A 112346-nucleotide genomic window follows, 5' to 3' on the forward strand; every position below is an offset into this window, starting at 1 on the left:
TCCCAAAAGGTAACGGAGGCGCGCTATGGTTCCCTCAGCCTGATTGGAAACCAGGCGTCGAGTGCAATGGCATAAGGGAGCTTGACTGCGAGACCGACAGGTCGAGCAGGTGCGAAAGCAGGTCATAGTGATCCGGTGGTTCTGTATGGAAGGGCCATCGCTCAACGGATAAAAGGTACTCTGGGGATAACAGGCTTATCGCGTCCAAGAGTTCACATCGACGACGCGGTTTGGCACCTCGATGTCGGCTCATCGCATCCTGGGGCTGGAGCAGGTCCCAAGGGTTTGGCTGTTCGCCAATTAAAGCGGTACGCGAGCTGGGTTCAAAACGTCGTGAGACAGTTTGGTCCCTATCTGCCGTGGGCGTAGGAGAAGTGAGAGGATCTGTCCTTAGTACGAGAGGACCGGGATGGACGCACCGCTGGTGTACCAGTTGTCTCGCCAGAGGCATCGCTGGGTAGCTATGTGCGGAACGGATAACCGCTGAAAGCATCTAAGCGGGAAGCCAACCTCAAGACGACTTCTCCCGGGCGCAAGCCCCTGAAGCCCCCTCGAAGACGACGAGGTCGATAGGCCGGAGGTGTACGCGCTGTGAGGCGCTCAGCTGACCGGTACTAATAGGGCGTGCGGCTTGGTCTCCCTTTTCTCAGGTCGTAGGCGACCTGCTCGAGGTCGAGATCGAATTCCTTCGAAGTACTCAGTGGATGTGCGGCCCTCTGCGGCCCCGCGGTGCGGTGCTCTTCTTTTCCCTTCGTAGCGGTTGTCGAGAGACCTCGTGGTCTCACGTTCTTTCAAAGGTTTGCGGTGGCTATATCGGTGGGGTCACACCCGTTCCCATCCCGAACACGGTAGTTAAGCCCACCAGAGCCGATGGTACTGCACCGGAAGCGGTGTGGGAGAGTAGGTCGCTGCCGCATCTTTTCGTGCCCGCCAGAGCATCCGCTCTGGCGGGCTTTTTCTTTTGGCGCGCCCGGCCCGGCGCGGCGCGCGCCTCAGCTGACCGGGGCGCCCGGCGGCAGCCGCCGCAGGCGGTCCAGGTGGCGCCGCTCCTCCTCGAGCGCGCGCTCCGCCGCCTCGCGCACGTCCGGCGGCAGCGGCCGCGCCAGGGCGCTCGCGTAGACGTCGCTGGCCAGGCGCGCGTTGCCGCTCAGCGTGGCGACCAGGTCGGCGGCTCGCGGCCGCCGCCGGGGCGCCTCGCGGGCGCCGATGGCGGCGCCGCGCACGTTGGGGCGGATCTCCGGCGGGCAGGCGCGGCGGCGCGCGAACGCGTCGTGCAGGGCCAGCGCGCGGCGCTGGTGATCTGCCTCGAAAAGGGTCAGCTCGTGGCGGAGCGCGCCAGGCTCGGCCGCGGCGATCGCGGCCGCGTACGCCGTGGCAGCATCCACCTCCAGCTGTAGCAGGCGGCCCAGCTCGACCAGGGTATCGGGTGTGCTCATCCAGATGCCTCCACGGAGAAGCTGCGGACGCGGTCCACGTCGAACGACCCCTGGCCGGAGGCGTCGCCGCTCGCTCGCGCGGGCTGCCGCCGTGGCGGCGAGCGCAGCTTCCCTCGCGGCGCGGGGCGGTGCACCATCCCGGCATGCCCCGGGTGACCGCGATCGAGATCGTCGAAGACCGCAGCGCGCAGGCGCGCCTGGACGAGGGCTTCCTGCACCTGCGCCGGCTGCGCGCCCGGAACCGGCGCGCGGACGGGAGCGCCTCGCCCGAGTACCCCATCGACGTGATCGACCGCCCCGCGCTGGACGCGGTCGCGGTCTGTGCCTGGGCCCGCACGCCACGGGGCGTCGAGGTGCTCACCCGGCGCGGGCTCCGCCCCGCCGCCTACTTCCGGCGCGGCAAGCGCGCCGCCCTCCCGGAGCCCGAGTACCTGCTGGTGGAGGAGATCGTCGCGGGCGTGGTGGAGCCGGGCGAGACCGGCCTGGCCGCGCTGCAGCGGCGGGGCGCGGACGAGCTGCGCGAGGAGGCGGGGCTGGAGGTGGTGCCCGGCGCGCTGCAGCCGCTGGGCGGCCCGTTCTTCCTGCTCCCGGGGATCGCGTCGGAGAAGATCCACCTGCTCGAGGTCGAGGTGGCGCGCCCGCCCGTGGACGGACCGTACGAGGCCGAGGGCGACGGGGACGGCTCGCCGCTGGAGGAGGGCGCGCTCCTGGAGTGGCGCGTGCTCGGGGCCGCCGTGCGGGCCTGCGAGGCGGGCGAGATCGAGGACGCCAAGACGGAGCTCGCGCTCCGCCGCCTCGCCGCCCGGCTCGGCGTCGCGCTCGTACCGCCGGACGAGCCCGCCGCGGCCAGCCGGCGCTGACCGCGGACGTCCGCTGGCGCGCCCCCGCCGGCCGGGGCGATACTCCCGCGCATGCCCGCCCTCCTGCTCGCGCTGGCGCTCGCCGCGGCGCCGTTCCCCGCGCCCCGCCACGCTCCGGTCACCGAGCGCACCCGCTGCGACAGCGGCGCGGTGCTGTCCGGCGACCCGGCCCGGGGGCTCCTGCGCGTCACCACGCCCGCGGGCGTGGTGACGTTCCAGGTCGGGCCCGACGTCCCGGTCTTCGATCGCGCCGGCAGCCCCGCGGGACCTGCGGTGGCGCTCGCGCACGGGCGCCGGGTCCGGATCTGGTACGTGGTGGACGCCGGCGCGCAGGCCCAGGAGATCGAGGTCCAGTAGCGCGGACGCGCGGGCGAGACGCGAGGGGCCCGGCAGGACGGATCCCGCCGGGCCCCGGTGCTGCGCGATCGCGCGCCGCTACTGCGCCGGCGCGGAGATCGGGTGGACCTTCGCCACGTCGGCGAGCGTGCCCGGCCCGTGGCAGGTGGCGCACTGCGCGTCGCCGGTCTGGTTCCCGCCGGTGTGGTTGCAGTCGCCCATCACGCCCGGGCCGCACTTCTGCGCGGCCGAGCCGTCGAACTTCACGGTGTCGTGGCAGGAGGTGCACACCGCGATGGTCTTCGGCGTGGTGCCGCCGGCCGGGTTGATGGTGTCCTTCACGTCGGCGCCCAGCGGCAGCTGGTAGCTGGTGCCGGCGTGGCACAGCGCGCAGTTGCCGATCTGGTTCGGGAACTCGAGCGGGAAGACGTTCGCCGAGCCGCCGAAGCCGTAGATCGTGACCTCGTTCTGCTTCATCTCGGAGGCGTGGATCTGGTGGACGAGCACCTTGAAGTCGATGGGCTCGACCGTGCCGCCGGCGGGCACGCGGGCCGCGTCGGTGCCGGCGGGGTTGTGGCAGACCACGCACACCTGCGTGGTGCCGTTGCGGTTCTGGCCGTGCGCGCTGAGCACGCTGTGGCACTTGTTGCAGTTCTCGACCGCGACGACCGTCCGGCGCGCCTGGCCGGCAGCGCCCGCGGCGGTGAAGTACTTCACGTCGTTCGTCACCGGCACGCGCAGGAACTGGCCCGCGTTGAACGGATCCGCGATGGCGGGGTGGCCCTCCAGCGCGACCGTGAACTGGTCCACGCCCGCCGGCAGCGCGGTGGGTGAGGTCACCTGGTAGACGTTGGTCTGGCCCGCCACCGGCGTCGCGACGCCGCCCGCGGCGGCGGTGAGCGCGTTGATCTGGACCGGCTGGCCGTTCTCCCCGGCGCCGGCGTTGTCGTACTCGACCGACGGCCAGCCCACGTCGATGAACAGGCGGCTGGCGTTGCCGTGCGTCCACGGCTCCGCGTCGAGCGCCATGGCCGCGCCGTTCTGCAGCACGCGGTACTGGACGATCGGGATGCGGTCGGCGCCGACGGTGACGCCGACGATCTCGTACTTGTAGGTCGCGGCGGCGGCGGCCTGGGGCACCACGTGCACCTTGTCCGGGCCGAGGTTGCTGCCGGCGGCGTGGCAGCCGGCGCAGTTCGCCGTCGCGTTCACGCCGAACGGGTGGTTGCAGGCCGCGGTCTCGACGTGGCCCTGCGTGCAGTCGGCGGAGGCCGACGCGTCGAAGCGCAGGTTCGAGTGGCAGGACGCGCACGCCACCGCGGACGGCTTGTTCTTCCAGTCGTCCGCGTTCGCGCCCGAGTGGCAGGTGGTGCAGTTGCGGATGTTCTGGGGGAACGTCACGTCGGCGTAGGAGTGGTCGGTCTGCCGGAAGCCGACGATGTGGTAGCCCGCCTGGCCGGAGTGGATGCGGTGGATCATGTTCCGGAAGTCGATGGTGTTCCCGGACTCCGGATCCGCGTAGGTCGTGCCCTTGTCGCCGGCGTGGCAGGTCATGCAGAGCTGCGTGCCGATGCGGCGGTCGTGCGCCTCGAGCCGGCCATGGCAGGCGTTGCAGGCGGCGTCGGTGACCGTCTCGTACTTCGCCGCCGTGCCGCCGCCCGGCACGAAGTTGAACGTCGCGCTGGCCGGGTAGGCGACCTCGGCCGCCGGCGTGCCCTCGCTCACCGTCCGCGTGGCCCAGATCCCGACCGTGTGCGTCCGGGCGCGCTCGCGCTTGGCGGCGTCCGTGGTCGGCGCCGAGAACGTGTACGTGTAGACGCCGTTGCCCTGGGCCGCGAGCTGGCTCGTGGGGAACGGCCCGGTGGGCGGCTCGGTGCGGGGCTGCACGGCGGAGCCCGACGGCGTCTGCGCCGTCCCTCCGGCGTCGGTGTACGGCTGCGCGTTCACCGTGGTCTCGTAGTAGTGCGTGTAGGTCCCGTCGTCCTCGAGCTGCCCGAGCGAGAAGCGCGGGCTCATGCGCGGCGCGGGAGGCGTGCCGGTCGCCGCGGCGTTCGCGATCTCGGCGAGCAGGTCGATGGGGTTGCCGGCGGCGTCGGTGACCTTGAACGTCACGGTGGGATTGCCGGTGGCCGGGACGTCGGCCGACTGGATGGTGATGTTCAGCTGGCTCGCGGAGGCCCCTCCACCTCCGCCCCCGCCGCCTCCTCCGCCGCCGCCTCCTCCAGGTCCCTTGTCCTTGCGCCCGTCGCCGCATCCGCCCGCCGCCGCCATCGCCAGAAGCCCGCCGATCGTTCCGACGAGCGCCAATCCACGCCACGCCTTTCCCATGTTGCCTCCCAGGCTCCGTGTCGGAGCCGTGACGCCCCGTCCCCGCGCACACGCGTCCGCTGCGAGCCTAGCCGCGCTCGTTCCAGGGTGAGTCGGTTCGGCGGGGGCGGCACCCCCTCGCGGTGGGAGAGCCACATGCGGGCGGGGACCAGGAGAGCGGGCCCGGGGCCGGCACGGGCCCGGCGAGCCGCCCGCCGGCACGATTCCGGAGCAGGCGAGCCGCCGCACACGTAGACTCGCCTCGGAGGCGACCTCACATGGCCAGACAGCCCCGCGCCCGCGCCGCACGCGGCGCCCGCACCCGGATCGAGCGCGACACGATGGGCGAGATGACCGTCCCGGCGACGGCCCTCTACGGCGCCCAGACCGCCCGGGCCGTCGAGAACTTTCCCATCTCGGGCCTGCGCGCCCATCCGGCGTTCGTCGACGCCACCGTCCGCATCAAGCTCGCCGCCGCGCGCACCAACGCCGGCCTAGGCCTGCTGCCGCGGCGGAAGGCGCGCGCCATCGAGCAGGTGGCCCGCGAGGTCCTGGCCGGCCGCCACCGCGACCAGTTCGTGGTGGACGTGTACCAGGCGGGGGCCGGCACGTCGCACAACATGAACGTGAACGAGGTGCTCGCGAACCGCGCCGCCGAGCTGCTCGGCGGGCGGCGCGGCGACCGCGCACTGGTGGACCCGAACGACGACGTCAACATGGCGCAGTCCACCAACGACGTGGTGCCCACCGCCATCCGGCTCGCCGCGCTCGAGCTCGCGCCGGAGGTGATCGCGGCGCTCTCGGCGCTCGCCGGCACCTTCGACGCGAAGGCGCGCGCCTGGGACGGCGTGGTGAAGTCCGGGCGGACGCACCTCATGGACGCGACGCCCATCCGGCTCGGGCAGGAGGTGTCGGGGTGGGCCGCGGCGCTGGGCGCGGCGGCGGGCCGGGTGCGCGACGCGCTGCCGGAGCTGTCGGTCCTGGGCCTCGGCGGCACCGCGGTGGGCACCGGCCTGAACGCGGATGCGCGCTACCGCGCGCGGGTGGTGCGGGAGCTGGAGCGGCTCACCGGCGTGCCGCTCACGCCGGCACCGAACCCGTTCTACGCGATGCAGTCACTGGCGCCGTTCGTGGCGCTGTCGGGGGCGCTCCGCACCGCGGCGCTGGAGCTGCTCCGCATCGGCGGCGACGTGCGCCTGCTCGGGAGCGGCCCGAACACCGGGCTGGGCGAGCTGCGCCTGCCGCCGGTGCAGCCCGGGTCGTCGATCATGCCGGGCAAGGTGAACCCGTCCATGGCGGAGATGCTGGCCATGGTCTCGTACCAGGTGGTCGCCCTCGACGGCGCGGTGGCGTGGGCCGCGAGCGGCGGCCAGCTCGAGCTGAACGTGATGATGCCGCTGGTGGCGTTCGACCTGTGCCACGCGCTCGACATCCTGGCCCGCGCGGTGCGCGCGTTCGACGCGCGCTGCGCGCGCGGGCTCGAGGCGGACCGGGAGCGCGCCCGGCACTACGCCGAGCGCACCGTGAGCCTCGCCACCGCGCTGGCGCCACGGCTCGGCTACGCCGGCGCGGCGGAGATCGTGAAGGCCTCGGTGGCCACCGGCCGGTCCATCGTCGACCTCGCGATCGAGAAGGGCGGCCTCACCCCGGCGCAGGCGCGCCGCGCCCTGGACGCCGCCCGCCTCACCCGGCCCGGCCGCGGCTAGTCCCTGGTATCCTCCCGGCGTGCGCACCCGCCTCGGCGAGCTCCTCCTGCGCGCCGGCGCGTGCACGCCGGCGGCGATCCGCGACGCGCTCGAGAACCAGGTCATCTTCGGCGGCCGGCTCGGGACCAACCTCCTCGAGCTCGGTGCGGTGGACGAGGGCGCGCTGGCGCGGGCGCTCGGCCAGCAGCACGGGGTGCCCGCGCTGTCCGGCGAGGTGCGGCTCGAGCCGGAGGCGGTGGCCGTCCTGCGCGCCGAGGTGGCGGACCGCTGCGACGTGGTGCCGTTCCTGCTCGCCGGGCGGCGGCTGGCGGTGCTGGCGGTGGATCCGTCCGACCTGCGCGTGCTCGACGAGGTGGCGTTCGCGGCGGGCCGGGAGGTGCACGCGCTGGTGGCCCCGGAGGCGCGCGTCTGGGCGCTGCTCCGGCGCGCCTACGGGATCGAGCGGCAGCTCCGCGGCATCGAGGTCGACTTCGACTCGGTCCGCCGCGCCGCGGGGCCGGCCCGGGTCGCGCCGGCCGCGCCATCGGGCACGCCCGGGTCACCGGGGTCGCCGGCCGCGGACCTCATGACCGAGGACGACTTCGACGCGGTCTACGGCCGCACCGGCGCGTTCGCGCTCGCCGGTGCGGCTCCGGCGCGCGCCGCCGGCGAGGAGCTGCCGGAGCTCCCCGAGGAGGCGATCCTGGAGCTCGAGCCCGCCGACGAGGTGGCGGCGCCGCCGCCCGAGGTGCTGGCCGCGCTCTCGGGCCGCGCCGGCCACGCGCCGCCGGCCCGGCTCGTCCCCGCGGCGCCGGCGCGTCCCGGGCCGGAGCCGTCGCCGCTCGACTTCCGCGAGGCGGTCCGCTTCCTCGAGGGCGTGGAGGAGCGCGGCGCCATCGCGCGGACCGTATTGCGCCACGCGCGCTCGCGGTTCCGGCGCGCCCTGCTGCTCACGATCCAGCACGGCGCGGCGCGCGGGTGGGCCGGGATGGGCGACGGGGTGTCGGCCGACGCGGTGCGCCGGCTGCGGCTGCCCCTCGGCGCACCCGGGATCGTCGACACCGTGGTCCGGACCCGGGCGCACTTCCTCGGCCCCATCCCGAAGACGGAGGCCAACGTGCTGCTGCTGAAGCGGCTCGGGGGCGGGGTGCCGGCGAACGCGCTGGTCCTGCCCATCCTGGCGCGCGGCCGGGTGGTGAACGTGTTCTACGCCGACGCCGGCCGCGGGGGCCTGGTGGACGCCGGGGCCGTGGGCGAGCTGCTCATCCTCGCCACGCGCATCTCGCAGAGCTACGAGGCGCTCCTCGCCCGCGTGCGCTGAAGAGCACGTGAACCAACCCCCTCCCGTCGCCGCGGCGGCCGATCCGCGTCGCATCGCGTCGTTGCTCCTCCCTCACATGCCGACGGGCATGCTCGGTCGTCGCGCCTCGCGCTGCTCGCGCCTCGACCGCCTGGCTCGGTCCGGGGATGGATTCGCGCGCTCTGAGCCGACCGGCGCCCGCCGTGGCGCGGGACGGCGCGGGCGGTTTGCGCTAACGTCCGCGCGCATGGCCGCCACGCTGCACTACTTCATGCTGCCCGACGACGAGCGGGCGCTGTTCCGCCACCTCGCCCGGCGCGAGCTGACCGCCTACCCCGAGCTGATCCCGCCGGGCTACCAGCCGGTCCGCGTGGACGAGGACGCGGTCGAGGCGCTCGACCAGCCCGCCTACTACCTGGCGGTGGAGCGGCTCGGCCCGGTGATCGTGCACCCGCTGAAGCGCGGGCCGGACAAAGGGATGCTGGTGATCGAGGAGGTCCCGTCGCCGGTCTTCCACTACGAGCGCTCGGTGCGGAACGACGCCGGCGAGCTGGTGGCGGGGCGGCTCTGGGCGGAGCTGGACGTCACCGACGATCCGAACGACCGCAAGGGCAAGCCGCGCGCGCTGAAGGGCATCTTCGAGGAGGTCCACCAGCTCTTCCGCAAGAGCTGGCGGCGCAGCGATCCCAAGGGCTACTGGATCGGCCCCCACGCCGCGGCGGCGCTGAAGCGCGGCGAGCTGAGGCTGCGCGAGGCAGGTCACAAGGGCGGGCTGGTGGCGGTCTGGAGGTGACCGCGAGCCTGGGCGGCCTCGCCCGGAGGCGGGACGGAACGCCGCAGCGCCGTGGGGCGCCGCCGGCCCGCCGGCGCGGTTGACGGGCGGGGGCGGGACCGGTACACGGAACGCTTGACCGTGACCCTTTTTGCCCGATATAAGGCCGCCCTCGTCGCGGTCCTCGTGGCCGTGCCGGGCATCGCCCTCGCCGAGGTCAAGGTGGCGGGCGCGGTGCTCCCGGACGGCGCGGTGAAGGTCGCGGAGAACCGCTACCGGGTTCCCAAGACCTACGAGGAGACGATCCGGTTCTTCCGTCAGACGTACGGAGCCCGGTTCGCCCGGCGGCCGATCGCCGATCAGCCTGGCGTGAAGGCCGTCCACATCGTCAACCCGGAGCCGCGGCCGGGGCAGTGGGAAGGGCTGAACGTGTACGAGCTCAAGGGCGAGGTTCGCGTCTTCGTGCTCGTCAGGAAGGGCGATTGATATTGGGGGATCGTCTAACGGCAGGACGCCAGACTCTGGATCTGGCTATCTAGGTTCGAATCCTAGTCCCCCAGCCACTTTGATGTTCCTCGGCGTTGACTGCCGCTTCGTCCGAGGATAGACATGCAGCGCTTCGTGGCCCGTTAGTCTAGCGGTCAGGACGTCGGCCTCTCACGCCGAAAACATGGGTTCAAATCCCGTACGGGTCACCATCTGTGCCCCGCCTCCTTCGTCCGGGAGGCGGGGTTTTTCTTTTCCCGGCGGTGAGCGCGCGCGGCGGCGCACGCGCAAGTCCGGGCCGCGGCGCGGCCGCCTCCGCGCTGCGCGCCGGCCGCTGCCCGGCTACCCGAGCTTCTTCTGCAGGGCCGCGCGGACCTGGGCCGCGTCGGCGGCGCCGCCGGCCTCGCGCATGACCGCGCCGAGCAGCACGCCGAGCAGCTTCTTCTCGCCGGCGCGGTAGCGGGCGGCCTCGGCCGCGTGCGCGGCGAGCGCCTTCTCCAGCGCGGCCTCGAGCGCGCCCGCGTCCTCGCGGCGCTCCAGCCCGAGCGCCTGCATGCGCGCCTCGGGCTCGCCACCGCGCGCGGCGAGCTCGCCGAGCAACGTCTTCGCCGCGGCCGGGGTGAGGCGGCCGGCGTCCACCAACGCCGCGAACCGGCCGAAGCCGGCGCCGTCCAGCGGGAGCGCGGCGAGGTCGCGGTCGCCGGCCAGGCCGGCGAGGTCGTTGAGCAGCCACTTCGCGGCGGTGGCGGGCCGCGCGCCGGCGGCGATCGCGGCGTCGAAGTACGCGGCGGTGCCGGGATCGGCGGCGAGGAGGTCGGCGTCGTCGGCGGGGAGCCGCAGCGCCGAGAGGTAGTGCGCGTGGCGAGCCGCCAGCGCGGGGTTCGCGGCGCGGAGCTCCGCGCGCGCCTCGGCGCGGCTGCGGCGGGGCGCGGCCGGGGCCGCCGGCGCGGCGGCGGGCTCCTCGCGGCGCGGCTCGCGGGCGCGGCGGGGCGCGGCGGCGGCCTCGCGGGCCCGCGCGCTCCAGGTGTCCTTCAGCGTGATGGTCCGGTTCCACACCGGGGCGCCGGGGACCGAGTCCACCGGGTCGGCGAAGAAGTAGCCCTGGCGGAGGAACTGGTAGCGGCTGCCGGGCGCGGCGTCGCGGAGCGCCGGCTCGACGCGGGCGCCCTTCGCGACCGTGAGCGAGTCCGGGTTGATCGTCGCGATGAAGTCCTCCTCCGCGTCGGGCTGCTCGACCGCGAACAGCCGGTCGTACATGCGGACCTCGGCCGGGACCGACAGGCCCGCGTGGACCCAGTGCAGCGTGCCGCCCGCGCGCCGGGCCGCGCCCTCGCCGGTCCGCGAGGCGGGATCGTAGGTGCAGCGCAGCGCGCGCACGTCGCCGTCCGGGCCGCGCACCACCTCGTCGCAGCGGATCACGTAGGCGCCGGCCAGGCGGACCTCGCGCCCCGGGGCGAGCCGCTTCCAGTCCTTGGGCGGGTCGAGCGCGAAGTCGTCCCGCTCGATGAACAGCTCGCCGCCGAACGGCACCTTGCGGCTGCCCCCGCGCTCCGGCTCGCCGGGCCACCAGGGCAGATCGAGCTCCTCGACCTTGCCGGCGGGCCAGTTCTCGATCGACACCGCCAGCGGGTGGATCACCGCCATGGCGCGCGGCGAGCGGCGCTCCAGGTCGGCGCGGGTGGCGAACTCGAGCTTGCCGATGTCCACCAGGCTGTTGTTCTTGGCGACGCCGATGAGATCGGCGAAGTCGCGGAGCGCCTCCGCCGTCACGCCGCGCCGGCGCATCCCGGCCACGGTGGGCATGCGCGGGTCGTCCCAGCCCGACACGCGCTGCTCGTTCACGAGCCGCAGCAGCTTGCGCTTCGACATCACCGTGTAGCCGAGCGCGAGGCGCGCGAACTCGTACTGCCGCGGGCGCGGGTCCCAGGGGCCGGTGTGGTCGAGCACCCAGTCGTAGAGCTCGCGGTTGGACTCGAACTCCAGCGTGCAGATGGAGTGCGTGACGCCCTCGCAGGCGTCCTCCAGCGGGTGCGCGAAGTCGTACATCGGGTAGATGCACCAGGCGTCGCCGGTCCGGTGGTGGCGGGCGTGGCGGACTCGGTACAGCAGGGGATCGCGCATGAGCACGTTGGGGTGGCTCATGTCGATCTTCGCGCGCAGCACGGCCGCGCCGTCCGGGAACTCGCCCGCCTTCATGCGGCGCAGGAGGTCCTGGTTCTCGGCGACCGGGCGGTCGCGGAACGGGCTGTTCACGCCGGGCCGGTCGAAGCTGCCGCGCTGCTCCCGGATCGTCTCCTGCGACTGCGTGTCCACGTAGGCGAGCCCCTCGCGCACCAGGCGCTCGGCGCAGGCGTACATCCGGTCGAAGAAGTCGGAGGCGAAGTAGAGGTGGCCACCCCAGTCGCCGCCCAGCCACCGGACGTCGTCCTGGATCGCCTCGACGTACTCGGTCTCCTCGGTCACCGGGTTCGTGTCGTCGAACCGGAGGTGCGTTCGGCCGCCGTAGGCCCGGGCCAGCCCGAAGTTGAGCAGGATCGACTTCGAGTGGCCGATGTGGAGGTAGCCGTTGGGCTCGGGCGGGAAGCGGGTGACCACGCGGCCGCCGTTCCGGCCGGCGGCCAGGTCGGCCTCGACGATCTCCGCGAGGAAGTTCCTGGGGCGAGGGGCGTCGCTCATGCAGCCAGAGGTGGTATCCCACCGGGGCGAGCCCCGCAACCTCGCGCGGCGCCGCGCGAGCCCGGCCAGCTACCGGACCGTCAGGTCCACGCCCTCCACGCTCCGGTCGGCCACCACGGTGCAGGCGGAGCCGGGCGCGATCGCGCGCAGCACGCCCCGGAGGCTCACCGCCCCGGCCTCGAGCGACACCGCGGTGATGTCGCCGTCCACCCGGGAGCCGGACGCGCGATCGACCCGGCCGCCGAGCGCGACCACCTGCCGGACGACGTGGGCGCCGTCCTCCAGCCGCACCTCGCCGCCGACGCTGACCGCCTCGCCGGCCTCGCCGCCGCGCTGCACCACCACGTTCCCGGCGAACGCCACCGCCTTCTCGACGTGGGCGCCCGCGCGCACGATCACGTCCCCGTGCACGCCGACCGCCTCGGTCACCCGCTCGCCGGCGGCGATCACGAGGTCGCGATCCTGGGCGAACCGGCCGGCCGGGCCCACCCGGACGCGGCAGGTGTCGTCGGCGCCGAGGGCCGGGAGGGCTGGAAGCAGGAGGGCGGCGAGGGTGGTGGCGGCGAGGCTGGCGCGCATGGAGGGCTCCGGGCGAGTGCCGGATCCTACGCACGGGCCCCGCCCGTATTTCAGCCCGGCTCGCCGGCGATCCGGAGGGCCTCGTCGAGGCGCTTCAGCGTCTCGTCCTTCCCGAGGATCTGCACCACGTCGTACATGCCGGGGGAGGCGGTGCCGCCGGTGAGCGCCACCCGGACCGGCTGCGCCACCTTGCCCAGGCCCACCCCGCGCCGCTCGGCCTCGCCGTGGAACACCTGCTCCACCGCCTGGGTCTCGAGAGCGGGGAGCGCGGCGATGGCGTCGCGGACGGCCTGGAGCACCGGCCGCGTGTCGGCGGTCAGGAACTTGGCCTTCGCCTTCGGATCGAGCGCGATGGGCGCGTAGAAGTAGCGGAACTGCTGCACGTACTCGCCCAGCGTCTTGGCGCGCTCCCGCGCCACGGCGCAGACGTGCCGCAGCTTCTCGTCGTCTTCCGCGGGCAGCCCGGCCGCGCGGAAGTGCGGCAGCGCCAGCTTCGCCAGCTCCTCGGGCGAGCGCCGCTTCAGCCACTCGTGGTTCACCCAGGCCATCTTCTCCGGGTTGAACACGCCCGCGGTCGCGCCCACGTCCTTCAGGTCGAAGTAGCGGACGAGCTCGTCGAGCGTGAAGAGCTCCTGGTCGCCGTGCGACCAGCCCAGGCGGACGAGGTAGTTCACCACCGCCTCGGGCAGGAAGCCCATGTCGCGGTACGCGGTGACGCTGGTCGCGCCGTGGCGCTTGGAGAGCCGGGCCTTGTCCGCGCCCAGGATCATCGGGAAGTGCGCGAACGTCGGCACCGGGTAGCCGAGCGCCTCGTACATGAGGATCTGGCGCGCGGTGTTGTTCACGTGGTCGTCGCCGCGGCCGACCAGGTTGATCTCCATGGTGATGTCGTCCACCACCGCGCCGAAGTTGTAGAGCGGCACGCCGTCGCCGCGCAGGATGACCTCGTCCTGCAGCGTGTCGTGCGGCGTCGAGATGACGCCCTTCACGAGATCGTTCCAGCTCGTGGCGCCCGCGTCCGGCACCCGGAAGCGGACCACGTGCGGGCGCGAGGGGTCGTAGGGCTTGTCGCGGCAGGTGCCGGGGTACCGGAACTGGCGCTTCTCGGCCTCGGCCTGCTTGCGCTGCGCGTCCAGCTCCTCGCGCGTGCAGTAGCACGCGTACGCCTTGCCCTCCCGGATGAGTCGCTCGGCGTGCGCCTTGTAGAGGTCCAGCCGCTCGGTCTGGAAGTAGGGCGGGTGCGGCCCGCCGACGCCAGGGCCCTCGTCCCAGTCGAGCCCGAGCCAGCGCAGCCCGTCGAGGATGGCGTCCACGGCGAGCTGGGTGGAGCGCTCGCGATCGGTGTCCTCGATGCGCAGCACGAAGGTGCCGCCGTTGCGCCGCGCCCAGAGCCAGTTGAAGAGCGCCGTGCGGGCGCCGCCGATGTGGAGGTAACCGGTGGGGGAGGGGGCGAAGCGTACGCGAGGCTTGTCCATGGCGGGCGCAAGCTACCATAGCTACAATCGTCCGGTGCACAGAGCGCTCGCCCTGCTCCTCGCCGCGCTGGCCGTTCCGGCAGCGGCCGCGACCTTCCGCTCCACCACCGTCGAGGAAGCCGCGCGATCCTCGGACGCCGTCGTCCGCGGCCGCGTCGAGCGGCACGCGTCGCGCCTCGAGGCGGACGGTCGGCGCATCGTCACCGACGTGGTGATCGCGGTCTCGAGCGCGTGGAAGGGAAGCCCGGGCGCGCGCGTGACGGTCACCGTGCCGGGCGGCGTGGTGGGCGAGGTCGGGATGTGGGTGAGCGCGGCGCCGCGCCTCGCCGACGGCGAGGAGGTGGTGCTGTTCCTGTACCGCCGCGGCGCCGGCTGGCGCGTGAACGGGCTCGCGCTGGGGACGTTCCGCGTGGACGGCGACCGCGCCGAGCCGGACGTGGACGAGGCCGACCTGGTCGCCGCGCCGCTCCGCGCCGGCGAGGCGCGCATCGCCCGGACCTCCGTCGCCGAGCTGGAGCGGCGGGTGAGGGCGGCGCGATGAGGGCGCGCGCGCTCGCGGCGGCGCTGGCGCTCGTCGTCGCCTGGCCGGCGCAGGCCTACGAGCGATCCTGCGCGACGAACGACGGCCTCACCGTCTGCTTCTACTGGCCGGATCCGTCCGCCGTGACCTGGAAGGTGAACGCGGTGCGCGGCGGCAGCTCGCCGAGCTGCGAGGCTTCCTCCGCCGCCGATCCGGCGGTCCAGGCCGCCCAGGCCGCGTTCGCCGCCTGGGAGGGCGCCACGCGCGCGGGCGGGAGCGCGCCGTGCGCCCACATCGCCCTGCCGTTCGGCGGCACCACCCGCACCGCCATCGCGCAGACGGGCTTGGGCACGAGCGGCGAGCACGTGGTGGCCTTCCGCAAGGGCTGGTGCTCGGACGTGGCCGCCGCGAGGGCGGACGCCTGCTACTCGACCGGCTCGTGCGACAACAAGTACGACTGCTTCGACGACGAGGGCGGGCTGGGCCGGAGCGTGCTCGCCATCACCACCATCATCTACAGCTCGAGCACCGGCGCGATCCAGGACGCCGACACCGAGGTCGCGGACTGGAGCGGCGCCGGCGCCGGGACGAGCCTCGGCACCTTGCCGGACGGCTGGTACTTCACCTGCGGGAGCGCCTCGACGCTGGGGCAGACCTGCGGGACGTACGGCGAGGCGAGCTGCGGCTTCGAGGACCTCCAGAACACCCTCACGCACGAGGCCGGCCACTTCATCGGGCTGGCGCACCCGTGCGAGAGCAAGCAGGTCGGCTCCACGCCGGCCTGCGCCGACATGCCCCAGGGCACGAACGCCGTGACCATGTACCCGACCGCCCCGCCCAAGGAGATCCAGAAGCGGACGCTGGCCGACGACGACGTCGAGGGCGCCTGCGCGATCTACACCGCGGCGGGCCCGGTCCAGGAGATCACCGGCAAGAGCCACAGCAGCGGCGGCGGGTGCGGCACGGCCGGCGACGGCGCGCTCGGGGCCCTGCTCCTCGCGGGCGCGGCGCTGCTGCCCCGGCTGCGCCGGAAGGGCTCGCGTCAGCGCACGACGACGCCGGCATAGCCCACCACCGCGTCGTCGTCGCCGCTCACCTCGCCGGAGTGCGCGTACCGCACCAGCTCCGCCCCCGTGGCGCCGAGCGCGCGGGCGGCCACCAGCATCACCGTGGCCGGCACGATGCCGCACATGGTGATCCCCTCCCGCCGGACCACGTCGTAGAGCCCCTCGGCGTCGAGCGCGAGCAGCCGGTCCAGCGCGCGCAGGTCGCGCCGGCGGGCCTCGGCGGCCGGGAGGTAGTGGCTCATGTCCGACGACGCGACCACCAGCGCGCCGGCCGCCCGCGCCGCCGCCCCCACCGCGGTCCCGAGCGCCTCGCAGGCGGCGAACGACAGCGGCCCCAGGCACAGCGCCGCGAGGGCGACGTCGGGCCGGGCGCGCTGCAGGAACGGCACCTCGACCTCGAGCGAGTGCTCGCGGAGGTGGGCGAGCCGGTCGGCGGCGACGCCGGGCGCGGCGGCGAGCGCGGCGGTGAGCTCCGGGTCCACCGGCACGGACCCCAGCGGCGTTCGCCAGGCGCCCGCGGGCCACAGCGCCGCGCCGGCGTGCCCGAGGCCGGTGTGGTTGGGACCGAGGACGATGACGCGCGCCGGCAGCGCCACGCGCGCGAACGTCGCGCCGGCCACCGCCCCCGAGTAGACGTAGCCGGCGTGCGGCACCATCACGGCGAGCGCCGGGGCGGGCGCGGCGCCGGCCGACAGCCAGCCGTCGACCTCGGCGGCGAGCGTCGCCGCCCGGGCGTCGTAGAACGCTCCCGCGACCGCAGGCTCCCGGACCATGGCGGGATCGAGTATAACGCCCGGGATCATGGGAAGCCGGAAGGTCCTCATCGTGGACGACTCGAAGGCGGTGATCGACGCGCTCACCGTCGCGTTCGAGGACGCGGGCTTCGAGGTGGCGACCGCCGCCGACGGCGAGGAGGTCTTCCGCAAGATGGCCTCGGTGGAGCCGGACGCGGTGCTGCTCGACGTCTACATGCCGCGGCTGAACGGGGCAGACGTGTGCCGACTGCTCAAGGCGCACCCGCACTGGCGGAAGACGCACCTCGTGCTCATGTCCTCGCGCATCGGCGAGGGCGAGCGGGACGTCTACCGCCGGCTCGGCGCGGACGAGGTGCTCCGCAAGCCGTTCGACGCCGCCGCCGCGGTCGCGGCGGTGATGGCCGCCGCGCCGGGCGCCTGAGAGCACGTGAACCCATCCCCTCCCGTCGCCGCGGCGGCCGATCCGCGTCGCATCGCGTCGTTGCTCCTCCCTCACATGCCTCGGGGCATGCTCGGTCGTCGCGCCTCGCGCTGCTCGCGTCTCGACCGCCTGGCTCGGTCCGGGGGTTGATTCACGCGCTCTGAGGGCGCGTCGGCCCCGCCCTGGGCGCCGGAGCGACATGGCGGCGCGCCGCCGGGAGCCGCGCGAGCGGACGCGCCCGGAGCGCGCGCCCGCCCTGCCGGCGGCTGCGCGCCTCAGGGGAGCACGGTGAACGCGGGCAGCGACGTGGCCGCCTGCCCGGCGTCGGAGCGCTGCGGCGGGGTCGGGCCACCCGGGTTCCAGACGGCGATGCGGTAGGCGGTGCCGCCCGGCCCCGCGTAGGCGGCGCGCGTGTCGAGCTGGACGGTGATCCGGGTCGGGCTCTCCACGGTCACCGCACCGGGCACCGCCTGGAACCTGGGCGCGCCCGGCCACCCCGGCATGAGGTCGGAGGTCACCATCACCGCCGACCCGCCCGTCCCGGAGGCGTCCGGCTTCGCGAAGTTGGTGCCGGTGAGGGTGACCGTGACCGGCACGTCCGACTGGCGGGCCGAGGCAGGGCTCACGCTCGCGAGCGTCGGCGCGCCCGGCGTGACGTTGAACGAGAGCGCGTTGGAAGGGGCGGCCCCGGGGTTGCGGACCTGCAGCGCGTAGGAGCCGGTGTCCAGGCCGACGGTGGAGAGCGTCACCGTGACGCTCGTGGTCGTGGTGCTGGAGGGGACCAGCTCGGCGGCCGCGCCGGAGAAGCTCACCCGGACGTCGGCGAGCGGCGGCCGCAGGTTCGCGGCGGTGAGGGTCACCGGTACGGCGGCCACGCCCTGCTCGCGGCCGCGCACGCTGGCAGCCTGCAGGATCACCTGATTGGACAGCACGCGCAGCGTCCAGGTGGCCGACGCGGTGCCTGTGCCGGGGAACCACACGCGCGCGAGCCACGCGCCGTCCGGCTCGCCCGCGAGCGACAGCGAGGCCGCCACCGACGTGCCGGCCGCGTCCACGGTCGACGGCAGCGGCGGGCGGAAGGCGCCGCCGGGCGGCTGCACCTGCACCTGCGCGTCGGCGGGGAGGCCGGTGCCCGCGAAGGCGAGCGTCACCGCGTCGCCCTGGTACGCGGTGGCGGGGGAGAAGCCGGTGACCTGCGCCGGGGAGGCGCCCACCACGAACGCCAGCCGGGCCGAGTCCAGGTCCTGGCCGCTGCGCACCCACACCTCGGAGGTGCAGGTGCCCACCGCGCAGCCGGGGAGGCGGAGCTGGCCGACCTGCAGGCGGTTCGCGTCCACGTAGGTGGTGGGCTGCTCGGCGCCGTCGAACACCACCCGGCTCGCGAGGTCGAAGCCGTCGCCGGTCACGGTCAGCGAGACGATCTCGCCCGCGCCGGCGCCGCTGGGGCTCACCTCCGTCGCGACCGGCACCTGGCTCACCACCGCGAACGGGAGGGCGTTGGAGACGAGCGGGGAGGGGATCGCGTCGTTCACCACCCAGATCTGGTAGCCGGCGCCCGGCGGCAGCAGCGTGGCGTCGAGCGTGCACGTGAGGCCGGCGTCCCCCGGCGCCGAGGGGAGCCCCTGCTCCGCCAGCCGGTCGCCGCGGATCCGGCAGCGGCTCGCGGTGCCGAGGCCCGTGCCCTCCACCAGGAGGGTGGTGACGGCGCCGGCAGGAGCGGCCGCGGGCGTGACGGCGGCGAGGTGCGGCTCCGGGTTCACCACGTCGAACCGGATCGGGTTCGAGATCACGTGGTCCGGGTTGACCACCCGCAACCAGAGCGCGCCCGCGGGGGCATCGGCGAGCGCGAGGTGGACGCGGATGCCGCCGCTCCCGGTCGGCTCCGCGGGCCAGGTGCGCGTGCCGGCGTCCGACGCGGTGCGCACCGTCGCGCCGGCCGCGAAGCGGTCGCCCGACAGCTCCACCACCACCGGCGCGAGGCCGCCGCGCGGGGCGGCGCCGGGCGTCACCTGCCGGACGTAGGGTGCCACCGGGCCGCCCGGGCCGCAGGTGGAGGCGGCGCAGATCTGGCCGGCGCCGCACGCGTTGCCGCACATGCCGCAGTGCGCGGGATCGCTGCGCAGGTCGATGCAGCGCTGCTCGCCCTCGCAGCTCGTCTCGCAGGATGCGGGGTCGAACCCCTTGCCGTCGCCACCGCCGCCCTTGCAGGCGCTCCCGAGCAGGGCGGCGAACGCGAGCGCTGCGAGCGCGGCCGGCCGCGCGCCGCGGCCCGCGCGGCGCCGTGCCGCCAGGGCGAGGAGCACGCCGAGCGCGGAGAGCAGGCCCGCGCCGCCGCCCCCGGAGGCGCAGCCGCCCCCGGCGCCGCCGGCCGCCGGGGGAGTCCCGTGGACGGGCGCGCTGCCGGTCGCATAGCACTGACCGTCGACACACGCGCCGGCCGGGCAGGTCACGCCGGAGCACGGATCGTCCACGCAGGTGCCCTCGCGGCACACCTGGCCGCGTCCACAGCCCAGGCGAGCGCACGGGTCGTCCACGCACGCGCCGGCCTGGCAGCGCTGGTCGGGCGCGCAGGTCCGCCCGGCGCAGGCGTCCGGCTCGCAGAAGCCGTCCGCGCCGCACTTCTGGCCGGTGGGGCAGGTCACGAACGTGCACGCCTGCACGCAGTCGCCCTGCCGGCAGAACGTGCCGCCCGGGCAGGTGAGGTTCGCGCAGGGGTCGGCGGTGCAGGCGCCGCCGCGGCAGACCTCGCCGGCCGGGCAGCCGGCGAGGTAGCAGCTGCCGCCGACGCAGGTGCCGCTGCCGCGAGCGCAGACCGAGCCGTCGCCGCACTCCACCCCGGCGCAGCGATCGTCGCACGCTCCGTACGAGCACGCCAGGCCGTCGGGGCAGACGGTGCCACCGCAGGTGCCGCGCTCGCAGACGCCTCCGGCGCTGCAGGCGTAGCCCTCGGGGCAGGGCAGCTCGACGCCGCAGGTGGAGGGAACGCACACGCCGTGGACGCAGGAGAAGCCGTCGCCGCACGTGGCGCCGTCGTCCACGGCGCCGTTGCAGTCGTTGTCCTGGCCGTCGCAGAGCTCCGGCGCGGGCAGGAGCTGGCCGGCACAGGCGCCGGCGTACTCGCCGCCGACGCACGCGCGCGCGCCCGCCGCGCACAGGCCCACCCCCGCGGTGCCGGGCGGGCCCTCGTAGCAGGCCTCGGTCTCGCCGGCCCGGCAGGCGGCGCAGGCCGGCGGCCCGTCATCCGCCATGCCGTTGCAGTTCTGGTCGATCCCGTCTCGGCACAGCTCCGGCGAGGGCAGGACCTCGCCCACGCAGTTGCTCCACTGGCCCCCGGGGCCGCAGGTCTGCACGCCGGCGGCGCACGGCCCCACGCCCGCGCTGCCGGCGGGCCCGGTGTAGCAGGCGCGCTGGACGCCCTCGGTGCAGGCCTGGCACCCGTTGTCGAGGGCCCCGTCGCAGTCCTCGTCCGAGGCAGTGCCGCCGCCGCCGTCGGCCAGGCACACCTCCGGCTGCGGCAGCACCTGCCCGGTGCATGCGCCCCAGCTCCCGGCGGTGCAGGCCTGCGTACCGGCGCGGCAGGCGCCGCGCGGCTGGCGCGTCACGGGGTCGAGGCTGCTCTCCGGGCCGTAGTAGCAGGCCTGCGCGAGGTCCTCGTCGGCCTGGCCGTCGCAATCGTCGTCGAGGCCGTTGCAGGTCTCCTGCGAGGGCAGCACCGCGCCGGCGCACGCCGTCATGGCGTAGCCGCGGTCGGCCGCCCGGGCGCAGGTGGACACGCCGGCGTGGCACACGCCGACGTTCTCGGTGCCGGGCGGCCCGCCGTAGCAGGCCAGCTCGAGATCCTCGTCCACCAGGCCGTCGCAGTCGTCGTCGAGGCCGTTGCAGGTCTCCGCGGCGGGGCCCTTCACCTGCTCGCACACGGGCTCGCCGGAGGCGGAGCAGCGCAGGACGCCCTTGCCGCACACGCCCAGCCGCCCGGTGTCGCAGGAGACGCCGCTCTCGGTGCAGCCCGCGCCCAGGTTGAAGAGCGTGTTCAGCACCAGCCGGGAGCCCGCGATCTGGAAGCTGCCCTGCACGCCGGAGTAGCTGTGGCCGGCGAGGTACACCACGGTGCCGCGCGTCGCGTCGGCCGCCCGGAGGGTGAAGTAGTCCCAGGTGCCGTACGGATCGCTCGCCGCGATGAGCCGCTGCACGCCGGGCTGGTAGGCGCCGCCCGCCGATGCGTCGGCGGGGCGGTAGTCTTCCACCGCGCCCGTGAGCGGCTTGAAGGGAAAGTCGCCGAGCTGCACGAGCGGCGAGGCGAAGCTGCCCACCACCGCGGGCGCGGGGAACGGGCTCGTGGGGAGCTCGTTGTAGCGAACGCCGGTGGTGGTGTGGAAGCGGGTGGAGAGGCCGGCGGCGACGTCCTCGAAGCCGTCGGAGTAGTCGATGGTGTACGTGGCGTTGGAGCCGCGCTTGAAGGCGCCCTCGAAGCTGCCCAGGCCGGCGCACTCCGCGAACACGTCCTTCCCGTCCTTCACGAACCCGGCGATCGTCCGCAGCACCTGGTCCACCTTGGCGGTCGGGTAGAGCGACGACGCGCAGGCGCCGTTGCTGCCGAAGCTGGAGCAGGAGCCGGGCGCGACCCAGTGCGGCACCCACAGGATCTGGTAGCCGTTCCGGAAGAAGCGGCTCGTGCGGTAGTCGGTCGAGCCGGGCGCGGGCTGGAAGTCCTCGATGCCCAGCCGGTCGTAGATCTCGCCGTGCGGCCCGGCGGCGGTGCCGGCGGCGGCTCCCGAGCCGATGCCGGCGCGGGCGAGGTACCCCGAGATCACCGGCTCGGCGTTCTTCGCCGACGTGACCGTCACCGGCGAGGTGGAGGTCAGGTTCCCCGAGCCGATGTCGAGCAGCGCGAGCTTGGGCGGCACGGCGCCCCCGGCGCTCCACCCGCCCGCCATCACCTTGGCCACCGGCGCGCGGAAGGCCACGTTCGCCACGTGCACGTTCACCGGCTCGAAGGTGGCCTTGTACCGCTGCAGCACCGCGAAGGCCTTCGCCCGGTCCGCCCCGTCCACCACGAACGGCCCGCCCATGTAGCGGATCACGTGGTCCTGCGTGGGCGGGGCGCCCGTGCCGCCGCTGGCCCAGTCGTACGACAGCGCCGGGACGCCGCCGTCGTACTGGATCGCGAAGTCGTGGCCCGTGAGCGAGGCCTTGGCCGGATCGATCGCCCAGTAGACCGCCACGTCGTTGCGGATGAGCTGGTAGACGAGGCCGTACGCCCGGATGGCGTCGCCCGGGTCGGCCGCCTGCGGGCAGCCTGCGGGCTGGCCGGTGCCGGTCGCTCCGTCCGTCTGGAACTGGTAGCAGCGGTCCATCGGGATGACGAGGGAGCCGCGGGAGAAGACCTTGGGGCCGGGCTGGAGATCGCCGCAGGTGGGGGCGAGCAGCGGCATCACGCCCGCGACGAGCGCGAGCGGTGCGAGGCCAGGCCAGAGCTTACGGAACGAGGACGAGCGAGCTGGGGTCATGGTTACACTCCTCGGTGGCGGTCGAGCCTTAGCACACCGTCCGTGAAGCGGGCGAGGGGCCGCCCGGCGCCCGCGCCCCACACCTCCGCCGCGCACACACACCGGCGGTGACGGTGGTTGACCACGCAGCGGGGCCGTGCGATCCCCGGCGTCGTGCCAGAGCCGCTCCCGACCGCCGGCGCCGCGCCCACCCCGCCGGATCCGCCGCGGAGGCTGGTGGCGACGTGGGCGCTGGCCATCCTCGCCATCGCGATCGCGAAGGTCGTGGGGCTGGTCGAGCCGACCGGGCTGCTCGGCGCGAACCTGGCCGGCGTGGCAGCGTTCGCCTTCATCGCGCTCCCCGACGCGCGCCTGCGCGCGCGGGGCGAGGGGTGGGAGGCGTACGGCCTCCCGTGGCACGGGGCGCGCGATCCCCGCACCTGGCGCGCGCTCGGGCGCGGCGCGCTGGCGGCGCTCCTCACCTGCGCGGCGGTGTTCCCGCCGTTCGTGGCGGGCTTCTGGGCGTATGCGGAGCTGCTCCCGCGCCTGCCGGAGGGGCTCACCCGCGCGCTCGCGCCCTACGCCGGGGCGCCGCACCTCGCCGCGCGCCTCCCGGACCACGCGCTCCGGCTGGTGGCGGTGCAGGTGCTGGTGGTGGCGCTCCCGGAGGAGCTGTTCTACCGCGGGTGGATGCAGACCTCGTGGGCGCGCACCGCGCCGGGGGAGGGGCGGACGGTGCTCGGCGCGCGCCTCGGCGCGGGGTTCCTCCGGACGCAGCTGCTGTTCGCGGCGGGGCACCTCGTCACGCTCCAGCCCTGGCGACTCGCCACGCTGCTGCCTGGCCTGCTGTTCGGCTGGCTCCGCGCGCGCACCGGCGGCCTGGTCGCGCCGGTCCTGGTGCACGCCGCGTCGAACCTGCTCCTGGCCACGCTGGAGGCCTCCTTCTACCGGTGACAGGCCGGGGGCCGGGCGCTAAGTAGGGCAGCGCCGGGGTGCGGCTGCACCGGCCGGCGCGAGGGGCACGGCATGGGATCGGGAACGGGCAGCATCCGCGAGATGCTGGAGGACCTGGAGGAGCGCACGCTCCACCCGCGCGCGGCGCGCTCCGCGGCCTCGCGCGGCCGCAGCCGCCCGGAGGAGCCGGATCCCGAGCGCCCCGCGTTCCAGCGCGACCGCGACCGGCTGCTGCACTGCAAGGCGTTCCGCCGGCTGGCGGGGAAGACGCAGGTGTTCCTCGCGCCGCGCGGCGACCACTACCGCACCCGCCTCACGCACACGCTGGAGGTGGCGCAGGTGGCGCGCTCCATCGCGCGCGCGCTGCGCCTGAACGAGATGCTGGTCGAGGCGATGGTGATGGGCCACGATCTCGGCCACACGCCGTTCGGCCACGCGGGCGAGCGGGTGCTGAACCAGGAGGTGCCGGGCGGCTTCCACCACGTGGTGCAGTCGGTGCGGGTGGTGGACGTGCTCGAGAAGGACGGCCGCGGCCTCAACCTCACCGCCGAGGTGCGGGACGGCATCCTCCGGCACTCGAAGGGGAAGGGCAACGTGCTGCTCAAGGGCTCGGGCGAGAAGGCGCTCACGCTCGAGGCGGAGATCGTCCGCATCGCGGACATCGTCGCCTACGTGAACCACGACCTCGACGACGCGCTCCGCGCCGGCCTGTTCGCCGAGGCCGACCTCCCCGCCGACATCCGCCGCACGCTGGGCGGCGGCCGCTCCGAGCGCTTCGCCACGCTGGTCCACGACGTCATCCGCCGCTCGGACGTGGACGGCGGCGGGCACATCGAGATGTCGCCGGACGTGCACCAGGCGCTGCTCGCGCTGCGCGACTTCCTGTACGCGCGCGTCTACGAGAACCCGGTCGTCCACGACGAGTTCGTGAAGGCGCAGCGCATCCTGCGCGACCTGTGGGAGTGGTGCCTGGAGGATCCGGCGCGCCTGGCGACCCGCCACGGCGTCCTGCCCCGGGACGGCGAGGGGCTGGAGCGCGCCGTCACCGACTGGCTGTCGGGGATGACCGACCGGTTCGCGCTCGCGACCTGGGAGGAGCTGTTCGTGCCCCGGCCCTGGTCGCTGCTGTAGCCGCCGGCGGGCGGCGCGCTAGGCGTTCGCCAGGGACGACACCGTCACCTGCAGCGTCCGGCTCACCGAGACGACGCTCCCCTCCGGCACCTCGATGAAGCCGTTCGGCGCGAGCAGCCGCGAGGCGAAGCAGACCGCCTTGACGCGGCGGTGCGGCCGGACGCGCGGGTCGCTCTCCGGCGTGTCGGCGCCGATCTCGTCCAGCTCGCAGGGGATGATGCCCTCGAGCAGCGCGTAGAACAGCGGGCCGCCGCGCCGCGTGGCGACCAGCGAGCGGCCGTTGGTCGCGACGAAGCACAGCCGGGAGGGCCGCTGCTCGCCCACCTCGCGGCACCACGCCTCGACCTGCCGCACCGTGCGCGCCAGGGCGCGCCCGGCCACCTGCGCGTCGAGGTCGAGATCGTCGAGCGAGCCCTCGTCGCGGAGCAGCTTCAGGAACCACATGAAGGCGTGCTCGGAGTCGGTGTCCCCGGCGATGTTGCGCCGCAGGAAGTCGGGGAGCCCCTCGACGAGCCTCGGCTTCACCTGATCGAAGCCCTCGATCGAGCCGTCGTGCGCGAACAGCCACCGCCGGAACCGGAACGGATGGGTGTTCTCGTCCTTGGCCGTGCCGAGCGTGGCCCGGCGCGCGTGGACCAGCACCGCCTCGGAGTCCACGCGGCCCACCAGGTCCGGCAGCGAGAGCGCCGACGGCGCACCGGTGGGGCGTTTCCCGAGGAGGACGTTTCCGGCCTGGTAGTAGCCGAACCCGTAGGCGTCGGGCGCCGCGTCCCCGTCCTGCATGGAGACGTGGGCCTTCAGCCGCTGGAGCTGGCACCGCATCAGGTTGGGATCGCTCTGGAGGATGGCTGCGAGCGCGCCCATGGCGCTCCTTCCTGGTCGTCCGGCGTGGCGGGGGCCGCCACCCCAAGAGTAATAACGCGGGGCTCCGACGTGGACAGCCCGCCGTGCGCGCGCGGCCGCTCGCGCCGTTTGACAGCTTCCCGAACGCGCCGCTAGGATGCCGTAACCCGGCGAAACCGCTGGGCCTCCTCGCCGGGCTCCCGCACCATCTATGAGCGACGACATCGCCGTCGGTATCGATCTCGGAACCAGCTACAGCTGCGTGGCGACCGCCCAGGCCGACGGGGCGCCGCCCGCCGTGCTCCCCAACGAATGGGGGGAGCGCACCCACGCGTCCGTCGTGTCGTTCCTCGACGACGGGACGGTGCTCGTCGGCAACGACGCGAAGAAGAACATCATCACCAACGCCGAGAACACCGTGTACTCGGCGAAGCGCCTCATCGGCCGCTTCTACTTCTCCGACGAGGTGAAGAAGGCGCAGGCGGTGATGCCGTACCGGATCGTCGAGGGGCCGAACAACTCGGTCCGCATCGGGGTCCGCGACCGGATCTTCTCGGTGCCCGAGGTCTCCGCGCTGGTGCTGAAGGAGATGAAGGCGATCGCCGAGACGGCGCTCGGGCGCGAGGTGAAGAAGGCGGTCGTCACCTGCCCGGCCTACTTCAACGACAACCAGCGCCAGGCCACCAAGGACGCCGGCCGCATCGCCGGGCTCGAGGTGCTGCGCATCATCAACGAGCCCACCGCGGCGGCGCTCGCGTACGGCTTCGGCCGGGACATCAACCAGAAGATCTGCGTCTACGACCTCGGCGGCGGCACGTTCGACGTGTCGATCCTGGAGATCGGCAAGGACGTGTTCGAGGTGCTGTCCACCGCGGGCGACACCTACCTGGGCGGCGACGACTTCGACGACCGGATCATGACCTGGCTCGCCGACGACTTCCTGGCGAAGCACGGGCTCGATCTCCGCCAGAACAAGTTCTGCCTCCAGATGCTGAAGGAGGCGGGCGAGCGCGCGAAGATCGACGTGGGCCGCGAGGGCGTGGCGGCGATCCAGGTGCCGGGCATCTGCCAGTCGCCGGAGGGCGAGGTCATCGACCTCGCCCAGAAGCTCACCCAGGACCAGTTCAACCGGATGGTGATGGACCTGGTGCAGCGCACGTTCAAGGTGTGCGACGAGGCGCTGCAGTCGGCGCGCCTCACCGCCGGCGACATCGACGCGGTGATCCTGGTGGGCGGGCCCACCCGGCTGCCCATCATCCGCAACAGCGTGCGCCACTACTTCCAGCGCGAGCCCATGACCGGGGTGGATCCGGACGAGGTGGTCGCGCTCGGCGCCGCCATCCAGGCGCGCGCGCTGCTCTCGACCACCGCCGCCACCGCCGGCCAGGCCAGCTACCTGCTGGACGTGACGCCGCTCTCGCTGCGCGTCGGGACGGTGGGCGGGTTCACCGAGAAGATCATCGAGAAGAACACCCCCATCCCCATCGAGAAGTCGAAGACCTTCACCACCAGCCGCGACGGCCAGGACCGGGTGAAGATCCGCGTCTACCAGGGGGAGTCGAACCGCGCCGACGGCTGCGAGCTGCTGGGCGAGTTCGAGTTCACCGGGTTCCGCATCGGCTACCGCGGCGAGGTGCAGATCCAGGTGACCTTCGAGATCGACTCGAACGGCATCGTGAACGTCTCGGCCACCGACCTGGAGACCGGGCAGAAGACCTCGACCACCATCAGCCTCTCCTCCGGCCTCTCGGAGCAGGACCTCCGCAAGGCCATCGACGACAACGCGGGCATCGAGCTCGCGCGCGGCCCCCGCGCGGCCTGACCGGCCGGGCGGCCCGCGGACGGACGGGACGCATGGACGCGCAGTTCCTCATCGAGGTGGAGACGCTGGCGGCCGCGCTCGACCAGCTCGACTACTACGGCGTGCTGAAGATCCCCGCCACGGCCACGCCGCCGGAGATCAAGGCCGCCTATTACCGCGAGTCGCGCACGTTCCACCCGGACCGCTACGCGGCGGTGCCGAGCGCCGAGGTCCGCGACCTGGTGGGCCGCATCTACCGCCGGGTGAACGAGGCGTACACGGTGCTGCGCGACGACCGGAAGCGCACCCGCTACCTCGCCGACATCTCCGGACCGGACCGCGAGCGCAAGCTCCGCTTCACCGAGGCCGACGAGGCGGCGGTGAAGGAGGAGCAGAAGAAGAAGATCGAGGAGCAGTTCGGGCAGACGCCGAACGGCCGCAAGTTCTACACCGCCGCGCTCACCGAGATGCAGGCGGGGCGCTGGGACGCGGCCGAGCGGGCCTTGAAGAGCGCGCTCATGTACGAGCCGGCCAACGGCCGGTTCAAGGAGCAGCTCGCGCTGGTGGCCGCAGAGGCCGAGAAGCTCCGCCCCAAGGGCGACTACCGGATCAAGTAGGCGTGACGCTCGACCTCGCCGTGCTCGCGGTGCTGGCGCTGGCCGCGGTGGCCGGCGCGATGAGCGGCGCCCTGCGCCAGCTGGTGGAGCTGGGCGGCGCGGTGCTCGGGTGGCTCGCGGCGCGGCACCTCGCCGGCGCGGTGGCGGGCGGCCTCGACCGGTGGATGCCGGGGCTGGTGGCGCGCGCGGCCGCCCCGGCGCTCCTGTTCCTGGGCACCTGGGCGCTCGTGTCGCTGGTGGGCGCGTTCGTGCTGCGCGCGACCGGGGTGTCCGGGGTGGTGCGCGGCCCCGCCGACCGCGGCGTGGGCGCGCTGCTCGGCGGCGCGAAGGGCGCGCTGGCGGCGTGGGTGCTGGTGTCGGCGCTGCTGCTCGCCGCGGGGGGCGCGCCCCGCGCGCTGGGGCTCGACCTGCGCGGCAGCGACTTCGCGGCGCTGGTGCGATCGCACGACCTGCTGGAGCGGCTCGATCCGGAGCAGGCGCGCGCGCTCGAGCGGGCGCTCCACCGCTGAGCGGCCGCGGCTCACGCGCCGGCGAGGCGCTCCGGCCCCTCCGCCCCGGCGATCCCCGGCCCGATCGCCTCGAGCCGCGCGCGCACCCAGCCGGCGTCCAGCAGCACGCGGGTGCCGCTCCGCTCCGGGGCCTCGAACAGCAGCTCCGCCAGCACCTCCTCGACCACGGCGCGGAGCCCGCGCGCGCCCGCGCCGCGCTCGCGCGCGAACGCGACCAGCTCGTGCAGCGCGCCGTCGGTGACGTCCAGCTCCACGCCGTCCGCCGCGAGCAGGGCGCGCATCTGGCGGAGCACCGCGTCCGGCGGGCCGGTGAGCACCTCCAGCAGCGCCTCGGGCCCGAGCTCGTCGAGCTGCACCATCACCGGGAGCCGGCCCAGGAACTCGGCCAGCATCCCGTACTCGACCAGGTCGCGCGGCCGGATCCGCCGCCGCGCCGCCGCCGCGCCTGGCCGCGCGCCGAAGCCGAGCGACCGGCCGTCGCCCGCGTACGCGAACAGGTCGGAGAACGTGCCGGCGCAGACGAACAGGATGTCGGTGGTGTCCACCGGCACGGTGTCGCGGCGCGCCCACTGCGGCCCGCCCAGCCCGAGCGGCACGTGCACCTCGCGCCCCTCCAGCAGCTTCAGGAGCGCCTGCTGCACGCCCTCGCCGCCGATGTCGCGCTGCCCCGCGCCGCCGCGGGCCGGCTGCGAGCGGCGCGCGATCTTGTCCACCTCGTCCACGAACACGATGCCGCGCTGCGCGTCCTCGATGGAGTGGCTCGCGCGCAGCAGCAGCTCGCCGATCATGGTCTCCACGTCCTTGCCGTAGTAACCGGCCTCGGTGAACTCGGTCGCGTCGGCGACGTGGAACGGCACCTCGAGCACGCGGGCCAGGTGGCGCGCGAGGTGGGTCTTGCCGCAGCCGGTCGGGCCGACGAGCAGCACGTTCGACTTCTGCACCGCCACCTCGCGGCTCGCGCGGCGCATCGCCACGCGCTTCAGGTGGCTGTAGGCGGCGATCGCCAGCGCCCGCTTCGCGGGCTCCTGGCCGATCACCCAGCGCGACAGGCTCGCGTGGATCTCGCGGGGGGTGAGGATGGGGAGCGGCTCGTCGAGGCGCAGCGGCGGCTTCACACCCTGAACGGTATGGCCGGACGGCGCCGCGGCAACGACGTGCCGGGCGCGCGCCGGGACGCGGCGCCGCTCAGCGCCCGGCCAGCGCCCAGCCGATCAGCTTGTAGAGCAGGCGGGCGCCCACGTTGCCGTCCCAGTCGCCGCCGTCGGGCCCGGGCGACACCTCCACCAGGTCGAAGCCGACGATGCGCCTGCCGCTGCGCACCACGGCGCCGATCAGGTACGCGGCCTCCTGGAACGAGAGGCCGCCCGGCACCGGCGTGCCGGTGTGCGGGCAGAGCGTGGGGTCGAGCCCGTCCACGTCGAAGCTGACGTACACCTCGCGCGGCAGCGGCTCGACGATGCGCCGGACCTGCGCCGCCCAGGGCTCGCCCTCGAAGCGCGCGCGCGCCAGCGGGGCGTCGTGGTGCTGCACGACGCGGCCCCCCGACGCGGCCGCGTAGGCGTGCTCCTCCTCGGAGAGGTCGCGCAGGCCGACCTGGACGATCCGCGACAGCTCCGGGAGCCGCTCGGCCGCGTTGTAGATCACCGACGCGTGGCTGTACGTGAACCCCTCGAACGCGACCCGCAGGTCGGCGTGGGCGTCCACGTGCAGCAGACCCATGCCCGGGTGGCGGCGCGCGTGCGCGGCGATCGCGCCGAGCGCGGTGGAGTGGTCGCCGCCCACCAGGCCGACGGTCTTGCCGCGGGCGAGCAGGCCGGCGACGCGCTCCTCGACCCAGGCGTTCACGCGCCCGCAGGCCTCGTCCACCTCGGCGACCGCCCGGGCCAGGTCCTGGCGGCCGGGCACGAGCCCGCCGGCGGCGATGACCGGCTCGGCGGCGGCGCGCGCCTCGCGGTCGAGCCGCGCGATCTCCTCGGGGACGGGCAGCATGTGGATGCCGGCCTCGTACGGGCGGCCGGTCTCCACGTCGAACAGGTCCACCTGCCGGCTCGCGTCGAGGATCGCCTCCGGGCCGCGCGAGGTGCCGCCGCCGTAGGAGGTGGTCGCCTCGAACGGCACCGGGACGAGCACCACGCCGGCGTCGCGCTCGGAGTGGGGGAGGCCGAACACGCCGGAGCCGGGCTGCGCGGCGGCGGAAGGATCGAAGGTCATGGCCGGAGTCTAACGCGGCCGGACGGGGCGCAGCCCGTGAGGATCCGATCGCGTCGCTGACCGCGCGCCGTCAGGCGCGCCCGCGGGGACCTCGCGCGAGCCCGCGAAGGCGGGCGCGCGAGGTCACGGGCCCCGCGCAGCCCGGAACCAGCCGATCGCGGCCCTGATCGCGCGCCGTCAGGCGCGCCCGCGGGGACCTCGCGCGCACCCGCGAAGGCGGGCGCGCGAGGTCACGGGCCCCGCGCAGCAGGGTGGGGCCCCGCGGAGCTCCGCTCCGTGGGGCGGGGCGCAGCCCCGTTCAAATGGCCGGTCGGACCGACGACTGGAGCTGGAGCTGCACGAGGCCGATCTGGCCGTCGTCGGCCGGCTTGAACGCGAGCTCGGAGAGCTTGGCCTGCCGGTAGACGTCGAGCATCCGCTCCTGGCCCAGGCGCCACACCGACACCATGGTGCACGCGGTGGAGTGGCCGCAGGCATCCTCGCCGTCGAGGCAGACGTTGAGGGCCACCGGGCCCTCCACCGACTCGATCACGTCGAGGAAGCTGATGTCGGCGGGCATGCGCGCGAGCGCGTAGCCGCCGTGCGGTCCGCGGGTGGAGCGGACCAGGCCCGTGTCCACCAGGGTCTTCAGGATCTTGGCGAGGAAGTCCTCCGGCACGTCCATCTGCCGGGCGATCTCGCGGAACGGGACGACGGAGTCCTGCGGGATCGACGCCAGGTAGATCATGGCCCGCAGGCCGTAGTCGATCTTCCGTGAGATCCGGAGTACGTGCTGCATGAACGCTCGCCTTTCCGCGCGCCGGCCCCTCTCCCTTCCGGGCGCGCGCCGACCTGGAGAGACGGTTATCTTATCACGTTCGAGGTGCACAGTTCATGGGCAACCCGGCCGCCGGACAGGGCGTCAACGGAAAGATTGACCTGCACTCGCACAGCAGGGCGTCGGACGGCCAGTATCCCGCCGGCGAGGTAGCCGAGCGGGCGAGCGCGGCGGGCGTGGCCGTGTGGGCGCTCTGCGATCACGACACCGTGGCGGGGATGGACGATGCGGCCGCCGCGGCCGCGCGGCTCGGGCTGCGGCTGGTGCCGGGGATCGAGCTCTCGGCGTTCCTGGAGCGCCGCGAGATCCACCTGCTCGGCCACTTCGTGGACCCGGCGCACCCGCGCCTGCGCGCGTTCGAGGACTTCCTGGCGCTGCGCCGGCGCGAGCGCATGGAGCGCATCGTGGAGAAGCTGGGCGCGCTCGGCCTGCGCCTCCGCGTCGAGGACATCGAGAAGTGGAGCGGCGGCAAGACCATCGGCCGCCCGCACGTCGCCCGCGCGCTGGTCGAGCTGGGCGCGGTGGCCACCGTGAAGGAGGCGTTCGACGCCTACCTCGGAGAGGGGAAGCCGGCGTACGTGCAGCGCTACCGCCTCGAGTCGGACGAGGCGGTCCGGCTGGTGCGGGCCGCCGGCGGCACCACCACGGTCGCCCACCCCGGGGTCTCGAAGCTGGAGCGCTGGGACCTCGAGCGCCTCCGCCAGGCCGGCGTCGAGGGGCTGGAGGTCTACCACGTGGATCACAACCCCTCGGTGCGCGAGAAGTACCTGCGCATCGCCGAGGCGCTCGACCTCGTGCCCACCGCCGGCTCCGACTTCCACGGGGAGGCGGTCGCGCCCGACCGCCACCTCGGCGACGTGAGCATGCCCCCGCACGAGCTGGAGCGCCTCGAGGCGCGCCGGCCGTAGCCGCGCTCCCGCGGCGAGCCGGGCCCCGACGGCTCCGCCGGCGGGGCGAGGGCGCAGCCGAAGGACACCAGCAGGGAGGGGCCCCAGCCGCAGGCTGGGGAGGGGTGCAACCCCTCCCCGCGGGGACCGCTCGCGCGCCCGCGCAAGCGGGCGCGAGCGGTCACGGGCCCCGCGCAGCAGGAGTGGGGCCCTGACGGCTCCGCCGGCGGGGCGAGGGCGCAGCCCTCGCAATGAAAAGCCCGACCAGCGGGGGCTGGTCGGGCCGGAGGGCCTCGCGGGGGGAGGGTTCCCGCTACTAGCCCCGGAACAGCGGCAGCGACGCGCGCGTCCACTCGATCATCGGCGCCCACCAGACGCCGAAGATCAGGATCAGCACCGAGAACGCGCCCAGCATGAGCTGGTAGCCGGGCTTCGCCGGCATGGGCTTCGGCTCCGCGTACGGCACGTCGATGAACATCGCGCGGACGATCCGCACGTAATAGAAGAGCGCCACCGCGGTGTTGAGCGCCGCGATGACCGCGAGCAGCGCGTACCAGTTGCCGCCCGGGCCGGGGATCCGCTCGAAGACGGCGTAGAACAGGTACCACTTGCCCGCGAACCCGGCGAACGGCGGGATGCCGGTGAGCGAGAACAGGAAGATGGCGAACGCGACCGCCGCGACCGGCGCCCGCTTCGACAGGCCCCGGTAGTCGAGGATCGACTCGGAGCCGGTGGACTCCGCCACCCAGATGACGACCAGGAACGCGCCCAGGTTCATCACCAGGTACACGAGCATGTAGATCATCACCGACTGCACGCCCATGGCCGACACCGTCGCGAGGCCCATGAGCATGTAGCCGGCGTGCGCGATGGAGGAGTACGCGAGCAGGCGCTTCAGGTTGGTCTGCGCGAGCGCGCTCAGGTTCCCGAGCGTCATGGTGACGGCCGAGACCACGCCGATCACCGCCGGCCAGGGGATGCCGCCCAGCGCCTCGGCCAGGCCGGTGGTGGGGGAGGCCGGGCCCGCGAACGCCGACAGGAAGAAGCGGAGCGCCAGCGCGAAGCCGGCCGCCTTCGGGCCGACCGACAGGAACGCGGTGAACGGCGTCGGCGCGCCCTCGTACACGTCCGGGCACCACATGTGGAACGGGACCGCGGCGATCTTGTAGCCGAGGCCCGCGGCGACGAACACGGCGCCGACCACCAGCGCGATGCGGGTGGCCGCGAGCGGCAGGCCCGACGCCTGGATGGCCTGGATGCGCGGCCCCAGCTCGAGCAGGCTGGTGGTGCCGGTCAGGCCGTACAGGTAGCTCATGCCGAACAGCATCACGCCCGAGGCCACGCCGCCGTAGATGACGTACTTCAGCGAGCCCTCGGCGGCCTTGCGGTCCGCGCGGCGGAAGCCGGCGAGCACGTAGCTCACGATCGAGACGAGCTCGATCGACATGTACATCATGAGCAGGTCGGTCGCGCTCGCCATCATGAACAGGCCGAGCACGACGGCGGTGAGCAGGCCGTAGAACTGGCCGACCCGCGAGGCGTCGAAGTCCTTGCCCTGCGCGGTGATGAGCACGGTCAGCGCGCCGGCGCCGAGGAACAGCCACTTGAAGAAGATCGCGAACGCGTCGTTCGCGAGCATGCCGTTGAACAGCGTCTGCGCGTCGGCGGGCTGCTGCGCCAGCAGCGCCGCCGCGGCCGCGAACACCACCAGCGAGGCGGCGCTCAGCCAGGCCACGCGGGTCGCGCTCTTCTTCCAGGTGATGTCCAGCACGAAGAGGACCAGCGCGCCCACCGTGAGGGCCGCCTCGGGGCGGAACCACGCGGTGGAGCGCAGGTTCTCTTCGACCAGTGGGATGAGGTCCGTCATGCGTCGCCCCTCGGGCCTACAGCGGCTTGATGTTCTGGATGAGGGCGTGCAGGGCCGGGTTGATGACGCCCAGGATCGCCTGCGGGTAGAAGCCCAGGTAGATGCAGATGACCGCGAGCGGGTACAGCGACATGCGCTCGCGCCAGTTCAGGTCCGGGTAGCCCTTGTAGACCGGGTTCAGCTTGCCCAGGAACATCCGGTGGATCGCCCACAGGTAGTACGCGGCGGTCAGGACGACGCTGGTGGCCGAGATGATCGTGTAGGTGGTGAACACCGGGAACGCGCCCGAGAACACCGTGAACTCGGAGATGAAGCCGGCCAGGCCGGGCAGGCCCAGGGAGGCGAAGAACGCGAGGCCCATGATGGCGCTGTACTCGGGCAGCTCCTGGGCCAGGCCGCCGAACTTCTCGATCTCGCGGTGGTGGGCGCGGTCGTAGATCACGCCCACGATGAGGAACAGCATCGGGCTGATGATGCCGTGGGTGAAGAGGTTCAGCACCGCGCCGGAGATGCCCTGGGGCGTCATGGCCGCCATGCCGAGCAGCGAGAAGCCCATGTGCGAGACGGAGGAGTACGCGATGAGCTTCTTCAGGTCCTTCTGCGCGAGGCAGACGAACGCCGCGTAGATGATGTTGATGACGCCGAACACCGCGATCCCGCCGGCCGCCCAGGCGGTCGCGTCGGGGAGGATCCCGTAGTTGAAGCGCAGGATGCCGTAGATGCCCATCTTCAGGAGCACGCCGGCCAGGATGACGGAGATGGGCGTGGGCGCCTCGACGTGCGCGTCGGGCAACCAGGTGTGGAACGGGAACATCGGGATCTTGATGGCGAACCCGATGAACAGGCCGATGAAGACGATCTTCGCGAACGAGAAGCCGAGGATGGGGGCGGCGTTGCGGAACTGCCCGGCCGCGCCCTGCTTCGCGAGCTCGATCAGGTTGAAGGTGTGGCCGCTCGACCACGAGCCGTCGGCGAGCTGCGCCGGCGCGCTGTTGTAGTAGATGCCGATGATCGCGAGGAGCATCAGCACGGAGCCGGCGAGGGTGTAGAGGAAGAACTTGATCGCCGCGTACTCCTTGCGCGGCCCGCCCCAGATGCCGATGAGGAAGTACATCGGCAGGAGCATGACCTCCCAGAACACGTAGAACAGGAACATGTCGAGGGCGACGAACGTGCCCATCATGCCGGTCTGCAGCAGCAGCAGCATGGCCATGTAGCCCGGCACCATCCGCACCGAGAAGTGCTTGGGGTGGTGCGGGTCGTCATGGCCGTGGTCCACCATGCCGGCCATCTCGGCGTCCTTCTTCCCCGACCACCACGGCATCGACGCGATGGTGGCGATGAAGGAGATGAGGCCGGACAGCAGCACCATCGAGATCGAGATGCCGTCGACCCCGACGTAGAACTCGATGTTGAACGCGCGGATCCAGGTGAAGTGCTGGACCAGCTGCACGCCCGTGGCCGACGGGTCGTACATGCGCCACGCGGCGATGGCCGCCGCGAAGGAGAGCGCGCTCGTCACGAGCGCGATCCAGCGGGAGCCGTCGTCGACGAGCTTCTTGTCGAGGCGGAGGAAGAACTTCGCGGCCAGCAGGACGACGATGAGCGCCGACCCGATGACCGGGAAGAAGGTGGCCCAGCTGAGGACGTTTCCTGGCGTGAACATGACGCGCTCTCCCGGTTGCTACGAGATGAGGAAGTTGAGCAGGACCACCACCAGCGCGCCCCCGAGCGCGCCGTACAGGTAGGTCTGGACCTTGCCGGTCTGGAGCGAGCGGAGGTACCGGCCGCACTCCTGCGTGACGCTGGCGACGGCGTTCACCGCGCCGTCGACGAGGTACTTGTCGATGGCGCCGTCGAGATTCGCGACCACGCGGGTGACCGTGCCGGCCAGCAGCACCAGGCGGTCGATCACGTTCGAGTCGAACCAGGACGCGGCCTGCGCGACCTTCATCGAGGGCTTCAGGACGGCGACCGCGTACAGCTCGTCCACGTAGTACTTGTTGTAGACGACCGTCCAGACGCCGAGGAACCTGTCGCGCAGCCGCGCCGGGACCTCGCTCTTCGCGTCCTTGAACAGCACCATCGCGAAGAACCAGCCGACCGCGCCGGCCAGCACGCCGATCGCCTGGAACATGTACTCGGTGGAGTGCGACAGGTGCTGGAACGGCACGCCCTCCTGCGCGGTCAGCGCGGGCGCGAGCCAGTGCTCGAGGATGGGCGCCTTGCCGGTCCAGGCCATGGGGATGCCCAGGAACAGCGTGAGGAAGGAGCCGAGCGCGAGCAGCGAGAGGACCAGGGTGACGGTCCAGGGCGACTCGTGCGGCGTGCCGCCGTGGTGGCCGTGGTCGTCGTGCGCCGGCGCGTGCGCCGTGGCCGCGGCGGCGGCCGGGGCGTGGACCGCGTGGCCGTGGGCCGGGGCGGCGTGGCCGTGCGCGTGGCCGTCGGCGTGGACCGCGCCGTCGGACGCGTGGACCGAGACCGAGAGGTGCGACATGGCGGCGGCGCCGGCGGCGTGCGGATCCTCGTTGTGCTCGTCGTGGTGCCCGGCGTTCCCGCGGTACTCGCCGGTGAACGTCATGTAGTACGACCGGAACATGTAGAAGCTGGTGCCGGTCGCGGCGACGATGCCGACCAGGAAGATGGCCGGCCCGAGCCACGGGGTGGGCACGCCGAACAGCGCCAGGTGCCCGCTGGTGAACGCCTTGTAGAGGATCTCGTCCTTCGAGTAGAAGCCGTTCATCCACGGGAAGCCGGCGATGGCCCAGCACGCCGCGAGGTAGGTCCAGCGCGTGATGGGCATGTGCTTCTTCAGCCCGCCCATCTTCCGCATGTCCTGCTCGTGGTGGCAGCCGAGGATCACCGAGCCGGAGCCGAGGAACAGCGTGGCCTTGAAGAACGCGTGGGTGAGCAGGTGGTACGCGCCGGCCCAGTACGCGCCCACGCCGACCCCGATGAACATGAAGCCGAGCTGGGAGACGGTGGAGTAGGCGAGGACCTTCTTGATGTCGTACTGGAAGAAGCCGATCGACGCGGCGAAGATCGCGGTCGCGGCGCCGATGAGCGCCACCCAGCCCATCGCGCTCGGCGAGAGCGCGAACAGGAAGTTGAGGCGCGCCACCATGTACACGCCCGCGGTCACCATGGTGGCGGCGTGGATGAGGGCGGAGACCGGCGTCGGGCCGGCCATCGCGTCGGGGAGCCAGACGTAGAGCGGGATCTGGGCGCTCTTGCCCATCGCGCCGACGAACAGGAGGATGCAGACCAGCGTCAGGAGCGAGACGCCCCAGATGCTCGAGCCGGCCAGGTGCTCCTTCACGCCGGTCGAGTCGATCACCACCTGATCCCGCAGCTCGCGGAAGTTCATGGTGGGGCCGACCTTCACGTCGTGGACGGCCGGGGCGAGCGCGTGCGCCTGCGCGGGGGTGGCCGCGGCGGCGGTGGCGTTCAGCTCGGCGATGGGCTGGTAGTCGTTGTTCCGCAGCCCGCTGCCGGTCCGCGGCGTCCACGCGCCGCCCAGGGCCCAGAACAGGAGGAACAGGCCGGCCAGGAAGCCGAAGTCGCCGAAGCGGTTCGCCACGAAGGCCTTCATGCCGGCCTTCGCCTTCTCGGGGTCCGTGTACCAGAAGCTGATGAGCAGGTACGAGGCGAGGCCCACGCCCTCCCACCCGAAGAACATCACCGCGAAGTTGTCGCCCATCACCAGGAGCAACATCGCGAAGACGAACAGGTTCAGGTAGCTGAAGAACCGCCAGTACGACGGCTCGTCGTGCATGTACCCGATGGAGAAGACGTGGATGAGCGAGCCGATCCCGGTGATGACCAGCACCATCATCATGGAGAGCGGGTCGAGCGCGAACCCGAAGTCCACCGTCAGCCGCCCGGCGGTCATCAGGTTCCAGAGCGTGTCCTGGAGGAAGCGCTCCTCGGAGGGGAGCCGCAGCATCTGGGAGAACGCGACCAGCGCCACCCCGAAGGCGGCGAACATCGCGGTCACCGCGATGCGGTGGACGATCTTCCTCCCGAACAGCTGCTGCAGCTTCCAGCCGATCAGCGCGTTGATGGTCGCGCCGATGAGCGGGAACAGCGGGATGAGCCAGAGATAGCCGACGTTCGTGACGGCGATCCGGCCGAGCTCGTGAGCGGTCTCGTGCATCGGCTACTCCCGCATCAGGTCCGCGGCGCGGACGTCGATGGTCTTGAACGTCTGGAAGATGGCCAGGACGATGGCGAGGCCCACCGCCGCCTCGGCCGCGGCCAGGACGATGACGAAGAGGGCGAAGACCTGTCCGGTCACGCCGCCGCCCGCGTAGTGGTTGAAGGCGACGAAGTTCACGTTGGCGCCGTTCAGGATGAGCTCGACGCCCATCAGGACGCCCACCGCGTTGCGGCGGGTGGCCACGGTCACCATGCCGAAGGCGAACAGCAGGGCGCCGACGACGAGGAAGTGCGAGAGCGAGATCTGCATGGCGTTCTCCGGCCGGTCAGTCGGCCTTGATCTCCTTGCGCGCGATGACGATGGCCCCGACGAGCGTCGAGAGCAGCACCAGCGACGCCACCTCGAACGGGAGCAGCCACCGCGAGAGGAACGCGTCGCCGATGGCCTGGGTGGTGGGGGCGAGCGGCGCGGCGGGCCCGGCCTGCCACGGGGTGAGCAGCGCGACCGCCAGCAGCACCGGCGCGGCCGAGACGAACAGCAGGAACCCGCCGAACAGGCCGAAGCTGGTGTTGGAGACGTTGATCTCGGTGATGCGGTTGGTGAGCATCACCGCGAACAGGATCAGCACCAGCACGCCGCCGATGTAGATGAGCAGCTGGGTGACGGCGACGAAGTCGGCCGAGAGCAGCACGTACAGCGCGCCGGCGCCGAGCAGCGCGGTGAGCAGGCCGAACGTGCTGTAGAGGATGTTGCGCGAGAGCGCGACGCCCGCGGCGCCGGCCACGGTGAGGACCGCGAGCACGTAGAACAGCACGTCCGGCAGCCCCAGGCCCGCCGCCTCCGGGCGCGGCGTGGCCAGCGCGGCGGGGCGGATCACCTGCGTGGTCATGTAGGCGACGAAGGCGACCACCACGACGGTGGCGATGGCCCAGGCGGTGAGCTTTCCTCCCTTGGATTCCATCGGCGGCCTCACTTGGACTCGGGGTTGGCGGCGGGGGCCGCGGGCGCGGCCGGCGCCTCGGCGGCCGGCGCGGCGGGCGCGGGCGCGGGGGCGGCCGCAGCAGGGGCGGGAGCCGGGGCGGCCGCCTTGGCCGGCGCGGGCGCGGCGGGGGCCGCGGCGGCGCCATCCGCCTTCGCGGCCGGCGCGGGCTTCGCGGCCGGGGCCGCCTTCGCGGCGGGCTTCGCCTCGGCGGGCTTGGGCGGCTCGGGCGGCAGGAACTGCGGGGCCGCCCGATCCCAGGCGTTGGTCTCGAGGCGCTTGCGCACCAGCGAGCCCAGCGGGACGCGCGGGTAGTACTCCGCGTTCTTGTCCACCTTGTAGACCGGGAACGGGCTCATCGGGTCGGCCCACCGGAACACCAGGTTGCGGATGTGCCGGTGCGTGCCCTCGAACTCGCGGGTGTGCTGGATCGAGCCGGTGGGGCAGGGCTCGACGCACAGGCCGCAGAACATGCACTTCGCCTCGTCGATGTCGAACTGCGTGACGACGCGCTGCTTCGGGTTCGCCGCGTCCTTCTCCAGGGAGATCTGGATGCAGCCGATCGGGCAGGCGCGCTCGCAGGCCTGGCACCCGGTGCAGATGCCGGTGTCGACCTCGAGGAACCCGCGGTAGCGCGGCGGGAGCATGTCGCGCACCGGCATGGGCGTGCGGTCCGGGTACTGGACCGTCGTCGGGCGGCGGGCGAGGTACGAGAGCGTGATCGAGAGGCCGTGCCAGAAGGACTTCACCGTGTCCCGGATGGCGCCGGTGTACTCGCGGACGGTCTGAGGCATCGTTCCGGTCCCCTTACCAGTTGGTGAAGTCGACGCGGTCGCCGACCGCGGAGATGTTCCGCCGCGTCAGGCGGAGGAAGAAGAAGCCCGCCACCACCGCCGCGGCGACCATCAGGCCCCCGATCACCGGCGCGGTCGCCGGGACGCGCGTCACCAGGATCTGCCAGAGCAGCGTGGCGACGAAGCAGACGAAGGCGAACGGGACCAGGTACTTCCAGCAGAGGCTCATCATCTGGTCCACGCGGATGCGGGGCAGCGTCCAGCGGACCCACACCACCACGTTGAGGAGCACCAGCGTCTTCGCGACGAAGATCAGCATCGAGGCGAGCTGGAGGCCCCACCAGGCCAGGCCGGGGAGGTCGCCGGCGCCGCGCGCCGCCGCGAACACCTCGGGGCCGGCGAACGGCACCTGCCAGCCGCCGAAGAACAGCGTCACGCTGATCGCCGACATCACCCAGAGGTTGCCGAACTCGACCAGGAAGAAGAGCGCGAAGCGGAAGGCGGAGTACTCGGAGAGATAGCCGGCCACCAGCTCCGACTCGGCCTCGGGGAGGTCGAACGGGGTGCGGTTGCCCTCGGCGAGCTGCGCCACGAAGAAGATCCCGAACGCGACCAGCGCGAACGGGTTCGTGAGCGCGTGCCACTCCCACGGCCAGGCGCCCTGCGAGCGGATGATGCCCTGCATCGAGAGCGTGCCGGACATGAGCACCGGCACCATCACGGCCAGGCCGGCCGGGATCTCGTAGGAGATCACCTGGGCGGCGGACCGCATGCCGCCGAACAGCGCCCACTTGGAGTTGGAGGACCAGCCGGCGATCAGGATGCCGACCACGATGAGCGCGGTGACCGCGGTGATGTAGAAGATGCCGACGTTCAGGTCCGCGGCGATGAGGCTCTCGCCGAACGGCAGGGCCACGAACACCAGCGCGAAGCCCACCATCACGAAGTAGGGCGCCGCGCGGAAGAGCAGCCGGTCCGCCTCGGCGGGGATGAGGTCCTCCTTGAGGAGGAGCTTCACCGCGTCGGCGATCCACTGGAAGAAGCCGGCCGCGCCCACGCGGTTGTAGCCGATGCGGCTCTGCATGCGGGCGCTGACCCGCATCTCCCACCACACCGTCATGCCGGAGATGACCGCGCCGAAGGACACGAGGATCAGCGCCAGCACCGCCATGGCCACCAGCCACAGCGCGTACCGGCCGCCCTGCGACCACCCGGAGACGTCCACCCCGGCCGCGCGGAGCGCCGCCGCGAGCATGGCGGGCTTGGAGAGCGGCGACAGCACCAGCACCGCGCCGAGCAGGATGGTGGGCAGCCCGAACCCGACCGCGAGCGTCGCGAGCACGACGCCGCGGGCCGTCCTGCCCGGCCCCTTGCTCAGGTCCTGGTTCTTGATGGCGGGGGCGTTCATCGATCGATCTCCGGGGCGACGACGTCGAGCGACGAGATGAGGGCCACCAGGTCGGCGACCATCAGGCCGCGCGAGATGTCCTCGATGATGCACATGGCGGTGAAGGAGCCGGTGCGGGCGCGCACCCGGTACGCCTTGTTGGTGCCGTCGGAGATCACGTAGTAGGCGAGCTCGCCGCGCGCGCTCTCCACGCGCCCGATCGCCTCGCCCGCCTCCGGCTTGATGTTGCGGGGCACCTTGGCGGTGATCTCGCCCTCCGGCAGCGAGTCCAGCGCCTGGCGGACGATCTTCGAGGACTCGGCCATCTCCAGGCAGCGCACGTAGTACCGGTCGAACGAGTCGCCCGAGGTGCCGTAGAAGCCCTTGCCCACCGGCACGTCGAACTTGAAGTTCGGGTAGGCGCCGTAGGGCAGGTCGCGGCGGACGTCCCAGTCCACGCCCGAGCCGCGCAGGTTCGGGCCGACCAGGCCGTAGTTGATCGCCATCGGGCCCGGGATCACCGCCACGTTCGCGAGGCGCTTCACGTAGATCTCGTTGAACGAGATCAGCCGGTCGAACTCGGCCAGGAACTTGTCGAAGTGGTCGAGGAAGTGGAGGACCTTGTCTCGCCAGCCCTCCGGCAGGTCGAACGCGACGCCGCCGATGCGGTGGTAGTTGTAGGTCAGCCGCGCGCCGCAGAGCGCCTCGAGCAGGTCGTTGATGGTCTCGCGCTCGCGGATGCCGTGGAGCATCGGCGTGAACGCGCCGATGTCCATGACCATCGTGCCCACCGACACCAGGTGGGAGGCGATGCGGCACAGCTCGCAGGAGATGGCGCGCAGCCACTGGGCCCGCTGCGGCACCTCGATCTTGAGCAGGCGCTCGACCGCGATGGCGTAGCCCTCGTTGGCGAACATCGCCGCCACGTAATCCACGCGGTCGGTGTACGGCATGAAGCCGGGATACCCGACCATCTCGCCGATCTTCTCGATCGAGCGGTGCAGGTAGCCGACGTCCGGCGTGGCGCGCTTCAGCACCTCACCGTCGGTCTCGACCAGGAAGTTGATGACGCCGTGGGTGGACGGGTGCTGCGGGCCGAAGTTGAGGATCATCTCCTCGTTCTGGCGGTCCACGCGGCGGAGGATGAGCTTTTCCATGTCGTCTCCCTACGCCTTGGGGGCGGCCGCGGCGGCGTCGGGCGCGGCCGGCGGCGCCGCCCTGGCGGCGGCCTCGGCGCGGCGCTGGTCGTCGAGCCGCTTCAGCTCGACGAGCGGGTTCTCGCGGACGTTGGAGATGCCGTGCCAGCCGCCCGCCTCCTGGTAGTCCTTGCGGAGCGGGTGGCCCACCCAGTCGTCCGGCAGCATCAGCCGGCGCAGGTCCGGGTGGCCGGGGAAGCTCACGCCGAACAGGTCGTAGACCTCGCGCTCGAACCAGTTCGCGGTCTTCCAGACGGCCTCGACGGTCGGGACGACCGGCGCGGCGCGGTCCGCCTCGACCTTCAGCACGATCGCGTGGCGGTGCCGGTACGAGAGCAGGTGGTAGACGACCTCGATCACGTTCCGCTTCGGCCAGTCCACCGCGGTCAGGTCCTCGAGGAAGTCCATCTCGAGGCCGGGCTCGGTGGCGAGGAAGCGGGAGACCTCGACGATCCGCTCCGCCTTCACCACGCAGAACGCGTCGATCTTCGGCTCGGACAGCGGGCCGACGTCGTCTCCGAACCGCGCCTTCAGCCGCTCGTGGATTTCATGAGTCGTCATTCGTCCCTCTTCTACGGTACAGGGCGAAGCGGTACGCCCCATCCGAGCGTTCCGCCCCGCCCCGTCCTGAAACTGCCGGTCAGCGAGCTACGAGTGGTGGAAGGGAGGCCGCTAGGCACCCTCCGCCTGCGCTGCCGGGCGACGCTTGGTGGACCAGGGCTCGCTCCGGACGATCTCCTGGAGCCGGAGGAGGCCCTCGGTGAGCGCCTCCGGCCGCGGCGGGCAGCCCGGGACGTAGACGTCCACCGGGATGACCTTGTCGACGCCCTTGCAGACCGAGTAGCCGAGCTGGAAGAGGCCGCCGCAGTTCGAGCAGGAGCCCATCGAGATGACGTACTTCGGCTCGGGCATCTGGTCGTAGAGCAGGCGGGCGCGCTCGGCCATCTTGTAGGTGAGCGTGCCGGCCACGATCATGAAGTCGGCCTGGCGCGGGGAGGCGCGGGGGATCGCGCCGAAGCGCATCACGTCGGCGCGCGGGCCGCCGGTCTGCATCAGCTCGATGCCGCAGCAGGCCAGGCCGAACGTCAGGTAGTAGAGCGAGCTCGCGCGCGCGAGGTTGATGAGGTTGTCCAGCTGGCTCGTGTGGAGCAGCGTGACGTCGCCGCCGATCCCCGGGTCCATGCGTGCCGCCATGTGCGAACCGCCTCCTGCCTTGCGCGTCCTGCGTTTGACCGCGATCAGTTGATGAACCGCCGGTGCCGCCCGAGTTGTTCCGTCAGGCCGCGCGGCGCGGCTCGGCGCGGGCAGGCGCCTCCTCGCTCGGCGCGCCCAGCGTCTTGACCCACTCGAGGTCGCCGTGGGCCCAGGCCCAGGCCAGGCCGACCACCAGGATGCCGGTGAAGACCAGGAGCTCGAAGAAGGCCACCCAGGCCATGCCCGGACCCTTCGACGTCCAGTCCTTGAAGACCGCCACCACCGGGAAGGTCAGGGCGATGTCCACCTCGAAGACCAGGAAGACCAGGGCGACGAGATAGAAGCGCGGGTTGAAGTTGAACCACGCGACCCCAACGGGGCGTTCGCCGCACTCGTAGATGGATGCCTTTTCGGGATTGGGCCACTTCGGACCCAGTGCGCGAGATGCCGCAATTCCACCGAGCGCGAACCCGACGGTGACCACCGCGAACACGAGTACGGTACCGAAATCGAAGCCCATGGCTGGCGACCCTTTGTGGACCTATCCTGTCGGCAAATCTAGGGAAACAGGCGGGCGGAGTCTACAGAAGGGGAACCTGATGTCAAGGGGTGGAAACCCGTTGACAAAGGCCATTGGGGCGGGCACTTAACGGGCTCCCCACCCCGACCAGTACCCACCTATGCTGACACCCCTGCAGATCTACTTCCCGATCGGTGTAGTCCTGCTGGTGGCGGTCGTACTCGCCTTCACGATGCTCGGCCTGGCCAACGTGCTCGGACCGCGCAGACCCAGCCTGGTGAAGCAGACCCCGTTCGAGTGCGGGTCGGAGCCGGTCGGCTCCGCGCGCGAGCGGTTCGGCGTGAAGTTCTACGTCGTCGCGCTGCTCTTCATCGTGTTCGACATCGAGGCGATCTTCCTTTACCCGTGGGCGGTGCTGCTGCTGCCGGACGGCCAGGGCTATCCCGGCCTCGGCTGGCCCGGCTTCGTCTCCATGGGGATCTTCGTGTTCACCCTGGTCGCGGGCCTCGTCTACGTCTGGAAGAAGGGCGTCCTCGACTGGGCGGATTAGAGAGGAGCGACCGCACAATGGCATCGGAGCTCGACGGGCTGCCCGTCATCGCCACGCGCCGGGAGGAGGCGGAGGGGTTCCTCCAGGGCCTCGTCTCGAAGAGCCTGGGCTGGGCGCGCAAGTACTCCCTGTTCACCTATCCGTTCGTCACGGCCTGCTGCGGCATGGAGTACATGACCATGGCCTCGGCGCGGTACGACTCGGACCGGTTCGGCGCCGCCATGCCGCGGTTCTCGCCGCGCCAGGCCGACCTGCTGATGGTGGTGGGCACGGTGAACTGCAAGCAGGCGCCCATCCTCCAGCGCGTCTACGAGCAGATGGCCGATCCGAAGTGGGTGATGGCGTTCGGCGTCTGCGCCAGCTCCGGCGGGTTCTACGACAACTACGCGACGGTGCAGGGCATCGACCGGGTGATCCCGGTGGACGTCTACGTGCCCGGCTGTCCGCCGCGCCCGGAGCAGGTGCTCGACGGCATCATGCTGCTCCAGAAGAAGATCCAGAACCAGTCGCACAAGCTCATCGACCGCACGCCGCTCCCGGTGATCTCGGGCGGCGCCGGCCGGTAGGCGCGAGGACCCTCATGTCCAAGGCCGTGATCGCCGCGCTCGTCGAGCGCTTCCCGGATGCCGTCCACGCCCCGTACGAGGGCGTCGGCGGCGACGACTGCGCGTTCGTGGAGCGGAGCCGGATCGTCGACGTGTGCCGCTTCCTGAAGGAAGACCCGTCGCTCGCCTTCAACATGTCGCCGTACATCACGGCGGTGGACTACCTCGGCGCCAGCCCGCGCTTCGAGGTCGTCTACAACCTGCTCTCGACCGTGCACAACACGCGCGTGCGCCTGCGGGTGAAGGTGCCCGAGGGGCCCGAGGGCGTCGTGCCGTCGGTCACCGGCCTGTGGCGCGGCGCCGACTGGTTCGAGCGCTACTGCTGGGACATGTACGGGATCCCGTTCTCCGGGCACCCCGACATGCGCCGCCTGCTCATGTACGACGAGTTCGAGGGGCACCCGCTGCGCAAGGACTACCCGCTGCGCGGCCGGCAGCCGCTGGTCGTCGAGCGCGAGGTGCACGACATCTTCCGCGGGCCCGGGCCCGCGTCGCGCGACTAGCCGTTTCTTTCCACGCCGCCGGGCCGCGCCGAGCGCGCTGCGGCGGGCGCCCCTCCGGAAGGACCGGGCGCGCGGAGGACGAGATGAGCGAGGCGAAGGGAGTCGGAGGCATCGATCCGCGGGCGACGCCGGGCAGCGCCGGCGCCGGCGAGCGGCCGCCGATGGGGACGCTGTCCCCCCGGGCGGGCGAGGGCGAGCTGTACGCGCCCATGCCGTCGAAGCACATGGTGATCAACCTCGGCCCCTCGCACCCGGCCATGCACGGCGTGACCCGCGCCGTGGTGGAGCTGAACGGCGAGATCATCGAGGGGATGAAGCTGGACATCGGCTTCCTCCATCGCGGCTTCGAGAAGAGCTGCGAGAACGTGACCTGGGGCCAGGTGTTCCCGTACACCGACCGGCTCAACTACGTCAGCTCGATCATGAACAACGTGGGGTTCGCGCTGGCGGTCGAGAAGCTCGCCAAGCTCGAGATCCCCGAGCGCGCCCGGTACCTGCGCGTCATCACCAGCGAGATCCACCGCATCTGCGACCACCTCACGCTGGTGGGCGCCATGGCGATGGAGCTCGGCGCGATGACCGTGTTCCTGTACGGCATCGAGGCCCGCGACCTGCTGTGGGACCGCCTCGCCGAGCTGTGCGGCGCGCGGCTCACCTCGAACTACGCGCGCATCGGCGGCGTGGCGCGCGACATGCCGGAGGGCTGGCAGGAGAAGACGCTGAAGGTGCTGGACCGCGTCGTCGCCATCCGCGAGGAGATCGGCCAGCTCCTCAACCGCAACCGCATCTTCATCGACCGCTGCCTCAACACCGGCAAGGTGTCGCGCGAGGACGCGCTGGAGCTGGGCTTCACCGGCCCGTGCCTGCGCGCGTCCGGCGAGCCCTACGACGTGCGCAAGGCGGCGCCGTACCTGGTCTACGACCGGCTCGACTTCGACATCCCGGTCGGCTCGAACGGCGACAACTTCGACCGCTACCTCATGCGCATGGAGGAGATGCGGCAGTCGGACAAGATCATCCGCCAGTGCTTCGAGCAGATGGCGCCCGGCGAGATCATCGTCCAGGACTTCCGCTACGCGCTGCCGCCCAAGCCGCTCGTGTACGGCACCATCGAGGGCGTGATGGCGCACTTCAAGCTGGTGATGGAGGGGATCAAGGTCCCCGCCGGCGAGGTCTACAGCTACACCGAGGCCGCCAACGGCGAGCTCGGGTTCTACGTCGTCTCCGACGGCGGCGGCCGCCCGTACAAGCTCGGCCTGCGAGCGCCGGGCTGGCCGATGCTGGCGGCCCTGCCGGTGATGACCAAGGGTTCGCTGCTGTCCGACCTCATCCCCACCTTCGACAGCATCAACATGATCGGCGGCGAGGTGGAGCAGTAGCCTCGCCCGGGAACCAGGAGCCTCCGATGGCCGAAGAGAAGAAGCCCGACGCCGCGCCGCCCAAGCCGCCCGGCCCCCCGGCCCCGCCGCCGCCGAAGAACCCCGGGTTCGTCACCGCGATCGTGGACGGGAAGGAAGTCGTGGTGAAGCCCGGCACGACCGTCATCGAGGCGGCGAAGGCGGTCGGGATCGACATCCCGTACTACTGCTACCACAAGCGCCTCAGCATCGCGGCGAACTGCCGGATGTGCCTGGTGGAGATGTCGAACGCGCCCGGCGGCAAGCTGATGCCGGCCTGCCAGATGCCGGTGGCCGAGGGCGTGACGGTGAAGACCGACACGCCGCGCGTGAAGGACCAGCAGCGCGCCACGCTCGAGTTCCTGCTGCTCAACCACCCGGTCGACTGCTCCATCTGCGACCAGGCCGGCGAGTGCAAGCTGCAGGACTACTACATGGCCTACGACCGGCAGCCCTCGCGGCTGGACGTGCCGAAGGTCGTGAAGGGCAAGCGCGTCGAGCTCGGGCCCACCGTGACCCTGGACCAGGAGCGCTGCATCCTCTGCACGCGCTGCGTCCGGTTCATGCGCGAGGTGGCCGAGAACCCGCAGCTCGGCGTCGCCCAGCGCGGCAACGAGAGCTTCATCACCACCTTCCCCGGCCAGCCGCTCGACGACAAGTACGCCGGCAACGTGGTGGACATCTGCCCGGTCGGCGCGCTCACCTCGACCGACTTCCGGTTCCGCGGCCGCGTCTGGTTCATGAGCTCGGCCCGCTCGGTCTGCACCGGCTGCGCGCGCGGCTGCAACACCTTCCTCGACTACCTGAACGACGTCACCTACCGCTACCGCCCGCGGGAGAACGACGCCGTGAACCAGGAGTGGATGTGCGACGACGGCCGCACGTCCTACAAGTACCTGAACGCCGGCCGCGTGCTGGTGGCGCGCGAGGGCCGGGGCGCGAACGCGCAGCCGCTCGCCCGCAAGGTCGCGCCGCGCCGCGCCGCCGAGGTGCTGCTGCCGCACGTCGCGGCGGGCTCGCTGGCGGTGCTGCTCTCGCCGGTCGCGTCGCTCGAGGACCTCCTGGTGGCCTGCAAGGTCGCGAAGGAGGGGCTGAAGGTCGCCGAGGTCTACGCCGGCGGCCGCGCCGACGGCTGGCAGGACGACTTCCTGAAGCGCGCCGACGAGAACCCCAACCGCAAGGGGCTCGAGCTCGCCGCGGCCGCCTACGGCCTCGCGGTCCGGCCGTTCGCGGACCTGGTCGCCGCGGCCGGCGCCGGCAAGGTGAAGGCGCTCTGGGCGGTCGGCACCGAGGTGCCGGACGCGAAGGGCGCCGAGAAGCTCGGCGCGCTCGAGGTCGTGGCGCAGTCGTACGGCGACACGGCGCTCGCGCAGCACGCCACGGTGCTCCTGCCGGCGTCGCCGCACTCGGAGATGGACGGCACGTTCGTCAACTTCGAGGGGCGCGCGCAGCGCTTCGAGATGGCGTACTTCCCGAAGGGCGAGTCGCGGCCGCACTGGGCGCTCGCCGCCGAGGTCGGGGCGGCGCTGGGGTTGCCGCTCGCGTTCGCGAGCGGCCGCGAGGTGTTCGCGGCGCTCGGGCCGCAGCTCGGGGGCGCGCTGGGCGACTTCGCCTGGGACTCGCTGCCGTCCACCGGCAAGCGGCTCGGGATCGTCCCGCTCGCCGCCGGCACCGTCGATGGCCGCCTGCCGGGCAACCGCGACCGCGTGCCGTCCGAGACCACCGAGGATTACCGCCGCGCGATGTCGCGCACGTCGTAGGAGGGAGAGCCGGTGAACCGATTCTTCGGAATGCTCCTCGTCATCGCGGCGACGCTGGCCGGCCTGGTCGTCCTGTCGGCCGGGTTCTACCTGGCCGCCGGCTGGCTGGGCTGGGGCTTCAACGCCCTGGCCGGCTGGATCACCGGCTCGCCGGGCGTCTCCCGCGCGGCCGTGTACTACGGCGCCTCCGTGGCGAACGTGCTGACGCTGCTGCTGGTCGTGCTGATGATCAGCTCGTCGCTGCTCACGGTGGCCGAGCGCAAGTGGTCGGCGCTCATCCAGAACCGCATCGGCGCGAACCGCATCAAGGTGTTCGGCTCGGCGCTGGGCGGCATCCCGTTCCTCGCCGCCGACGCGCTCAAGATGCTCACCAAGGAGCGCATCGAGACCACCGGGCGCACCCGGGTGCTCTACGAGCTCGCGCCCATGCTGGCGTTCGCGCCGGTGTTCGCGCTGTTCGCGATCATCCCGGTGGGGCAGGGGATCGAGCTGAACCAGATCCCGGGCCTGGCGGGCGCGGCCGCGTCGGGCGCGGTCGAGCAGATCGCGCTGCAGGTCTCGCGCACCGACACCGGCCTGCTGTACCTGTTCGCGATCGCCTCGCTCCAGGTGTACGGCACCGCGCTCGCGGGCTGGGCCTCGAACAACAAGCTGGCGCTGCTCGGCGGCGTCCGCGCCTCCTCGCAGATGATCAGCTACGAGGTGTCGCTGGGCCTGTCGCTGGTCGGCACGATGATCGCGTTCCGGACGCTCCGCCTGGAGGAGATGGTGGTGGCGCAGGGGAACCCGGTGCTCGGCCCGGTGCCGGCGCTGGGCCTGCTCCTGCAGCCCATCGGCTTCCTCATCTTCTTCGCCAGCGCGTTCGCCGAGACCAAGCGCGCGCCGTTCGACCTCCCCGAGGGCGAGAGCGAGATCGTCGGCTACTTCGTCGAGTACTCCGGCATGAAGTTCGGCCTGCTGTTCCTGGCCGAGTTCGCCGAGATCGTGGTGCTCGCGGGCGTGATCACCGCCGTGTTCCTGGGCGGCTGGCACCCCATCCTGTTCGAGGGCTGGCTGCGCCAGAACCTGACGCCGTTCTGGTTCGCGGCGGTCGGCGCCGGGGCGTTCATCGCCAAGATGATCGTCATGATGTGGCTGCAGCTCACCATCCGCTGGCTGCTGCCGCGCTTCCGCTTCGACCAGATCCAGAAGCTGTGCTGGAAGCTGCTGCTCCCGGCCGCCCTGGTGAACGTCTTCGTGACCGGCGGCGCGCTGCTGCTCGACCCGAGCGGCCAGCTGCTGGCCTGGATCGGCGTCCTCACCATCGTCGTCATCGCCGTCCTCACCGCCGCGGTCGGCCGCGCGCCCGCCCCCGCGGCGGGACACGGCGCCGCCCACGCCGCCGCCGGACACTGACGCCATGCCCTACCAGCTCGAGAACCGCCCGCCGGACCTGCGCGAGTCGATGTACTTCCCGGAGATCATCCGGGGCATCGGCACGATCACGAAGCACTTCCTGAAGAACCTGTTCTTCTCGCGCGACGCGAACCCGGACATCCTCGCCCGCAAGCGCGGGGGCTTCGGGCACTCGGACAACGTCACGCTGCAGTACCCGGAGGAGCGGGCGCCCTACGCGCCGGCCTACCGCGGGCTGCACCGGCTGGTGCCGCGCGAGGACGGGAAGCCGCGCTGCGTCGCCTGCTACATGTGCGCGACGATCTGCCCGGCGCAGTGCATCTACATCGAGGCCGCCGAGTACCCGGACGATCCGGTCGAGAAGTACCCCGCGAAGTTCGTGATCGACGAGCTGCGCTGCATCGTGTGCGGCTTCTGCGTGGAGGCCTGCCCGAAGGACGCCATCCGCATGGACTCCGGCGAGCACACGCCGCCGTCCTACGAGCGCTCGGCGCAGATCTGGGACGAGAAGCGGCTGCTCCGCGGGCCGCCGGTGTCGTACCAGTACGACCCGTGGCTGCGCCGCGGCTCGCCGTCCATCCCGCCCGACAAGCTCGAGGAGATGCGCGCCCGCGCGAAGCCGTTCCCGACGGTGGCGACCGACGAGGCCAGCCAGACGCCGGGGTTCTCGGTGCGGGCGCTCGCGGCCGAGGCCAGGGACCGGGCGCAGGCGGCCCGCAAGTAGGTCCGGTCCGGCCGTCCCGAGGCCCCGCCCGCCGGCTCCGGCGGCGGGGCCTCCGTGCGTCCGGGAGGGAGGCGCCTTGACGCGGGCGATCACCAGGGCGCGGGGCGCGCTCGCGACGTTCGCGGCGCTCGCCGCCGCGGCGGCGCTGCTCGACCTGGGCGGCCTGCACCGGCTGGAGGACGGCGACTCCATCGTCCCGGTGCTGGTGGCGCTGCAGCGCTGGACGCCGTTCTACTGGGACCAGGAGCGGTACGGGATGCTGGTCCCGCTGCTCGCCGTCCCGGTCCGCGATCCGCTCTGGAACCTGCTCCTGCAGCGCGCCCTGCTGGGCCTGGCCGGCCTCGCGGCGGTGGTGCTCCTGGCGCGGCATGCGCTCGGGGCGCGGTGGCGGCTGGCGGGCGCGCTCGCGGCCGCGGCGCTCCTCGCCGCCGCGCCCGCGCCCTGGCTGTTCGAGTACCTGTGGAGCCAGCCCTACGGGCTCTCGCTGGCGCTGGCGCTCGCCGGGCTCGCCGCCGCCGAGGCGCGCGCCGATCCGGACCGCCTCGCGCCGGCGCTGCCCGGCCCGGGCCGGATCGCCGCCGGGCTCGCCCTGTGCGTGGCGGCGCACTGGGTGAACGCGGCGGTGGGGCTGGTGCTCCTCCCACTGGCCGCGGCGCGCGCCGCGGTGGACCTCGCGCAGGGGGCGAGCCGGCCCGCGCTCCGGCTGCGCCTCGGCACCGAGGTGGCGCTCCTCGCGGCGGGGCTCGGCGCGGGCCAGCTCATGATCCGCCTCTACCCGGCCCTCACCGGCAACCCGCTCCGCCTGCCGCTCGGCCCGCTGCCGCCGCACGAGTGGCCGCGGGCCTGGGCTTCGCTGCTCGGGCGCGCCTGGGAGGCCTCGGGGCGGTGGCCGGCGGTGCTGGGCGCCTGCGCCGCGGCCGGCCTCCTGGTGCAGCTCGCCTGGCCCGCGGCGCGGCCGCACGCGCGGGCGGCGCTGCTCCGCGCGGCCGCGCTCTGCCTCGCCGCGCTCGCCTACGCGCTCGCGGCCGGCGTGCTGCGCTGGGTGGAGGTGAACGCGTTCCACTGGCGCTACCTCGCGCCGGCGGCGGTCCTGGTCCACCTCGCGGCGGTGTCGCTGCTGGCGGACCCGGTCGCGCGCGCGCTGCGGGAGGGATCGCTCGTCCGCGCCGCGGCGCTGGCGCTCGTCCCGTCGGCGGCGCTGGCCGTCGCCGGCCCGCCCTCGCTCGCGCGCGTGCGCGCGGACCTGGACGCGTCGGCGGGGCGCTACACGCGCGACGTGCTGGCCGCGCGCTGCACGCTCGTCACCGGCGACTACTGGTCGGTGTGGCCCGCGGTCTGGCACGCGGCCTGGACGGCGCACGCGCGGGGCCTCGAGGCGCAGGTGTACGGGCTCGCGCACCGCGCCAACCCGACGCGCGCGGCCTGGGCCGGGACGCCGCGGGAGGCGCTGCGGATCTGCCGGGTGCGGGGGAAGGAGGCCGAGGCGGAGCGCGCGCTGCGCGACTTCCGCCTCTGGCCGGTGCGGGTGCTGGAGCGGCGCGGGACGGTGGACGTCCTCGCGCCCGCGCCGCCCTCGAGCCCCGCGGGTGCTAGAGGCCGAACGTCGCGCCCACCATGAAGGTGAACGTGTCGTCGTCGTAGTCGCCGAAGTACGGGTGCAGCGCGATCTCGCCGACCAGGCGGACCTTCGGGGCGATGTTGAAGTACGCGCCGGCGCCGATGCGCATGGCGAGGCCGGTGGCCGAGTCGTCCACCGTGCGGCGGAGGCCGGTGAACGGATCCGGCACGTCCACCTCGAGCGACGCGTGGTACAGGCCGAGGCCCAGGTCGCCGTAGACGCCGACCTGCGGCGCGAGCGCCACCGCCAGGCGGGCCGCCGGCATGATCGTGAACACGTCGTTCGTCACGTCGTAGCCGTAGCCCAGGTCGTCGGAGAGGTGCGACCAGCCGACCGAGCCGACGCCGACGAGCATCACGTTCGGCGAGATGCGCTGGAGGTCCATCTCGCCGTCGAGGCGGAGCGCCAGGCCGTCGAGGTCGCCCGAGTCGAAGCCGATGAGGCCGCCGAGGCGCATGGAGGGCTGCGTCGAGTAGCGGGACTGGGCGGAGGCGACGCCCGGCAGCGCGAGCAGCGCGGCGAGGGCGAGGGTTGCGATGCGGGGAGCCGAGCTCATCTTGTTCTCCTGAACGTGAAAGGTCCCTACGAACGAGGCGGCATCCTAAGCGAAAGCGCGCGCGTCCGGCGAGCCCTTCGCGAGCGCACGGCCGCGCCCGCCCGGGGGCGATGGGCGTGCGCCGACGCGGCGGTGCGGCGAGGTGCGTGGCGCGCGGGGGAGAGCCCACCCGGCGGCGCGGCGGGCGCTACGCGGTCCGGATCCCGCGCCGCGCGGCCACGTACGCCGCCACCGCGAAGCCGATCACCACGCCCGCGACCGGCGGCCCGACCACGTCCACCCAGTCCACCGCCCGCACCGGGTGGAACATCCGGATCAGCGCGGCGCCGAGGTCGAGCCCGGCCTGCCCGCCGCGCATCGCCTTCAGCGCCGCGAGCAGCGCGGACGCCAGGTACGCGAGCGCGGTCCCCGCCAGCGCGCCGCCGAGCCCGCGCGCCGCCAGCCCGCCCAGCGTGGCGGGCGTGCCGTGCGCGGCCGGCGGGGCCTCCTCGTCCAGCGCCGCCGGGATCTCGCGCGAGCGCCAGGGCACGAAGCGCTGCAGCATGAGCAGGCCGGGGATGGCGCACGGCACGGTCAGCAGGAAGAAGTCGCGCCAGCCGATCGCGTCCACCAGCGCGCCCGCCGGCGGCCCTGCGAACGTGCGGCCGAGCGCGAAGATGCTCGAGAACAGCGCATACTGCGTGGCGCTGAAGCGGCGCTGGGTGAGCCGGAGCAGGAGCACGCCGAACGCGCCGGTGCCCATGCCGCTGGTGGCGGCCTCGAACGCCACCGCCGCGTACATCACCGGGCGGTTCACGCCCGCGTCCACGATCGCGACGTAGCCCAGGTTCGAGACCGCCTGGAGCAGGCCGAAGATCCACAGGGCCCGGCCCACGCCCCACGACGTGCACAGGATGCCGCCCAGGAACGTCCCGCCGATGGTGGCGACGATGCCGATGGTGCCCTGCGCGATGCCGATGTCCACCGGGTCGAAGCCGAGCTGGCCGAGGAACGGCGACACCAGCGCGGTGACCAGGTTGTCGGCGAACTTGTACAGGAACAGGAACGCGGCGATCTCGAGCGCGCGCGCGTGGCGGAAGAAGCCGACGAACGGCTCCCAGATGGCCTGCCGCAGCGTGCGCGGCGGCGCCGGGGGGACGTCGGGCTCGGGCGCCTTCACGGTGGCCACCCCGAACGGCAGGAAGCTGGCCGCGATGGCGGCGAACGTGGGGGCCCAGCCCAGCTTCGGGCCGAACGTGTTCACCACCCGGCCCACGAACATGCCGGCGCGCGCCAGCGCGTTGCGGGCGCCCACCGCCACGCCGCGCTCCTCGGGCCGCAGCACCTCCACCGTGTACGCGTCGTAGGCGATGTCCTGGGTGGCGGAGGCGAACGAGACCACCAGCGTGAGCAGCGCCACCAGCGGGACCGTGGGGTGGCCGGAGCTCGCCGCGAACGCGGCCAGCGACGCCACCAGCATGGCCTGGCCCACGAGGATCCAGGCGCGCTTGCGCCCCCAGGCCGGCGCGAAGCGATCGATGATCGGCGACCAGACGAACTTGAACGCGTACGGGATCTGCGCCGCGCTCACCAGCCCGATGGTCTTGATGTCGATCCCCTCCTGCTGCATCCAGTACGGGACCGTGTAGAGGACGATGCCGAGCGGCAGGCCGGAGGGGAACGCGAGCAGCGCCACCACCCCCGTGCGCCAGCTGGTGAACGCCTTGCGGAGGGCCTCGCGGGTGGTGGGCTGGGTCGGCACGCAGCCGGGAAGGTAGGCGAGATGGGCGCCCGCGTCGAGCGCCCGGCGAGGCGGCCCGCCGCCGCGTCACCGCACCGGACGGACCGCCCGCGCGAACGCGTCCGCCGGCAGCGCGTTCAGCACCTCGCCGCGCCGCGCCCAGCCGCGCCGCGCGGTGGTCACCGCGAAGCGGAGGTAGCCGAGCGCCGCGACCGAGTGGGCGTCCACCGACAGGACCAGCGGGATGCCGCGCGCGCGCGCCGCCCGGATCCAGCGGGGCTCGAGGTCGAGGCGGCGGGGATCCCCGTTCACCTCCACCGCGCCCGGCGCGCCGGCCAGCGCGTCGAGGACCTCCTCCACGCGGCAGGCGTAGGGCTCGCGCTCGCCCAGCAGCCGCCCCAGCCCGTGCCCCCAGATCTTGAACACCGGGAGCGCCATGGCGCGGGCGAGCCGGCGCGTCATCTGGTCCTCGTCCATGCGCATCCGCGAGTGGACGCTCGCGACCACCACGTCGAGCCGCTCCAGCACGTCGTCGGGCCAGTCGAGCGCGCCGTCCTCGAGGATGTCGGCCTCGGTGCCCTTCAGCAGCCGGATCGAGACCCGCTCCTGCACCCCGTCGATCTCGTCCCACTGCCGCCGGATCCGGTCGCGGTCGAGCCCGCCGGCGTAGCCGGCCGAGCCGGAGTGGTCGGTGACGGTGAGGTACGCCATCCCGAGCGCCTCGGCGGCGCGGGCCATCTCCTCGACGCTCGCCCGGCCGTCCGACCAGGTGGTGTGGCAGTGCACCATCCCGCGCACGTCGCGCGCCTCGACCAGGTCGGCCGGGAGCGTCCCGTCCAGCGCGGCCTCGATCTCGCCCTGGTCCTCGCGCAGCTCGGGCGGCACGTACGCCAGGCCCAGCGCGGCGTAGAGCGCGGCCTCGCTCGCGATCGGGACCTTGGCGGCGGGATCGGGCGCCGCCTCCGCCGCCGGCGCGGCCGCCCCGCGCTCGCGCGGCGGCAGGCGGAACAGGCCCCACTCGCTCAGCGTGAAGCCGCGATCGCGGGCGATGCCGCGCAGCCGCACGTGGTGCGCCTTCGAGCCGGTGAGGTGGTGGAGCAGGGTGGGGAAGTCCTCCGGCGGCACCACCCGCAGGTCGACCTGCAGCCCGGAGCCGAGCCGGACGCTGGTCTTCGTGTCGCCGCTCCCCAGCACCGCCGCGACCAGCGGATGGCCGGTGAGCGCCGCGGCGAGCGCGGCCGGCGTCCGGGACGCGGCGACGAGGTCGACGTCGCCCACCAGCTCGCGGCCGCGGCGCGCCGACCCGGCCAGCTCCACCGCCTCGGCCCCCGGCACCGCGCGCAGGTGCGCGAGCAGCGGCTCGGCGGCGGTCAGCGCCTCGGCGAGCAGCACGCGCCGGTCGGCCTCGCGCGCGTGCAGGCGGGCGATGCCCTCCAGGATCCGCTGCTCGGTCTTCTCGCCGAACCCCTTCACGCCGCGGACGCGCCCCTCGCGGCAGGCGGCCTCGAGCTCCGCGACGCTCGCGACGCCCAGCGCCGCGTGCAGCGCGGCGATCTTCTTCGGGCCGAGGTCCGGCACGCGCAGCAACTCGAGGACGCCGGGCGGGTGGCGCGCCCGCAGCCGAGCCAGCAGGTCGGTCGAGCCGGTCGCGTGCAGGTCCGCGATCTTCTTCGCCAGCGCCTCGCCGATCCCGGGCAGCTCGGTGAGCCGTCCCTCGGCGATCACGCGCGCCAGGTCCTCGGAGAGCCCCTCGAGCGCCCGCGCGCCGGTGTCGTACGCGCGGATCTTGAACGGGTTCTCGCCCTCGAGCTCCAGCAGGGCGCCGATCTCCCGGAGCGCCTGCGCCACGGCGAACTTGTCCGGCATCGAGCGCTTATATACCGTCGCGGCGCGCATGGAGCCGCACCCCGACACCTCCCTCCCGGGCCCGGCCGGCCGGCGCGGGGGCCACCTCGCACGCCGCCGCGGGCCGTGCGTCGCCGCCGCGGTCGCCGCGCTGGCGCTGGGCGCGGGCTGCACGCGCGCGGCGCGCGCGCGGTTCGAGGGCACGCGGCCGGCGGCGCTGCTGGTGGAGGTGCTGCCGCGCTCCGCCGAGGTGCTGCTCGACGACCGCCCGCTCGGGCGCGGCGCGCGCACCGTGCCGGTGGACCGGGCCGACGCGGGCGGGCACGTGCTCCGCTTCCGCGCGCCGGGGTTCGTGGAGGAGGCGCGCGAGGTGGCGGGCGGCCTCGCCGGCGTGCGGGTCGGGGTGGCGCTGCGGCCGGAGGGCTGGCCGTACGGGGCGCTCGACCTGGACGAGCCGCGCGGGCTGGCCGCCGCCGCCGAGGCCCTGCTCGACGCGGGGGAGGCGGACGACGCGGCCGACTACGCGGCGCGGGCGGTGGCGCTGGAGCCGGCGCTGCCGGAGGCGCACCGCGCGCTCGGGAGCGCCCGCGCGGCGCTCGGCGACCGGCGCGGGGCGGCGGCGGGGTGGGGCGAGTACCTCCGGCTGCGGCCGGACGCCCCCGACGCGGCGCAGGTGGCGGAGCGGCTGGACGCGCTCGACGGCGGAGACGGGGCGCCGGGCGGGAACGAGGTCACGGATCCGGGCGCCGCGTCTCGTGGATCGAGGCCGCGGGGACGGGGGACGACATGGGACACCAGGAGCACAGGCACGAGGCGCCGAAGCGGGTGCGGGTCTTCGTCATCACCGCCTCGGACACGCGGGGCGAGGCCGAGGACGAGAGCGGCGCGTTCCTGAAGCACGCCGTGTTCGCGGCCGGCCACGACGTGGCCGGCTCGCGCATCGTCAAGGACGACCCGGTCCAGCTCCGCGCCGCGCTGGACGAGGCCGCGGCGGCGGGCGCGGAGGCGATCGTGGTGAACGGCGGCACCGGCATCGCCGGTCGCGACCGCACCTACGAGGCGGTGGCGGGCGTGCTGGAGAAGCGGCTGGACGGCTTCGGCGAGCTGTTCCGGATGCTCTCCTTCCAGGAGATCGGCAGCGCGGCGATGCTGTCCCGCGCGGTGGCCGGCACCTGGGGTGGGCGGGTGATCTTCTCGGTGCCGGGCTCGCGGGCCGCGGTGCGGCTCGCCTGGGAGAAGCTCATCGGGCCGGAGCTCGGCCACGTCATCCGCGAGCTGCGCAAGGACCGGGGTTGACGATCGCCCGGGCGCTCGCCGTTGCGCGCGCCGCCCCGGCGCGGCACAAGAGGGGCGCATGCCCCGCCGCGCCGCCGCCTTCCCCGCCGCCCGCGCCGAGGCGCTGCGCCCGCTGCTCGAGCGGCTCGATCGCTCGCTCGATCGCGCCGCGCGCATCGCCGCCGACCCGGTGGAGTTCCCGCGCGCGTTCCGCGACCCCGCCGACGCCGAGGTGGCGGGGCTGGTGGCGGTGAGCCTCGCCTACGGGCGCGCCGACCTGTTCAAGCCGGTGGTGGCGCGCGTGCTCGCCGCCATGGGGCCGTCGCCGGCGCGGTTCTGCGAGGCGTTCGCGGACGCGCCGGACCCGGCGGCGTTCGACGGCGTCGTCTACCGCTTCAACCGCCCCCCGGACCTCGCCGCGCTGGCGGCCGCCATCGGCGCGGTGCGGCGGCGCCACGGCGGCATCGGGCGCCGGCTCGGCGCGCTCTTCCGCGAGGAGGGGGGCGGCCCGGCCGCGCTCCGGCCGGCGCTGGCCCGGCTCGCGGCGGAGCTGCGCGAGGCCCCGGAGGCCCGGGCGCTGCTGCGGGGGCGCGGGCCGCGCGGGCTCCGCCACCTCCTCCCCGACCCGGCCGGCCCGGGCGCGTCGAAGCGGTGGAACCTCTACCTGCGCTGGATGGTGCGCGGCCCGGACTCGGTGGACCTGGGGCTGTGGCGGGAGGTCCCGGCCGCCGCGCTGGTGGTCCCGCTCGACACGCACGTGCACCGGGTGGCGCGCGCGCTCGGGCTCACCGCGCGGCGGGACGCGAGCTGGCGGACGGCCGAGGAGATCACCGCCGCGCTCCGCCGCGTGGATCCCGCCGACCCGGTCCGCTTCGACTTCGCGCTCTGCCACCTGGGCATGAGCGGGCTGTGCCCGGCCCGCCGCGATCCGGCGCGGTGCCAGGCCTGCGCGCTCGGCGCGGGCTGCCTGGCGCGGGCGCGGGCGCTCAGGGCAGGCCGGCCCAGCGGCAGCGCCAGAGCTGGAACGTCGTCACCTCGTCGCCGCCGCGCCGCACCGTGAGCGGCGGCAGCGCCTCGAGCGGCGCGCACGCCTCGGCGCGGCGCAGGCAGGTGCGCTTCTCGCGCCGGTCGAGCACCAGCACGCCGGAGCGGCCGCGGAGCGCCTCGGGATCGAACCAGTAGCGGTACTGCAGCCCGTGCTCGCCGGTGATCTCCGACGACCAGGTGCGCGGACGGCCGGGCAGGTAGTACTCGAGCTCGGCGGACACCTTGTAGTTGCAGCCGGCCACGAACGCGTCGGGCCCGAGCGCCGCGCGCTCCGCCTCCACCCGCGCGGCCAGCTCCCGCCAGCCCGAGGAGCCCTCGTCGCGCGCGGGGAACGGCAGCGCGGGCCAGAGCGGCACGAGGTGCACGTACACCGACGCGACCGCCGCCAGCGCCACCCCGGCGACGCCCGCCTTCCAGCGCCAGCCGCGCCGCTCCACCGCCAGGGCGGCCGCCGCGGCGAGCGCGGTCGGGTACGCCGCGGCCAGCCAGTTGCCCTTCACCCAGTGGAACGGCGAGATGACCGCCGCGAGCACGAGCAGCGGCGCGGCGAAGATGGCGCAGATCCGGTAGGCCGCCTCGCGGCGGCGGCGCACCGCCGTCACCACCGCCTCGACGAGGAGCACGAGCACGATCGGCGTGACGAGGCCGGCCTGCAGCGCGAGGAAGCGCCCCACCAGCACCGGGCGGAAGCCGGAGCGCTCGACCCGCTCGGCGGTCTGGAACGCGAAGCTCGCCATCCGGTGCTGGAGGTTCCAGGCGACCACCGGCGCGAACAGGGCCAGCGCCAGCGCCGCGCCCAGCCACGGCCAGGGGCTGCGGAGCATGCGGCGGCCGCGCGGATCGAGCGCGAGCACCAGCAGGATCTGCGGCAGCAGCAGGAACCCGGTGTACTTGCCCAGCACCGCCCAGCCCACCGCGGCGCCGGCCGCGAGCAGCCAGCGCGGCCGCTCCAAGTCGAGCGCGCGCACCGTGAAGTACAGGGCCATCGCCCAGCCGGAGAGCAGCGGGGCGTCGGGCGTGACGATGACCTGCCCCATCCCGAACAGCGGGACGCTGAACGCCGCGGCGAGCGCCACCAGCGCCGGGCGCGAGCCGAACAGGCGCCGCACCGTGAGCCACAGGAACACCGCGAAGACGACCGAGTGCAGCGCGGCGGCCAGCCGGATGGCGCGCTCGCCCTCGCCGGCGAGCGCGGTGGTGAGCGCGATGGTCCAGGCGGCGAGCGGCGGGTGGTCGAAGTACGAGAGCGCGAGCCGCCGGCTCCAGGTCCAGTAGTAGGCCTCCTGCGGCGAGAGCGCGATCAGCCCGCCGTAGGCGACGTGCAGGGCGGTGACGGTCGCGCCGAGCGCGAGCGCCAGCCGGTCGAGGCGCGGATCGCGGACGGGCGAGGCGGGCGGAGGGGAGGGGACGGCGCGCGGCGACGGAGCGGGCTCGGCGGGGCTCGGCACGCGGCGGAGGGTACCGCGAAGCGCCCCGCGCGCGAAGCGCCGCGGCGCGGGCCGGCGTCACACGCGCCGCAGCTTCTGCCGCAGCTCCAGGGCGATCTCGCCCTCGCGGAACACCCGCACCGTCCCGGTGGTCTGGGACACCGTGATGGCGACGGCGTTGGACTCGGCGGTGATCGAGGCCGCGGCGCTGTGGCGCGCCCCCAGGCCCATGGGCAGCTTCACGTCGCGCGACATGGAGAGCAGGTACCGCCCGGCCGCCATCACCACCCCGTCCTCGCGGATGATGAAGGCGCCGTCGAGCGCCGAGAACGTCTTGATGGCCTCGCGGATGGGCGGGTCGAGCGCGTTCCGCTCCGCCTCGCTGATCCCCTGGAACGGGTTGAGGATGAGCTGCCGGCTCTTCTCCATCACCGCGGTCGAGTCGCCGATCACCACGATGGTGCCCACCGCGTGACCCTCGTAGCCCTCCGCGCCGATCTCCATGGCGGTGTGGATGAGGCTCTCCACCACCTGCGACGAGAACTCCGGCGGCAGGCCCAGCGTGTCCACCCGGATCTTCTCCTCCGGGTCCTCCGAGCCGATCACGAGCTTCACGAGCGTGTCCATGACCCGGTCGTCGCCGGGGCCGCACAGGGCCAGCACCGTGTCCCCGTCCTTCAGCAGCCCGGCCGACTGCGCCGCCACCACCGCCACCTTGATCTTCTCGATGCGGGTGTAGTCGTAGGGCGGGATGAGCACCGCCGTCGCCTTCTTGGCCTTGAGCTGGTTCGCGATGCCCTCGCTGCTGACCGCGTAGACCAGCTTGCGCTTGGTCGGACGGCCGCGGATCTCGGTCGGCGAGGGCGGGTGGTCGGACACGAACAGGAGCCGGTCCACGTCCGTGCGCGACATGAGCGCGAGCGCGCTGCGGAGGAAGTCGCGGTCCAGCTTGCCGTCTGCCATGCGCGGAGGATCCGCCGCGCCGGTGCCCGAGTCAAAATCGTACGCCCGCGCCGCGCGCCTGCGCCCGCCTCCGCCGGACGCGGGAGGCCCGCGCCGGACGCCTGCTCCGCGGGCGCCCCCTCACCTTGACACGGGCACCCCTGCCGTTTAGGTTCTCGGCCTTCATTTTCCGGCCCCAGGCCTCGGGGCGGAGCGGGGTGCACGCTTGAACAAGAAGGATCTCAAGAGGTTCAAGACGATGCTGGAGGAGTCCAAGCGCCAGCTCCTCGTGCAGGCCAAGAAGACCCTGACCGAGGAATCGTCCTTCGACACGGACGACCTCCCGGACGAGATCGACCTGGCCTCGAGCGAGTACACGCAGTCGATGATCTTCCGGCTGCGGGATCGCGAGAAGTTCCTGCTCGCCAAGATCGACAAGGCGCTCGCCCGGATCGAGAACGGCACGTTCGGCATCTGCGAGAAGTGCGAGGAGGAGATCTCGGCCAAGCGCCTCGAGGCGCGGCCGGTGACCACCCTCTGCATCCGCTGCAAGGAGGAGCAGGAGCAGAAGGAGAAGTCCTTCGGCTAGCTGCGCCGCCGGGAGCCTCGGGTCGTGCGCGCGGCCGGGCGGAGACGCCCGGCCGTCGTGTTCTCCGGCCCGTCAGGCCTCCACGCGCAGCAGCTGGGCGCCGAGCAGGAGCTGATCGCCGGGCGCGATCTCGGTCGGCGCCGAGATGCGCACGAACGTCCCGTTGGAGCTGCCCAGGTCCACCAGCGTGACCGCGTCGCCGCGCACGTCGATGCGCGCGTGGCGGGCCGAGACGTAGCGGTCGGACGGGAAGCTGATGCGCCCGGCCTCGCGCCCGATCGCGTTCTCGCCCTCGTGCAGCGGGACGACCTCGCCCTGCCCGCCGCCCTCCAGGAGCTGCGACAGGCGGAAGCGGCAGCCCGGATCCGGGGCCCCCCAGCTCCGGACGCCGTGCACCGCGGCGGGCGGGCGCGGGAGCGGCTCGAGCCGGAGGAGCTGGCGCCCGACCCGGATCTCCTCGCCGACCGCCAGCCGGTGCGGGCGGCGGATGCGGACGAACGTGCCGTTCACGCTGCCCAGGTCCTCCACCCGCAGCGCGGTGCCCTGCACGCGGAAGCAGGCGTGGCGCGGCGAGACGCTCGGGTCGTCCGGGATCCGGATCTCGCCCTCGGTGCGCCCGCACACCGCCTCCGGCGCCGGCACCCCGTACTCGGCGCCGGGGAGCCCGTCGGTGCGGACCGCGGCGAGCCGGAAGGACGGCGGCGGCGGGCCGGCGATGCCGGAGGCGGTGGGCGCCGCGTGCGGATCGTCGGGCCGGGCCGCGGCGGCGGCCCCGCAGCGCGCGCAGAACCGGTCCACCGGCTCGAGCCCGGCGCCGCAGCCGCCGCAGCGCCGGCCCGGCGCGGCGGGCGGCTCGGCCGCCGGCCCGGGGGCGCGCAGCGACAGCCCGCACTGCTGGCAGAACGCCGCCGCCGCCCCGTTCTCACGTCCGCACCGCGGGCACGCCGCGTCCCTCGCCATGCGGCGCATTCCGCCACGCCCATCGCCATGGGTCAACGCGGGTACCGGGAACGCGGGACGCGTGGACGTGCGGCGCGGTGCGCGCCGGGCTACCATCCGGCGGTGCCCACCCGCCGCCGCGGTCCGTTCTGGTTCTTCGTGCTGGCGATGGCGGTCGCGCTCGCCGGCGGCCTCGCCATCGTCGTCCTGGCGCGCCGGAGCGCGGCGGAGCGCCAGCTCCGGTACCGCGCGCCGGCGCCCGCGGAGCCGGCGCGCTGAGCTACTTCAGCTTCTCCTCCACCGACCGCACCTTCCCCGCGATGCTGTGGTCCGGCCGGTCCCGCCGGTCGTCGATCTGGATCGACGTCGAGACCCGGACGGCCCCCTCGGTGAACGGGTGCTCGTGCATCCGGCGCACGACCGCCAGGATCTCGTCGAGGTCGCCCTCGATGAGCGTTCCCATGGCGGTGAGCTGGCTGGTGAGCCGGGTGCCGCGGAGGATCCGCTCCACCCCGGCGACCCAGCGCGACACGCTCGGCGTCGCGGTGCCGAGCGGGGTGATCGCGACGAACACGACGGCCATGGTTCGCTCCTCCTCGGCGGCCCTCAGGGATCCGCGACCGCGCTCACGCGCAGCACCGTCCGGCCCAGGCGCACCGCGTCGCCCTCGCGGAGCTCGCGCTCGCCGTGCGGCGGGACGCGCGCGAACGTCCCGGTGGCGGAGCCGAGGTCGCGCAGGCGAGCGGTCCCGTCCGCCTCGATGCGCAGCTCGGCGTGCGCCGGCGCGATCGACGGGTCGTCGCCCAGCGACACCGCCGCGCCGGCCCGGCCCACGGTGATCGACGGCCCGCTGCGCACCCAGGTGCGCCCGGGCACGCCGCCCTCCAGCAGCTCCTCCACGGCCACCGCCGGCGGCGGCGGGCGCGGAGAGCCGATGCGCCGGGTGCCGTCGGCCGCGGGCAGCGGCGGCGGCGGCAGCGGCCCGGCGTAGCGGAGCAGCCGGCCGCCCACCGCGAACGGATCGCCGGGGCGGAGCGAGGCGGGGTGGCCGCGCAGTCGCACCAGCACGCCGCCCGGCGCGCCCTCGTCGCGGACCAGCAGCGCGCCGTCGCGGAACAGGAACGTGGCGTGGCGGTCGCCGATCGACGGGTCGTCGGCGAGGCGGAGCGCGCCCTCGCTGCGGCCGGCCACGGTGGTGGGGCGGGCCAGGCGGAACGGCGCGCGCGCCGGCCCGGGGCTCGGCTCGGGCACCAGCTCCACGCGGCCGGGCGCGAGCGGGGGCACCGCCGGGGACGGCGGAGGCGGGGCCGCGGCGGGGCGCGGGTCGGGCCGGAGCGCGGCCCGGATGGCGGAGGCCGGAATGAAGCGGGTGGCGGCGGCGCCGGCGCGACCGAGGGCGTGCACGAGCGGTGAACCGGGCGCGGGCGGCGCGGGGGCGGGCGGGGCGCTCGCCCGCGCAGGGGCCGGGGCCGCCGGCGCGGGGGCGGGTGCGGCGGTCCGCGCCCGAGGGGCCGGGGCGACCGGAGCCGGCGCCGGCGGGTTCGGGCCGCCGGTCGGCGGCGGCTCGCCCGCCCCGAGCGGCTTGCCGCAGGCGGAGCAGGCCCGGGCGCCCGGCTCGTTGTACGCGTCGCAGGCGCGGCAGACCACGCCGAGGATGCCGGTGAGCCGGCCGAACTCGAGCTCGCGGCCGCACGCCGGGCACCGGTCCATGGTGGCGTCGAGCGCCGCGCCGCAGCCTTCGCAGGTCATCCCGTCGCCTCTCCTGGCCCGGCGCGACGTTACCGCGCGCTGCCGGGGGACCTCAACGTCCGGTGCAGGCCGGGCCCGGGTCCAGACCACGCTGCCGCCCGCCTCCGCCGGGCCGGACGGCCCGCCGGGCGCCTCCCGCCGTCGCCCAGGGGGGACGCCCGCGACCCATCCCGGCGCCCGGTGCGTCCGCGGGTCATGGCACCGGGTGGCGCGCCGCGTTACGGGATCTGAGATGATGGGCAGGCTCACAGGCTTGCCGCACTCCGACGCGACCCGTTACGCTGGCCCTTCGACCTTGCTCAGGCTCAACGACATCCTGGACCGGGTATCCGGCTACCACCCCGATCCCGATCTCGACCTGATCAAGAAGGCCTACGTCTACAGCGCCAAGGTCCACCAGGGGCAGATCCGCAAATCGGGCGAGCCGTACCTGGTGCATCCGCTGGAGGTCGCGGGCATCCTCGCCGAGCTGAAGCTGGACGAGTCGTCGGTGGTGACCGGGCTGCTGCACGACACCATCGAGGACACCCTCGCCACGAAGAAGGAGATCTCCGAGCTGTTCGGCCCGGAGATCGCCGACCTGGTGGACGGGGTCACCAAGCTCTCGCAGTTCACCGCCGCCAACACCCAGGAGGAGAAGCAGGCGGAGAACTTCCGCAAGATGGTGGTGGCGATGGCGAAGGACATCCGCGTGCTGCTGGTGAAGCTCGCGGACCGCACCCACAACATGCGGACGCTCGACGCGATGAAGCCGGAGTCGCAGGAGCGCATCGCCCGCGAGACGCTGGACATCTACGCGCCGCTCGCGAACCGGCTCGGCATCCAGTGGATCAAGACCGAGCTGGAGGAGCTGTCGTTCAAGTACCTGCGCCCGGGCGACTACTCCGAGCTGAACGAGAAGGTCTCGGTGCGCGCCCGCGAGAAGGAGCGGTTCGTCGCGGAGGTGGTGGAGATCATCCGCCGCCGGCTGGCCGAGGCCGGCATGCAGGCCGACGTCTCCGGGCGCGTGAAGCACGTCTACTCGATCTACCGGAAGATGCGGCAGCTCGACGTGGACTTCGAGCAGATCCAGGACGTGGTCGGGTTCCGCGTCATCGTGGACACGGTGGCGGAGTGCTACGAGTCGCTCGGGTTCGTGCACTCGCTGTGGAAGCCGGTGCCGGGCCGCTTCAAGGACTACATCGCCATCCCGAAGCCCAACCTGTACCAGTCGCTCCACACCACCGTGGTCGGCCCGGCGGGCGAGCGCATCGAGGTGCAGATCCGCACCCGCGAGATGCACCGCATCGCCGAGGAGGGCGTGGCGGCGCACTGGGCCTACAAGGAGAAGGGGCGCGACGGGAAGGGCGCGGAGCTGTCGCGCAAGGACGCGGCGTCGTTCGGCTGGCTCCGCCAGCTGGTGGAGTTCCAGCGCGACCTCGCCGACCCGCGCGAGTTCCTGGAGACCGTCAAGGTCGACCTGTTCTCCGACGAGGTGTTCGTCTTCACGCCGAAGGGCGCGGTGAAGAGCCTGCCGCGCGGCGCCACGCCGGTGGACTTCGCCTACACCATCCACTCGGAGATCGGCGAGCACACCGTCGGCGCCAAGGTGAACGGCAAGCTCGTCCCGCTCCGCTACACGCTCAAGAACGGCGACACGATCGAGATCCTCACCAGCCCGAACGCGCACCCGTCCAAGGACTGGCTCACCTTCGTCAAGACCAGCCGCGCCCAGGCCCGCATCCGCCAGTTCATCCGGCAGGCCGAGCACCGGCGCTCGGTGGAGATCGGGCGCGACATCGCCGAGCGCGAGCTGCGCCGCTTCGGCGTCACGCTCAACAAGCTGCAGAAGGGCGGCGAGCTGGAGAAGGCGGCGCAGGCGCTCGGGTACCGGGTGGCGGACGACGTGCTCGCCGCGGTCGGCTACGGCAAGGTGTCGCCGGGGCAGCTCCTGCAGCAGGTGCTCCCGCCCGACCGGCTCGCCGAGCCGCCGCCGCCCGCCGAGGCGGCGCCCACCAGCCGCATCACCGAGCTGTTCCGGAAGATGGCGCGCCGCCCGACCGAGGGCGTCCGCATCAACGGCATCGACGACGTGCTGGTCCGCTACGGCAAGTGCTGCAACCCGGTGCCCGGCGACGCCATCGTGGGCTTCATCACCCGCGGGCGCGGCGTGACCGTGCACACCGCCTCGTGCGACAAGGTGCTGGGCATCGACCCGGAGCGGCGCGTGGACGTGGCCTGGGACGTGCGCGGCGACTTCAAGCGCCCGGTCTCGCTGCGGGTCATCACCACCGATCGCCCCGGCATCCTCGCCAAGATCTCGCAGACGTTCAGCGAGGCCGGCGTGAACATCTCGCAGGCGAGCTGCCGCACCACGCCGGGCGAGCGCGCGGTGAACGACTTCGAGGTCACCATCGGCGACCTGAAGCAGCTCAACTCGGTGATCCGCAGCATCGAACGGATCGAGGGCGTGCAGTCGGTCCAGCGCGTCTGAGGTGGCCCCCGCCGGCGCGTTGCCGGGGCCGCCGCGCGCGGGTAGGGTGCCGCGCATGAAGACCCCCATCGCGACGGACGGCGCCCCGAAGGCCATCGGCCCCTACAGCCAGGGCGTCGAGGCGCGCGGCAACCGCACGCTCTACTTCTCCGGTCAGATCCCGCTCGACCCGGCCACCGGCGAGCTGGTGAAGGGCACCATCGAGGAGGAGACGGCGCGCGCGCTCGGGAACCTGCGCGCGGCGCTCGCCGCCGCCGGCGCCGGCCCGGAGCACGTGGTGAAGACCACCGTGTTCCTCGCCGACCTCGGGGACTTCGCGAGGATGAACGCCGAGTACGCGAAGCACTTCCCCGCGCCGGCGCCGGCCCGCTCCACCGTGCAGGTGGCCGGGCTCCCCCGCGGCGCGCGCGTGGAGATCGAGGCGATCGCGGTCGTCGACTGACGGCGCGGGCTACGGCTCGACGTACTCGAACTGCTTGCCGGCGAAGTTGCGGAGCACCCAGCGCTTCCCCTCGTGGGAGACCACGTACTCGGGGTTCACCGGGATCTTTCCGCCGCCGTTCGGCGCGTCCACCACGAACTGCGGCACCGCCAGCCCGGAGGTGTGGCCGCGGAGCGCCTCGATGATGCGGATGCCGGCCTCGACCGGCGTGCGGAAGTGGCTGATGCCGCGCGCCAGGTCGCACTGGTAGATGTAGTAGGGCCGGATCCGCATGAGCAGGAGCTTGTGGTTCAGCTCCTTCACCACCGCCGGATCGTCGTTCACGCCCTTCAGCAGCACCATCTGGTTGCCGATGACGCAGCCGGCGTCGGCGAGGCGGCGGGCCGCCTCGAACGCCTCGGCGGTGCACTCCTTCGGATGGTTGAAGTGCGTGTTCACGTAGACCGGGTGGTGCCGGCGCAGCATGTACACGAAGTCGTCGGTCACGCGCTGCGGCAGCGTGACGAGGTTGCGCGTTCCGAGCCGGAAGATCTCCACGTGCGGGATGGCCCGGAGCCGGCCGAGGATGTGGTCGAGCCGGTCGTCGGAGAGCGACAGCGGGTCGCCGCCGGAGATCACCACGTCGCGGATCTCGGTGTGCTGCGCGATGTACGCGAGCGACTCCTCGATCTGCCGCTTGGCCGCGGCGCTGGTCGGGTCGGAGACCTTCCGCTTGCGGGTGCAGTGGCGGCAGTACACCGGGCAGTTGTGCGTCGTGTAGAACAGCACTCGGTCCGGGTAGCGGTGCGTGATGCCGGGCACCGGCATGTCCCGCTCCTCCGCGAGCGGGTCCTCGAGATCGGAGGCGAGGATGTTGAGCTCGCCCATCGTCGGCACCGACTGGAGGCGGATGGGGCAGGTCGGGTCCTCGGGGTCCATCAGCGCCGCGTAGTACGGCGTGATGCCCATGTGGAACTCGGCCTCGGTCTTCACCGCCGCCTCGCGCTCCTCGGGCGTGACGCGCAGGACGCGCTCGAGCTGCTCGAGCCGGATGACCCGCTCGCGCTGCTGCCAGTGCCAGTCGTTCCAGAGCGCGTCGGGCACGCCGGCCCAGATCGAGCGCGGGCCGGGCTTGAACCGGGACAGCACGTTCGCCACCGGGCGGGGCGCGTCCTCGTGCCGCACCGCCGGGGCCTTCGCCTCCCCGTTCGTCCGGCCGCCGCCGGCCAGCTCCTCGGTCACCCCGCCGACGTCGCCCATCACCGGAAGATTCGCCATGTCGTGCTCGCTCCAGGAGGCCCGGTCCGGCGGCCCGTTGCCCGCATTGCTTAACAGAGAGGGCCGCCATTGACATCTGCGACCGCGCCCCGGCGGTGTAGCCGAAAGGGGAGCCCTCGGCCGGAGGGCCGGTCTGGAACCCTGCAGGGCCTCTGGAGGTTTGACTCGGCTGCCTGCTGCCGTTACCTTCCGCGCCTCGCGTGCGCTCCCCCCCGGTCTCCTGAGGCCTGCGCCGCACCCGCGATGACCTGGCGAGAGCTCTTCCCCGGCACCACCGAGGCCGAGTGGCGCGACTGGCGCTGGCAGCAGCGCCATGCGCTCACCACGGCCGCCGACTTCGAGCGGTTGTTCCCGCTCACCGACGCCGAGCGCCGCGGCTTCGCGCTCGCCGCCGGCCACACCCGCGTGGCCGCGACGCCGTACTACGCCTCGCTCGTCGACCGCGACCACCCGGCCTGCCCGATCCGGCTGCAGGTCATGCCGTCGGCGGCCGAGGCGGTGCCCGCGCCGGGCGACCTCGACGATCCCATCGGCGAGGAGCCGCACCGCCCGGTGCGCGCCATCGTCCACAAGTACCCGGACCGCGCGCTCTTCCTGGCGGTGGACCGCTGCGCGGTCTACTGCCGCCACTGCACCCGCCGGCGCATCACCTTCAGCGACGACGAGGGCGGCTTCGACCGCGCCGCGGTGGAGGAGGGGATCGCCTGGGTGCGCGCGCACCGCGAGGTGCGCGACGTGATCGTCTCCGGCGGCGACCCGCTCTCGCTCTCCGATCAGAAGCTCGACGGGATCCTGGCGGGGCTCCGGGCCATCCCGCACGTGCAGGTGCTCCGCGTCGCCACGCGCGCGCCGGTCACGAACCCCATGCGCGTCACCGACGCGCTCGCGGCCGCGCTGCGCCGCCACGCGCCGCTGTTCGTGGTGACGCACTTCAACCATCCGAAGGAGTGCACGCCCGAGGCGCGCGAGGCCTGCGAGCGGCTGGTGGACCACGGCGTGCCGGTCGAGAACCAGTCGGTGCTGCTGCGCGGCCTGAACTCCTCGGCGCGCATCCTCACCGACCTGAACGAGCGCCTGCTCACGTTCCGCGTCCGCCCGTACTACCTGCACCAGGGCGACCTCGCCGCCGGCACCGGACACCTGCGCACGCCGCTCGCGGCGGGCGTGGCGATCCTCGAGGCGATGCGCGGGCGCACCAGCGGGCTCGCCATCCCGCACCTGGCGGTGGACCTCCCGGGCGGCGGCGGCAAGGTCACGCTGCAGCCGCAGTACCTCGCGGGGGAAGGCGAGGAGGGCGCGCGGGGCCACTGGCTCCGCAACGGGCGCGGCGAGCGCTACTTCTATCCGGAGCCGCCGGAGCAGGATTGCACCTGCCCCTACGAGGCGGTCTACTACCCCGCCGACGCGGCCGCGCGAGGCGGCCCGGCGGGCGGGGACGGCGAGGGCGAATGATCTCCAAGGTGATCGAGGCGCTGGCGGTGTTCACCACGTCGGTGATCTCGTCGATGGGCTACGGCGGCATCGTGCTGCTGATGGCCATCGAGAGCGCGTGCATCCCGCTGCCCTCCGAGATCATCATGCCGTTCGCCGGGTACCTCGTGTACCGGGGCGAGATGACGCTGCACGGCGCGGCGCTGGCCGGCGCCATCGGCTGCGTGGTCGGCTCCATCCCGGCCTACTACCTGGGCCAGTTCGGCGGCCGGCCGCTCATCGAGAAGTACGGCCGCTACGTGCTCCTCTCGCACAAGGAGCTCGACCTCGCCGACCGGCTGTTCCAGCGCTGGGGCCAGTGGGTGGTGTTCGCGGGCCGGCTGCTCCCGGTGATCCGCACGTTCATCGCGTTCCCCGCCGGCGTGTCGCGCATGCCGATGGGCAAGTTCGTCCTCTACACGTTCGTGGGCTCGTACCCCTGGTGCTACGCGCTCGCGTGGGTGGGCGAGTGGGCCGGCGAGGCGTGGCACACCGATCCGCGGGTCAAGGCGATCTACCACCGCTTCGAGCTCGTCATCGTCGTGGCCGGCGTGCTCGCCGTCGCCTGGTTCGTCTGGCACAAGGTGAAGGAGGCGCGCCGCGCCCGCGTGCCGGCCGCCGCCGACGAGGGCTGACGACCGCCGTGCGCCGCCCGCTCGCCACCGCCGCGGCGCTGGCCGCCGCGCTCGCCGCGGCCGCGGTCCCCGCGCGCGCCGAGGAGCTGATCCGCGTCCAGGTCCGGGCGCAGCCCGAGGAGATCCAGGAGCTGCGGCTCGAGGACTACGTGGCGGGCGTGGTGGCGGGCGAGATGCCGGGGAGCTTCCCGCCCGAGGCGCTCAAGGCGCAGGCGGTGGCCGCGCGCAGCTACGCGCTCACGCGCAAGGTGGAGGCGCAGGCGGCCAACCGGCGCTGGGACATCGCGAGCGGCGTCATCGCCCAGGTGTTCGCGGCGGGGCGCGCCAGCCCGCAGGCGCGCGCGGCGGTGGACGCGACGCACGGCGAGGTGCTGGTGCAGGGGATGGAGCCGGTGGAGGCGTACTTCCACGCGGCCTGCGGCGGGCGGACCGAGGCCGGCATGCCGGCGCTGGGGCGCGACCTGCCGTACCTCGCCTCGGTGGAGTGCGGGCGCTGCGATCGCGCGCCGCGCGTGCGCTGGTCGCTCGAGGTCGGCGCGGCGGAGCTGGGGCGGCTGGCCGGGCTGGGCGGGGCGGCCACGGCGGCGCGGGTGGTGGCGCGGAGCGCGAGCGGCCGCGCGGAGAAGGTGGAGGTGGCCGGGCGGGGGCGGCGGGTCACGCTCGCCGCCACCGACCTCCGGCAGCGGCTCGGCTGGGCGCGGCTGCCCTCGCTCGCGTTCGCCGTCCGCGAGGTGCGGCGCGGGTTCGCGTTCGACGGGCGCGGCCAGGGCCACGGCGCCGGGCTGTGCCAGTGGGGCGCGGCCGGGATGGCGCGCGAGGGGAGGGACTACCGCGAGATCCTCCGCCACTACTACCCGGGCACCGACGTGCTGCGCATGTACTGACCCGACCGTGCGCCTCTCCGACTTCGACTTCGCCCTGCCCGAGGGGCTGGTGGCCCAGGCGCCGGTCACGCCGCGCGACGCCTCGCGCCTCATGGTGCTCGCGCCGGAGGAGGGCTCGCCCGCGCACCGCGGCTTCGCCGACCTGCCGGAGCTGCTCGCGCCGGGCGACCTGCTCGTCTTCAACGACACGCGCGTCATCCCGGCGCGGCTGCTCGGCCACAAGGCGTCGGGCGGCAAGGTGGAGCTGCTCCTGTGCGAGCCGCTGGAGGGCGGGCTGGGCCGGCGCTGGCGGGCCATGGGGCAGGCCTCGAAGCCCATCCGCGAGGGCGCGGTGCTCACCTTCGACGGCCTCGAGGCGCGCGTCGACGACGTGGAGGGCGAGGGCTTCTACCGGGTCACGCTGGACCGCCAGGGCCCCGAGCTGGAGGCGGCGCTGGGCCGCGCCGGGCGCATCCCGCTGCCGCCGTACATCCGCCGCGCGCCGGACGCCGAGGACGCGGCGCGCTACCAGACCATCTGGGCGCGGGCGCCCGGCTCCGCCGCCGCGCCGACCGCCGGCCTGCACTTCACCGAGCCGCTGCTGGCGCGCCTCGCGGCGCGCGGGATCCGGCGCACCGCGGTCACGCTGCACGTCGGCCCGGGCACGTTCCTGCCCATCCGCGGCGACGACCTCGACCTGCACCGCATGCACGGCGAGCGCTACGAGGTGTCGCCCGCCGCCGCGGCGGAGCTCGCCGCGACCCGCGCGCGCGGCGGACGCATCGTGGCGGTGGGCACCACCTCGGTGCGCACGCTGGAGAGCGCCTGGCGCGACGGCGCCGTCGCCGCCGGCCCGGGCCGCACCGAGCTGTTCATCCGCCCCGGCCACCCGTTCCACGCGGTGGACGCGATGGTCACGAACTTCCACCTCCCCCGTTCCACGCTGCTGGTGCTGGTCTGCGCGTTCGGCGGCCAGGGCCGGGTGCTGGCCGCCTACCGCGAGGCGGTCGCGCGCGGCTACCGCTTCTTCAGCTACGGGGACGCGATGCTCCTGCTCCGCCGCTGAGCCCGGCGCGTCCCGTCCGGCGCGCCGTGAGGTGCGCCGGTGTGTGCTATACGGGCGGCGAGGAGCGGGGGGTTTGCACAGCGTCTCGGTCAACGTGGAGCCGGGTCAGTACCTGGCCGGCTGGCGGCCGGAGGCGGGGCAGATCTTCGTGCCGGCGCTCTCCGACTCGCGGGTGGGCGATCGCGTCGCGGTGCGGGTCGGGATCTACGGGCAGGCCATCCGGGCCACCCTCTACGGGAAGGTCGCCATGGTCCGGCGGATGGGGCGCCCGGCGCTGCCGCCCGGCGTGGACCTCGCGCTCGACCGCGCCTCGCTCCCGGCGGCCGGCTTCCTCGCCACCGCCGCGCGTGGCGAGCCGGTCTCGTTCCAGGAGCGGGCGCCGCGCTTCCCCTGCGACCTGCCGCTGCGGGTCGAGCACGCCGGGGGCGCGTTCGACACCGGCGCGCTCAACGTCTCGGACGGCGGCTGCGCGGTGCGCTGGCCCGGCCAGCTCCCGCTGGTCGGCGACCTGGTCGTGCTGCGGCTCGGCCGCGGGGTGTTCGCGCCGGCCGCGCGCGCGGTGGTGTGCTGGAACCAGCCCGGCGGCGCGATGGAGCGGAGCGCCGGGCTGCGGCTCGTCCTCGAGGGGCGCGCGGGCCGGGCCTGGCGCGGCGTGGTGGCCGGGGTGGCGCGCGTGGGGCGGCGCCCGGCTTGACAGGCCCGGCGGCGCGGGCGACACCGGCCCGGTGATCCGCTTCCAGCTCCTCGCCGAGGACGCCGCCGCCCGCCGCGGCCGGCTCGAGACCGCGCACGGCACCATCGAGACGCCGGTGTTCATGCCGGTGGGCACCGCCGCCACGGTGAAGACGCTCGAGCCGCGCGACCTCCAGGCGCTGGGCGCCGGCATCGTGCTCGCGAACACGTACCACCTGTACCTGCGCCCCGGGCACGAGCGGATCCAGCGCCTCGGCCGGCTGCACCGCTTCATGTCCTGGCCGGGCGCGGTGCTCACCGACTCGGGCGGCTTCCAGGTCTTCAGCCTGGGCGAGAAGGGCGCCGGCCGCGAGCGCGGCGGGCCCGGCCTGGTCGAGATCGCGGAGGAGGGCGTCACCTTCCGCAGCCACCTCGACGGCTCGCGCCACTTCCTCTCGCCGGAGCGGGCGATCGAGGTCCAGGAGGCGCTCGGCGCCGACGTGATCATGGCGTTCGACGAGTGCCCGCCGGCGCTCGCCGACCGCGCCTACCACGAGCTGTCGCTGGCGCGGACGCAGCGCTGGCTGGTGCGGTGCCGCGAGGCCTGGCGCGAGATCGAGGCGCGCGAGGGGCCGCGCTGCGCGCTGTTCGGCATCGCGCAGGGCGGGCTGTTCGGAGACCTGCGGGCGCGGGCCATCGAGGAGGCGGCCGCGCTGGACCTGCCCGGCTACGCGCTGGGCGGCTACGCGGTGGGCGAGACGCCGGCCGAGATGTGGGACGGCGTGGCCCGGGACGCGCCGCGGCTGCCGCGCGAGAAGCCGCGCTACCTCATGGGCGTGGGCACGCCGGAGGACCTGCTGGCGGGGATCGCCGCCGGCGTGGACCTGTTCGACTGCGTGCTCCCCACCCGCACCGCGCGCAACGGCCTGCTGTTCACGAGCCGCGGCAAGCTCGTGATCCGCAACGCGCGCTACGCGGACGACGAGCGGCCGGCCGATCCGGAGTGCGGGTGCTACGCCTGCCGGACGTTCACCCGCGCCTACCTCCGCCACCTGTTCAAGGCCGGCGAGATCCTGGCGCTCCGCGCGAACACCCTGCACAACCTGCACTTCTACCTGTCGCTCATGGCCGACGCCCGGCGCGCCATCGAGGAGGGCCGGTTCGCGGCGTTCCGCGCCGAGCGGCTGGCCGCCTGGCGCGCGGACGGCGACGGCTGACGGGGCCCGCCGGCCGGGTGCGCGCGGCCGCGCACGCCCGGGGGCCCCGGCGGGGAACAAAGGGGTTGCGGCCCTCGTCGAAATCACGCTAGAACACAGCGCTTTTTCTCACCCAAGCGGATCGAGCTCCGGAGCACATCCATGCATCCCGTCCTGCACGCCTTCCTGTCGCAGACCGCCGACGGTCAGGCGCAGAACCCCATCGTCGCCTTCCTGCCGTTCATCGCGATCGCGGTGGTCTTCTACTTCGTCTTCTTCCGCCCGCAGGCGAAGCAGGCGAAGGCGCACCAGGCGTTCGTGACCGCCCTGAAGAAGGGCGACGAGGTGGTGACGCAGAGCGGGATCATCGGCACGGTGGTGCTGGTGGAGGACCGCACGGTGACCATCGACGTCGGCGCGGGGACCAAGCTCCGCGTGCTCAAGGGCCAGGTCGCCGGCCAGTGGAAGCAGGTGGAGGCCCAGCCGGCCAAGGCGGAGGGGAAGAAGTAGATGGAACGCTCCTGGTACTGGCGCGTCGCGCTCGTCGTGGCGGTCGCGATCCTGTCGATCTACCAGCTCGTCCCGAGCTGGTTCTACTTCAAGCTCCCGCCCGACCAGCGGAACACCGAGGCGTACGACACCTCGGTGCCGGGCTGGGCGCCGGACGCGAAGCACCACCTCAACCTCGGCCTGGACCTCCAGGGCGGCATCCTGCTCTCCATGGGCGTGGACGTCGACCGGGCGGTGAAGACCAAGGTCGCCCGCCGCGCCGACGAGATCGGCGAGTTCCTGAAGGGCAAGAACGTCGCGTTCACCGGCACGCAGGTGGTCGGCGGCGGCGCGCAAGTCGAGGTGGCCGCCGCGAACCCGGGCGAGGTGAAGGACGCGGTGCTCGGCTCCTCCGGCTACGCGGAGGAGATGTACTCGCCGGGCGGCGCGCCGGAGGGCGCGGTCCGCTTCGCGTTCAAGGACTCGGTGCTCCGCGACTTCCGCGAGAAGGCGGTGAAGCAGGCGGAGAAGGTCATCCGCAACCGCGTGGACAAGTGGGGCGTCACCGAGCCCGACATCAAGACCAAGGCGAACAACCAGATCCAGGTCCAGCTCCCGGGCTTCAAGGATCCGGAGAAGGCCAAGGAGCTGCTGGGCCGCACCGCGCAGCTCGAGTTCAAGATCGCCGACGACGAGAACCCGGCGCTCGACCCGGTCCGCGGGCAGCTCCCGCAGTGCCAGGGCGACCGCCAGGGCCTGTCCCTGCCGCTCCCCGAGACCGGCTGCTGGACGGTGGAGCCGGTCGAGCTGCCGAACGGCGGCACGCGCGCGGCCACCATGGTCGCGGCGAACACCCGCACCGAGCTGGAGAAGGTCATCGCGGAGAAGCTGAACCCGCTGCTCGACCCGCAGAAGAACGCGGTCGGCATCGGCGAGGGCCAGGTCGGCCAGGGCCCCATCAAGACCACCTACTACCGGACCTACCTGCTCCGCGCGAAGACCGAGCTGACCGGCGACTACATCGCCGACGCGGCGGTGGCCGTGGACCAGTCCGACACGCTCCAGCGCGGGCGCCCGGTGGTCTCCTTCAAGATGTCGCCCGAGGGGGCGCGCCTGATGGAGAAGCTCACCACCGAGAACATGCGGCGCCGGATGGCGACGGTGCTCGACGACAAGGTCGAGACCGCGCCGTACATCCAGGGCCGCATCTCCTCCAACGGCCAGATCACGCTCGGCTCGGGCCGCAACCAGCAGGACATGTTCGACGAGGCGAACGGCATCGCGCTGGTGCTGAAGGCTGGCGCGCTCCCCGCGCCGGTGACCATCACCGAGGAGCGCACCGTGGGCGCCACCCTCGGGCCGGAGCTGGTGCGCAAGGGCACGCTCGCGGCGCTGGTCGGCCTCGCGCTGGTGGTGGTGTTCATGGTCGTCTACTACCGCGGCACCGGCCTGGTGGCGGACGTGGCGCTGGCGCTGAACGGCCTGCTGGTGCTGGCGGTCATGTCGATGATCGGCACCACGCTGACGCTGCCGGGCATCGCCGGGTTCGTGCTCACGCTCGGCATGGCGGTGGACGCGAACGTGCTCATCAACGAGCGCATCCGCGAGGAGATGCGCGCCGGGCGCAACGTGCGGCAGTCGGTGCAGCTCGGCTACGACCGCGTGTTCTGGACCATCGTGGACTCGCACGTGACCACGCTGGTCGCCGGCGTGGTGCTGTTCCAGTACGGGTCGGGGCCGATCCGCGGCTTCGCGGTGACGCTGATCATCGGCCTGGTCGCCTCGATGTTCACGTCGATCGTGGTGACCCGGGTGATCATGGAGTACTTCACGCGCCACGACACGGCGCGCCTGAGCGTCTGATGCAATTCAAGACCTTCGACATCATCCCCCACGACACGAAGTTCGACTTCGTGGGCAAGCGCCACATCGCCGTGGCGCTCTCGCTGGTCGTGAACCTGGCGATCATCCTGTGGTCGCTCCCGTTCGTCCACGGCCTGAACATGGGCGTGGACTTCGCGGGCGGCACCGAGATGGAGGTCCAGTTCGGCAAGCCCGTCGATCCGGCCGACATCCGCAAGACGGTCGAGGACCTGGGCTTCAAGGGCGCCTCGGTCCAGACCTACGGCGCCGAGGCCGAGCACACGTTCCTCATCCGCGTGGAGCGCATCTCGCTGCTCACCGAGGCGGACGTGGCCCGGGTGGCCGACGCGGTGAAGACGAAGCTGCCGGTGGCGGGCTTCGCGTTCAACCCGGAGTTCGGCGACAAGATCGACTTCCAGTTCTCGGGCGCGGTCGACGCCGCCGCGGTCCGGGCGGCGGTCGAGGCGGCCGGCGTGAAGGTGCGCGACGTCCGGGAGGAGCAGGGCCTCACCGCCGGCACGCGCTCCTACGCGGTCATCACCCAGGGCATCCAGGAGAACGTCCAGGCCGGCCTGAAGGCGCAGCTGGGCGACTCGCAGCCGAACGTGCGCCGCGTCGAGTACGTCGGCCCGGCCGCCGGCCGCGAGCTCCAGGCGCAGGGCCTGAAGGCCATCCTGTACGCCATCGGCCTCATCGTGGTGTACATCGGCCTGCGGTTCGACTTCCGCTTCAGCCCGGGCGTGGTCATCGCGATGCTGCACGACGCGATCATGACCATGGGCTATTTCACCATCAGCGGCCGCGAGTTCAACCTGACCTCGATCGCGGTGATCCTGACGGTGGTCGGCTACTCGGTGAACGACACGGTGGTCATCTACGACCGCATCCGCGAGAACCAGGCCAAGCTGCGCGGCCGGAGCCTCTCGGACATCGTGAACCTCTCCATCAACGAGGTGCTGGGCCGCACGTTCCTCACCTCGTTCGCCACCGCGCTCTCGCTCATCGGCCTGCTCGTCTACGGCGTGGGCACGATCTTCGACTTCTCGATGGCGATGCTGTTCGGCATCGTCTCGGGCACCTACTCCACCTGGTTCATCGCCGCCCCGATGACCATCTGGCTGGAGGAGCGCGCCGAGAAGAAGCGGGCGAAGGCGAAGGGCGCGGCCGCCGCGGCCGCGGCCCAGCCGCAGGCGCGCACCGCGAAGTAGCCGCGCGCCGGCAGCGGTTCCGGAGGGCCCTTCGCGCCAGCGGGGGGCCCTCCGCCGTTCCGGGGCGCCTCACTCGCCGCCCATCCGCACCCGCAGCCCCGCCCGCACCATCCGCGGCGCGCCGATCGTGTCCACGCCGGCGCGGCCGACCAGGTACCGCCGGTCGAGCACGTTCTCGGCCGCCGCGAACGCCTCCAGCCCACCGCGCAGCGGCACCGAGGCGGCGAGGTCGAGCAGCACGTAGCCGCCCATGGGCAGCGCGTTCCGGTCGTCCTCGTACTGGCGCGAGACCGCGCGCAGCTCGGCGCCGAGGCGGCCGAGGCCGGCGCGCCAGGCGGCGAGCGAGACCGCGGCGCGGTGGCGCGGGTCCTGCGGCAGCGCGCGCCCGGAGAGCTCGGGGTGGCCGGGCGCGGACGCGACCCGGGCGTCCACGAACGTCCAGGCGGCCCGGGCCTCGAGCCACGGCAACGGCGCCCAGGCGGCGGCGGCCTCCAGCCCGCGGATGCGCGCGGCGCCCAGGTTGGCGCGGCGCCGGGTGGCGCCGTCGGGCAGCGGCGCGTCCAGCGTCACGACGGTGATCGGGTCGCGCAGCACGCTCCAGAAGCCGGTGACGCGCAGGCGGAGCGCGCCGCCCCGGACGGCGAGCTCCGGCCCGGCCTCGGCGCCGAGCAGCGTCTCGGCGCGGAGCGACGGATCGGGCGCGGTCACGATCGTGCCGACCTGGAACGTCCGGTACAGCTCGTTCAGCGTGGGCGCGCGGAACGCCCGGTAGGCCGACGCGCGCAGCGCGAGCGGGCCCTGGCCCGGGCGCCAGCGCAGGGCGACGCGGGGCGAGACCTGGGCGTCGCTGCGCGGCGCGTACCGGGTCCGGTCCTCGCCGCCGCCGGCGGCGCGCCGCAGCCCGGTGGCCTCGCCGTTCCGCCACAGGTCCACCCGCAGCGCGGCCGAGAGCTCGAGGCCTGGCGCCACCGCGGCGCCGCCCTCGGCGAACACGCCGCCGAGCAGCTGCGAGCCGTCCGCCTCCCGCGCCACCGCCGCGTCCGGCGCCGCGGTCGCCGGGAACAGCGTCTCGCGCGCCGCGCCGGCGACCCGCCGCAGGTCGCCGCCGGCGGTGAGCCGGAGCGCGCCGCGCGCCGGGGCCGACCAGACCAGCGAGCCGCCCAGGTCGCTGGAGGGCACGCGCTGCCGCGCCGCGAGCGCCTCGGTGGCGCGCTCCGGGCCGAAGCGGGCGCGATCCGGGTCGAAGCGCCGCGCCCCGGCGTACAGCACCGCCTCGAGCCGCCCCAGCCCGCCCTCGGCCTCTCCCCGAGCGGCGAGCCGCTCACGGCGACGTAGAGCCGCCCGCGGGCCGCGTCCAGGCGCAGGCCGCGAGGCCGCGGGCCGACCTCGATCCTCGCCACCTCGGCGCCGCTGCCCGCGTCGAGCACGACCACGTGCCGGGAGCCCTCGTCGCTCACGTAGACGCGCGGGCCCGCACCGGAGGTGGATGCGGCGGCGAGCCAGAGCGCGAGGGCGGGCGCGTGCACCGGCGCAAGGTGCGGTCTCGCGCGTGCGCAGAGGAGCGGCCGCCAGGGGATCGACCCGTCGCCCGGGCTACCCGGGCGCCGCGACGCGTCGCCGGGGCGACGCCCCCGTAGGCGGGACCCGCTCGACGCGGCCGGCGGCGAGCGCAGGCGCGGCGCGGCGGCGGGTCGCATACCCACCGTGAAGTCGCGCCGGCGACCCGGTCGCACCGTGAACTCGGCGCAGCACCGATTGCGCAATCACCAGGAGCGACCCCGCGCGGGGGGTTCGCGTATCGGTGGGGAGCGCGCATCCATGCGGCATGGGGGCGAGCGGTTCCACGGCGGGATTGCGCATCGTCGTCATCGATGATGACGCGGACCTGCGCGAGCTGCTGGTGGACGTCCTCCGGCGGCTCGGTCACGCGGTGATCGGACTGCCCGCGCAGGCCGGCGTGTTCCAGCTCGCCGATCTCCCGCCGGCGGACGTCTGGGTGGTCGATCACCGCCTCCCGGGGCGCCTCGGGGGCGAGGTGATCCGCGCGGTCCACGACGCGCCCAGCCGGCACCACCCGGTGCTCGTCGGCATGTCCGGCGACGAGCACGCGGAGGAGGCGTTCCGCCGGGCGGGCGCGGACGTGTTCCTGCAGAAGCCCTTCGACCCGGCGCGCCTGGTCGCCGCGATCGAGGCCGCCCTGGCCCGCCGGCGCACGGCGTCGTGATCCGCGCGCGACCGCGGCCACCCCCGTTCACGGAGCGTCATGGAGGCAGCCGCGGCGCGGCGCGGTCAGCGCTGGACGCCGCCGCCGGTGCCGGTGCCCGGCGCGCCGGTGCCGGCGCTCCCGGTCCCGGCGCCGCCGGTGGTGCCTGCGTCGTTCGTGTCGGTCCCGGTGCCGGCGGGCGGCGGATAGGTGCCCGTGTCGGTGGTTCCGCTCGTGCCGGTCCCGCTGGTCCCCGCTCCCGTCGCGTCCGTGCCGGTGCCGGCTGGCGGTGGGTAGGTGCCGGTGCCGGAGGTCCCGTTCGTCCCGGTCCCCGGGGTCCCGGTTCCCGTCGTGTCCGTGCCGGTGCCGGTGCCGGCGGGCGGCGGAGCCATGTCGGTGCCGCCGGTTCCGGTGCCCGTGCCTGGCGTTCCGGTGGTGTCGGTCCCGGCGGGTGGCGGGTACGTGCCCGCGCCGTCCGTGCCGCTCCCGGTGCCCGTGCCGCCGGGCGGCGGATAGGTGCCGGTGCCGTTGGTCCCGGCGCCGGTGGTGTCGGTGCCGGCGGGCGGCGGGTACGCGCCCGTGCCATCGGTGGTCCCGGTCGCGCCCGTGCCGGTCGTGTCCGTCCCTGCGGCGCCGGCGCCGGTCCCGGCGGTGCCGGGCGCGCCGGCCGTGCCCGCCGTGCCGGCAGCCCCGCTCCCGGTGCCACCCGCGCCGCCGCTCTGCGCGTAGGCGCCGCCCATCCCCGCGGCGGCCAGCGCGCCGGCCAGGATCCATCTCGTTGCGTGCCTCATCCAGCCTCCCGTCTCGCGCGCGCGTCCTGCGCGGCGGCCCGAAACCTGCGCACGGCCCCGCTCGCGGCCCGGAGCGCGCGCCGCAGCGCCTGCGGGCGCGCGAGCCCTCGCGCCCGCGGCCCCGCCCCTGCGCCCGGCCGCCGCCCTGTCAGGGCGGCGTGCTACCGAGCGGACCGTGTCGGGCGCGACCGGGAAGCGGTGGGTGGAGGCGGCGGTGGACGCGGCGCGGGCGGCGCAGCTGGCCGGCGCCCTGGACCTGCACCCGCTGGCCGCGCGCGTGCTGGCCGCGCGCGGCCACGCCGATCCGGCCGAGGCCGAGGCGTTCCTGGCCGCGCGCCTCGCCGACCTGCCCGACCCGTTCCGCATGAAGGGCATGGACGCCGCCGTCGAGCGGATCGTGCGCGCGCTGGAGGGCGGCGAGCGCATCGCCTGCTACGGCGACTACGACGTGGACGGCGTCACCTCGACCGCGCTCCTCTGCGGCTTCCTGCGCGCGGCGGGGGCCGACGTCGTCACGTACACCCCGCACCGGCTGGTGGAGGGCTACGGCCTCAACGGCGACGCGGTCCGCAGCCTGGCCGCGCAGGGCGTCCGCCTGCTGGTGACGCTCGACTGCGGCATCACGAGCGTGGACGAGGTGCGCGTCGCCGCCGGGCTGGGCGTGGACACGGTGGTGGTGGACCACCACACCGTGCCGGTGGAGCTGCCCGCGGCCGCCGCCATCCTCAACCCCCACCAGCCCGGCTGCGCCTACCCGTCGAAGGACCTGGCCGCGGTGGGCGTGACGTTCGCGCTGGCCATGGCGCTCCGGCGCCGGCTCCGCGAGCGGGGCCGCTTCGGCCCGGCCCGGCCCGAGCCGAACCTGAAGGAGGTGCTCGACCTCGTCGCGCTCGGCACGGTCGCCGACGTGGTGCCGCTCGTCGGCGCGAACCGGATCCTGGTGCGCTGGGGGCTCGAGCAGCTCGCGACCAGCCGGCGCCCCGGCGTGCGCGCGCTGAAGCGCGTGGCCGGCATCGCGGACGGGACGCCCGTGACGGCCGGCCAGGTGGGGTTCCGGCTCGCGCCGCGCATCAACGCCGCGGGCCGGCTCGACGACGCGGGGCGCGGGGTGCGCCTGCTGCTCTCCGGCGACGCGGCGGCCGCGCAGGCGCTCGCGGACGAGCTGGATCGGGAGAACCAGGCCAGGCAGGAGATCGAGCGGCGCATCCTGGAGCAGGCGCTCGCGGACGCGGCGGCGCGGGTGGCCGCCGGCGCGCGCGGGCTGGTGCTGGCCCGCGACGGCTGGCACGCCGGCGTGGTGGGCATCGTCGCGTCGCGCGTGGTCGAGCGCTTCCACCGCCCCGCGGTGCTGGTGGCGCTGGAGGACGGCGCCGGGAAGGGCAGCGGGCGATCGATCGAGGGCTTCCACCTCTACGACGCGCTCGCCGCGTGCTCCGGCCACCTGGCGCGCTTCGGCGGCCACCGGCACGCCGCCGGCGTCACGGTGGAGCGGGCCCAGGTCGAGCCGTTCCGGGCCGCGTTCGAGGCGCACGCCGCCGCCACCATCGCCGACGAGGACCTGGTGCCGCGCTGCCGGATCGACGGCTGGGTGGGCGACGCCGAGGTGACCGAGGACGCCGCCGAGGCGCTGGGACGGCTCGGGCCGTTCGGCGCCGGCCACCCCGAGCCGGTGTTCGCGCTGCGCGGCGCCGCGGCGCGCGCGCGGACGGTCGGGGCGGGCGGCGCGCACCTGAAGCTCGCGCTCGGCCGCGGCCTCGATGCCATCGGCTTCGGCATGGGCGACCGCGCGCCGGCGTGCGGCGGGCCGGTGGACGCCGCGTTCACCATCGGCTTCGACGAGTGGGACGGCACCCGCCGACTGCAGCTGAAGCTCAAGGACCTGCGACCGGCGCGCTGAGGCGCGGCACCGCACGATCGATCGGCGAGCGCAGCGAGCCCGCCGGGACGCCGCCGCGTCCGCGGCGAAGCCGCCCGCGGCGGCGCAAGGGACCCGGCGAGCAGGGTGGGGGCGGGGCGCAGCCCCGTCAGATCCTCACGGCGCGACCGCGACCACCGCGCGCCCGCGCACCTGCCCGGCCAGGATCCGCTCGCTCCAGGCAGGGACCTCCGCGAGCGGGATCTCGGTCGTGAGCGCGTCGATCCGGTCGGCGGTGAGGTCGCGCGCGATGCGGCCCCAGGCGCGCGCGCGCGGCGCCGCGGGCGCCATCACCGAGTCCACGCCCTGGAGGCGCACGCCGCGGAGCACGAACGGGAGCACCGTGACCGGCAGGTCGGTGCCGCCGGCCAGGCCGCAGGCGGCCACCGCGCCGCGGTAGGCGGTCTGGCGGAGCACGCTCGCCAGCACCGCGCCGCCCACGGCGTCCACGCCGCCCGCCCAGGTCTCCGACTCGAGCGGCCGCGTGCCCGGCCGGGCCAGCTCCTCGCGCGGCACGATGCGCGTGGCGCCCAGGGACTCCAGGAAGGCACGCTCCGAGGGGCGGCCGGTGGAGGCGGCGACCTCGTAGCCCGCGCGCGCCAGCAGCGCGACGGCCACGCTGCCCACGCCGCCGGCCGCGCCGGTGACGATCACCGGCCGGCCGCCGGGGCGCACGCCGGCGTCCTCGAGCGCGTCCACGCACAGCGCCGCGGTGAAGCCGGCGGTGCCGACGGCCATGGCGCGCCGGGCGGTCAGGCCACGCGGCAGCGGCAAGGCCCACGCGGCGCGAACGCGCGCCAGGCCGGCGTAGCCGCCGAACGTGGCCTCGCCGATGCCCCAGCCCGTCACCAGCACCTCGTCGCCCGGCTGGAACGACGCATCGCGGGACTCGAGCACCGTGCCGGCGAGGTCGATGCCCGGGACCATGGGGAACTTCCGGATCACCTTGCCCTTGCCGGTGACCGCGAGCGCGTCCTTGTAGTTGAGGCTGGAGTAGCGGACCGCGACCGTCAGCTCGCCCTCGGGCAGCGCGGAGGCGGGCAGCTCCTCGAACCCGGCGGAGCGGGCGCCGTCGCCCTCCCGGACGACGAAGGCACGGAAGCGCTGCGGCAGCGAAGGCGCGGGCATGGGCGGATCTCCGGGGGCGAGGGGAGGGCGATGGAAGGCGAGGGACCGCCATCCTGCGTCCAGCCCACCGGAGGGGTCCAGTGCCCGGATCAGGGAGGTCCGCGCCGCCCGGCGCATGCGCCCGTCATCCCGGGGAATCCGGCCACGCGCCGGTCAGGCGACCCCCCAGCGATCGCGGCGCTCCCCGAACAGCGCGCCCATCCTGGCGAGCTCGCCCACGTGGAGCCGCTCGGCGTGCCGCTCGAAGCGCTCCCGGCACCGGCGCGAGCAGAAGAAGTACCGGCGCTTCTTGTACTCGAACGACTCGGAGTCCTCCTCGAGCACCGGCCGCCCGCACACCGGATCGATCCCGACGCCGTCCTGGTCCGCGTCCATGTGATGCCTCCCTCCCCGGGGATCCGGGACTGCAACGACGGGGCCACCGGCGGGCGCGCCGCCGGCCGGGCCCGCGTCCGCTCCGCGGCGCGGGGCCCTGCAGGAATTCCAGGGTCCGGGCTGCAACTTCCACATGCCCGAGCGGCCGGGGAGACCCGGCGGCGGCGCGCACCGGAAGGGCTGCGGTCGTCCTTGACGCCTGAGGTTCCGCAGTGTTAGCTGCCTTTCCCCACGTCCGGAGGCCCTTCCCTTGCCGCGCTTCATCACCGAGCTCAAGCGTACCCACTCCTGCGGTGAACTCACCAAGGCCGACATCGGCAAGGAGGTCGTGCTGTTCGGCTGGGTGAACAACCGGCGGGACCACGGCGGCGCGGTGTTCATCGACCTGCGCGACCGCGCCGGCCTGACCCAGGTGGTGTTCGAGGAGGACGTCCGCCCCGACGTGCACGAGCTCGCCGGGCAGCTCCGGCTCGAGTACTGCGTCGGCGTGCGCGGCAAGGTGGTCTCGCGCGGCGGCAACGTGAACCCGAAGCTCCGCACCGGCGAGATCGAGGTCCACGCGTCGGACCTCGAGATCTTCAACCGCTCCGAGCCGGCGCCGTTCCAGATCGAGGACGAGATCGACACCGGCGAGGAGAAGCGGCTCCAGTACCGCTACCTCGACCTGCGCCGCGCCCCGCTGCAGCGGACGCTCATGACCCGCGCGAAGGTGAACCACCTCACCCGCAACTACTTCACCGACAAGGGCTTCCTCGAGCTCGAGACGCCGTTCATGGTGAAGTACACCCCGGGCGGCGCCCGCAACTTCCTCGTCCCCTCGCGCCTCAACCCCGGCAAGTTCTACGCGCTCGCCGAGAGCCCGCAGCTGTTCAAGCAGCTCTACATGATGGCGGGCTTCGACCGGTACTTCCAGATCGTCCGCTGCTTCCGCGACGAGGACCTCCGGCTCGACCGGCAGCCCGAGTTCACGCAGATCGACGTCGAGATGTCGTTCGTGGAGCAGAACGACGTGTTCGACGTGATGGAGGGGCTGGTGGTGAAGCTCTGGAAGGAGGTGCTCGGGATCGAGATCCCGCGCCCGTTCCAGCGCATGCCGTTCGAGGAGTCGATGGCGAAGTACGGGAACGACAAGCCCGACCTCCGCTTCGACATGCCGCACGTGGTGCTCACCGACCTGGTGCGCCAGCACGACGGCGGCGGCGTCCCGCTCATGCACGAGGCGGTGAAGGCCAAGGGCATCGTGAAGGCGATGCGCGTGCCCGCCTCGGCGAACTTCTCGCGCACCGAGATCGACAAGCTCGAGGAGTACGTGAAGGGCATGGGCGCGAAGGGGCTCGCCCGCGCCAAGGTCGGCGAGGGCGGCGAGTGGACCCAGTCGCCGCTCGCGAAGACGATCACCCCCGCGCTGCGCCAGGCGATCAACGAGGCCTGCGAGGCGAAGCCCGGCGACCTGCTCCTGTTCCAGTTCGGCAAGGAGTCGGTGGTCCACACGGTGATGGCGAACCTGCGCGTGCACCTCGCCAAGCGCATGGGCCTCATCCCCGAGTACGGGTCGGGCGGCGCCTGGCGCTTCCTGTGGGTGGTGAACCCGCCGCTGTTCGAGTACGACGAGGAGTCCGGCCAGTGGGCCGCCGCGCACCACGCGTTCACGCGGCCGCACGACTCCGATCTCCAGTTCCTCGAGAGCGATCCGGGCAAGGTGAACTGCTACCGGTACGACCTGGTGCTGAACGGGTTCGAGATCGGCGGCGGATCCATCCGCCTCCACGACCCCGAGGTCCAGGCCCGGGTGTTCAAGGCCATGGGCATCACCGACGAGGAGGCCCGCAGCAAGTTCGGCTTCCTGCTCGACGCGCTCAAGATGGGCGCGCCGCCGCACGGCGGCATCGCGCTCGGCATGGACCGCCTGGTCATGCTCCTCACCGGCGCCGAGTCGCTCCGCGACGTGGTGGCCTGGCCCAAGACGCAGAAGGGCACCGACCTCATGACCGGCGCCCCCGGCGACGTGGACGCGCGCCAGCTCCGCGAGCTGTACGTGAAGAGCACGTACGAGCCGAAGTAGCGGCGCCGCGCCTGCCCGCGGCGCGCCGCCGCGGCCCCGCGCCCGGAGGCGCCTCACCTTTCGCGCGACCGCGCCCCCGGTCCGGGCTACGCTTCGGAGCCGGGGGCGCGCGCGATGGGCGAGCACGACGTCATCATCGTCGGCGGCGGCGTGAACGGGACCGGCACCGCCCGCGACTGCGCCATGCGCGGGCTGCGGGTGCTGCTGCTGGAGAGGTCGGACTTCGGCGTCGGCGCGAGCGGCAACAGCTCGGGCATGATCCACGGCGGCATCCGGTACATGCTCTCCGACCGGAAGGTCACCGAGCTGGCCTGCCGGGACTCCGGGTTCATCCAGCGGATCGCCCCGCACCTGCTGTTCCGCATCCCGTTCCTGATGCCGTTCGGCTCGCGCGCCGAGGCCGCCACGCTCGCCGAGCGCGCCGCCTGGTACGCCACCGAGGTCTACGTCGGCACCTACGACCAGTACCAGCCGCTGAAGCGCGGGAGGCCCTCCACCCGGCTGACCGCCGAGGAGCTGTACCGCCTCGAGCCCGGCCTGCGCCCCGGCCTGCACGGCGCGGTGACGCTGGACGAGTGGGGCATCGACGCGTTCCGGCTCTGCGTGCTGAACGCGCTCTCCGCCCGCACGCACGGCGCCGAGCTGCGCACCTGGACGGAGGTCCGCCAGCTCCTCGTCGAGGGCGGCCGGGTGCGCGGCGTCCGGTGGCGCGACGCGCTCACCGGCGAGGAGGGCGAGGCGCGCGCGCCGGTGGTGTTCAACGCGGCCGGCGCGTGGTCCCCGGCGCTGGCGCGGGCGAGCGGCGTGCGGGTGCCGATGCGCCCGGGCAAGGGCGTGCACCTCACGCTCGACCGCCGCTGGTCCAGCTACGGCGTGATCTGCACCGCGGTCGACGGGCGGCAGATGTTCCTCATGCCGCACGAGAACGAGTCGATCGTCGGCACCACCGACGACGACTGGTACGGCGACCCGGACGACCTCGAGGCGACCCAGGACGAGGTGGAGTACCTGCTGGAGGGCGCCGCCTCCCTGGTCCCCGGCGTGCGGCGGGCGCGGATCACCCGGGCCTGGTGCGGCCTGCGCACCACCCTGTACGCGTACGGGCCGAACGAGGACGCGCTCTCGCGCGAGCACCAGTTGCTCGACGGCGCCGCGGACGGCGCGGCCGGGCTGCTCTCCATCGTGGGCGGGAAGCTCGCCTCGTACCGCGCCCAGTCCGAGGAGGCCGCCGACCGGATCGAGGCGCTGCTCGGCCGGCCGGTCACGCCCTGCCGCACGCACCAGGAGCCGCTGCCCGGCGGCGACGAGGTGCCCGACCCGGCCGCGCTGGCGCGCGAGTTCCCGGTGGCCGCGGCGGTGGCTGCGCGGCTGGTGTACCGGCACGGCGGCCGCGCGCGGGAGATCTGCGCCATGATCCGCGACGACCGGCGCCTGGGCCTGGTGCTGTGCCGCGACGAGGCGATCCTCGCCGCCGAGGTGGTCTACTGCGCGCGCCACGAGCAGGTGCGCCGCCTCCAGGACCTGCGGCGCCGCTGCCGGCTCTCGGTGGGCGCCTGCGGCGGCCTCGACTGCGCGCGGGTGGGCGCGCAGCTCGTCGGGCGCGAGCTGTCCTGGCCGCCGGAGCGCGTGCGCGCCGAGCTCTCCGACCTGCTCGACCAGGGCTGGCGCGAGCGGCGGCCGGTGCTGGACGGCGCCCAGCTCGCCGCCGAGGAGCTGCTGCGCGGCGGGTGCGGCCCGTGGGAGGCGCCGTGACCGCGTCGCGCACGGTGCGGGCCGACGTGCTGGTGGTGGGCGGCGGCATGGCCGGGGCGATGGCGGCGCTCTCGGCGCGGGCGGCAGGCTGCGAGGTCGCGCTGGTGCGTTGCGCGCCCGGGGCGACGGCGCTCTCCTCGGGCGCCGTGGGCGTGGCGCCGGACCTGTCCGCGCTCCCCGGCGATCCGCTCTCGTGGCGGCGCGGGCCGGTCGAGTCGGCGCGGCGCCTGGCGCGGCAGCGCCCGGGTCACCCGTACGCGGCGGTGGGCGAGGGGCTGGTGCTGCTCCCGGACGCGCTCGACTTCGCGGTGCGCGCGCTCGACCCGCTGCTCGCGCCGGTGCTGGAGCGCCCGCGCTTCCTCGCGACGGCGACCGGCGAGGTGGTCGCGGCGGCCACCTGCCAGCGCGCGGCCGAGCCGGGCGACCTGCTCGCGGTGGCGGGGCCGCTCGCGGTGGCCGGGCTCCGCGGGCACCTGGGCTTCGACGCGGCGCTGGTCGCGGACGGGCTCGGCCGCCACGCCGGCCGCGGCGGGCCGGAGGTGCGGGAGCTCGAGGTGGACCTGCCCGGCCTCGATCCCTGGGCGCGCCCGCACGAGCTGGCGCGCGCGCTGGAGCCGCCCGGCGAGGCGGAGCGGCTGGGCGAGCGGCTGCGGGCGGCGCTCGCGAACGGCGCGCGCGGCGCCGCGGCGGTGCTGCTCCCGCCGGTGCTGGGGCTCTCGCCCGCGGCGCGGGTCCCCGAGCGCGTGGCGGCGGCGGCGGGCGTGCCGGTGGCGGAGACGCTCTCCGACGTCCCGAGCGTCCCTGGGCTCCGGCTCCAGGCGGCGCTCGAGGCGCGGCTGGCGCGCGCCGGGGTGACCGTGCTCGCCGGCGAGCTCCGGGCCGCGGGCGGCGCGCCGGGCGACCGGGTCGAGGTGGGCGAGGCGGTGATCCTGGCCGGGAGCTGGGTGCTCGCCACCGGCCGGTTCGTGGGCGGCGGGCTGGTGCGCCACGGGGCGCTCGCGGAGCGCGCCATGGGGCTGCCGGTGGAGGCCGCCGAGGGGCGCGACGCGGGGGTGCACCTGTCCGGCCGGCCCGCCACCTCGCTGACGGTGCGCGACCGGCGCGCGCCCCAGCCGCTGCTCTCCGCCGGGCTGCGCGTGGATCCGTCGCTGCGGCCGCTCGATGGTCGCGGCCGCCCCGTCCACCCGAGGCTGTTCGCGGCGGGCGCGCTGGTGGGCGGTCACGAGCACGCGAGCGACGGAACAGGCCTGGGCGTGGCCATCCTCACCGGCTGGCTGGCCGGGCGCGCGGCGGCGGCCCGCGGGTAGCGCCGCCGCCCCGCGCGTCACGTCCCTGGCGCGCGCGCGGAACCCCGCGGGATCGCGGCGGGCGGTCGGAGGGCGCGCCGCGTGCATCCGCCGCCGGCATGGCGCGCTACGCGATCTCCGTCGTCTCTCCCCCCGGATACGTCCACAGCGCCGCGTTCCGAGAGGTCGCCGAGACGCTCCACGCGGCGCTCGGCGCGCTCGGGCACGACGCGGTCCTCGGCACCGACCCCGCGCCGCGCGGGCGCCGCGCCATCGTGCTCGGCGCGAACCTGCTGCCGCACGTCCGCCAGCCGCTCGCGAAGGACGCCATCCTCTACAACCTCGAGCAGGTGGACTCCGGGTCGCCCTGGCTGACCGCGCCGGTGCGCGCGCTGCTCGCCGCGCACGAGGTGTGGGACTACAGCCCGCGCAACGCCGCCCGGTACGCGATGCTCGGGCTTCCGGCGCCACGCGTGGTGCCCATCGGCTTCGTGCCGGGGCTGTGCCGGATCCCGCCCGCGCCGGAGGACGTGGACGTGCTCTTCTACGGCTCGATGAACCCGCGGCGGGCGCGGGTGATCGAGGCCCTGCGCGCGCGCGGCCTCTCGGTCGAGACCGCCTTCGGCCTGTACGGCGCCGCGCGCGACGCGCGGATCGCGCGCGCGCGGGTGGTGCTGAACGTGCACTTCTACGAGGCGAAGGTGTTCGAGATCGTCCGGGTGTCCTACCTGCTCGCGAACCGCCGCTGCGTGGTGTCGGAGCGCGGCGCCGACGCCGCGGAGGAGCGCGCGCTGGAGGAGGGCGTGGCGTTCGCGGAGTACGGGCGCCTGGTCGAGGCGTGCGAGGCGCTGGCCCGCGATCCGGCGGCGCGCGCCCGCCTGGCGGAGGCCGGCTTCCGGCTCATGTCCGCGCGCGACGAGGTGGCGATCCTGCGCGCCGCGCTCGCCGGGGACGCCCCGCCGCGGGGGGCCGCGCGCCTCGTCCTGGACGGCGCGCCGCAGGCGCCCGGCACGCCCGGCTGCTAGACTCGACGCGTGGCCTCGCCGCGCGCGCTCGCCTACCTCGCCTACCGCGCCCTGGTCGCGCACCCGCTGAAGCGGCTGCGCGCCCGCGGGCCTGGGCTGGAGCGGTTCCGGGCGGCGTACGTCTCCGAGGGGCTGCTCCCGACGCTCCTCGGGGATCGCGAGGTGGACGAGGCCGCGTCCGCGTGCATCTCGTGCGGCCTGTGCGAGCCCGGCTGCGACCTCGCGCGGGCCGCGCCGGCGGTGCGCGCGCTCGGGCTGCACGCGGCCTTCCGGCTGTACGGCCGGGCCGGGCCGGAGCTGGCCCTCGCCGCGGGCGCGCTCGGCGCCTGCGACGGCTGCGGCGACTGCGAGGCGCGCTGCCCGGTGGGCGTGCCCATCTCGCGCGTGGTCCGGGCGCTGCACGCGCGGGCCGAGGTGGGCGCGACGCTGCGGGGCGCGCGCTCCGGTCAGGCCGTGGCGGGCGCCGCGAACGCGATCGTCTCCCAGGCGCCCGGCGTGAAGTGGTCGAGGTAGATCCGGTACCCGAGGCCGAGGGCGTCGATCCAGGCGGGCAGGGCGCCGAGGTCCTCCGGCCGGTGGTACGCGGCGATGGCGAGCCGGGGCCGGTGCCGGCGGATGGTCCGCTCGGCGCCGCGCAGGGCGGCGAGCTCCGCGCCCTCGACGTCCAGCTTCAGGAAGTCCACCCGGGGGAGCCCGCGCGCCTCGACCAGATCGTCCACGCTGCGCGTGCGCGCCGCGGCCGCCCCGGCGCCCGGCGCCGCGCCGAGGTGCGTGGCCGGGCCGTGCTCGGTGAACGGGATCTCCTCGCCGCTGCGGTCCCAGAGCGCCTCCGGCACGATCTCCACCCGCCCGGCCAGCGCCGGGTTGAGCGCCAGGTTCGCGCGGAACACCTCGAGGTGCGCGGGCAGGAACTCGAAGCTGAGCACGCGCCCCGCCGGGCCGACCTGGTGCGCGAAGTGGAGCGCGGTCTCGCCGAAGCAGCCGCCGCCGTCCACGACCACGTCGCCCTCCGCCGGCGCCACCCGGACGCCGGCGCGGTCGAGCTGGTACTGGCGCAGGAAGAACGTCGCGACCACGTACTCGGCGGTGGAGAGCAGCTCGAGCGGGAGGCCGGCCGGCCGGAGATCGTAGCGGTCCAGCCGCCAGCCCTGGAACGCCTGCGACCCGCCGCGCGTGGCCGAGGCCGGCACGGCGCCGCGCTCGCGGAGCATCCGCGCCTCCACGTCCTCCTCGAGCGAGCGCGCGCGGTCCGCGTCGAAGCGCACCGGGACGCGCCCCGGCCCGAGCGCGCGGTGCGCGCACAGCTCCAGCATCCAGCGGCGCGAGTCGGCGTCGGCGAGCGCGGCCCAGGCGCGCTCGAACTCCGCGTGGCGCCCCAGCACCGCCGCCGCCGCGTGCGCGGCCGCCTCGAGCGAGGGCCCGGCGTCGCCGGCCGGTGCCTCGGAGGCGAGGTCGAGCACCCGCAGGAACGCGCGGGTGAACGCCGCGCCCGGCATCCCGCCGCCGGCCGCCGCGCGGTCGAGCATGCCGACGAACGTGCGGAACGCCTCGCCGGACGCCGGCGAGAGCTCCAGCTCGCGGAGCAGCGCGGCCGCGGCGTCCGCCGGGCGGCCCAGCCCGGCGAGCGCGAGCGCGCGGGCGCGGTGCGCCTGCGGGCGCGCGCCGTCGAGCTGCGCGGCACGATCCGCGAGCCGCAGCGCGTCGGCGGGCGACCCCGCCTCGAGCCGGGCGACGGCGTCCGAGACCAGCGCCGCCGCGTCCTCCGCCGGAGAGGCCGGGGCCGGGCGAGGGCGCGCGAGCGGGCCCGCCTCGATCCCGGCGAGCAGCTGGCGCATGCGCTGCGCGTAGGTGTGGCGCCCCGCGACCGCGCGCTGCTGCTCGGCGGCGAGCACGGCGCGCCCCTCGGCGTCGGCGAGCCAGCGCTCCACGAGCGCGGGCAGCTCGGCGGGATCGTCGAACCGAACCAGCCCGTCCACCAGCTCGTCCTCGCCGTTGTGCACCGCGCCGCCGATCAGCAGCCCGCCCGCGCCGAGCGCCTCGAAGAAGCGCATGTTCACGTCGTTGCCCACCGGCAGGTTCAGGATGATCCGGCTCTGCTGGTAGATGCGCAGCGCGGCCTCGCCGTAGGCCTGGCCGAACACGCAGCTCGGGAACCGCCGCGCCAGGTCGCGACAGATGCGCGGCCGGTCGCCGAGCGGTGTCCCGAGGAAGCACCAGTCGATCTGCTTCGGCTGGGCCGGGTCGGGCGCGAGGCGCGCCGGGTCGTACGCGAGCGGCAGCCAGCGCGCGGCGATCCCGCGGCGCGCCAGCAGGTCCACCCCGTCGCGCTGCGCGCTGAAGACGTGGTCGAAGTCCCGCGCCTTCTCCGGGCGCAGCAGCGTCCCGCCCGCGAGCGGCGCGCCGAGCCGGTGCGTGTCGATGCAGTAGTAGGCCGACGGGGCCCCCAGGCCCACAGGCCCGGGGTAGGCGAGGTCGTCGTCCACCTGCAGGTAGAGGTCGGCGGACGGCAGGGCCTCGTAGCCGACGAGCTCGACGCCGCCGCCAGGCGTCCGCCGCAGCGGCTCGTGGTGGAACGCATCGCAGCCGATCTCGTGCAGCGCGCGGAGCACGTGCACCCCCGTCGTGTCCTCGCGGGGGAGGGTGCTGAAGACGACGCCGATCCTCATCCGGCCTCCGGTCGCGCCGTGTGCGTGGCGCCGCCGGAGGCCCTTGCCTGGCCCGTGCCAGGAGGGGCGCCGCGGAAGGCGTGCCGCGCGACAGGTTCGTGACGCGGCAGGACGCCGCGGGGACCCGTCCCGGGATATGATCCGGTCCGGTGAAGCCCTTCCTGATCGTCAACCCCGCCAGCGCCTCCGGCCGCACCGGCCGCCACTTCGACCGGATCGCCCGCGCGGTGCGCGCCTCCATCGGCGACTTCGAGTGCGCCTTCACCCGCGCCCGCGGCGACGGCGTGCGCCTGGCGCGCGAGGCGCTCGCCTCGGGCGGCAAGCTGGTGGTGGCGGTCGGCGGCGACGGCACCGCCAGCGAGGTCATCGACGGGCTCACCGGCGAGACCGGCCCGCGCGATCCCGAGGCGCACTTCGGGTTCATCCCCCGCGGCACCGGCGGCGACCTGTGCCGCACGCTCGGCATCGACCCCGACGTGGACTCGGCGGCGCGCACGCTCGCCTCGCGCGACGTGGCGGTGCTCGATCTGGGGAGGCTGGAGCTGGCGGGCCCCGACGGCGCGCCGGTCACGCGTCACTTCGCCAACGTGGCCGGCTTCGGCGTGTCGGGCGAGGTGAGCGCGCTCGTGAACCGCGGGCTGAAGCTCCCCAGCGGGAAGCTGTCCTACATGCTCGCCTCCGCGCGCGCGCTCATGAGCTGGTCGGACCAGCCGGTGCGGTGGCGCGTGGACGGCGGGGCGTGGAAGGAGGAGCGGATCACCGCCGTCTCGGTCTGCAACGGGCGCTACTTCGGGGGCGGCATGAAGGTGGCGCCGGACGCCCGCATGGACGACGGCCTGTTCGACGTCGTGCTGTGGAAGGCGTTCGGCATGGGCGACTTCATCGCCAAGCGCCCCATGCTCTACGACGGCACCCACGTGCGCCTCGAGAACACCCGGGTGCTGCGCGCGCGCACGCTGGAGGCCGAGCCGCTGGAGGGGGCGCGGGTGCGCATCGACTCCGACGGCGAGTCGCCGGGGCGCCTCCCGGCGCGGTTCACGATCCTCCCGGGTGCGCTCCGGATCCGCGTGGGGCGTTGACCTCGCCGCCGGGGCTGCACGGTCCTTACCCTCCAGCATCATGACGCTCGCCCTCGTCGTCGCCGTGCTCACCGCCGCAACCCCCGCAGGCGGGAAGGCCGCAATCCCCGCCGTCCGGCACGCCGGGGCGCCCGGGCCCGCGCCGCGGGCCATCCGCTCGGCGGAGGACCTGGCCGCGCTGTGCCGCGCGCTCACGCCGCCGGAGCGGCTCCGTCCGCGCGGCGACGCGGTGGAGCGGGGCGAGGCCGAGGCCCGCCACGACGCGGACCGCGACGCCGCCATCGTGGCGCGCTACGCCATCACGCTCCCCGCGGCCCGCCTGGCGTTCGCGCCGTACGACGCGAGCGAGCGGCGCCTGGCGCTGGCCGAGCCCGGCGTGCTGCCGGTCGCGGAGGGCGGGTCGCGGCTGTGGCCGAGCGAGGAGCGCGGGCTGCCGGTCGACGCCGACGCGGCCGCCGCGCGGCGCGTGCTCGAGGCGCAGCGCGCCGGCCGGCTCTCGCTCGAGCTGACGTTCGACCTCCCCGACGACGCCACCTGCGGCGCCGATCCCCGCGGCAAGACGTTCACGCTGCCGGTCGAGCCGGTGGAGTGGGCCTGGACCGACGGCGGCGCGGCGCTGGCCCGCGGCGGGGCCGGCGCGGGTCGCCCGCTCGCGACCGCGGCGCAGGGCGCCACGCCCAGGGTGGACGTGGGCGAGCCCATCGCCGGGCCGTCGGAGGCGAAGCGCGCCGTGCTGACCCGCGCCGGCGATCTGCAGGCCTGCTACGCGGAGGCGCTGCGCCGGGATCCGGCGGTCGACGGGGTGCTGGTGGTCGAGCTGGGCGGCGGCCGCATCGGCGTGGCCGCCGACTCCACCGGCACGCCCGAGCTGTCGACCTGCGTGCAGCGCGCGCTCGCCACGCTCGCCCCGCCCGGCGGCGGCCGGGTGGCGGTGCCCATCCGCTTCGAGCTGGTCGCGCCGGCAACCGCCGCGGCCGGCACCGGGTCGGCGCCGGCGACGCGCTGACGGCTCAGACGCAGCGCCAGTACGCGGTCGCGACCAGCGTCCGGCGCTCCTTCACCTCGGAGCGCTTCTTGAGGTCGGCGATGGCGCGGTCCTTCTCGGCGTAGCGCTGCGCCTCGACGGCGCGCAGGTCGTCGAGCTTGCGCCGGTACTCGCGCTCGGCGCGCTCCAGCAGCGCCCGTCGATCCCGCAGCGGCAGGTCGGAGCGGTCGCCCAGCGCGGCGCGCGCCCGACCCCAGGCGGCGCGCGCGTCCTCGGCCGCCTTCCGCGGCGAGGCGAGCGCGTCCTCCACCGCCCGGTCCCAGCGGTCGCGCGAGGCGTCGTAGGCGGCGCCGATCCGCTCCTGCAGGTCGGCGACCAGCGCCGCGTGGAACGCCTCCAGCGCCTGCTCCTGGGCCTCGCCGATCGACACCGTGGCGCCGCGCGGTCCGGCCTGCGTCTCCTCCGCCGGGAGCGCCGCGAACGCGTCGGCGTCCTCCGGGGAGAGCGCGTGGAACCGCTCCCCGTCGAACCAGAGGACCAGGTGCACCACGCGCTCCTCCGAGACGAGCGCGTCGAACGCGTACTTGTAGGCGAACCACCAGCCCTCGCGCCCGGCCAGCTTGCCCAGCGAGGCCGGCAGGAGGCGGTTGGGGAGCTCCAGGAACGAGACCGCGTCCTGCGGCCGGGCGCGGATCCGCTCCGCCGCGGCCTGGATCAGCTTCGCGCGGCGGGTGCGGCCGCGGGCCGGCTCCTCCGGCGGCGCCGCCGCCTCCTCCTCGAACGCGGCCGCGACCAGCGCCTCCTCGTCGGCCTCGCGCCGGGCCACCGCCTCCTTCGCGTTCTTCTCCGCCACCCGCAGCCGGCCGCGCACCTCGCCGTCGAACCGCTCGAACAGGAGCGCGCGGGCCGCCGCGAAGCGGGCCGAGATCCGGTCGTCCAGCTCGCCGCGCAGCTTCGAGAAGGCGCGGTCGATCTCCTCGCCGGAGCGGCAGGCCTGGTAGATGTCCAGCACCCGCTTCTCGAAGTCGATGCCGGTGCCGAGCGCGCCCAGGATCTCGTCCGACGAGCCGAACACGCCGTCGAACAGCGCCAGCTTCTGCGAGAGCAGGTCGAACAGGCGGGCGTCGGCGGCGTTGGACCGGTTCAGGAAGTTCAGCACCAGCACGTCGCGCTGCTGGCCGTAGCGGTGGCAGCGGCCGATGCGCTGCTCCACGCGCTGCGGGTTCCAGGGCAGGTCGTAGTTGACCACCAGGTTGCAGAACTGGAGGTTCAGCCCCTCGGCGCCGGCCTCGGTCATCAGCAGGATCTGGGTGCGGTCGCGGAACTCCTCCACCAGCGCGGCGCGCTTCTCGGTGCCGCCCACGTCGCCGGAGAGGCAGGTGACGCTGTAGCCCTTCGACTCGAGCAGCCGCCGGAGGTAGTCCTGCGTGCGCCGGAACTCGGTGAACACCACCGCCTTCTCCGGCCACCCGCACGCCTTCGCGACGGTGAAGCAGCGGTCGAGCCCGCGCACCAGCGCGTCGCCCTTCGCGTTCACCTTGATCTCGCGCGCCAGCCTGGCGCAGGCGCGCAGCTCGGTGAGCTCGTCGTTCATGCGCCGGAGCGCGAGCTGGCCCTTCGGCTTCTGGGGCGCGCCCTCGTCGTCGAAGAGCTCCTCCACCTCCTCGGCGAACCCGTCCATCTCCAGCAGGAGGTCGGCCTGGGCGGTGCACTCGACCCCGGCGATCTTCTGGTCGAGCGTGTCGGCGAGGCGGTCCAGCGTGGCCGCGAGCGCGAACGACGAGGACGCCAGGATCTTGCGGTACACCAGCACGAACAGCGCGCGCCGGGCCATGGGGATGGCGTAGGCGTCCTCGCGCCGCAGGTACTCGGAGACGCGGTCGTACAGCTCCTGCTCCTGCGCGGTGGGGGCGAAGTCCTCCACGATGGAGCGGCGGGCCGTGTACTTGACGTACTCCTTCACCTGCCGGCGGAGGGTGCGCACCACCACCGGCGCCAGCCGCGCCTTCAGGTCGGCGGCCTTGTCCTCGGTGAGCTCGCCGGACGCGTACTGGAGCCGGAACGTCTCCTCGTTGCCGAGCAGCGCGTCGTCGATGAACGCGGCCAGCCCGAGCAGCTCCATCAGGTCGTTCTGCAGCGGGGTGGCGGTGAGCAGGAGCTTCGGTGAGCGCCGCAGCGCCCGGCGCAGCGCCTGGCCGGTGCGGTGGTCCTTGCGGTAGGCGTTGCGGAGCCGGTGCGCCTCGTCGATGACCGCCACGTCCCAGTGGACGCGCTCCACCTCGGCGACGCGCAGCGCGGCGAACGGGTGCGAGCAGATCACGATCCCGCCGGTGTCGAACGGGTTCGTCTTCAGCCCCTGGCGCTCGCGCTCGCGGCAGGTGTCGCCGTCCACCACGTCCGCCTCGAGGCCGAACTTCGAGCGCAGCTCCTCCCGCCACTGCGCGCGCAGCGAGGCCGGCACCAGGATGACGGCGCGCGGCTTCCCCTCGGCGGCGAGCTGCGCCAGCACCAGGCCCGCCTCGACGGTCTTCCCCAGGCCGACCTCGTCGGCCAGCACCGCGCCGCCGGTGGGGAGCGCCGCCAGCGCGAACGCGGCCGCCTCGATCTGGTGGGGGTTCAGGTCCACCGCGGAGTGGGCCAGCGCGGGCGCGAGCCGGGACGTGCCGCCCCCGCCGCGCGCGGTCAGCGCCTCCGCCGCAACCCGCTGGTGGAACCGCGTCAGCTGCGGCCGGGCCGAGCCCGCGCGCGACGCAACCTGAGACACCCCGCCCATCCGCACCGCCTCCGCCACCCCGGGGCGCCCACGCGCCCGCCCACGCCGCAGCGCGCGCGGAGGTTCCCGCGGCGCCGCCCGGTATCCCGCGATACCGGAGCGGCCACTGTACCAGCATCCGGATCCCGGCGGCAGCCGCTCGTGCGCCCGCGTCGGGGCTGGCGTGTGCGCGCCGACCCCACGCGCGCGGCGGGACGGCGAGGCGGCGGTCGCTGCGCCCGCGGCGGCCGCACCGGGCGGCGCGCCGCGGGACCGGCTCCGGGACGGCGGCGCCGTCAGCGGGCGAAGACGTCGGCGGCCGGCGTGATGCGGATCGCGTCCGGCCGGATGCCGAGCTTCGACGCGCCGATGAGCCGGTCCTCCTCGAGCAGCGCGGCCGGCTTCTCGGCGTCGTACTTCACGGTGGAGACGCCGTCGGCGGCGAGTGCCGCCGCGAGCCCCTTCGCGTCCTGCGTCACGATCACGAACGACAGGTCGGTGGCGGAGAGGTGCGTGCGGATGGCGCGGTTCACGTCCTCGCGGGTGAGCTTCGCGAGCCCGTCGCGCAGGTAGCGCGTGAACTCCGGGATGCCGTACCAGCGCGAGTCGAGCGCGTAGCCGACCTGCTGCTCCTGGCGGGCGGTCATCACGTACACGTTCTTCATGAGGTAGGCCCGGGTGGCCTCGAAGTCGGCCTGCGAGAGCCCCTCGTCCACCAGCTTGCGCAGCTCGTGCAGCGCGATCCGGATCGCCATCTGGGCGTTCTGCGGCTGCACCGGCCGGATCCACACCTCGAAGAGCTGCGCCCGGCGGGCCAGGTTCGGGTCCGGGAAGAACTGGAACATGCCGCGCGGGAACGCCTCGACGTACGCGTAGTCGCCGTAGTTCATCCCGCGCGCCTCGCGGATGCGCTGGTACAGGTGCGAGGTGGAGGCGCGGTGCTCGCCCAGCCAGGTCTTGGCGAGCCAGAGCGCCGGGAAGTCCGGGTGGCCGCGGGTGACCGCGATGGGCAGGCCGAAGGAGATGGCGGTGGCGCGCGTGTCCTTCTGGACGATCTCCACCTCGATGCCCTTCGGGCGGCGGCCGGTCACCGCCGGCGCCGGCTCCGCCTGCGCCACCGGCAGCCGCCCCAGGTCCGCCTGGAGCCGGTCGAGGAACGCCTTCGGCGCGTCGCCGCCCACGCCGACCAGCACGTCCGGCCGCGCGTAGCGGGCCCGGACGAACGCCTTCACGTCCTCGAGCGTCACCGCCTGGATGCCCGCCACGGTGCCGATGGCGGGGTGGCCGTAGGGCGTGCCGGCGAAGGCGTTCGCCTGCAGGCGCTCCTTGGCCAGTTCCTCGTCGTTCGACTCGCGCAGGTCCTGGGTGAGCGCGTTCAGGTGCTCGTCCTTGATGCGCCGGAAGTCCTCCTCGCGGAAGCCGGGCTCGGTGACCTGCGGCAGCGCCACGTCCGCGAACCGCTGCCAGCCGTCGGCGGGGAAGCGCCCGGTGAGCGTCGCCATCTCCTTGTCCACCTGCGCGTCCAGGCTGGCGGCGAGCGGGTGCAGCGCCTCGCGGATCTCGTCGAGGCGCATCCGCTGCGACCCCGCGGCGGCGAGCATGTCCGCGGCGAGCGCGGCCAGGCCCTCCTTGCCCTTCGGGTCCTTCGCGCTGCCGGCCGGGAACACGAGCTTCACCGTGACCACCGGGAGCTTCGAGGGGAGCAGCGTCACCGGCACGCCGGCCGGCGCGGGCGGGCGCGGCTCCAGGGACGCGAGCGCGGGCTGCGCCTTCACCGCGGCCGGGAGCGGGTCCTTCGCGAGCGTCGTCACCACCAGGCCGGCGTCGGTGAAGTAGCGCCGCGCGGCGGCCAGCAGGTCGGGGCCCCGCAGCGAGGCGTAGGTGCGGAAGAGCTGGTTCGCGGTCGCGTAGGAGCGCCGGAAGTGTGCGAAGCGCGCCACCATGCCGGCGACGGCGTCGGTCGAGTCGAGCCGGCGCACGAACGCGGCGCGCCCGAAGGACTTCTGATCGGCGAGCTTCTTCGGATCCGGCGCGGCGGCGCGCGCCTGCGCGAACGCCTTCAGCAGGACGTCGCGGACGTAGGGCGCGTCCTCCGCCTTCTTCAGCCGCGCGAACACGGTCACCAGGCCCGGATCCACGTTCGGCCCGGTGTCGGTGAACAGCGCGTCGACCTTCTGCTCGTCCACCACCAGCTTCCGGTAGACGTCGGAGGTCTCGCCGAAGTGGAGGTCGAACAGGAGGTCCACCGCCGCCCAGTCCTTGCCGGTCTCGGAGAACGCCGGGCCGTGGAACGCCACGGTGACCCACGGCAGCGTGGGCGTGGTCCAGGGCACGTGCGCGTAGACCGGCCCCTGCGGCGCGGGCTCGGCGGGGATCCGGGCCTGGTGGTCGCCGCGCTTCCAGCCGCCGAAGTACTTCTCGACCAGCGGGAACACCTTCTCCGGCCGCACGTCGCCGGCCACGATCACCGTCGCGTGCTCGGGCCGGTACCAGCGCGCGTAGAACGCGCGCGAGTAGTCGTACTGGTTGGGCATGTCCTCGATGTCGGCGAGGAAGCCCATGGTCGTGTGCTTGTACGTGTGCGCGCGGAACGCGGCGTCGCGCTGCACCTCCTCCAGCTTCACCAGCGGGTTGGAGGCGTTCTTGTTGTACTCGCCGAGGATGGCGCGCGACTCGGTCTTGAAGCCCTCCACCGAGTAGTCGAGGTGCTGGAAGCGGTCCGCCTCGATCTCGAGGACCTTCTCCAGGTCCTCCCTGGCGAAGGTGGTGTGGTAGTTCGTGAGGTCGTCGCTCGTGTACGCGTTCTGCCGCGCGCCGATGCGCGTGAGCACCGCCTGGTACGCGTCCGGCGGGTAGGCCTTCGTCCCGCGGAACATCATGTGCTCGAAGAAGTGCGCGAAGCCGGTCTTGCCGGGCTCGACCTCGTTGCGCGAGCCGGTCTGGATCGGGATCTGGACCGAGACGAGATCCGGGAAGCCGGTCGGCACCACGATCACCTTCAGGCCGTTCGGGAGCGTCCGCTCCGCGGCGGGGAAGGGCAGCACGTCGCCGGCGGCGGCGCGCGGCGGCGCGGCGGAGGCGAGCGCGGGCGCGGCCAGGGCCAGGGCTGCGATGGCGGCGGCGGCGGCGAGGAACGATGGAGCAGGGGTCGGACGCATGCGGCGGATCTCCCTCGGGTGAACGAGAAAGGGACGAAAGCACGGGGTGGGGCGACCGGCAAGCGGCGCCTCCCCCGGCGCCACGCCGTCGCTTCTCCGAGGCGCGGCGGCCCGGTCCGTGACCCCCGCGGCCAGGAGGGTCGCGCGCCGTCGCGTCGAAATAGCCCCGGCCTCCCTCCCGTAGGAAAGGCCATCGGAGGTTGGACATGAAGGCCCTCGCAATCGTCGCTCTCGCCGTCGCCCTCGAAGCAGGCTTCCTCTTCACGCTCGCGGTCCCCGCCCGCGCCGCCGTCGCCCAGGACGGCCGCGCCGCCCAGGTCGAGCTGGCGCGCGCTCCGGCGCCCGTCCCGGCCCGCTCGTAGCCCGCACGCGGCACCCCGCGGTGGACTACGATGCGCCATGGCCGAACGCCCCTGCCTGCTCCTCGCCGCCTTCCCGCCCGAGCTGGCGGGCCTCGACGCGGCGCCGCCGCCCGGCTGGATCGCGGGCGTCACCGGGGTGGGCGCCGTCGCGGCGGCGATCGAGACGGCGCGGCTCGTCGCCCGCCACGCGCCGGCGCGGGTGCTGTTCGTCGGGACCTGCGGCGCCTACGACGCGCGGCTCGCGCCCGGCGACCTGCTCGCCGCGTCCGAGGTGGTCGCGACCTCGCTCGACGAGGTGGAGGGCCGGGCGTACCGGCCGGCGATCGAGCGGGTGCGCTGGCCGGCGGGCTGGGACCTGCCGCTCCCGGCGCATTGGGTGGCGGTGCCGCCCGCCATCACCCGCACCGAGGCGGGTGCCCGCGCGCTCGCCGCGGTGGCCGCGGCGGAGCACCTCGAGCTGACCGGCGTCTTCGCCGCGTGCCACGCCGCGGGCGTGCCGGCGGCCGCGGCGCTGGCGGTCGCGAACCGGGTCGGCCCGGACGCGCACGCAGAGTGGAAGGCCACGCACGCCGCCGCGAGCGCGGCGCTCCGCGCGGCGCTGGAGGCGCGCGGCGTGCTGCCGACGTCCGCCGCCGGCCGGTCCCGCTGATCGGCGCGAGCCGCGCGCGCTCAGAGCGCGTGAATCCATCCCCGGACCGAGCCAGGCGGTCGAGACGCGAGCAGCGCGAGGCGCGACGACCGAGCATGCCCCGAGGCATGTGAGGGAGGAGCAACGACGCGATGCGACGCGGATCGGCCGCCGCGGCGACGGGAGGGGGGGCACGTGCTCTCAGCGCGGAGGGGGCGTGGGGCGGGCGGCCGACGCGGCGGCGAGCGATCGCCGAAGGACCCAGGCGATGGCGAGAAGGACGGCGCCCGTCCCGAGCGCCGGCAGGATCAGCGCGCCGGCGCCGCCGCGGCCGGCCGCCAGCGTGGCGCGGAGCGCGGTGACGTCCGCGGCGAGCGACCCGACGTACACCGAGACGACGAGGCCCGGGAGGCTCCCGAGCAGCGACGCGAGCGCGAAGGCGCGGAGCGGCACCGGCGTCGCGCCGAGCAGGTAGTTGAGGACGGTGAACGGCGCGAACGGCGCGAGCCGCAGCAGCAGCACCACGCGGAAGCCGGAGGCGCCCAGCGCGGCGTCGAGGCCCGCGAGGGCGGGGGAGCGCGCGGCCAGCCGGGCGGCGCGCTCCCGCACCAGCCAGCGGCCGGCGCCGAACGCGGCGCAGGCGCCGGCGGTGCTGGCCGGGATGGCGAGGAGCGAGCCGGTCACCGGCCCGAGCGCGAACCCGGCGGCGAGGTGCAGCAGCGGAGCGGGCACGAGGAGCGGGCCGCTCGCGACGTAGGCCGCCGCCAGCGCGGCGGCGGCGGCGGGCGCGCTCTGCCGCAGCGCCTCGAGCGCGCGGGTGGCGGGGCCCGGGGCGAGCGCGGCGAGCGCGGCCGCGACCGCGACGACCAGCAGGGCGGCGGCGGGCCGGGCGAGCCGGGCCAGCCGGCCCGGCGGAGGGGAGGAGGGGAGCACGCGCGCAGTGTAGCGCCCCTCGGTCCCATCCGCCCGGCCGCGCCGCCCGCGGGTCACTCGCCGAGGGTGGCGCGCAGGAACCAGCCGTGCTTCTCCACGCCGGCGATGACGCCGGTGAGCAGGTCCACCGTCTCGGGGTCGCCGTGCTCGTCGGCGAGCGCCTGCGCGGCGCGGAGGCTGCCCAGGTACGCCTCCACCCGGTCGGCGAGCAGCCCGACCAGCTCGAGGTCGCGGACGGCGCCCGCGGGCAGCTCGGGCACGCGGCTCGTCGCGGCGACCTCGCGCGCGGTCCCGGCGGCGCGGCCGCCCAGCGTCACGGCCCGCTCGGCGAGGTCGTCGGAGTGGCGGGCGAGCGCGGTGGCGAGCTCCTCGAACAGCGCGTGGAGCGGGGCGAAGCCGGGCCCCTTCACGTTCCAGTGCGCGACCTTCGCCTGCGTCTGCAGGTCGAGGCCGTCGGCGAGGGCGGCGACGAGCGCGTCGGCGACGCGGCGGCGGTCGGGCTCGGCGAGCGCGCTGGGGCTGCGGAACAGGTCGCGGCGGGGGCGGGGGGGCTGGGGGGTGGCGGTCGGGGTTCGGGTCGTGGTCGTCATGTTCAGGTCCTCCTCTCGGACGCGAAGGAGGATGCCGCCCGGCCGCTGATAACTCCAAGACATCGTCTCGATGGCACTGATATCCGAAAGCTGTCACGGGCGGAAGCAGTCCGGCGCCGGCGCGCCCGCGGCGTTTGACGCCGCGGCGCCGCCGTTGCTAGATCCCCCGCACCATGCAGGTGAGGCTCAACGGAGAGCTCCGCGACATCCCCGACGGACTGACCGTCGCCGGTCTCCTCGCGCACCTCGGCGTCAAGGCGCCGCGGGTGGCCGTCGAGGTCAACGAGGCGGTCGTCACCAAGGACCGCTACGAGGCCCACCGGATCGGTCCGGGCGACTCGGTCGAGATCGTCGCCTTCGTCGGAGGAGGGTAGGCCATGGCGGACACCTGGAGCATCGGCGCGCACGCGTTCACCAGCCGCCTGCTGGTGGGCACGGGCAAGTACCCCGACTTCCCCACCATGCAGCGGGCGCTCGCCGCCTCGGGCGCGGAGGTCGTCACCGTCGCGGTCCGCCGGCTCGACCTGTCGAAGAAGGGCGAGGAGTCGCTGCTCGCCTGGATCCCGAAGGGCATGAAGCTCCTGCCCAACACCGCCGCCTGCTTCACCGCCGAGGAGGCCATCCGCACCGCAAGGCTCGGCCGCGAGCTGGAGATGGGCGATCTGGTGAAGCTGGAGGTGATCGGCGACCGCCGGACGCTGTTCCCCGACGTGGAGGGGCTGATCCAGGCGGCGAAGGTGCTGGTGAAGGAGGGCTTCACCGTCCTGCCGTACACGAACGACGACCCGGTCACCGCGAAGAAGCTCGAGGACGCGGGCTGCGCCGCGGTGATGCCGCTCGGGGCTCCCATCGGCTCCGGCCTCGGCCTCCGCAACCCGTACAACCTCCGCATCATCATGGAGACGGTGCAGGTGCCGGTGCTGGTGGACGCGGGCGTGGGCACGGCCAGCGACGCGGCGCTCGCGATGGAGCTGGGCGCGGTCGCGGTGCTCATGAACACCGCCATCGCCGAGGCGAAGGATCCGGTGCTCATGGCCGAGGCCATGCGCGCCGGCGTGGAGGGCGGCCGCAAGGCGTTCCTCGCCGGCCGGATCCCGATGAAGCTGCACGCCGCGGCGTCCTCGCCGATGAGCGGGCTCATCGGGAGCTGACGGCCGGGCGCTCCCTCGCCTCCTCTCGACGGTGCGCCGCCGAGGCGACGCCGCGCTCCGGGCGAGCGCGGGCGAGCCGGAGGCGGTCGCCTGGATCGAGGCGGTCCGGCTACCCGGCGGGCTCGAGCGTCGCGACGTCGTCGATGACCGAGCGGAAGACGCGCGAGGGCTTGCCCCATCCACCCGCCGTGTACCCGCGGCAGATCCGGTCGTACGCCTCGGGGTGCTGGTGCGGCGCGAACTCCTCCACCGTGCCGCGCAGCGCGTAGCCGCGGTAGGTGTCGAGGTCGATCACGGTCCGGGTCTCGAGCCGGTTCGACTTGAGGTTCATGTACGTCTTCAGCGCGAGCCCGTCGCCGTGGAACAGGGTGAGGCGGCCGTCGCGGACCTCGTGGTGGAAGATGAACCGCGGCGAGATGTTCGCGGTCTCGCCCACGCCGACCAGCGCGTAGCGGACGCTCCCCACGATCTGCACCAGCTCCTCGAACGGCACGTTCTCGAAGAACTTGAGCGTGTACGGGCTGTGGTGGACGGTGAAGATCGACGCGCCCTTCACCACCAGGCCGTCGCGGTCCTCCTCCAGGAGGTCGGTCGCCACCGAGTTCACCGACAGCGCGCGGGTCTTCACCTGGAAGCCCTGGTACTGCTCGACGCGCGTCAGGTGGACGGTGATGCACTCGCCGCGGGCCGGCGTGCGCGCCAGCGGTCCGGCGAGGCGGAGGCGCAGCTCGCGGCCGGTCGGACCGGGCTCGATCCCGAGCACGCGGTTGACCGACACCGCGTTGTAGGTGCCGCCGAGGCTGGTGGTGCCCATGAAGGACAGCACCTTGTCGAACTTCACCGATGGGAAACGGGGGGCCTGCTTCGCCTTCTGCGCTTCCAGGAAGGCGAGGAAGCTCTGGAGATCGCTCGACACGGATGCTCTCCTCGCGCAGGATGTTGCCGGAGGCGGAGATTACGGATGGAGGTCCCCGTTGTCCACCTGATCACGGACCGTCGGCTCGCTTCCTCGCTGCCGGCGCGCGCCGCCGCCGCCCTGCGCGGGCTGCCCCCCGGGATCGCCGCGATCCACCTGCGAGAGAAGGACCTTTGCGGTCTGGATTTGCTCCGGCTCGCGCGCGCGCTCGCCGCGGTCTGCCGCGACGCGGGCCAGCGGCTGCTCGTGAACGATCGGCTGGACGTGGCGCTCGCAGCCGGGGCCGACGGCGTCCACCTCCCGTCCGCGGGCATCTCGCCGGTGGACGCGCGGCGGCTGCTCGGCCCCGCGGCCCTGCTGGGCGTCTCGTGCCACTCGGAGGCGGACGTGGTCCGCGCCCGCGCGGGCGGGGCGAGCTTCGCCACGTTCGGGCCCGTCTACGACACGCCCTCGAAGCGCCCCTACGGCGCGCCGGTGGGCGTCGGCGCGCTGCGCGAGGCGGCGCGGCTCGGGCTCCCGCTGGTCGCGCTCGGCGGGGTGGACCCCTCGCGCGTCGCCGAGGTGCGCGCCGCGGGCGCGCGCGGGGTCGCGGCCATCCGCGCCTGGCTCACCGGCGACGATCCCGCCGGCGCGGTGCGCGCGCTCCTCGGCCGCTGATCCCGGCGCGCGGCGGGCTCAGCCGGCGCGCCGCAGCGACAGGAAGTACTGGTACGGCAGGAACGCGTGCTCCTCTGCCAGCTCCAGCCCGGCCTGGTGCGCCGCGGCGAGGAAGTCCTCGCGCGACACCTTGTGGTCCGGCGGCGGGCCGACCGGGAGCTCGCCCGGCTGGAAGTCCACGTTCACCAGCCGTCCCCCGGGCTTGAGGCGCGAGGCGAGCCGGCGCAGGTCGGCGGCGCCGTCGTGGAAGTGGTGGAACGTGTTGACGACGAGGATCGCGTCGCACGGCTCCGGCGGCAGGGCCGGCGCGCCGTCGGTGGAGAGGAGCGGGTGCACGTTGTCGACGCCGGCGTCGCGGGCCCGCTCGCGCAGCAGCGCGATCATCCGCGGCTCGACGTCGATGGCGTACACGCGCCCGCGCGGCCCCACCGCGCGCGCCATGCGCAGCGAGAAGTAGCCGGGGCCGGCGCCCGCGTCGCACGCCACGCCGCCGTCCGGCAGCCGCAGCGCCTCCACCACCGCATCCGGCTTCTGCCACGCGGCGCGGTCCGCGCCCTCGAGCTTGGCGAGGTACGCGGCGAGATCCTCCGGGTTCCCGTGCCGGTCCCGGCCCGGCGCGTGATCGCCGTGGCCCTGCCCGTGCCGGTGCCCGCCCGCGCCGTGCGCTCCGTGCCCGTGTCCGCCGCCGTCGCCGTGGTGTCCGTGTCCGCTCATGGTCGCTGGGAGCCCTTTCCCGGCCGGGCGGTTCACCCCCCGGCGCGTCCGGCCCGAACCGGGGTGCACGCCGGCCGGTGGCCGGGTATATTGCCGCGCGCATGGGCAGTCCCGTCTACGAGATCTCCAAGGACTTCGTCTTCAGCGCCGCGCACCAGATCCGCTTCCACGGCGGCAAGTGCGAGCGGCTGCACGGCCACAACTGGCGCGTCCGGGTGCACGCGCGCGCCTCGACGCTGAACCGCATCGGGATGGTGATCGACTTCGCCGACCTGCAGCGGCTGGTCGCCGAGGTCGGGTCCCGCTTCGATCACCAGAACGTCAACGAGGTGGCTCCGTTCGACCAGGAGAACACCACCGCCGAGCTCCTCGCCCGGTTCTTCTACCAGGAGATGTCCCGGCGCCTCGCCGATCTGGAGGGAGGGCGCGTGACGGTGTCGCGCGTGGACGTCTGGGAGAACGAGGGCTCGCTGGCGGTCTACCGCGAGGAGTGACGGCGGCGCCTTCGGGCGTCAGCCGCGCGCGGTAGGGTCGGCCGTGCCCGTCCTCTGCCTGGTCCCCACGCCGCTCGCGGCGGCCCGTGCCGCACGCCGGCTGTGCGACGCGCAGGGCGGGCTCCTGTTCGGACCCTCGGTCTCCACGCTGGAGCGGCTGGTGCCGGGCATGCTCGCCGCCGCGGGCGACCGCCGCGCGGTGCTGCCGCCGCTCGCCGAGCGGTTGCTCGCGGCGGGGGCGGGGGCGGACGCGGGCGGTCCGTTCGCCGGGATGCAGGCCTCGAGCGGCCTCGCCGGCGCGCTCGCGGCGGCCATCGCGGAGCTCCGGCGCGCCGAGGTGACCGCGGCCGACGCGCGCGCCACCGCCGACGAGGGCGGCCTGCCCGGCGCGGCCGCGGCCCGGCTCCGCGCGCTCGCGGACGCGCTGGCCGCCTACGAGGCGCGGCTCGACGGCCTCGGGGCCCTCGATCGCGCCGGGGCGGCGCGCACCGCCGCGGGGGCTGCCGCGCGCGGGGCCGCCTCGGCCGAGACCGCCGGCCTCGACCTGCTCCTGCTCGACGGCCACGTCGCGCTCGCCCCGGCGGAGTGGGACCTGTTCGCCGCGCTCATGGCGCGCGCCCGGCGGACCCGCGTCCACCTGCCGTACTTCCCGGAGCGGCCCGACCTGTGCGCGCCCGCGGAGCCGCTGCTCCGGCGGCTCGAGGCGCTGCACGAGGTGGCCGCCCGCCGCGACGTGGAGGTGGTCCTCCCGCACGTGGACGGCGCCGATCGCGCCGTGCGGCCCTCGGCGCTGCTGGCCGCGTTCGCCGGCGGGCCGGGGGCCGGGCGGGCCGCCGGGCCGGAGGGCCAGGTGCTGGCGCTCCCGGGCGCGGGCGAGGCGGGGGAGGCCGAGGCCGTCGCGGAGGCGGTGGAGCGGCTCCTCGCGAGCGGGCTCGCGCCGGAGGACGTGGCGGTGGTCTCGCCGGCGCCGCGCCGGGCCGGTCCCGCGCTCGCGCGCGCGCTCGCCGCGCGCGGCCTCCCCTTCGCCTCCGGGCGCGGCCCGGCGCTCGCCGAGGTGCCGCTGGCGCGCTGGGTCCGCGAGGCGCTCGCGGCGGCCGGGGACCTGGGTCGCGCGGCCGCCGAGCGGCTGCTCGCGAGCGGCTGGCTCGCGGCGCCCGGCGGCGGCGCGGTCGGGCCGGTCCTGGACCGCGCCGGCGCGCTCGACGGCCGGGGATCGCCGGGGGCGGCGCTGCGGCGCCGGCTGGCGGCGCTCGGGGGCGCCGCCGGTCGCGAGCGCGCCGCGGTGGCGCGCGCCGCCGGGGCGGTCGAGGCGCTGGAGGCCGCGATCCGCCCGCTCGCGTCCCCCGGCACGGCCCGCGCCCACGCCGCGCGGCTGTCCGCGTTCCTCGACGCGTCCGGCGTCCGGCGGCGCGCCGCGCGCGGCCCGCGCGCCGAGGTAGCGCGCGATCTGGCCGCGCTCGCCGGCCTGGAGGAGGCGGCGGAGGCGGTGGTGCGCGCGTCCGCGCTGCTCGGCGAGGCCGGCGCGGCGCTGGCGCCGGCGGCGTTCCTGGAGCGCCTCGGGCTGGCCGTCGACCAGGCCGCGCTGCCGCCCGGCCCGGAGGCGGCGGCCGGCGCCGTCGAGCTGTCCGGCCTGGACGAGGCGCCCGGCCTGTCGGCCCGGGCGGTCGTGGTCACCGGCGCCCGCCACGGCGCCTTCCCCGCCGCACCGCCGCCCGAGCCGCTCCTGCGCGATCCCGAGCGGCTGGCGCTGAACCGCCGGCTGCGCCGCGCCGCCCTCCCGCCCACCGGCGCGCGGCGCGCCGAGGCGACCTACCGCGCCTTCGCGGCGCTCGCGGCGGGCCGCGAGGCGGTCGCGATCACCTGGGCGGCCCCCGGCCCGGGCGGCGACGGCGGTCCGGTCGCGCCGCTCGCGGCCGAGGCGCTGGTCGCCGCCGGCGCGGAGGTCGCCGGCGCGGCGGTCGCGCCGGAGCCGCCGCTCTCTCGGGCGCGCACGGTCCGCGCGGCGCTGCGGGCCGCGGCGCGCGCCGGGGACGCCGGCGCGGCGGCGCTGGCCGGCACCGTGCTCGCGCCGCGCGCGGCGGACGCGCTCCGGCGCGGCGCCATCGAGTCGGCCCGGCGCGACGCGGTGCTGGCGCGGCGGCCGGCGCCGTTCGCGGGGCAGGTGGAGGCGCCCGCGCTCGCCGCGCTCGCGGCCGCGCTCCCGGAGGAGTGGGCGCCCACGCGGCTCGAGGGCTTCGCGCGCTGCCCGTTCCGCGGCTTCCTGGCCCAGGTGCTGCGGCTCCCGGACCGCGCCGCCGCCGACCTCGACATCGACCCGCGCGACGAGGGCAGCCTGCTGCACGCGGTGCTGGAGCGCTTCGTGCGCGGCCGGATGGAGCGGCGCGCCTGGCCGCCCGACGGCGGCGAGGCCGACCTGGCGGAGATGCGGGCCGCGGCGGCCGAGGCGTTCGCGCGGTTCGAGCGCGAGGGGCGGACTGGCGATCCCGCCGCCTGGGCGGCGCGGCGCGAGGCGGTGCTGGCGCGGCTCGATCGCGTGGTGCGCGCCGAGGCGCGCGACCACGGCGGCCTCGCGCCCGCGGCGGTGGAGCTGCGCTTCGGCCGCGGCGGCCTGCTGCCGGCGCTGGAGCTGGCGTGGGACGGCGAGCGGGTCCGGCTGGAGGGGCGGGTGGACCGGATCGACGCCGGCCCGGGGCGCCTGCTGGTCGTCGACTACAAGAACGCGCGGAACGGCGACGCGTACGCGGACGGGCTCGACCCGGAGGCGTTCGGCGACGCGGCGTTCCAGATCCCCGCCTACCTGATGGCGGCGGCGCGCGCGTTCCCGGGGCGGCCGCGGCTGGAGGCCACCTACGCGCTGCTCCGCCGCGCCGAGCGGCTGGAGCCGGTCGCGCTCGACGCGGACGCCCCGCTGATCGCGGCCCAGCCCGCGCCGCCACCGCCGGGCGGGCCGGAGGCGCCGCGCCCGTTCGCGGCGGCGGTGGTGGAGCGGGTCCGGCAGATCCGGGCCGGCGCGTTCGCCATCGCCTCGCGCGGCTGCGATGGCTGCCCGTTCGGCGCCGTCTGCCGGTTCCAGGGCACCGCCGCGCTGGCGGAGCGGGTCGGCGGGGCCGCGGGGAAGGGCGCGTCGCCGTGAGCGGCAAGGTGACGTTCGGCCCGGCCGCGCAGGCGCTGTTCCGCCTGGAGGCGGCGACGGCGGTCTCGGCCGGCGCCGGCTCGGGCAAGACCACCGCGCTGGTGGAGCTGTGCGTGCGGCTCCTGGAGGGCTCCGCGCTGGGCTCGCCCTGCGAGCCGCGCGCGCTCGCCGCCATCACCTTCACCGAGAAGGCGGCCGAGGAGCTGGAGGAGCGGCTCCGCGCGGCGGTGACGGCGCGCGCGCGCGCGGCGCGCGAGGCCGACCCGGGGTCGCCGGAGGCGCGCGCCTGGCTGGAGCGGCTGCACGCCCTCGACGCGATGGCGGTGGGAACCATCCACGGCTTCTGCGGCCGCCTGCTGCGCGAGCACGCCCCCGAGGCCGGGCTCGACCCGGAGGCGGCGGTGCTCGACGAGGACCGCGCGTCGGCGTGGATCGGCGCGTCGGCGCAGGCCGCGGTGGTGGCGGCGCTGGACGCCGGCCGCCCCGCGGCGCGGGCGCTCGCCGCCGGGCTCGGCGCGGCGCGCGGCGGCCTCCCGGCGCTGGTGGGCGGGCTCCTGCGCGAGCGCGCCACCCGCGGCGACGGCGGGCCGCTCGCGCTCGCCCCCGCCGACGAGCCGGCCGCGCTCGCCGCGCGCGCGCGGCTCGATGACGCCGCGCGTGCGCTGCTCGGCGCCCGGGCCGAGGCCTCGACCGCCGGGGCGCGGGCGCTGGTCGAGGCGGTGGGGCGCGCGCGCGAGGCGCTCCGGCCCGGCGACCTCGACGGCGCGCTCTGCGCGGACGCGCTGGCGCGGCTCGGCGGCCTCGCCGAGGCGCTGCGCGGCAGGCGCGTCCTCAAGGCGGACGGCCCGGCGCTGCGCGAGGCGCGGGAGGCGCTCGCGGCCGCGTGGGAGGCGCTGGAGCCGCTCGCGGCGGGCGTGCTGGCCGCGCCGCAGCAGGCCGAGCTGGCGCGGCTGGTGGAGGACGCGGAGGCGCGCTACGCCGCGCGCAAGGCCTCGGCGCGGGCGGTGGACTTCGACGACCTCCTGCTCCGCGCGCGCGACCTGCTCCGCGCGGACCCCGGGGTCCGGGCCGAGCTGCGCGGGCGGCTGCGCGCGCTGCTCGTGGACGAGTACCAGGACGTGAACCCGGTGCAGCAGGAGGTGTTCGAGCTCGTGGCCGGGCCGGACGGCGGGCCCGCCGGGCCGGTGCTGGTCGCCGTGGGCGACCTCAAGCAGTCCATCTACCGGTTCCGCGGCGCCGACGTGGCGGTGTTCGCGCGCCTCATCCGCCGCCTCGGCGCGGGGCAGGGG

98 protein-coding genes, 2 tRNA genes and 2 rRNA genes (2 of these 102 only partly in view) are annotated in these 112346 nt (G+C 74.5%); 60 read left to right on the forward strand and 42 right to left on the reverse strand.

Features of this window, described 5'->3' with window-relative positions; translation table 11 throughout:
* A 23S ribosomal RNA gene (locus A2CP1_RS06725) occupies positions 1-639 on the forward strand (it extends 2341 nt beyond the left edge of the window).
* 161 nt (positions 640-800) lie between these two features.
* Positions 801-917 (forward strand): 5S ribosomal RNA (rrf, locus tag A2CP1_RS06730).
* 75 nt (positions 918-992) lie between these two features.
* Here rrf and A2CP1_RS06735 read toward each other — a convergent pair.
* The gene (locus A2CP1_RS06735) at positions 993-1436 is read right to left on the reverse strand and encodes a hypothetical protein (RefSeq protein ID WP_012632658.1); all 444 of its coding nucleotides are present in this window, start codon (positions 1434-1436) and stop codon (positions 993-995) included.
* A gap of 143 nt (positions 1437-1579) precedes the next feature.
* On the opposite strand from A2CP1_RS06735, the gene A2CP1_RS06740 reads away from it, so the two are divergent.
* Both A2CP1_RS06740 and A2CP1_RS06745 read left to right on the forward strand, forming a co-directional pair.
* Positions 1580-2296 (forward strand): NUDIX hydrolase, encoded by a 717-nt coding sequence (locus A2CP1_RS06740; protein WP_012632659.1) that lies wholly within the window; start codon positions 1580-1582, stop codon positions 2294-2296.
* A 51-nt stretch (positions 2297-2347) separates the two neighbouring features.
* Entirely contained in the window at positions 2348-2653 is a 306-nt protein-coding gene (locus A2CP1_RS06745; RefSeq protein ID WP_012632660.1) for a hypothetical protein, read from the forward strand.
* 78 nt (positions 2654-2731) lie between these two features.
* On the opposite strand, the gene A2CP1_RS06750 is transcribed toward A2CP1_RS06745, so the two are convergent.
* A complete protein-coding gene (locus A2CP1_RS06750; protein ID WP_012632661.1) occupies positions 2732-4960 on the reverse strand; it encodes an OmcA/MtrC family decaheme c-type cytochrome in 2229 nt (742 codons plus the stop codon).
* A 257-nt stretch (positions 4961-5217) separates the two neighbouring features.
* Between A2CP1_RS06750 and A2CP1_RS06755 the strand changes: the two genes are divergently transcribed.
* The 6 genes from A2CP1_RS06755 (at position 5218) to A2CP1_RS06780 (ending at position 9394) form a co-directional block, all read left to right on the forward strand.
* A complete protein-coding gene (locus A2CP1_RS06755; protein WP_012632662.1) occupies positions 5218-6645 on the forward strand; it encodes an aspartate ammonia-lyase in 1428 nt (475 codons plus the stop codon).
* 19 nt (positions 6646-6664) lie between these two features.
* Positions 6665-7945, forward strand: a complete 1281-nt coding sequence (locus A2CP1_RS06760; RefSeq protein WP_012632663.1) for a cyclic di-GMP-binding domain-containing protein, MshE-related — start codon at positions 6665-6667, stop codon at positions 7943-7945.
* Positions 7946-8171: 226 nt separating this feature from the next.
* On the forward strand, positions 8172-8717 hold the full coding sequence (locus A2CP1_RS06765) for a hypothetical protein (RefSeq protein ID WP_012632664.1): 546 nt from the start codon (positions 8172-8174) through the stop codon (positions 8715-8717).
* A 120-nt stretch (positions 8718-8837) separates the two neighbouring features.
* Positions 8838-9182: a hypothetical protein gene (locus A2CP1_RS06770; RefSeq protein WP_012632665.1), complete on the forward strand. Its 345-nt coding sequence runs from the start codon at positions 8838-8840 to the stop codon at positions 9180-9182.
* 3 nt (positions 9183-9185) lie between these two features.
* A tRNA-Gln gene (locus A2CP1_RS06775) sits at positions 9186-9259 on the forward strand.
* A gap of 60 nt (positions 9260-9319) precedes the next feature.
* A tRNA-Glu gene (locus A2CP1_RS06780) sits at positions 9320-9394 on the forward strand.
* 130 nt (positions 9395-9524) lie between these two features.
* On the opposite strand, the gene A2CP1_RS06785 is transcribed toward A2CP1_RS06780, so the two are convergent.
* From A2CP1_RS06785 to gltX, 3 genes are all read right to left on the reverse strand, one after another.
* Positions 9525-11858 (reverse strand): glutamine--tRNA ligase/YqeY domain fusion protein, encoded by a 2334-nt coding sequence (locus tag A2CP1_RS06785; protein WP_012632666.1) that lies wholly within the window; start codon positions 11856-11858, stop codon positions 9525-9527.
* Positions 11859-11927: 69 nt separating this feature from the next.
* Positions 11928-12437, reverse strand: coding sequence for a hypothetical protein (locus A2CP1_RS06790; protein ID WP_012632667.1), 510 nt, complete (start codon positions 12435-12437; stop codon positions 11928-11930).
* 50 nt (positions 12438-12487) lie between these two features.
* Positions 12488-13912 carry a glutamate--tRNA ligase gene (gene gltX, locus A2CP1_RS06795; protein WP_012525308.1) on the reverse strand — a complete coding sequence of 475 codons (1425 nt, stop codon included), beginning with the start codon at positions 13910-13912 and terminating at the stop codon, positions 12488-12490.
* Positions 13913-13946: 34 nt separating this feature from the next.
* Here gltX and A2CP1_RS06800 point away from each other — a divergent pair, with 34 nt between their 5' ends.
* Positions 13947-14453, forward strand: a complete 507-nt coding sequence (locus A2CP1_RS06800; protein WP_012632668.1) for a hypothetical protein — start codon at positions 13947-13949, stop codon at positions 14451-14453.
* Positions 14450-15499: a zinc metalloprotease gene (locus tag A2CP1_RS06805; protein ID WP_012632669.1), complete on the forward strand. Its 1050-nt coding sequence runs from the start codon at positions 14450-14452 to the stop codon at positions 15497-15499. The genes A2CP1_RS06800 and A2CP1_RS06805 overlap by 4 nt, the downstream gene beginning before the upstream one ends.
* Here A2CP1_RS06805 and amrB read toward each other — a convergent pair.
* Positions 15475-16272 (reverse strand): AmmeMemoRadiSam system protein B, encoded by a 798-nt coding sequence (gene amrB, locus A2CP1_RS06810; RefSeq protein WP_012632670.1) that lies wholly within the window; start codon positions 16270-16272, stop codon positions 15475-15477. The two genes, A2CP1_RS06805 and amrB, sit on opposite strands and share 25 nt — an antisense overlap.
* A 28-nt stretch (positions 16273-16300) precedes the next feature.
* On the opposite strand from amrB, the gene A2CP1_RS06815 reads away from it, so the two are divergent.
* On the forward strand, positions 16301-16675 hold the full coding sequence (locus A2CP1_RS06815) for a response regulator (protein ID WP_012632671.1): 375 nt from the start codon (positions 16301-16303) through the stop codon (positions 16673-16675).
* Between the two features lie 275 nt (positions 16676-16950).
* Here A2CP1_RS06815 and A2CP1_RS06820 read toward each other — a convergent pair whose 3' ends face one another.
* A complete protein-coding gene (locus tag A2CP1_RS06820) occupies positions 16951-22182 on the reverse strand; it encodes a MopE-related protein (protein WP_012632672.1) in 5232 nt (1743 codons plus the stop codon).
* 153 nt (positions 22183-22335) lie between these two features.
* Between A2CP1_RS06820 and mrtX the strand changes: the two genes are divergently transcribed.
* Together mrtX and A2CP1_RS06830 are read left to right on the forward strand one after the other, a co-directional pair.
* Positions 22336-23115, forward strand: a complete 780-nt coding sequence (gene mrtX / locus A2CP1_RS06825) for a myxosortase MrtX (RefSeq protein ID WP_245530003.1) — start codon at positions 22336-22338, stop codon at positions 23113-23115.
* A 72-nt stretch (positions 23116-23187) separates the two neighbouring features.
* The gene (locus A2CP1_RS06830) at positions 23188-24246 is read left to right on the forward strand and encodes a deoxyguanosinetriphosphate triphosphohydrolase (RefSeq protein WP_012632674.1); all 1059 of its coding nucleotides are present in this window, start codon (positions 23188-23190) and stop codon (positions 24244-24246) included.
* Between the two features lie 18 nt (positions 24247-24264).
* Here A2CP1_RS06830 and A2CP1_RS06835 read toward each other — a convergent pair whose 3' ends face one another.
* Positions 24265-25110, reverse strand: a complete 846-nt coding sequence (locus A2CP1_RS06835; RefSeq protein ID WP_012632675.1) for a class II glutamine amidotransferase — start codon at positions 25108-25110, stop codon at positions 24265-24267.
* Between the two features lie 190 nt (positions 25111-25300).
* On the opposite strand from A2CP1_RS06835, the gene A2CP1_RS06840 reads away from it, so the two are divergent.
* Genes A2CP1_RS06840 through A2CP1_RS06850 form a run of 3 tightly spaced genes read left to right on the forward strand, consistent with a single transcriptional unit; the run spans position 25301 to position 28016 of the window.
* A complete protein-coding gene (locus A2CP1_RS06840) occupies positions 25301-26911 on the forward strand; it encodes an Hsp70 family protein (protein ID WP_012525317.1) in 1611 nt (536 codons plus the stop codon).
* Positions 26912-26943: 32 nt separating this feature from the next.
* Positions 26944-27507 (forward strand): J domain-containing protein, encoded by a 564-nt coding sequence (locus tag A2CP1_RS06845; RefSeq protein WP_012632676.1) that lies wholly within the window; start codon positions 26944-26946, stop codon positions 27505-27507.
* 2 nt (positions 27508-27509) lie between these two features.
* Positions 27510-28016, forward strand: a complete 507-nt coding sequence (locus A2CP1_RS06850; RefSeq protein WP_012632677.1) for a CvpA family protein — start codon at positions 27510-27512, stop codon at positions 28014-28016.
* Positions 28017-28027: 11 nt separating this feature from the next.
* On the opposite strand, the gene clpX is transcribed toward A2CP1_RS06850, so the two are convergent.
* The 3 genes from clpX to A2CP1_RS06865 form a co-directional block, all read right to left on the reverse strand.
* A complete protein-coding gene (gene clpX / locus A2CP1_RS06855) occupies positions 28028-29131 on the reverse strand; it encodes an ATP-dependent Clp protease ATP-binding subunit ClpX (protein WP_012632678.1) in 1104 nt (367 codons plus the stop codon).
* Positions 29132-29201: 70 nt separating this feature from the next.
* On the reverse strand, positions 29202-30227 hold the full coding sequence (locus A2CP1_RS06860; protein ID WP_012632679.1) for an agmatinase family protein: 1026 nt from the start codon (positions 30225-30227) through the stop codon (positions 29202-29204).
* 298 nt (positions 30228-30525) lie between these two features.
* Positions 30526-31005: an RrF2 family transcriptional regulator gene (locus A2CP1_RS06865; RefSeq protein WP_012632680.1), complete on the reverse strand. Its 480-nt coding sequence runs from the start codon at positions 31003-31005 to the stop codon at positions 30526-30528.
* A gap of 95 nt (positions 31006-31100) precedes the next feature.
* On the opposite strand from A2CP1_RS06865, the gene A2CP1_RS06870 reads away from it, so the two are divergent.
* Positions 31101-31952 (forward strand): PHP domain-containing protein, encoded by an 852-nt coding sequence (locus tag A2CP1_RS06870; RefSeq protein ID WP_012632681.1) that lies wholly within the window; start codon positions 31101-31103, stop codon positions 31950-31952.
* Positions 31953-32247: 295 nt separating this feature from the next.
* On the opposite strand, the gene A2CP1_RS06875 is transcribed toward A2CP1_RS06870, so the two are convergent.
* From A2CP1_RS06875 to A2CP1_RS06925, 11 genes are all read right to left on the reverse strand, one after another.
* Positions 32248-33798 (reverse strand): NADH-quinone oxidoreductase subunit N, encoded by a 1551-nt coding sequence (locus A2CP1_RS06875; protein WP_012632682.1) that lies wholly within the window; start codon positions 33796-33798, stop codon positions 32248-32250.
* Between the two features lie 16 nt (positions 33799-33814).
* Positions 33815-35464 (reverse strand): complex I subunit 4 family protein, encoded by a 1650-nt coding sequence (locus tag A2CP1_RS06880; protein WP_012632683.1) that lies wholly within the window; start codon positions 35462-35464, stop codon positions 33815-33817.
* An 18-nt stretch (positions 35465-35482) separates the two neighbouring features.
* Positions 35483-37954 carry a proton-conducting transporter transmembrane domain-containing protein gene (locus A2CP1_RS06885; RefSeq protein ID WP_012632684.1) on the reverse strand — a complete coding sequence of 824 codons (2472 nt, stop codon included), beginning with the start codon at positions 37952-37954 and terminating at the stop codon, positions 35483-35485.
* Between the two features lie 3 nt (positions 37955-37957).
* Complete coding sequence (gene nuoK, locus A2CP1_RS06890) at positions 37958-38266, reverse strand: NADH-quinone oxidoreductase subunit NuoK (RefSeq protein WP_012525327.1); 309 nt, start codon at positions 38264-38266, stop codon at positions 37958-37960.
* Positions 38267-38282: 16 nt separating this feature from the next.
* Positions 38283-38918 (reverse strand): NADH-quinone oxidoreductase subunit J family protein, encoded by a 636-nt coding sequence (locus A2CP1_RS06895; RefSeq protein ID WP_012525328.1) that lies wholly within the window; start codon positions 38916-38918, stop codon positions 38283-38285.
* Between the two features lie 8 nt (positions 38919-38926).
* The gene (locus A2CP1_RS06900; RefSeq protein ID WP_012632685.1) at positions 38927-39730 is read right to left on the reverse strand and encodes a 4Fe-4S binding protein; all 804 of its coding nucleotides are present in this window, start codon (positions 39728-39730) and stop codon (positions 38927-38929) included.
* A 13-nt stretch (positions 39731-39743) separates the two neighbouring features.
* On the reverse strand, positions 39744-41138 hold the full coding sequence (locus A2CP1_RS06905; RefSeq protein WP_012632686.1) for a complex I subunit 1/NuoH family protein: 1395 nt from the start codon (positions 41136-41138) through the stop codon (positions 39744-39746).
* Positions 41135-42274: an NADH-quinone oxidoreductase subunit D gene (locus A2CP1_RS06910; RefSeq protein WP_012632687.1), complete on the reverse strand. Its 1140-nt coding sequence runs from the start codon at positions 42272-42274 to the stop codon at positions 41135-41137. Before A2CP1_RS06910 ends, A2CP1_RS06905 begins: the two co-directional genes overlap by 4 nt.
* Positions 42275-42283: 9 nt before the next feature.
* Entirely contained in the window at positions 42284-42874 is a 591-nt protein-coding gene (locus A2CP1_RS06915; protein ID WP_012632688.1) for an NADH-quinone oxidoreductase subunit C, read from the reverse strand.
* Positions 42875-42985: 111 nt separating this feature from the next.
* The gene (locus tag A2CP1_RS06920) at positions 42986-43507 is read right to left on the reverse strand and encodes an NADH-quinone oxidoreductase subunit B (protein WP_012525333.1); all 522 of its coding nucleotides are present in this window, start codon (positions 43505-43507) and stop codon (positions 42986-42988) included.
* A gap of 82 nt (positions 43508-43589) precedes the next feature.
* Positions 43590-44027, reverse strand: a complete 438-nt coding sequence (locus A2CP1_RS06925) for an NADH-quinone oxidoreductase subunit A (protein WP_012525334.1) — start codon at positions 44025-44027, stop codon at positions 43590-43592.
* A gap of 160 nt (positions 44028-44187) precedes the next feature.
* On the opposite strand from A2CP1_RS06925, the gene A2CP1_RS06930 reads away from it, so the two are divergent.
* From A2CP1_RS06930 to A2CP1_RS06965, 8 genes are all read left to right on the forward strand, one after another.
* Entirely contained in the window at positions 44188-44577 is a 390-nt protein-coding gene (locus tag A2CP1_RS06930) for an NADH-quinone oxidoreductase subunit A (protein ID WP_012525335.1), read from the forward strand.
* A 17-nt stretch (positions 44578-44594) separates the two neighbouring features.
* Positions 44595-45143, forward strand: coding sequence for an NADH-quinone oxidoreductase subunit B (locus tag A2CP1_RS06935; RefSeq protein WP_012632689.1), 549 nt, complete (start codon positions 44595-44597; stop codon positions 45141-45143).
* 14 nt (positions 45144-45157) lie between these two features.
* Positions 45158-45685 (forward strand): NADH-quinone oxidoreductase subunit C, encoded by a 528-nt coding sequence (locus A2CP1_RS06940; RefSeq protein ID WP_012525337.1) that lies wholly within the window; start codon positions 45158-45160, stop codon positions 45683-45685.
* 83 nt (positions 45686-45768) lie between these two features.
* Positions 45769-47064 (forward strand): NADH-quinone oxidoreductase subunit D, encoded by a 1296-nt coding sequence (locus A2CP1_RS06945; RefSeq protein ID WP_012632690.1) that lies wholly within the window; start codon positions 45769-45771, stop codon positions 47062-47064.
* A gap of 26 nt (positions 47065-47090) precedes the next feature.
* On the forward strand, positions 47091-48842 hold the full coding sequence (locus A2CP1_RS06950; RefSeq protein WP_012632691.1) for an NADH-quinone oxidoreductase subunit G: 1752 nt from the start codon (positions 47091-47093) through the stop codon (positions 48840-48842).
* 12 nt (positions 48843-48854) lie between these two features.
* Positions 48855-50237 carry a complex I subunit 1/NuoH family protein gene (locus A2CP1_RS06955; RefSeq protein WP_012632692.1) on the forward strand — a complete coding sequence of 461 codons (1383 nt, stop codon included), beginning with the start codon at positions 48855-48857 and terminating at the stop codon, positions 50235-50237.
* A gap of 4 nt (positions 50238-50241) precedes the next feature.
* Positions 50242-50961 carry a NuoI/complex I 23 kDa subunit family protein gene (locus A2CP1_RS06960; protein WP_012525341.1) on the forward strand — a complete coding sequence of 240 codons (720 nt, stop codon included), beginning with the start codon at positions 50242-50244 and terminating at the stop codon, positions 50959-50961.
* Between the two features lie 76 nt (positions 50962-51037).
* Positions 51038-52579 (forward strand): hypothetical protein, encoded by a 1542-nt coding sequence (locus A2CP1_RS06965; protein WP_012632693.1) that lies wholly within the window; start codon positions 51038-51040, stop codon positions 52577-52579.
* On the opposite strand, the gene A2CP1_RS06970 is transcribed toward A2CP1_RS06965, so the two are convergent.
* The 3 genes from A2CP1_RS06970 to polX form a co-directional block, all read right to left on the reverse strand.
* Entirely contained in the window at positions 52551-53135 is a 585-nt protein-coding gene (locus tag A2CP1_RS06970) for a porin family protein (protein ID WP_012525343.1), read from the reverse strand. The two genes, A2CP1_RS06965 and A2CP1_RS06970, sit on opposite strands and share 29 nt — an antisense overlap.
* 187 nt (positions 53136-53322) lie before the next feature.
* Positions 53323-54876 (reverse strand): AmpG family muropeptide MFS transporter, encoded by a 1554-nt coding sequence (locus A2CP1_RS06975; RefSeq protein ID WP_012632694.1) that lies wholly within the window; start codon positions 54874-54876, stop codon positions 53323-53325.
* Positions 54877-54942: 66 nt separating this feature from the next.
* Positions 54943-56721, reverse strand: coding sequence for a DNA polymerase/3'-5' exonuclease PolX (gene polX, locus A2CP1_RS06980; protein ID WP_012632695.1), 1779 nt, complete (start codon positions 56719-56721; stop codon positions 54943-54945).
* Between the two features lie 28 nt (positions 56722-56749).
* Between polX and A2CP1_RS06985 the strand changes: the two genes are divergently transcribed.
* The 3 genes from A2CP1_RS06985 to A2CP1_RS06995 are packed head-to-tail and all read left to right on the forward strand — an operon-like array spanning position 56750 to position 59035.
* The gene (locus A2CP1_RS06985; RefSeq protein ID WP_012632696.1) at positions 56750-57595 is read left to right on the forward strand and encodes a SirB1 family protein; all 846 of its coding nucleotides are present in this window, start codon (positions 56750-56752) and stop codon (positions 57593-57595) included.
* On the forward strand, positions 57487-57996 hold the full coding sequence (locus A2CP1_RS06990) for a MogA/MoaB family molybdenum cofactor biosynthesis protein (protein ID WP_012525346.1): 510 nt from the start codon (positions 57487-57489) through the stop codon (positions 57994-57996). The genes A2CP1_RS06985 and A2CP1_RS06990 overlap by 109 nt, the downstream gene beginning before the upstream one ends.
* 58 nt (positions 57997-58054) lie before the next feature.
* Positions 58055-59035, forward strand: a complete 981-nt coding sequence (locus A2CP1_RS06995) for a TIGR02757 family protein (protein WP_012632698.1) — start codon at positions 58055-58057, stop codon at positions 59033-59035.
* Here A2CP1_RS06995 and A2CP1_RS07000 read toward each other — a convergent pair.
* Both A2CP1_RS07000 and A2CP1_RS07005 read right to left on the reverse strand, forming a co-directional pair.
* Positions 58962-60470 carry a glycosyltransferase family 39 protein gene (locus tag A2CP1_RS07000; RefSeq protein ID WP_012632699.1) on the reverse strand — a complete coding sequence of 503 codons (1509 nt, stop codon included), beginning with the start codon at positions 60468-60470 and terminating at the stop codon, positions 58962-58964. The genes A2CP1_RS06995 and A2CP1_RS07000 overlap by 74 nt on opposite strands.
* 57 nt (positions 60471-60527) lie before the next feature.
* Positions 60528-61412 carry a DNA integrity scanning protein DisA nucleotide-binding domain protein gene (locus A2CP1_RS07005; RefSeq protein WP_012525349.1) on the reverse strand — a complete coding sequence of 295 codons (885 nt, stop codon included), beginning with the start codon at positions 61410-61412 and terminating at the stop codon, positions 60528-60530.
* Between the two features lie 205 nt (positions 61413-61617).
* Here A2CP1_RS07005 and A2CP1_RS07010 point away from each other — a divergent pair, with 205 nt between their 5' ends.
* On the forward strand, positions 61618-61980 hold the full coding sequence (locus A2CP1_RS07010; RefSeq protein WP_011421606.1) for a TraR/DksA family transcriptional regulator: 363 nt from the start codon (positions 61618-61620) through the stop codon (positions 61978-61980).
* Positions 61981-62052: 72 nt separating this feature from the next.
* On the opposite strand, the gene A2CP1_RS07015 is transcribed toward A2CP1_RS07010, so the two are convergent.
* Positions 62053-62940, reverse strand: coding sequence for a double zinc ribbon and FHA domain-containing protein (locus A2CP1_RS07015; RefSeq protein ID WP_012632700.1), 888 nt, complete (start codon positions 62938-62940; stop codon positions 62053-62055).
* A 102-nt stretch (positions 62941-63042) separates the two neighbouring features.
* On the opposite strand from A2CP1_RS07015, the gene A2CP1_RS07020 reads away from it, so the two are divergent.
* On the forward strand, positions 63043-63198 hold the full coding sequence (locus tag A2CP1_RS07020) for a hypothetical protein (RefSeq protein WP_232288384.1): 156 nt from the start codon (positions 63043-63045) through the stop codon (positions 63196-63198).
* A gap of 1 nt (position 63199) precedes the next feature.
* Here the strand turns inward: A2CP1_RS07020 and A2CP1_RS07025 are convergent, their stop codons facing one another.
* Both A2CP1_RS07025 and A2CP1_RS07030 read right to left on the reverse strand, forming a co-directional pair.
* On the reverse strand, positions 63200-63502 hold the full coding sequence (locus A2CP1_RS07025; protein WP_012632701.1) for an MTH1187 family thiamine-binding protein: 303 nt from the start codon (positions 63500-63502) through the stop codon (positions 63200-63202).
* Between the two features lie 23 nt (positions 63503-63525).
* The gene (locus tag A2CP1_RS07030; protein ID WP_012632702.1) at positions 63526-64668 is read right to left on the reverse strand and encodes a double zinc ribbon and FHA domain-containing protein; all 1143 of its coding nucleotides are present in this window, start codon (positions 64666-64668) and stop codon (positions 63526-63528) included.
* A gap of 232 nt (positions 64669-64900) precedes the next feature.
* On the opposite strand from A2CP1_RS07030, the gene A2CP1_RS07035 reads away from it, so the two are divergent.
* Positions 64901-67141, forward strand: coding sequence for a RelA/SpoT family protein (locus tag A2CP1_RS07035; RefSeq protein ID WP_012525354.1), 2241 nt, complete (start codon positions 64901-64903; stop codon positions 67139-67141).
* 55 nt (positions 67142-67196) lie between these two features.
* On the forward strand, positions 67197-67583 hold the full coding sequence (locus tag A2CP1_RS07040; protein WP_012632703.1) for a Rid family detoxifying hydrolase: 387 nt from the start codon (positions 67197-67199) through the stop codon (positions 67581-67583).
* Between the two features lie 9 nt (positions 67584-67592).
* On the opposite strand, the gene A2CP1_RS07045 is transcribed toward A2CP1_RS07040, so the two are convergent.
* The gene (locus tag A2CP1_RS07045; RefSeq protein WP_012632704.1) at positions 67593-68840 is read right to left on the reverse strand and encodes a KamA family radical SAM protein; all 1248 of its coding nucleotides are present in this window, start codon (positions 68838-68840) and stop codon (positions 67593-67595) included.
* Between the two features lie 243 nt (positions 68841-69083).
* Here A2CP1_RS07045 and A2CP1_RS07050 point away from each other — a divergent pair, with 243 nt between their 5' ends.
* From A2CP1_RS07050 to secF, 9 genes are all read left to right on the forward strand, one after another.
* Complete coding sequence (locus A2CP1_RS07050; protein ID WP_012632705.1) at positions 69084-70292, forward strand: KamA family radical SAM protein; 1209 nt, start codon at positions 69084-69086, stop codon at positions 70290-70292.
* Positions 70289-70945 carry a DedA family protein gene (locus A2CP1_RS07055; protein ID WP_012525358.1) on the forward strand — a complete coding sequence of 219 codons (657 nt, stop codon included), beginning with the start codon at positions 70289-70291 and terminating at the stop codon, positions 70943-70945. Before A2CP1_RS07050 ends, A2CP1_RS07055 begins: the two co-directional genes overlap by 4 nt.
* 8 nt (positions 70946-70953) lie before the next feature.
* A complete protein-coding gene (locus A2CP1_RS07060) occupies positions 70954-71829 on the forward strand; it encodes a SpoIID/LytB domain-containing protein (RefSeq protein ID WP_012632706.1) in 876 nt (291 codons plus the stop codon).
* A 7-nt stretch (positions 71830-71836) separates the two neighbouring features.
* Positions 71837-72874 carry a tRNA preQ1(34) S-adenosylmethionine ribosyltransferase-isomerase QueA gene (gene queA / locus A2CP1_RS07065; protein ID WP_012632707.1) on the forward strand — a complete coding sequence of 346 codons (1038 nt, stop codon included), beginning with the start codon at positions 71837-71839 and terminating at the stop codon, positions 72872-72874.
* 73 nt (positions 72875-72947) lie between these two features.
* Positions 72948-73568: a PilZ domain-containing protein gene (locus tag A2CP1_RS07070; protein ID WP_012632708.1), complete on the forward strand. Its 621-nt coding sequence runs from the start codon at positions 72948-72950 to the stop codon at positions 73566-73568.
* Positions 73569-73599: 31 nt separating this feature from the next.
* The gene (tgt, locus tag A2CP1_RS07075) at positions 73600-74763 is read left to right on the forward strand and encodes a tRNA guanosine(34) transglycosylase Tgt (RefSeq protein WP_012632709.1); all 1164 of its coding nucleotides are present in this window, start codon (positions 73600-73602) and stop codon (positions 74761-74763) included.
* Between the two features lie 141 nt (positions 74764-74904).
* Entirely contained in the window at positions 74905-75252 is a 348-nt protein-coding gene (gene yajC, locus A2CP1_RS07080) for a preprotein translocase subunit YajC (protein WP_012632710.1), read from the forward strand.
* The gene (secD, locus tag A2CP1_RS07085; protein WP_012632711.1) at positions 75253-77094 is read left to right on the forward strand and encodes a protein translocase subunit SecD; all 1842 of its coding nucleotides are present in this window, start codon (positions 75253-75255) and stop codon (positions 77092-77094) included.
* Positions 77094-78302: a protein translocase subunit SecF gene (gene secF, locus A2CP1_RS07090; RefSeq protein ID WP_012632712.1), complete on the forward strand. Its 1209-nt coding sequence runs from the start codon at positions 77094-77096 to the stop codon at positions 78300-78302. Before secD ends, secF begins: the two co-directional genes overlap by 1 nt.
* A 69-nt stretch (positions 78303-78371) precedes the next feature.
* On the opposite strand, the gene A2CP1_RS07095 is transcribed toward secF, so the two are convergent.
* Complete coding sequence (locus A2CP1_RS07095; RefSeq protein WP_012632713.1) at positions 78372-79571, reverse strand: TonB-dependent receptor; 1200 nt, start codon at positions 79569-79571, stop codon at positions 78372-78374.
* Positions 79572-80154: 583 nt separating this feature from the next.
* Between A2CP1_RS07095 and A2CP1_RS07100 the strand changes: the two genes are divergently transcribed.
* The gene (locus A2CP1_RS07100) at positions 80155-80526 is read left to right on the forward strand and encodes a response regulator (protein ID WP_245530004.1); all 372 of its coding nucleotides are present in this window, start codon (positions 80155-80157) and stop codon (positions 80524-80526) included.
* Between the two features lie 65 nt (positions 80527-80591).
* Here A2CP1_RS07100 and A2CP1_RS23550 read toward each other — a convergent pair whose 3' ends face one another.
* Positions 80592-81296 carry a hypothetical protein gene (locus A2CP1_RS23550; RefSeq protein WP_012632715.1) on the reverse strand — a complete coding sequence of 235 codons (705 nt, stop codon included), beginning with the start codon at positions 81294-81296 and terminating at the stop codon, positions 80592-80594.
* A 175-nt stretch (positions 81297-81471) separates the two neighbouring features.
* On the opposite strand from A2CP1_RS23550, the gene recJ reads away from it, so the two are divergent.
* The gene (gene recJ, locus A2CP1_RS07110; protein WP_012632716.1) at positions 81472-83193 is read left to right on the forward strand and encodes a single-stranded-DNA-specific exonuclease RecJ; all 1722 of its coding nucleotides are present in this window, start codon (positions 81472-81474) and stop codon (positions 83191-83193) included.
* A 135-nt stretch (positions 83194-83328) separates the two neighbouring features.
* Here the strand turns inward: recJ and A2CP1_RS07115 are convergent, their stop codons facing one another.
* Positions 83329-84339, reverse strand: a complete 1011-nt coding sequence (locus A2CP1_RS07115) for an MDR family oxidoreductase (RefSeq protein ID WP_012632717.1) — start codon at positions 84337-84339, stop codon at positions 83329-83331.
* 153 nt (positions 84340-84492) lie between these two features.
* Positions 84493-84714 carry a YHS domain-containing protein gene (locus A2CP1_RS07120; protein ID WP_012525370.1) on the reverse strand — a complete coding sequence of 74 codons (222 nt, stop codon included), beginning with the start codon at positions 84712-84714 and terminating at the stop codon, positions 84493-84495.
* A gap of 250 nt (positions 84715-84964) precedes the next feature.
* On the opposite strand from A2CP1_RS07120, the gene aspS reads away from it, so the two are divergent.
* From aspS to A2CP1_RS07145, 5 genes are all read left to right on the forward strand, one after another.
* Positions 84965-86776, forward strand: a complete 1812-nt coding sequence (gene aspS / locus A2CP1_RS07125) for an aspartate--tRNA ligase (RefSeq protein WP_012632718.1) — start codon at positions 84965-84967, stop codon at positions 86774-86776.
* Positions 86777-86890: 114 nt separating this feature from the next.
* Entirely contained in the window at positions 86891-88528 is a 1638-nt protein-coding gene (locus A2CP1_RS07130) for a glycerol-3-phosphate dehydrogenase/oxidase (protein ID WP_012632719.1), read from the forward strand.
* Entirely contained in the window at positions 88525-89835 is a 1311-nt protein-coding gene (glpB, locus tag A2CP1_RS07135) for a glycerol-3-phosphate dehydrogenase subunit GlpB (protein WP_012632720.1), read from the forward strand. Before A2CP1_RS07130 ends, glpB begins: the two co-directional genes overlap by 4 nt.
* A 98-nt stretch (positions 89836-89933) precedes the next feature.
* The gene (locus tag A2CP1_RS07140; RefSeq protein ID WP_012632721.1) at positions 89934-90839 is read left to right on the forward strand and encodes a CgeB family protein; all 906 of its coding nucleotides are present in this window, start codon (positions 89934-89936) and stop codon (positions 90837-90839) included.
* Between the two features lie 9 nt (positions 90840-90848).
* The gene (locus tag A2CP1_RS07145) at positions 90849-91352 is read left to right on the forward strand and encodes a 4Fe-4S dicluster domain-containing protein (protein WP_012632722.1); all 504 of its coding nucleotides are present in this window, start codon (positions 90849-90851) and stop codon (positions 91350-91352) included.
* Here A2CP1_RS07145 and A2CP1_RS07150 read toward each other — a convergent pair.
* The gene (locus A2CP1_RS07150; RefSeq protein WP_012632723.1) at positions 91286-93505 is read right to left on the reverse strand and encodes an FkbM family methyltransferase; all 2220 of its coding nucleotides are present in this window, start codon (positions 93503-93505) and stop codon (positions 91286-91288) included. The two genes, A2CP1_RS07145 and A2CP1_RS07150, sit on opposite strands and share 67 nt — an antisense overlap.
* 149 nt (positions 93506-93654) lie before the next feature.
* On the opposite strand from A2CP1_RS07150, the gene A2CP1_RS07155 reads away from it, so the two are divergent.
* On the forward strand, positions 93655-94584 hold the full coding sequence (locus A2CP1_RS07155; RefSeq protein WP_012632724.1) for a diacylglycerol/lipid kinase family protein: 930 nt from the start codon (positions 93655-93657) through the stop codon (positions 94582-94584).
* 40 nt (positions 94585-94624) lie between these two features.
* Positions 94625-95590 (forward strand): hypothetical protein, encoded by a 966-nt coding sequence (locus A2CP1_RS07160; RefSeq protein ID WP_012632725.1) that lies wholly within the window; start codon positions 94625-94627, stop codon positions 95588-95590.
* A gap of 4 nt (positions 95591-95594) precedes the next feature.
* On the opposite strand, the gene A2CP1_RS07165 is transcribed toward A2CP1_RS07160, so the two are convergent.
* Positions 95595-98342: an SNF2-related protein gene (locus A2CP1_RS07165; protein ID WP_012632726.1), complete on the reverse strand. Its 2748-nt coding sequence runs from the start codon at positions 98340-98342 to the stop codon at positions 95595-95597.
* Positions 98343-98617: 275 nt separating this feature from the next.
* Complete coding sequence (locus A2CP1_RS07170; protein WP_012632727.1) at positions 98618-101479, reverse strand: M16 family metallopeptidase; 2862 nt, start codon at positions 101477-101479, stop codon at positions 98618-98620.
* A 206-nt stretch (positions 101480-101685) separates the two neighbouring features.
* On the opposite strand from A2CP1_RS07170, the gene A2CP1_RS23430 reads away from it, so the two are divergent.
* Together A2CP1_RS23430 and A2CP1_RS07175 are read left to right on the forward strand one after the other, a co-directional pair.
* Complete coding sequence (locus tag A2CP1_RS23430; RefSeq protein ID WP_012632728.1) at positions 101686-101841, forward strand: hypothetical protein; 156 nt, start codon at positions 101686-101688, stop codon at positions 101839-101841.
* A gap of 37 nt (positions 101842-101878) precedes the next feature.
* Positions 101879-102490: a phosphorylase family protein gene (locus A2CP1_RS07175; protein WP_012632729.1), complete on the forward strand. Its 612-nt coding sequence runs from the start codon at positions 101879-101881 to the stop codon at positions 102488-102490.
* A gap of 180 nt (positions 102491-102670) precedes the next feature.
* On the opposite strand, the gene A2CP1_RS07180 is transcribed toward A2CP1_RS07175, so the two are convergent.
* Entirely contained in the window at positions 102671-103402 is a 732-nt protein-coding gene (locus A2CP1_RS07180; protein ID WP_245530005.1) for a TVP38/TMEM64 family protein, read from the reverse strand.
* 53 nt (positions 103403-103455) lie between these two features.
* Positions 103456-103992 carry a DNA starvation/stationary phase protection protein Dps gene (dps, locus tag A2CP1_RS07185; protein ID WP_012632731.1) on the reverse strand — a complete coding sequence of 179 codons (537 nt, stop codon included), beginning with the start codon at positions 103990-103992 and terminating at the stop codon, positions 103456-103458.
* A 173-nt stretch (positions 103993-104165) separates the two neighbouring features.
* Here dps and thiS point away from each other — a divergent pair, with 173 nt between their 5' ends.
* Both thiS and A2CP1_RS07195 read left to right on the forward strand, forming a co-directional pair.
* Positions 104166-104366 (forward strand): sulfur carrier protein ThiS, encoded by a 201-nt coding sequence (gene thiS / locus A2CP1_RS07190; protein WP_012525389.1) that lies wholly within the window; start codon positions 104166-104168, stop codon positions 104364-104366.
* Between the two features lie 3 nt (positions 104367-104369).
* On the forward strand, positions 104370-105143 hold the full coding sequence (locus A2CP1_RS07195) for a thiazole synthase (protein WP_012525390.1): 774 nt from the start codon (positions 104370-104372) through the stop codon (positions 105141-105143).
* Positions 105144-105252: 109 nt separating this feature from the next.
* On the opposite strand, the gene A2CP1_RS07200 is transcribed toward A2CP1_RS07195, so the two are convergent.
* Positions 105253-106059 carry a hypothetical protein gene (locus A2CP1_RS07200; RefSeq protein ID WP_012632732.1) on the reverse strand — a complete coding sequence of 269 codons (807 nt, stop codon included), beginning with the start codon at positions 106057-106059 and terminating at the stop codon, positions 105253-105255.
* 45 nt (positions 106060-106104) lie between these two features.
* On the opposite strand from A2CP1_RS07200, the gene A2CP1_RS07205 reads away from it, so the two are divergent.
* Positions 106105-106716 carry a thiamine phosphate synthase gene (locus tag A2CP1_RS07205; protein ID WP_012632733.1) on the forward strand — a complete coding sequence of 204 codons (612 nt, stop codon included), beginning with the start codon at positions 106105-106107 and terminating at the stop codon, positions 106714-106716.
* Positions 106717-106734: 18 nt separating this feature from the next.
* Here A2CP1_RS07205 and A2CP1_RS07210 read toward each other — a convergent pair whose 3' ends face one another.
* A complete protein-coding gene (locus A2CP1_RS07210; protein WP_012632734.1) occupies positions 106735-107430 on the reverse strand; it encodes a class I SAM-dependent methyltransferase in 696 nt (231 codons plus the stop codon).
* A 101-nt stretch (positions 107431-107531) separates the two neighbouring features.
* Here A2CP1_RS07210 and queD point away from each other — a divergent pair, with 101 nt between their 5' ends.
* The 3 genes in view from queD to A2CP1_RS07225 are tightly spaced (at most 43 nt apart) and all read left to right on the forward strand, a layout consistent with a single transcriptional unit that may run on beyond the window.
* Positions 107532-107924 carry a 6-carboxytetrahydropterin synthase QueD gene (gene queD / locus A2CP1_RS07215; RefSeq protein WP_012525394.1) on the forward strand — a complete coding sequence of 131 codons (393 nt, stop codon included), beginning with the start codon at positions 107532-107534 and terminating at the stop codon, positions 107922-107924.
* A 43-nt stretch (positions 107925-107967) separates the two neighbouring features.
* On the forward strand, positions 107968-111057 hold the full coding sequence (locus A2CP1_RS07220; protein ID WP_012632735.1) for a PD-(D/E)XK nuclease family protein: 3090 nt from the start codon (positions 107968-107970) through the stop codon (positions 111055-111057).
* Positions 111054-112346, forward strand: the 5' portion of a protein-coding gene (locus A2CP1_RS07225; RefSeq protein ID WP_012632736.1) for a UvrD-helicase domain-containing protein. 2295 nt of this gene lie beyond the right edge of the window; the window shows 1293 of its 3588 coding nt (coding positions 1-1293); it begins with the start codon at positions 111054-111056; the stop codon falls past the right edge of the window. Before A2CP1_RS07220 ends, A2CP1_RS07225 begins: the two co-directional genes overlap by 4 nt.

Origin of the sequence: Anaeromyxobacter dehalogenans 2CP-1, assembly GCF_000022145.1 — a bacterium.
Classification (GTDB): Bacteria; Myxococcota; Myxococcia; order Myxococcales; family Anaeromyxobacteraceae; genus Anaeromyxobacter; species Anaeromyxobacter dehalogenans.

Bases quoted from the DNA above. Each gene is read 5' to 3' on its own strand.
- A2CP1_RS07195 (WP_012525390.1), top strand. From the start codon at position 104,370: ATGGCGGACACCTGGAGCATCGGCGCGCACGCGTTCACCAGCCGCCTG.
- secF (WP_012632712.1), top strand. From the start codon at position 77,094: ATGCAATTCAAGACCTTCGACATCATCCCCCACGACACGAAGTTCGAC.
- A2CP1_RS06845 (WP_012632676.1), top strand. From the start codon at position 26,944: ATGGACGCGCAGTTCCTCATCGAGGTGGAGACGCTGGCGGCCGCGCTC.
- A2CP1_RS06990 (WP_012525346.1), top strand. From the start codon at position 57,487: ATGGGACACCAGGAGCACAGGCACGAGGCGCCGAAGCGGGTGCGGGTC.
- A2CP1_RS07175 (WP_012632729.1), top strand. From the start codon at position 101,879: ATGGCCGAACGCCCCTGCCTGCTCCTCGCCGCCTTCCCGCCCGAGCTG.
- A2CP1_RS07160 (WP_012632725.1), top strand. From the start codon at position 94,625: ATGACGCTCGCCCTCGTCGTCGCCGTGCTCACCGCCGCAACCCCCGCA.
- A2CP1_RS07120 (WP_012525370.1), bottom strand. From the start codon at position 84,714: ATGGACGCGGACCAGGACGGCGTCGGGATCGATCCGGTGTGCGGGCGG.
- A2CP1_RS06900 (WP_012632685.1), bottom strand. From the start codon at position 39,730: ATGCCTCAGACCGTCCGCGAGTACACCGGCGCCATCCGGGACACGGTG.
- A2CP1_RS06765 (WP_012632664.1), top strand. From the start codon at position 8,172: ATGGCCGCCACGCTGCACTACTTCATGCTGCCCGACGACGAGCGGGCG.
- A2CP1_RS06905 (WP_012632686.1), bottom strand. From the start codon at position 41,138: ATGAACGCCCCCGCCATCAAGAACCAGGACCTGAGCAAGGGGCCGGGC.
- A2CP1_RS06945 (WP_012632690.1), top strand. From the start codon at position 45,769: ATGAGCGAGGCGAAGGGAGTCGGAGGCATCGATCCGCGGGCGACGCCG.
- A2CP1_RS06735 (WP_012632658.1), bottom strand. From the start codon at position 1,436: ATGAGCACACCCGATACCCTGGTCGAGCTGGGCCGCCTGCTACAGCTG.
- A2CP1_RS06835 (WP_012632675.1), bottom strand. From the start codon at position 25,110: ATGGGCGCGCTCGCAGCCATCCTCCAGAGCGATCCCAACCTGATGCGG.
- A2CP1_RS06820 (WP_012632672.1), bottom strand. From the start codon at position 22,182: ATGACCCCAGCTCGCTCGTCCTCGTTCCGTAAGCTCTGGCCTGGCCTC.
- dps (WP_012632731.1), bottom strand. From the start codon at position 103,992: ATGACGACCACGACCCGAACCCCGACCGCCACCCCCCAGCCCCCCCGC.
- A2CP1_RS07205 (WP_012632733.1), top strand. From the start codon at position 106,105: ATGGAGGTCCCCGTTGTCCACCTGATCACGGACCGTCGGCTCGCTTCC.
- A2CP1_RS07055 (WP_012525358.1), top strand. From the start codon at position 70,289: ATGATCTCCAAGGTGATCGAGGCGCTGGCGGTGTTCACCACGTCGGTG.
- A2CP1_RS06885 (WP_012632684.1), bottom strand. From the start codon at position 37,954: ATGCACGAGACCGCTCACGAGCTCGGCCGGATCGCCGTCACGAACGTC.
- A2CP1_RS06995 (WP_012632698.1), top strand. From the start codon at position 58,055: ATGCCCCGCCGCGCCGCCGCCTTCCCCGCCGCCCGCGCCGAGGCGCTG.
- A2CP1_RS06860 (WP_012632679.1), bottom strand. From the start codon at position 30,227: ATGACCTTCGATCCTTCCGCCGCCGCGCAGCCCGGCTCCGGCGTGTTC.
- A2CP1_RS07050 (WP_012632705.1), top strand. From the start codon at position 69,084: ATGACCTGGCGAGAGCTCTTCCCCGGCACCACCGAGGCCGAGTGGCGC.
- A2CP1_RS07130 (WP_012632719.1), top strand. From the start codon at position 86,891: ATGGGCGAGCACGACGTCATCATCGTCGGCGGCGGCGTGAACGGGACC.
- A2CP1_RS06985 (WP_012632696.1), top strand. From the start codon at position 56,750: ATGGAGCCGCACCCCGACACCTCCCTCCCGGGCCCGGCCGGCCGGCGC.
- A2CP1_RS06865 (WP_012632680.1), bottom strand. From the start codon at position 31,005: ATGCAGCACGTACTCCGGATCTCACGGAAGATCGACTACGGCCTGCGG.
- A2CP1_RS06830 (WP_012632674.1), top strand. From the start codon at position 23,188: ATGGGATCGGGAACGGGCAGCATCCGCGAGATGCTGGAGGACCTGGAG.
- A2CP1_RS07170 (WP_012632727.1), bottom strand. From the start codon at position 101,479: ATGCGTCCGACCCCTGCTCCATCGTTCCTCGCCGCCGCCGCCGCCATC.
- amrB (WP_012632670.1), bottom strand. From the start codon at position 16,272: ATGGTCCGGGAGCCTGCGGTCGCGGGAGCGTTCTACGACGCCCGGGCG.
- A2CP1_RS06870 (WP_012632681.1), top strand. From the start codon at position 31,101: ATGGGCAACCCGGCCGCCGGACAGGGCGTCAACGGAAAGATTGACCTG.
- A2CP1_RS07150 (WP_012632723.1), bottom strand. From the start codon at position 93,505: ATGAGGATCGGCGTCGTCTTCAGCACCCTCCCCCGCGAGGACACGACG.
- A2CP1_RS06880 (WP_012632683.1), bottom strand. From the start codon at position 35,464: ATGTTCACGCCAGGAAACGTCCTCAGCTGGGCCACCTTCTTCCCGGTC.
- A2CP1_RS06785 (WP_012632666.1), bottom strand. From the start codon at position 11,858: ATGAGCGACGCCCCTCGCCCCAGGAACTTCCTCGCGGAGATCGTCGAG.
- A2CP1_RS06970 (WP_012525343.1), bottom strand. From the start codon at position 53,135: ATGAGCTCGGCTCCCCGCATCGCAACCCTCGCCCTCGCCGCGCTGCTC.
- A2CP1_RS06950 (WP_012632691.1), top strand. From the start codon at position 47,091: ATGGCCGAAGAGAAGAAGCCCGACGCCGCGCCGCCCAAGCCGCCCGGC.
- A2CP1_RS06875 (WP_012632682.1), bottom strand. From the start codon at position 33,798: ATGACGGACCTCATCCCACTGGTCGAAGAGAACCTGCGCTCCACCGCG.
- A2CP1_RS07025 (WP_012632701.1), bottom strand. From the start codon at position 63,502: ATGGCCGTCGTGTTCGTCGCGATCACCCCGCTCGGCACCGCGACGCCG.
- A2CP1_RS23430 (WP_012632728.1), top strand. From the start codon at position 101,686: ATGAAGGCCCTCGCAATCGTCGCTCTCGCCGTCGCCCTCGAAGCAGGC.
- A2CP1_RS06895 (WP_012525328.1), bottom strand. From the start codon at position 38,918: ATGGAATCCAAGGGAGGAAAGCTCACCGCCTGGGCCATCGCCACCGTC.
- thiS (WP_012525389.1), top strand. From the start codon at position 104,166: ATGCAGGTGAGGCTCAACGGAGAGCTCCGCGACATCCCCGACGGACTG.
- A2CP1_RS07005 (WP_012525349.1), bottom strand. From the start codon at position 61,412: ATGGCAGACGGCAAGCTGGACCGCGACTTCCTCCGCAGCGCGCTCGCG.
- A2CP1_RS06915 (WP_012632688.1), bottom strand. From the start codon at position 42,874: ATGACGACTCATGAAATCCACGAGCGGCTGAAGGCGCGGTTCGGAGAC.
- A2CP1_RS07115 (WP_012632717.1), bottom strand. From the start codon at position 84,339: ATGCCCGCGCCTTCGCTGCCGCAGCGCTTCCGTGCCTTCGTCGTCCGG.
- A2CP1_RS06925 (WP_012525334.1), bottom strand. From the start codon at position 44,027: ATGGGCTTCGATTTCGGTACCGTACTCGTGTTCGCGGTGGTCACCGTC.
- A2CP1_RS06935 (WP_012632689.1), top strand. From the start codon at position 44,595: ATGGCATCGGAGCTCGACGGGCTGCCCGTCATCGCCACGCGCCGGGAG.
- A2CP1_RS23550 (WP_012632715.1), bottom strand. From the start codon at position 81,296: ATGAGGCACGCAACGAGATGGATCCTGGCCGGCGCGCTGGCCGCCGCG.
- A2CP1_RS06790 (WP_012632667.1), bottom strand. From the start codon at position 12,437: ATGCGCGCCAGCCTCGCCGCCACCACCCTCGCCGCCCTCCTGCTTCCA.
- A2CP1_RS06755 (WP_012632662.1), top strand. From the start codon at position 5,218: ATGGCCAGACAGCCCCGCGCCCGCGCCGCACGCGGCGCCCGCACCCGG.
- polX (WP_012632695.1), bottom strand. From the start codon at position 56,721: ATGCCGGACAAGTTCGCCGTGGCGCAGGCGCTCCGGGAGATCGGCGCC.
- A2CP1_RS06805 (WP_012632669.1), top strand. From the start codon at position 14,450: ATGAGGGCGCGCGCGCTCGCGGCGGCGCTGGCGCTCGTCGTCGCCTGG.
- A2CP1_RS06920 (WP_012525333.1), bottom strand. From the start codon at position 43,507: ATGGCGGCACGCATGGACCCGGGGATCGGCGGCGACGTCACGCTGCTC.
- A2CP1_RS06815 (WP_012632671.1), top strand. From the start codon at position 16,301: ATGGGAAGCCGGAAGGTCCTCATCGTGGACGACTCGAAGGCGGTGATC.
- A2CP1_RS07140 (WP_012632721.1), top strand. From the start codon at position 89,934: ATGGCGCGCTACGCGATCTCCGTCGTCTCTCCCCCCGGATACGTCCAC.
- yajC (WP_012632710.1), top strand. From the start codon at position 74,905: ATGCATCCCGTCCTGCACGCCTTCCTGTCGCAGACCGCCGACGGTCAG.
- A2CP1_RS06910 (WP_012632687.1), bottom strand. From the start codon at position 42,274: ATGGAAAAGCTCATCCTCCGCCGCGTGGACCGCCAGAACGAGGAGATG.
- A2CP1_RS06960 (WP_012525341.1), top strand. From the start codon at position 50,242: ATGCCCTACCAGCTCGAGAACCGCCCGCCGGACCTGCGCGAGTCGATG.
- A2CP1_RS06940 (WP_012525337.1), top strand. From the start codon at position 45,158: ATGTCCAAGGCCGTGATCGCCGCGCTCGTCGAGCGCTTCCCGGATGCC.
- A2CP1_RS07030 (WP_012632702.1), bottom strand. From the start codon at position 64,668: ATGACCTGCGAAGGCTGCGGCGCGGCGCTCGACGCCACCATGGACCGG.
- A2CP1_RS07210 (WP_012632734.1), bottom strand. From the start codon at position 107,430: ATGAGCGGACACGGACACCACGGCGACGGCGGCGGACACGGGCACGGA.
- A2CP1_RS07015 (WP_012632700.1), bottom strand. From the start codon at position 62,940: ATGGCGAGGGACGCGGCGTGCCCGCGGTGCGGACGTGAGAACGGGGCG.
- secD (WP_012632711.1), top strand. From the start codon at position 75,253: ATGGAACGCTCCTGGTACTGGCGCGTCGCGCTCGTCGTGGCGGTCGCG.
- queD (WP_012525394.1), top strand. From the start codon at position 107,532: ATGGGCAGTCCCGTCTACGAGATCTCCAAGGACTTCGTCTTCAGCGCC.
- A2CP1_RS06740 (WP_012632659.1), top strand. From the start codon at position 1,580: ATGCCCCGGGTGACCGCGATCGAGATCGTCGAAGACCGCAGCGCGCAG.
- gltX (WP_012525308.1), bottom strand. From the start codon at position 13,912: ATGGACAAGCCTCGCGTACGCTTCGCCCCCTCCCCCACCGGTTACCTC.
- A2CP1_RS07165 (WP_012632726.1), bottom strand. From the start codon at position 98,342: ATGGGCGGGGTGTCTCAGGTTGCGTCGCGCGCGGGCTCGGCCCGGCCG.
- A2CP1_RS06745 (WP_012632660.1), top strand. From the start codon at position 2,348: ATGCCCGCCCTCCTGCTCGCGCTGGCGCTCGCCGCGGCGCCGTTCCCC.
- A2CP1_RS07040 (WP_012632703.1), top strand. From the start codon at position 67,197: ATGAAGACCCCCATCGCGACGGACGGCGCCCCGAAGGCCATCGGCCCC.
- nuoK (WP_012525327.1), bottom strand. From the start codon at position 38,266: ATGCAGATCTCGCTCTCGCACTTCCTCGTCGTCGGCGCCCTGCTGTTC.
- A2CP1_RS07045 (WP_012632704.1), bottom strand. From the start codon at position 68,840: ATGGCGAATCTTCCGGTGATGGGCGACGTCGGCGGGGTGACCGAGGAG.
- A2CP1_RS06750 (WP_012632661.1), bottom strand. From the start codon at position 4,960: ATGGGAAAGGCGTGGCGTGGATTGGCGCTCGTCGGAACGATCGGCGGG.
- A2CP1_RS07035 (WP_012525354.1), top strand. From the start codon at position 64,901: ATGATGGGCAGGCTCACAGGCTTGCCGCACTCCGACGCGACCCGTTAC.
- A2CP1_RS06930 (WP_012525335.1), top strand. From the start codon at position 44,188: ATGCTGACACCCCTGCAGATCTACTTCCCGATCGGTGTAGTCCTGCTG.
- A2CP1_RS06840 (WP_012525317.1), top strand. From the start codon at position 25,301: ATGAGCGACGACATCGCCGTCGGTATCGATCTCGGAACCAGCTACAGC.